Genomic DNA, 111,521 nt, shown 5'->3' with positions numbered 1-111,521 from the left:
TAACGAGCGCAATAGCTTGCATGTTCGCCTCCTAAACCGATGCGAACATAAAAGGAACAACTGCAGAATGCAAAGGCCAACACGCTAACCTCTACATGTGAAAAAGGCGGCTTTCGGTAAGGCAGCGCGTGAGCTTCAACGTCTGAAATGGGTCGAAACCTGGCTACCCCGCCCTGCCGGTCTGCACTTCCAGCACCGATACCACGCGCCCTAACAATTCCAGAAACTGTCCGCGCTCGGCCGTGGTGAACTGCTCCAGCAACAATTCGTTGAGCGCGCCCAGCGCCCGGTCCATGTCGGCGATGCGTTCATAGCCCAGTGGCGTCAGGGCGATCAGGGCGCTGCGGCCGTCGTCGGGATTGGGTTTTCGCGTGACAAGGCCGTCGCGTTCCATGCGCTGGATGGTAGCGGTCATGGTGGGCTGTTCGACCGATGCCGCCTCGGCGAGGCCCTTGGGCGTATGCGCGCCGCCTGCGGAAAGGGCGAGCAGCACCGGCACATAGGCGGGATTGAGCCCGATTGGGCCCAGCATGGTTTCCGTTTCGCGCGCCAGAAGACGGGCGGCCCAGGTCAACTGCTCGGCAACGGCGGTCTCGTTCATATACTGAGCCTACTCAGGATTTTTCCCATTTAGGCGCGGCATGCTGATTTGGGCAAGCGTTTCAGATTATGCCGGCGAGACGATTTAGGACGCGGTCGCGCTCGCGGGTGAGCCCCTTGTAGTCGAGCTGTTCGGGCGTGAGGGCGAGAAGCTGAGCATGGAGGCTTCCGGCCAAAGTTTTGGCGTCGGGCAGGCCGGCAAAAGTGTCGAGATCGACCAATGAAATGCGGATCGTGAAGACGATCGCTCTCGTCTTGGGGAGTTTCCTCAGGGTCTGCCGCTCGATGCGCAGATGCACCGGATCGGCCCTTTCACCAGTACCGAAGCGTGGCTCATCCGGGCCCGACACGTCAGGGTGAAAGAGGCGCCGGTCGCCATAGAGCGACCAGTTCCAGCGAATGAGCGGGGTTTCAGGGCGCATTGCATCGAACATGCGGGCCATCAACTGGGCCGGGCGGGTTTCCGGACCAAAGCCGGGCACGGGCTGATGAATGACATCGAGCACCTTGCCGATTTTTTCCGAAAGCACCCAGGAAGACGGAAAACTGAGGCTCGCCGCCACCAGGCGCCAGCCGGGTTCGCTGCGCGAGAGGACGAGAAGATCGTCCTGCACCAGTTTTGCCGCCTGCAGCAACGGAGGACCCGCGAGGTCAACGACTTCGCCACTGGGCACGATGAAGAGACCATCGTCGCGCTTTTGCCAGAGATGGGGAAAGCGGTCCGGTAGATAATCAGCCAAGAGGGAAAGCAGCTCGGCCTGGGCCGGGCGGCTTTCGGGCAGTTCAGCAAAAATCTCGGAAAAATGAGTTTTGTGAAGGCGCGCCTTTTCGACCAGTTGCGCCGCCATATCCGCATCGGGATCAAGCCAGTCTGCCGGGTCGAGCGGCTTGGTAGCGATCTGGAACAGTCTGGTGTCGAAGGCAGGAAGCGTCATGCCGCCATGAAAGCCACGCTGCCGCCCATCGGCAAGGAAAAAAGAAAAGGGCTGGATCGCTCCAGCCCAATTCCGAAACTCATTTTTCGTTCTTGTTGCGCTCGATGGATTCGAGGATCACGCGCTTGGCGTCGGCGAGGTTGCCGATCCGGTCGATCTTGGCCCACTTGCCGGGCTCGAGATCCTTATAGTGTGTGAAGAAATGCTTCACGCGCTCGAGCTGGATTTCCGGGAAATCCTCGATATCTCTAATGTTGTCATACATGCGGGTCAGTTTTGAGACCGGCACGGCGATGATCTTTTCGTCCTGGCCGCCATCGTCTTCCATGAAGAGCACGCCGACGGGGCGCGAACGAACCACTGCCCCCGGAACGAGAGGCCGCGAATTCATCACGATCACGTCGAGCGGATCGCCATCGCCGCACAAAGTATGCGGCACGAAGCCGTAATTGCCGGGATAGCGCATCGGCGTATAGAGGAAGCGATCGACGAACAGGGCGCCGCTATCCTTGTCGATTTCATACTTGATCGGCTCGCCGCCAAGCGGAACTTCGATTATGACATTGAGGTCTTCGGGCGGATTCTTGCCGGTCGGGATGGCGTCGATGTTCATTTGGGCGTGTCCGTTGCGTCAGGGAGGGGCTGAACGACAGGGGTTCTGCCGCAGAACCCCCGGCAAAGGCAAGCCGTAAATCGGCGAGGCGCCGAAGCCATTCGCCGCAGGACCAATGGCTTCGGACAAATTGCAAAAACCTATTTGACTATAAGAACTGGCACATTGGAGCGCGCCAGAACCTCGGAGGCCTGGCTGCCGAGCAGCAGCCGGCCAAGGCCGCGGCGGCCATGCGAACCCATGACGATGGTATCGACACCATGCTCTTTCGCAGCTTCGAGAATGGCATCGGCTGGACGATGGCGCGGCACATGCAGGGTTTCGGCCGCAATGCCTGATGCATCGAGCTTGGCCTTTGCATCATCCAGCAGTTTTTTGGCCTGGGCGGCATAATCCTCTTCGAGCTGGACAATGATCGGACCTGCATCGAAAGTGCCAAAACCGCCGGCCCCGATACCTGTCGCCACCGGGTCGGTCGCGGTCAGCACCAGGATTTTCGAACCGTGAGCCCTCGCGAGTTCGACGCCGGCCGCCACGGCCTTGTCGCCGAGTTCGGAACCATCAGTGGCAATAAGCAGGGATTTGAACATGCTCTTCTCCTTGTTTACGGCACAATAACCCGATCATTGTGTCCGGCAATTGATCTCGATCATATTAGGAGGCCGGTCCATGTTGCAGCGTCTTTTTCTGGTTCTGACCGTGACTTGCGCAACGCCGGCCTTTGCCCAGTCGGGCTTTACCAGCGCCTATACCGACCTCGATATCGAGCAGTGCCTCGTGCTCGAAGCCGACGACTTTGGTGCCAGCTGGGCCTGCCCCGGCTATAAGGGTTTTCCCGTCATGGTACAGGAAGGCGATTTGCGCTTTTCCATCAGCTACGGCTTTGAACCGGAAAAGAATTCAGCCGGTTTCCAGACCCTGCCACCCTTCAATAATCTCGGCGGTAAACTGGAATGGCGGCTTTCCAACGCAAAGGGCTACTTCTTCCCGGTGGCGACAATCGTGCGCTATCACACCGCTGATGTCGAAACCGGCGAGAACAAGGGACAGGTTCTGGTGGTGACGCAAATCGCCGAAGGCAATTCCTGCCACATCGCCTATGTGGATGCCCTGGCCAACAAGGACGCCAACGAGCTGGCACGCGCTGCCGCCGACAAGGCAGGCAAGTTCAATTGCCAGACGGAAGAGCCCGAAGTGATTGGAAAATTTACCGCTTACTAGGTCCGATCATTTCAAAGAAATGATCAGGCTTGGTCAGCCTTGCCGCGAATCTGGTTGCGCAAGACGGTGCGGTCGCGGCTCGAAACACCGATCAGCTCGGCAATGCGCCAGACCATATTGTCTTCGAGCTCGTGATTCTGCCGGTCGGCAAAGACCACGGCCCACATCATGCGGATGATTTCGACGCGATCTTCCATCGGCAACTGGGTAATGCCGGTGGTGAAGCGATAAAAATCCACCGCCTCGGCATCCCTCTCGGCCGCCTGCTTGATCAGGCGATCAACACTCTGCTCGTCGAGATCATAGTGATCCATCAGCGCGCCACGAATGGTCTTGCGCTCTTCGTCCTTCATCGTGCCGTCGACCGCGGCGAGGTGCACGAGAAGCGCCGCCACCGACAGTTTCGGGTCATTGCTATTGGTCACCGTCTCGGTTTTCTGGAACAGACGGGTCAGGGCCTCGAACATGGCTTTCAGCCTCGTGCACGGGGTGAAGGAACGGGTTTGCGATTGAGCCGGGAGGGCCGCGAAACAAAGACTGGGGCAGAAGCTGGTTTTGCTCAATGGGCGCGAGGACTGCTCACGCGGTCTTGACCGCCGCTGATGCAGGCGGGCCACACCCTCTTTTGGGGGCCTTCAGAAAGGGACTCGACTCTCGAGGGATTCGGAGTCAAATTGTTCCTGTTTTGTTCTAGTAGACGGTTTCATCATGCAGGCCCCGGAACGCCAACAGCGCCTTGCCGCGCTGCGGGACACCATTGCCGATATCGAGCGCAAGCCGGCACTGGCGGAAGCAGTCAATCGGCCGCGGGGTGAACCCGGCATTTTTCCCGCCTTGCCGGCGGGTCTCGTGCAGGAAGTCTATGTCGATGGCGCCCGGGACAGCGGCGCAAGCCTCGCCTTTGCGCTGACCCAGGCCAAAAGCCTGCTCACGGCGCGGCGCTCGACGATCTACTACGTGCAATTGGCCGATGAGGGGAAACACTTCGGCCTGCCCTATGGACCTGGTTTGCACTGGTTCGGAATTGATCCCGCAAAACTGGTGATCGTGCGGGTCGCCGACATGACCGAATTTTTATGGGCCACCGAGGAAGCCACCGCCTGCCGGGCGGTCGCGGCCATCATCGCCGAGGTGAAGGGCAATCCAAAACTGCTCAATTTCACCGCCAGCCGGCGGCTGAGCCTGCGCGCCAGCGCCAACCGGGTATCGCTCTTCATGCTGCGCTATGGCCAGCGACGGGAAAGCAGCGCCGGACACCTGCGCTGGCGGCTCATGCCCCATCGCAGCGGCCGCCACGCCTTCGACGACCGAGCCCCAGGCGCGGCGCGCTGGCACCTGCGGCTCGAAAAGGGTCGCATCGCTGGCAATCAACTGGACTGGATGCTGGAGGCACGGAAAAATGGCTTTGCAATCTTCTCCAAGCCAGTTGGCCTTGGTCGATATCAGGCAGAAACGCCGCTTCCTGGTGCTGCACCTGCCCTATTGGGCCACCGACTATCTCAAGCGAGCTGAGCCAAGGCTCAAGGAAAACCCCCTGGCACTTTACGAGCGCATCAAGGGCGGGTTGCGCCTTGCCGCACTCGATCCGGAGGGCCTGCAGAACGGGCTGCGCCTCGGCCAGAACCTCGCCGATGCCCGCGCCATCTGGCCGGCTCTCACTGTGCTCGAGATCGACCGCCCAAGGCTGGAGACCGCCTTTGGCGACTTTGCCGATTGGCACTCCAATGCCAGCCCGCTGGTTTCGGTGATGACCGATATCAGCCGTTTTGGCGATCTCGTGCTCGACATTACCGGCGTGGCGCATCTTTTCGGTGGCGAAACCGAAATGCTGCGCACGCTCATCATCCGCCTGCGGAAACTGGGCTACCGCGTTTCCGGCGCCATTGCCCCAACCATCGGCGCCGCCTGGGCCGTCAGCCATTTTGCCCGGAGCCAGGTGGTTGAAGACGATAGTTTTGCCGCCCTGCTCGATGCCCTGCCGGTTGCGGCCCTGCGGCTCGAGGAAAGCCAGTTGCTTACTCTTGGTCAGATGGGGCTCAAAACCATCGGGCAGGTCAGGCAATATCCCCGAAAGTCGTTGCACACCCGCTTTAGCCAAATCCTCCTGCGCATCGACCAGGCTTTTGGCGCGATCGAGGAGCGGATGACGCCGCGCCTGCCGCTGGTCGACCATCTCGTCGAGCAACGCTTTGCCGATCCCATCAGCCTCATGGACGATGTGCTGCGCACGACCCATGACCTCTCGGTAAAATTGAGCAAAACCCTCGAAGCCGAAGGGCTGGGCGGCCAGACTTTTCATCTTTTCCTTTATCGGGTCGACCACAAGGTAATGACCCTGTCGCTCAATGCCGGACGGGTGACGCGCGACCCCGAGCATATTGCCGACCTTTTTCGCCATCGGGCGCAGCGGCTGGAAACCGAATATGATCCCGGCTTTGGTATCGACATGGTGCGGCTGGCCGCGAGCAGCACCGATCGCCTCGATGCGGTGCAGACGGGCGCCTTTTCCATCGAGGAAGGCACCGAAGACATTGCAAGGCTCAACGACCGGCTGAGCAGCCGGCTCGGCCCGCTCGCCGTCTTGCGGACGGAAATGGTGGCAAGCCGCCTGCCCGAGCGCGCGGCCAGACTGGTGCCGACGCAATCAGGCCAGACCGATGCTCCGATTGCAGCCCCACCCCTGCAACGCCCGGTAAAACTGCTGCCCATGCCCGAGATCGTCGCCATCATGGCCGAAGTGCCCCATGGCCTCCCCGCCTCCATGGTCTGGCGCGGCGAGAGTTTTCGTTTGGTCAGTGGCCAGGGGCCGGAGCGCTTGGGCGCAGAGTGGTGGCGGAAGCAAGAGCGGCTGAAACTGGTCGAACCGCCAAAGCCCAAAAAGCCGGAGCCAGGCGAAAAGCCGGTGCCACCGCCCTATATCCCGGACCTGCTGCTCTTCAATCCCGATGCCGGAACGCGTGACTACTATGTGGTGGAAGACCAGCACGGCAGCCGCTTCTGGGTGTTTCGGCAGGGACTGTACAGCAAGGGCAATAGGCCGATCTGGTACCTGCATGGATTTTTCCCATGAGTGCCCCCGCCACCATTCCGGAAAAAGTCATCGAACTCGAGGCCCCGTTTTATAGCGAGCTGATCACCACCAGCAATTTTTCTTTCCTGCGCTCGGGTTCGCATCCCGAGGAAATGGTGGCGTCAGCCATGGTTTTGGGCATGACGGCCCTCGGCATTTGCGATCGCAATACCTTTGCCGGGGTTGTCCGCGGCTATGTGACGGCGCGCGACAACAAGGAGTTGAGCCCGCACTTTCGCTATCTTGTCGGCGTCAGGCTGGCCTTTGCCGATGGCACGCCCGATATCGTCGCCTATCCCAGCGATCGCGTCGCCTATGGCCGGCTCTGCAAACTGCTGACTATCGGCAATCATCGGGGCGAAAAGGGCAATCCAACGCTCTTTTTCGACGACCTCTTCGGCTCGGCCAATCCCGCTTCTGAAGAGGCGCACGGTCCAACCGAGGATTTTTCGCAAGGCCAGCTCTTCATCCTGCTTCCCGACGAGAGCGACTGGGCGCTCACCGAAAAGACTCTCGATCGCCTGAGCCGGCAGGCACCGGGACGGGTCTGGATCGCCGGGACGCCGCGCTTTGATGGCCAGGATCGGGCCCGGCTCAACCGGGTCGAGGCATCAGCGAGGCGCCATCGGGCCTTCATGATCGCCAGCAATGACGCGCAATATCACGAGCCCGATCGCAGCATGTTGCTTGATGTCGTCACCTGCATTCGCGAGCATGTTACGCTCGACGAAGCCGGCTTTCGCCTTACTGCAAATGCCGAACGGCACCTCAAGAGCCCGCGTGAAATGGCTGGTCTTTTTGCCGAGCATCCCGATGCCATTGCGCAGACCCAAAAGTTCATCGCGAAGATCGATTTTGCGCTCAACCAGCTCGAATACAATTATCCCGAGGAGACGATCGGCAATGGCGAGACAGCACAGCAGACGCTGGAGCGCCTGACCTGGGCCGGGGCGAAAAAGCGCTTTCCCGAAGGATTGCCACCGGGCTCCGAAGACCAGATCCGCACGGAACTAAAACTCATCGACGAAAAGGGCTATGCCGCTTACTTCCTCACAGTTCAGGACATTGTGCGCTTTGCCCGCTACGAAAAGGGCATTCTGTGTCAGGGGCGCGGATCAGCCGCCAATTCAACTGTCTGCTATTGCCTCGAAATCACCGAGGTCGACCCGAGAAAAGCCACGCTGGTCTTTGGCCGTTTCATCTCCACCGAGCGCGACGAACCGCCCGATATCGACGTCGATTTCGAGCACGAACGGCGCGAGGAGGTGATGCAATATGTCTACCAGAAATATGGGGGACGGCGGACGGGACTGACGGCCAATGTCATTTCCTACCGTTCCAAAAGCGCCATCCGCGAAACGGCAAAGGTTTTCGGCGTTTCCGACGACACCATTGCCGCCTTCAACCAGCTCCATTGGGGCTGGGGCTCCTCGCTCGATCTCAAAAGCGTCGCCAATATCGGGCTCAACCCGGATGACCCGGTGCTGGCACAGATGTTCGAGGTCGTGAAAGTACTGCGCGGTTTTCCGCGGCATCTCAGCCAGCACGTGGGCGGCTTCGTCATCACCCGCGACAGCCTTGAAAGCCTCGTGCCGATCAGCAAGTCGGCCATGGATAGCCGCACTATCATCGAATGGAACAAAGACGATATCGACGCCCTCAAAATCCTGAAGGTCGATGTTCTGGCACTGGGCATGCTGACTTGCCTGAGGCGGGCTTTTGACCTGATGAAGGAGCACTATAAGCGCGACGTAACCTTAGCCGAGCTGCAAGACGAAGGGTTCAGTGACGAGGATAAAGGAACGGAAATCGCCAAGCCGGTCTATGAGATGACGCACAGGGCCGACACGATTGGCGTCTTCCAGATCGAGAGCCGGGCGCAGATGTCCATGCTGCCGCGCCTCAAGCCAAAGGTCTTTTATGACCTCGTCATCGAAGTCGCCATCGTTCGCCCCGGCCCGATCCAGGGCGGCATGGTCCACCCCTACCTAAAACGGCGCGAAGGCATTGAACCCTGGGCCGCCGATCCCGACGATCCGCTCGACCAGGTCCTCAAGAAAACCCTAGGTATTCCGCTCTTTCAGGAACAGGCCATGCAGATGGCGATCAAGGGTGCCGGCTTTTCCGCCGGCGAAGCCGATCAACTCCGGCGCGCCATGGCCGCCTGGCGGCGCACCGGAAAGATCGAGATTTTCAAGGAGCGCTTCATCGAGGGGATGAAGAACAACGAGCGGAAAAAATACAGCCAGGAATTTGCCGAACGCTGCTTTTCCCAGATCGAAGGCTTTGCCGAATATGGGTTTCCCGAGAGCCACGCGGCCAGCTTTGCCCTGCTCGTCTATGCCTCGTGCTGGCTCAAATGCCACTATCCCGATGTCTTTGCCTGTGCCCTGCTCAATTCCCAGCCCATGGGCTTCTATGCGCCGAGCCAATTGGTGCGTGACGCGACCGAGCATGGCGTCGAAATCCGGCCGCCCGACATCAATCTGTCGAACCACGATTCCAGTCTTGAAGATGATGGCTGGAAGATTGCAGACCATATCTGGCCGCGGCATACGGCGATGGAAAAAGACATCTGGACCCAAAAGGCGATGCGCCTGGGGCTGCGGCAGGTAGAGGGCCTGGCGCAAAAGGACATCGAGCGGATCGTCGAGGTGCGCGAAAAGGGCCGCTACACCTCCATTCGCGATCTTTGGCTGCGCACCGGCGTGCCCATTGCCAGCCTCGAAAAACTCGCCCGGGCCGATGCTTTCTCCGATTTCGGGCTCAACCGTCGCGAGGCGCTCTGGGCCGTAAAGGGGCTCATCGGCACCCACGGCGCCGAAACCCTGCCGCTCTTTGCCATCGCGCCACCCAGGGGAACACCGGTCGAAGAGCCCGCCGGCCTGCCACTCATGGCGCCGGGCGAGGAGGTCATCCACGACTATGCGACCCTGTCGCTGTCCCTAAAGGGCCATCCGGTACAATTCCTGCGGCCCATGCTGATGGAGCGGGGGACGACGCGGGCGGCAAATCTCTCGACGGTGACGCCGGGCCACCGCATCGAAGTGGCGGGGCTCGTGCTGGTCCGCCAGCGACCGGGCACGGCCAGCGGCGTCATCTTCGTGACGCTCGAGGACGAAACCGGCGTTGCCAATATCGTCGTATGGCCAAAGCTGTTTGAAAACGATGCCATGCGAAAGACGCTGCTCTCGAGCCGCATGCTGGCGGTGCGCGGGCAATTGCAGAAAGAGGGCCTCGTCATTCACATCATCGCCGAGGACATGGTCGATCTGACCCCCCACTTGCTCGACCTTTCGCATGGCAAGGATTTTGGCGACAAAGTCGTGGCCCGTGCCGATGAAGGCAAATCCGGCCCGCCGGGCAGTCAGAGCCGCGACCGCAATGCCATTCGCGAGATCGAAATGGCCCGCCGCCGCGCCTATGGCGCCATGCCGAAGGGTCGCAATTTCCACTGAAAGACGATCAGACCAGAGCGCTGATTTTTCCGGCGAGATCGACATCCTTCTGCGTCAGCCCGCCTGCATCATGGGTGGAGAGCACGATCTCGACCTTATTGTAGCTATTGGACCAATCAGGATGGTGATCGGCCTTGTCGGCGAGCAGGGCTACGCGGCTCATGAAGCCAAAGGCTTCGGAAAAATCCTTGAACTTGAAGGATCGTTTGAGCTGCGTTTCGCCACCCTCGATGGTCCAGCCCGTCAGCTTGCTGCGCGCTGCTGCAAGTTCATCCGGTTTGAGCTTGTCTGCCATTTCGGCCTCCTCGACCTGCAGCATGCCCCCCGAAAGGTACCCGTTCGGAGGCCTGCGCGAAAACAAAAACCAAGGCGCGCCAAGCCAATCCAGGGGATCTCGACGCGCTTTAGCGAACCGCATTAAGCAAGGGTTCACCTTGGCAACGGGAAAGCGGCGACGAAGTTCATCTTCCCCTCAACATTCAAGACGGTCTTAACCGCAGTTACGTTGAACTCAAACGTCAACCAGAACGGCCACGCCAAGAATGGGCGGCCACAAGCCACGCGCGTGGCGACCTACACCAAACCGCTGCCGACCGGAGTCGGCGCGGCGGATCACCCCCAAAGATCCGAACTCTGCACAGGATCGGCATGTTTCAAGCCGCCCATAAATTGCTGCCGCCGGTCGATTATGTGTCGATGATCCGTTCGCTTTATGCCGACCGGCTGTCGATGCTGCTTGGCGCCTATGGCTCGGCTCTCGCCGCATCCGTCGCAGCGCTCGAGGCGCAATCGCCTGAACTTGGCTGTATCGCCTTTCTGTTCATCGTGGTCGGCTTCCTACGCCATCTCGACATGAAGGCCTTCGAACATGCGACCCTTGGCGACGAAGACGTCGAAACGGCGCTCTATTGGGAAGGGCGCGCCACCCTGGGCGCCGCCGCCATCGCCCTGATCTATGGCGTCTGGTGCCTGATCAGCTTCTGGGTCGTCGACGATGCCTTTGCCGAACTGACCGCTGCCAGCGTCTCGGTTTCCGTGCTGGTGGGCGTCTCGCAGCGCAATTTCGCCATCGACAAGCTGATGACCATCCAGGTCCTGCTGATCGCAGTGCCCCTGTGCCTGGGGCTGCTGCTCGTGGGCAATATCTACTACGCGCTTCTTACTCTCTTGCTGCTGCCCTTCTTCCTGTCGCTGCGCAAGATTGCGGGCAATGCACGAAACGTGCTGCTGCGCGCCGTGCATGGCCGCACCAAGGCCTCGGCCCTCGCCGGCCAGCTCGACGCCGCGCTCGACACCATGGCGCATGGCCTGCTCATGCTCGACCGCAACCACCTGATCGAAGTGGCCAATGACACCGCGCTTCTGGCCTTCGGCATCGACAATCCATCTGACTGGATCGGGCGTCCGCTCTATGAGCTTTTCGAACATGCGCTCGCAACCGGCGCCATCCCGCAGGCGGCCGCCCGGCGCATGGACGTGCTGATCGAAACGAGATCAAGCGGCAAAGTGCTGATATCAAGCGTAGGCGGGCGGTATTTCGAAGCCTCGATCTCCTCGCGCGATACCAAGTCGGTGCTGCTGTTCGAAGATATTTCCGATCGCATCGCCGCCGAGGAACGCATCAGCTATATGGCGCGCTATGACGCGCTGACGGGGCTGCCCAACCGCGCCTATTTCGCCGAACTGGTCGAAAAGGCGCTCGAAGCCCGGCTCGATACGGTCGAAGCGGGCCATGTGGCGCTGTTGATTCTCGATATCGACGATTTCAAGCATATCAACGACACGCTCGGTCATCTTGCCGGCGATCAATTGCTGCATGAGCTTGGCCGCCGCCTGCCCGGCGCCTTGCCCGAAAACGCCATCGTGGGACGCTTGGGCGGCGACGAATTCATCGCCTTCTATGTTTCGCCCGAAGGACCCGAGGGCATCGAGGCCGATGCGGAACGCCTGCTCGAAGGTCTCCACCAAGCCTACCAACTGCCCAATCGCCGGCTCGATATCGATGTCAGCGCCGGCCTCGTCTCCTCGCCGGACCGCAACAACACTTTCGAGCACTTGATGATCAAGGCCGATCTGGCGCTCAACGAAGCAAAGTCGGGCGGCAAGAACCGCATCATTCGGTTCCATGCGCGCATGGATACTGAATATCAGTTCCGCCAGCAGCTCAAGACCGACCTCAAGACCGCCATTGCAGAAAGCAAACTGCACCTCGCCTATCAGCCCATAGTCGATCCGCGCGAAAACCGCATCGTGGGCTGCGAAGCGCTAGCCCGCTGGGACCACGAGACTTTTGGCGCCATCTCGCCGGCAACCTTCATTCCGATCGCCGAAGAAACCGGCATGATCACCGATCTGACGCGTTTCGTGCTCGGCAAAGCCACGCGCGACTGCCACACCTGGCCCGGAACCACCCATGTCGCAGTAAACATCTCGGCGCGAGACTTCCGCGCCACCGATGTCGAGGACATGGTCACGCACGCTCTCGAGGAAAGCGGTCTCCCCGCCGCACGTCTCGAAATCGAAGTAACGGAAACCACCGTTATCGAAGAGCGCGATGCAGCAGCCGCGGCGCTCCTAAAACTGTGCAATCGCGGGGTCGGCGTAGCGCTCGACGATTTTGGCACGGGCTATTCTTCGCTGAGCTATCTCAGCGCCCTGCCCTTTACCAAGCTCAAGATCGACCGCTCCTTCCTCACCGGGATCGAAACCGACGAGCATGCCTTAAAGCTGCTCACCAATGTGGTGCAGATCGGCAAGGATCTTGATCTCGTGACCACGATCGAAGGCGTCGAAACCGAGGTCCAGCTCAACTTCGTCATCAATCACACGCGGGCCGACCTCATCCAGGGATTCCTTTATGGGGCTCCGATGAGTTTCGATGCGATCTCGCGCCTGCTCGAACAGCAGATTTACCGTCAAAACACGGTGCCTCTGCGCCTCGTTTCCTCGACCTAAAGCATGTCTCCCGAAAGTGGTCGCCGGTTTCGGGAGACATGCGCGAAAACAAGGCGCTAAAGCGCATCGAGCGTATCCCCTGGGATCGCGACGCGCTCTAGTGCGGGCAAAGCCGGCAAATTAACCACGTCGGCAATGTCAACTTTTGTGAGGGTTAATGAAACGTTAACGTCCCGGCCGAAGCAATTGAAGGCGGCGGGGCATATCAGCATGGCGATCGACAAGGACAGCGCGGCTGCGGCCCGCGCCGGCGAACCCTCGCGCTTTTCGGGGGCCCTGATCGACGTGCTCGACGATGTGAGCTATGCGCGGGTCGATGCCAGCGTCATCGACGACCCGATCTACAAATTGCGCTATCGCGCCTATGTGCGTGAGGGTTTCATGGATCACAATGCGGAGGAAATCTGCATCGACGATCTCGATGAAACGCCCAATGCCATGAGCTTTGGCATCTATATCAAGGGTGAACTGGTCAGCTCCATCCGCCTCCATCACCTGACGGCGCAGTATCGGCGCTCACCCAGCATGAAGGTGTGTCCTGATATCCTGGCCCCGATGGTGGATGCCGGAAAAACCTTCATCGATCCCAGCCGGTTTACGGCCGATCGCGAGGCATCGCTGGCCTATCCGGCCTTGCCCTTCCTGACGCTGCGCGTCGCCGCCATGGCCTCGGTGCATTTCAACGCCGACCTATGCCTGGCTCTCGTCCGCCCCGAGCACGGGCCGTTTTACAAGCGCGTCTTCGGGTCCGAAATCATGAGCGATGTGCGGACCTATCCGGGCCTCCATTTTCCCGTCGCGCTCTTCGGCGCCCCGGTCGAAAACATCCGCAGCCGCGTCGCCCAGCGCTTTCCATTTTTTCTCTCGACCAAAGAGGAGCGCGAGCAGCTCTTCACCCAGACCGTCAAACAGGGCACGCATCTGCGCATTCGCGCCTCGGCCCGCCACGCCTATGAAAGCGCCCGCGCCGAAATGGCGGAACGAATCTGACTGTGAGAACTGAAAAAGTGGTGCCGCTTAGGTGACTCGAACACCTGACCCCATCATTACGAATGATGTGCTCTACCGACTGAGCTAAAGCGGCTCCGGCCGGGCATGGCCCGAACAGATTGCGGTCTTTTACTGTTGGTTTTCCGCGGGCGCAAGAGGCAAGACCGGCGCGGGCTTGGGGAAATCCTCGGACCCTTCGCCTAAAGCCACCGGCAGCGGCAAGGGCCGCGCATTGCCGGTGACAGGCACTTTCCATTCGAAGGCGTCGAGCTTGCCGGTCACCGGGGAAGTCGGTTCCCATTCGGCACTGACAAGACCATCGGCCGTCCAGGCCGGGTCGCGCACTGCCCGAAGGCCCCGCGCCAGCCATTCGCGCGCCTTGCCCTGGTCGCCGCTCTCCCCCGCCTCGATCTCGGCCATGAGGCTGGCGACGCCCTCGGTGAGATCGGGACCGGCATAGGGCAAGAGCACATCGCGCGCCAGCGGCCAGTCATAGGCGTCAATGGCGGCACGGGCCAGCGCCATGGCGGCCGCGCGATGTTCGGGCGGTGTATCCACGATTTCGCGCATGCGTTTCAGGCGCTCGACCGCCGAGGCGCCGGGCTGGGCATGGCCATAAAGCGCGGCGACATCGGGATGGCCCGTGGCCCGCCAGATGCGTCTAAGCAGGCTCATCGCCTTGCGGCTTTCGCCCTGATTGATATGGACGCGCGCCGCGATCAGCGCCGCCGGCACGAAATCGGGCAGCAGTTTTAGCGCGGTCAGCGCATGTTCGAGCGCCACCAGCGGCTGGCTGGTTTCGGCCTCACGGGCCCTTGCCGTTTCGATGACGGCCTGGCGGCGGCGCTTTTTGGCGCGACCCTCGCGGCCCGGCGGCACCTCGGCATTGACCATGGCCACGGCCTCGGCCCAGTGGCCGCGACGCACCAGATCGTCGAATACGGCTTCAGCGGCCCAGGAGCTGTCGGGCGCCAGACTGAGGGCCTTGCGCGCAAAGGTGAGCGCCGCTTCCGGCCGTTGCTGCGTCCGGGCCTGATCGTAAAGGCCGGTGAGAGCCGCAAGCGCCGTCTTGTCGCTGGCGATCAGAGCCCGATAATGCTCGCGCGCCGCCGGCATATCGCCAACGGCAAGGTCGGCCCGCGCTTCGAGCAGCTTTGCAGCGCTGTTTTCTGGCAGGCGGGCCTGTGCTTCGCGAGCGAGCAGACGCGCCCGGGCAGGATCGCCCGATTGCAGGGCAATGACGGCATCGGAGAGCGCTTCAACGCCCTGCTCGCGCCGACGGGCGGCACGACGCCGGGCCATGGCCCGCGGTGCGCCAAAAACACGGCGCAGCACGGCCCAAACCAGAATGATCAGGGCGGCGGCCAGCAAGAGCAGCACGACGGCAGTCCCGAGGCGCGGCTGCATGCGATAGCCGGCCAGTTCCAGCGTCAGCGTGCCGGGCAAGGCCATCAACCAGGCGGCGAGCGCCGCAACGACGAGAGAACCGACGATCCACAGGGCGAGACGGATCATCAGCCATTCCCTCCTGCCAGCGCTGCCTGCCGCAAGGATGCAAGAAAGCTCTGGGCTGCGGCCTGATTGGAGATTTCATCGGCCACGGCGCCCGTGGCCGCCCGCATGGAGGGCGGTAGAGCATCGAGTTCGGTCTTGGCGGCAATGAAATCGCCGCGCCCGATGGCGCCTTCAAGGCGGGCCACGACGGCCTCGGGCCCATCGCCTTCCACCGCCTCGGTGGGGCGCAGGGCGATAATGCCGCGGAACCAATCCGAGGTCGCTTCCTGCCAGCCGGCATCGGCGCCCACCGGCCTGCCGGCCAACACATCGGGCAGCACGGCATTGAAATCGCGCGCGATGAGGTCCGCACGCTTGAGCCCGGTCATGGCATTGGCGAGCACTGCGTCTGGCACGGCAAGATCGGGAAGCGCCTGGCGGAGCGCGGCGATTTCCCCATCATAGGCCGTGCCGGTGGCGAAGGCGGTTTCGAAGCCGGAAACGATCAGCGGCAGGCGCACCTGCCCCGCTTCGAGCGCCGTGCCTTCGGACAAATCGGTTTCAAGCGTCGCAACCTTCGCTGAAACGCCATCGAGATTGGTCTGTGTCTGAGCGGCGCTTTGGCGGAGAGCTGCAAGCTCGGTTTCAAGCGCGGCAATGGCGGCAGCATTTTGTGCTGCCGTCTCACCCGCGGCCTGCGGCGCCGCCGTTAGTTCATCGACCCGGGCACTGAGCGCGGCAAGATCACCTGCTAGCTGGTTTGCCGGTGCCGAATCGCCTGCTGGAGTCACAGTTCCGGGATTGGTTTCGAGCCCGGCGACCCGCGCCGTCAGCCGCGCCAATTCCCCCTGCAGGGTGGAGGTGACGGTTTCGAGCTCCGGCACGGCCGTGGCAATGGTTGCAATACGCGGATCCGCCGGCTGCGGCGCCGGAGCGACCGCGGGCCAATAGCCCAGCAGTGCCAGCCCATAGGCGGCACCCAGGCCCACGATACCGCCGACAAGACCGGCAAGCCACGCCGCCCCTGCCCCCGCTTCGTTCGCAGGAACCGGCGGTGGCGTGATCGGCTTTGATTCGGGTTTTGGCGTCGTCGCGCCTGCCGGACCGGGCTTGAGCGATTCGGGTTTTGCCTCCGGCTCAGACTTCGCCGTCGCGCTCGGCTTGGCCGATTCGGCCGGGCGCGCCGTGCCTTCGAGCACTGGCGGCTTTACCGCGCCGGACTTGCCGGCGGGGCTGGTTGGGGTTGCGGCGCTTGCCTTGTCCTTGGGATCAGCCATGTGCCTTCCTTTTGCCTAGCCCGATCATGACCCAGATTGCTCGCGGGCAAAAGCCAGCGCCAGGGACATCATCGCTTCTTCATCCGGCCGATCGGCCAGATGCACGCGGGTAAAATGCTGTTCGACAAGCGGCTGTGCCACGTTTTCCGAGAGGCAGAACAGCACGAGATCGCGCCTTTTTGCCGCGCTCAGCCTCGGCCCGACGAGAGTGCAGAAAATTTCGGCCGTTCGCCGTGAATAGACCAGCGCCGCACCAAGCTCGCCACTTTCGAGTGCCGCCAGCGTCCCCTCGGGAAAGCTTGATTCGGCGACCATGTCATAGACCGTCGCGGTCACCACCATGATCCCATGCGGGGCGAGCGCCTGGGCGAGGTCACCGCTGAGATGCTTTCCGGCCGGATAGAGCACCGGCCCCTCGAGATCGGCCAGAGCGAGCATGGTCGACAGCCGCTCGAATGTACCGCCGGCGCTGAACACTTCAGTAAAACCGAGCGCCCGTGCCTCATGCGCCGTACGATCACCCACCGCATAGACCGGCAGATGCTGGAGATCCTCCAACACACCCTTGTCCTCCAACGCCCGCAAGGCATTGGTGCTGGTGACCGCGAGGGCAGCAAATCCGGAGAGATCAGGCAGATGAAAATCGAGCCCTGCCCGGGTCAGCAATGGCGCAGCGACCGCCTCGATGCCAAGCGCCGCCAGCCGGTCGATACTGGCTTGGGCATCAGGCTCGGGGCGGGTGACAAGCATGCGCATGATCTTTTTTACGCCATCCATTGTTCGAGCCAATCGGGCCCGGCCTGATCGAGCAGGTCTTTTCCGACCTTTTCGCCGAGCGCCTGAGGATCGCTCCCACTGGCTTCAGCGCGGAATGTCGTCTGCCCATCAAGGCTCAGGATTTCGCCTTTGAGCATTAGGTCTCCGCCCTGCCCCCCGGTCCAGGCACCAACCGGGGTGCGGCAGGAGCCGTCGAGTACGGCCAACATGGCTCGTTCCGCCGCGATCCGCGCATGCGTCGGGGCATGATCGAGCGGAGCGACGAGATCGAGAAAACGCCTGTCGCCACTGCGCACGGCAAGCCCGATGGCCCCCTGCGCCGGCGCGGGCATGAAATTGTCGACGTCCAACACGCTTGTGGCGCGATGCGCTTCGCCTAGCCGATTGAGCCCAGCGATGGCCAGCAGCGTCGCGTCCGCCACGCCATCAGCTAGCTTTTGCAGCCGCGTATGCACATTGCCACGGAATGGCACGATCTGGAGATCGGGCCGCAACCGCAAGGCCTGCGCCGCGCGGCGGATGGACGAAGTGCCGAATTTCGCGCCTTCGGGTAGCTGGTCGATTCCTGCGGCCGTCAGTGACAAAAAGGCGTCGCGCACATCTTCGCGTTCGAGAAAGGCCGCGAGCGCCATGCCCTCGGGCAGGCCGGTGGCGACATCCTTGCTCGAATGCACCCCGATATCGATGTGCCCCGCAAGCAGTGCCTCGTCGATCTCCTTGGTGAAAACGCCCTTCCCGCCGATGGTCGAGAGCGACACATTGGCGTCCTGGCTGCGATCCCCGCCGGTCGAAAACACTTCGATGTGAATGTCGTCTTCGGCGACGCCATGCGCTGAAGAGAGCAGGCTGCGCACCAGTTTCGCCTGGGCCAGCGCCAGCGGGCTGCCGCGCGTTCCGATCCGGGCGAAGGGGGCTGGCGATTGCATTATGGCTCTGTCCTAGTGTAGCGAAAACCGTCATGGGCGCCTCGCGCCGCCTCAACCTTGGGAGTAGACCAGTTCGTCGTGACCGGGCAAGCGCAAGCCATCATTCTAGGTATCGAGACAAGCTGCGATGAAACCGCGGCTTCCGTGGTGGTGCGGGATCAATCCGGCCACGGCACCATTCGTTCCAACGTGGTGCGCAGCCAGCTCGACGAGCACGCGGCCTTTGGCGGCGTCGTGCCCGAACTCGCCGCTCGCGCCCATGTCGAATGGCTTGATCACATCATCGCGCAGGCGATCGACGAGGCCGGCATCGACCTCAATGACATCGACGCCATCGCCGCTACCGCCGGTCCCGGCCTCATCGGCGGCGTGCTTGTGGGCCTCACCACCGCCAAGGCGCTCGCCGCCTCGCTCGACAAACCGCTGATTGCCGTCAACCACCTCGAAGGCCATGCGCTGACGGCGCGGCTGACCAATGGCGTAAAATTTCCATATCTGATGCTGCTCGTTTCCGGCGGCCACAGCCAGTTCGTGCTGGTACGCGGCGTCGGCGACTATGAGCGCTGGGGCGGCACCATCGACGACGCGCTGGGCGAAGCCTTTGATAAGGTGGCTAAGCTTCTATCACTCGGTCATCCCGGAGGCCCCGCCGTGGAGCGGATCGCCCAGCAGGGCGACCCCAAGCGCTTCAAGTTCCCGAAACCGCTGCTGCGCGAAGAGCGGCTCGATTTTTCCTTCTCCGGTTTGAAGACCGCCGTGCGACTGCAGGCCGAGGCATTGGCGCCCCTGAGCGATCAGGATGTTGCCGACATTGCCGCCAGCTTTCAGGATACCGTGGCTGAGATCGTCGGTTTTCGCGCCCGCCAGGCCCTGCAAAAGTTCGCGGAAAAATTTCCGGGCGAAGCGATTCGCCTCGTCGTGGCCGGTGGCGTCGCCGCCAATCGCCGCATTGCCGAAGCGCTGCAAAAGCCGTGTACCGAATTAGGCGCCGATCTCATCGTGCCGCCCATTGCGCTTTGCACCGACAATGGTGCCATGATCGCCTGGGCCGGTGCCGAACGGCTGGCGCTCGACGATACCGATAGCCTGACCATTGCCGCCCGGCCGCGTTGGCCGTTGCAGGACGAAGACATGCGGGTGAAAAGCCATGGCACTTGAGACAGTCGCCGTTCTGGGCGGAGGCGCCTGGGGCACCGCTCTCGCACAAGCCGCCGCCATGGCTGGCCGCAAGGTGACGCTGGTGCTGCGTAACCGGGCGCAGGCCGACTCCGTCAATATGAACCACATCAATGAAGCGGCCCTACCCGGCCAAGTGCTTCTCCCCAATATCTCGGCCAGCACAGAACCAGTCCCCGCCGACATTTTTATCCTCGCCGTGCCGGCGCAGGCGACGCGAACACTGCTCACATCGCTTGATGCGAAATTGCTGACCGGCAAGCCAGTGGTGCTTTCCGCCAAGGGGCTCGAAACCGGCACGCTAGCCCGCCAGAGCGAAATTTTGGCTGATATGGCGCCCAATGCCATTGGCTACGTTCTCTCCGGCCCCAGCTTTGCCGCCGATGTCGCCGCGGGGCGGCCGACCGCCGTAACCCTTGCCGGTGACGACGCCAGCGCCACGTCCAATCTTGCAACCGCCCTCGCCGGCCCAAGTTTTAGGCCCTATGCCGCTGATGACCGGATCGGCGTCGAAATCGCCGGTTCGCTGAAGAATGTCTATGCCCTCGCCTGCGGCGCCGTCGAAGGCGCCAATCTCGGTGCTTCGGCCCGCTCGGCCCTCATTGCCCGCGGCTATGCTGAAATGGCCCGCATGGTGCACGCCCTCGGCGGCTCTGCCCACACGCTCACGGGCCTTGCCGGCTTGGGCGACCTCACGCTCACCTGCACTTCGGTGCAATCGCGAAATTATCAGTTCGGCATGGCGCTCGGCGCAGGGCGTCGAACAACAGACATTTTGGCCGGTGGCGCAAAACTCGCTGAAGGCGTCGCCACTGCACCGGTCGCCGCTGCTCTCGCCAAAAGCCTCGACGTCGACGCGCCGCTGATCGAAGCCGTCGACGCGTTCGTTGCCGGCCGCGCCGACATTGCCACCATCGTTGCGGGCCTGATGTCCCGCCCGCTCAAGAGGGAACACTGACAAAATGCTCTATGCCATGATCGCCAAGGACGCGCCCGGCGCCCTGCAGACGCGCCTCGACACCCGTCCCGTTCACCTCGAGCACCTAAAATCGCTAGGCAAGAAACTGGTTTTTGCCGGCGCCCTGCTCAATGCCGAGGAACAGCCCGAAGGCTCCATCGTGATCTTCGAAGCCGAAACCCTGGCAGAAGCCGAAGCCATGGCTGCGGCCGACCCCTTCGTGCCGGCCGGCGTCTTTGCCAGCTACGAGGTCAAGCGCTGGCGCATTGCCATCAACAACACCTCGCTGGAGTTCTGATCCCATGGCCTACTGGCTGATGAAATCCGAGCCGGATGTATTTTCCTTCGACGATCTCGTCGCCAAGACCGGCCGCGGCGAAGTCGAAGAATGGCACGGCGTGCGCAACTATACGGCGCGCAACAATATGAGGGCCATGGAAGTCGGCGATGAGGCCTTCTTCTACCACTCCAATATCGGCAAGGAGATCGTCGGCATCATGAAGGTGGTGGCTGCAGCCCATCCCGATTCGACCGCCGAACTCAATGCCAAGGGCGAAGTTGTCTGGGAATGCGTCGACGTCCAGTCGGTAAAGCCCTTTCCGCGTCCGGTGACCCTGGCCGAGATCAAGGCGACGGAAGCGCTGGCCGAATTCGAACTGGTCAAATACTCGCGGCTCTCTGTGTCGAAGGTCAGCGAGGCTGAGTGGAAACTGCTCTGCAAGATGGGCGAGGTCAGCTGATCCCTCCCCAATCGTCACCACCGGGCTTGTCCCGGTGGTCCCAAGCCATCCGCAGGATGGCTGGCCACCACGAGCTGGATTGCCGGGACAAGCCCGGCAATGACGACAACTGAGACATGGATTCACGTGAAACGTTGTCCTAGTCCCGCGGCACGAAGGTAAACTCAGCCTCGTTCCCACCCGCGGGATCATCGGTGACCTCGATAGCGAGGTTACCCTTCTCCAGCGCCACGAACCATTCTTCCCAGCTCACCAACTGAAAGCCGTCGATCCGGTCCGGTCCCTCATTGCCCTCGGCATTGAGCGCATCCTGTCCGAAGGTCAGCTGCAGCACGGTGCGAATGCCTGTGCCATCGGGCACATCCATCAGGACGGGATTGCCACCGCGGGCTTCCACCCATTCGCGAATCGCCCTGCGGTCGGTGAGAATTTGGGACATGACGCTCTCCTTGGAATCTCTTGCCAGAAGAAAGCGCCATGCGGCGCAAGGTTCCGCCGTTTGCGCTGGGGCACAACCCTGCTAAGGGTGCAGCTCTCTTTCAGCCAACAGGGACGAAAATGGCAGCGCCAGAGAACCGCATTCTGATGGGCAAGATCGGCGCCGCCCACGGCATCAAGGGCGAAGTCCGCATCACCACCTTTACGGGCGAGCCCGAAGCCATCGCCAGCTATGGTCCGCTCGACACCGACCGTCCCGGCCTCACCATCACCATCGAGGCTGCGCGCCTCAACAAAACCGTGCTCGTCGCCCGCCTGAAGGGTATCCGGGACCGCAACGCAGCCGAACTCCTCAATGGTGTTTCCCTTTTCCTCGATCGCAGCCGCCTGCCCGATCCGGATGACGAGGACGATTTTTATCACGCCGACCTCATCGGTCTCGATGCGCGACTCGATACCGGCGTCAGCATCGGCGAAGTTTCGGCCCTCCTTAACTACGGCGCCGGCGATCTCCTCGAAGTGCGCGACCCGCGCTCGGGCGATACCTTTCTCTATCCCTTCACCAAGGCCGTCGTGCCGACCATCCGCATTGCCGACGGGTTTCTGGTGATTGCCCCCCCGCTCGATGCCGAGCCGGGCGAGGAAGAGCCGGACTGAGCGGGAACAAAAGAATGTTCTCCGCTGATATCGTCACCCTCTTCCCCGATCTCTTTCCCGGACCGCTCGGCGCCTCTGTCCTTGGCCGCGGCATGGCCGACGGGCTCTGGACCCTCCGCGCCACGCATCTGCGGGATTTTGCCACGGACAAGCACCGCACTGTCGACGACACGCCTTCGGGCGGCGGCGCCGGCATGGTGCTGAAACCCGATATTCTGGCAAAAGCCATCGACGAGATTGCGCCCGCCGACGATCCACGTCCGCGCATTCTCATGTCGCCCCGCGGCAAACCCCTCACCCAGGCCCGCGCCCATGAACTGGCAACCGGTCCCGGCGCCGTCATCGTGTGCGGCCGCTTTGAAGGCGTCGACCAGCGGGTGATCGACTCTCGAAACCTCGAAGAGATTTCCATAGGCGACTATGTACTCGCCGGCGGCGAAGTCGCTGCCATGGTGCTGCTGGAAGCCGTCGTGCGCCTGATCCCCGGCGTTCTCGGCGCCCTCGATAGCCGCGACGAGGAAAGTTTTGAGAACGGCCTGCTTGAATATCCGCACTACACTCGCCCCCAGTCCTTTGAGGGCACGGATATCCCGGCCGTCCTGACCTCAGGGGACCACGCCAAAATCGCCAAATGGCGGCATGAACAGTCCCTGGCACTGACCCGGACACGGCGGCCGGATTTACTGAAGGACTGACGTCCAAGGAGCTGGATATCTCCCTCAGTCGTCATTGCCGGGCCTGTCCCGGCAATCCATCCCACCACAAGCATGGACCACCGGGACAAGCCCGGTGGTGACGATGGATGCGCTGCCCGAGCGGCAATAGCCACTGAGAAGTCCCAAAACGCTGGACTCTCCGCGCGTTTTCTCCTATGAGCCGCCCATTCGTGCGTCCGGGATCGGATCCGGCGTGCGCCAAGACCAAAAAGACTACCCTCCGTTATCAAACAAGACCGGGTGACGCAGTCACCCCACGATAAGATCAGAACGGATCGAAAATGAGCAGCATTATTGAACAGCTCAATGCCGAGCAGGTTGCCCTGCAGGCTGCCAAGCGCGAACTCCCCGAATTCACCCATGGCGATACCGTCAAGGTGTGGGTCAAGATTCGCGAAGGCGACAAGGAACGTCTCCAGGCTTATGAAGGCGTGGTGATCGCCCGCTCCGGCGGCGGCATCACTGAAAGCTTCACCGTGCGCAAGATTTCGTACGGCGAAGGCGTGGAACGCGTTTTCCCGCTTTACTCGCCCAACATCGCTTCGGTCGAAGTGATCAAGCGCGGTAAGGTTCGTCGCGCCAAGCTCTACTACCTGCGCGATCGTCGCGGTAAGTCGGCTCGTATTTTCGAATCGACCAACGCTCGTACCCGCAAGATCGAAGCTGGCGAACGTGAAGCTGCCCAGGCCGCTCGCGAAGCCCGCGAAGCTGAGAAGATCGCTGCTGCCGAAGCCTTTGCCGCCGAACAGGCTGCCAAGGATGCGGAAGCCGCAGCCGCCGCTGCTGCAGCCGAACAGGCCGCAGCAACGGAAGGCGAAGCCAAGAGCGAATAAGCTTTTTAGCAGCTTGAACGATCAAAGCCCGGCCGCAAGGTCGGGCTTTTTTGTTGGCGCCCTGACACCCCGCGTCAGCAGTCGGAGCCGCGCTGCCATTTCCGGCTTTACCCTCGACCCGGCTTAGTCCTAAAAGTGCCTCGGCCCCAAGCCTTGGAAAAATCCGGATCTCGCGCATGACCCTTTCCGTCGTCACCTGGAACATCAATTCGGTTCGCCTGCGCCTCGATATGGTGCTCGATTTCCTGCGCCAATATCAGCCCGACGTATTGATGCTGCAGGAGATCAAGTGCACCAATGACCAGTTTCCGCGGAATGCCTTCATCGAGAACGGCTATCCGCACATGGCCGTGCACGGTCAGAAGGGCTATCACGGCGTCGCCATCGTCTCGAAATTCCCGCTGACCGACATATCGAGCCGCGTCTTCTGCGAGATTCCGGAATCGCGCCACGTATCGGCGCTGGTGGACATGGGCCATGGCCCCTTCACCCTGCACAATTTCTATATCCCGGCCGGTGGCGATGAGCCCGATCCGGAGCTCAACCCAAAATTCAAGCACAAGCTGGGGTTCCTGTCCGAGCTGAAAACCTGGTTCAACGAGCCGGTGTTTCAGCGCGGCCACCTCATCGCCGGCGATTTCAACATTGCCCCGCACGAGAACGACGTCTGGAGCCACAAGCAGCTCCTCAAAATCGTCAGCCACACCCCGGTCGAAACCGAAGCGCTCAATGGCCTGCTTACCGGTGGCCATGGCTGGGTCGACGTTGTGCGCAAGCACGTGCCCTACGACCAAAAGCTCTATTCCTGGTGGAGCTATCGCAGCGCCGACTGGAACGCCGCAGACAAGGGTCGTCGCCTCGACCACATCTGGTCCACCGCGGACGTCGCCGAACGCTCCATCGGCGCCGAAATCATCCGCCCCGCCCGCGGCTGGACCGACAAGCCGTCAGACCACGTGCCCGTCATCGCGCGCTTCGCAAAGCCCTAAAAATCACTCGTCGGTGCCGTTGAGAAAGTGAGCTCCCCACTCACTTTCCGGCACCAATTCGCCCACGGCATATTCGAAGGCGGCAACGCTGCGGATATCTGATGCCACCACGCAGCGGTAGCGGATATGGCGCCACTGTCCGTGACTGCGGAAGGCCCCGCCATCGGCGGCGAGATCGAGCCCGGTCACATCGATCGAATCGAAGGCATAGCCGACCAGCGCATCGGGCGCCTCCCCGGGCTCCGTCTCGCGCAACTGCTCCAGCGCTTCGATATTGCAAAGCTGGATGACCTGTTCCTCGTTCGCGAGGAGCGGAAAATTTTCCCGCACCTCGCTATTGGCAGGATCACTAAGGATCGAGGCTGCGTAAAATTCTGTTGCAGCAATCATGCCATTGCCCTGCTCTGGCGCGGGCGGTGCCTCCTGGGGTTCCGGTTCTTCGACCGGCTCCGCAAGCGGTTCGATCTCAAGACTTGGCGCTGAGAGCATCTTGGCCGCTGCCGCGGGCCTGGCCGCCGCCTCGGCTTCGGGGATGAGATCGACGATGATCGCGCCCGAGGGCGGCACGGGCAGCGGTTTCGGCACCGAAAGCCAGAAAATCGCCGCGAGCAACAGACCATGCACCAGGAGCGATCCGGCGAACGAACCCTGTTTCCGCCAATGCAATTGAACCGCGCCCCACATAGGCTGGGCGTGAACCGGCTTTGCGGCTGATTTTGGGAGTTTTAGCGGCTCTTCATCTTCCGCCGCAGCGGATCGAGCGCGCCGAGATAGCCGTTGAGCTCGCGCTCGATGCGCTGCGCCGCTTTCTGAGCCAGGTCAGGATATTGCCGAACCAACTTCAAAAATGCCGTACGCGGCACGAAAAGCAGTTCGCAATCGGTGACGGCGGTGATGGTCACCGGCCGCGGCTTGTCGAGAATCAGCGCCATGGTGGAAACGACGCTGCCAGGCTCCGACAGCGCATAAGGTTTTCCGGCCTCGACGCCCTCATTGCGCGCCTTGAGCGTGCCTTCGATGAGCACATAGGCGCCCTCGGGCACGGTGCCGGCCTTGTAGATGACTTCGTCGGCCTCGACATGGCGGCGATCGCTGGCAAAGCCCAGCATGCGCCGCTGCTCGTCGTCACATATCATGAAGAAATCGGCCCGCCCCAGAATGGCGGCCGCATCGTCCATTCTCATCAGCCACAGACCCGAATGCGCCCCGCCCGCCGAAAAGCTTCCGGCGGGTCAACGCATCTGTCTATAGGGCAGTTTTTCCACTTTATGAACACCCTTGACGGGCATCGTTAGGGAACGAGGCGATATCCCCCGTCTTCCGTCACTAGAAGCCGCGCATTGGAGGGGTCGCGCTCGATTTTTTGACGCAGGCGATAGATATGCGTCTCGAGCGTATGGGTGGTCACGCGGTTATTGTACCCCCAGACTTCCTTGAGCAGCACATCGCGCGTGATCGTCTTCGGACCCTGGCGGTAAAGATACTTCAAAATGGAAGTTTCCTTGTCCGTCAGCCGCACTTTTGTGCCGTCATTGCTCTCGAGGAGCTTTGCTGCCGGCTGAAAGCTGTATTGGCCGATGGTGAAAACGGCATCCTCGCTCTGGTCGTGCTGGCGCAGAGCCGCATTGATGCGGGCGAGCAGCACGGGAAAGCGGAACGGCTTGGTGAGATAATCATTGGCCCCCGAATCGAGCCCCTTGATCTCGTCGGCCTCGGTATCGTGCCCGGTCAGCATCAGCACCGGGCTCTTGAAACCTTCCTGGCGCATCAGTTTGACGGCGTCGCGACCATCCATGTCGGGCAGGCCGACATCGAGAATGGTCAATTCGACATTGTTCTCACGCAGGGCTTTCAGCGCGTCATTGGCGGTGCCGGCTTCGACAATATCGAATTCAGGCTGGCTCTTGAGCTGCTCGACCAGGGTTTCGCGAAGGTCCGCATCGTCGTCTACAACAAGGATGCGTCGCTTATTCATTACAGTCTCCGGTCTTTTACATTCAGCGGACCAAGATCACATCATTGCGACCTGTTCTTGGCCCGCCAATCACATCGACGTTATTCGGCTGAAAGTAACGTCAGCACACCGGAAAAAGTTGCAACGCCTCAAATTTGATCGCGCCGGCCAAAGAGCGCCGAGCCGACGCGAACATGGGTCGCGCCCATGGCGATGGCCGTTTCGAAGTCGCCACTCATGCCCATGGAGAGGTTTTCGACCCCTGCCAATTTCGCCAGCCCCGCCAATTGCGCGAAATAAGGCCCCGCCGGCTGGCCATCGGGCGGAATGCACATCAGGCCCACAATATCGAGGCCATGCACCTCGCGGCAGCGCCGGACGAATCCCACCGCCTCCTCCACGGAAACGCCGGCCTTCTGCTCTTCGCCGCCAATATTGACCTGCACGAAGCACGGCAGGCGCTTTCCCGCCCGCTGCATTTCCTCGGCCAGAACGCCGGCAAGCTTTTCTCGGTCGACCGTCTCGATGACATCGAACAGGGCCACGGCTTCTCGCGCCTTGTTGGTCTGCAGAGGCCCGATCAGGTGTAGCACGACGTCCGGAAACGCCTCGCGCAACCCAGGCCACTTCTCCTTGGCCTCCTGCACGCGATTCTCCCCAAACGCACGCTGCCCCGCTTCGAGAAACGGCCGCACCGTCTCAGCGCCAAAAGTCTTCGACACGGCAATAAGTTCGACGCTTTCGGGTGGTGCACCGAATCTGTGGTGCGCTTTTTTCACGCGGTTGCGAATGTAGTCGAGCGCCGCGCGGGCGCTGTTGACGCGATCGGCCATGAGAAGGCCCCGTTTCTGTTGACCTTGAGGGGGATTTCTGGTGATGGTCCGGTAGCCAAAATCCCCCAAAAGCGCAAGCTGGCCCAGCCCTTTGAGGTCAAACGCGCGCTTCGGACAAAGAATTTTCAAGGACGAGCAAGTGAGCGGCGAACGCTACAATCCGCGCGAAAGCGAACCGAAATGGCAAAAGATCTGGGACGATGCGAAGAGCTTCGTCACCGCCAATGACGATCCGCGCGAGCCCTACTACGTCCTGGAAATGTTTCCGTACCCGTCGGGGCGCATCCATATGGGCCACGTGCGCAACTATTCCATGGGCGACGTCGTGGCGCGCTACTATCGCGCCCGCGGCCGCAATGTGCTGCACCCCATGGGCTGGGACGCTTTCGGCCTGCCGGCAGAAAACGCCGCCATCGAGCGCAAGACCCATCCGGGCACCTGGACCTACCAGAACATCGAGGCAATGAAGGCGCAGCTCAAATCGATGGGCCTTTCCATCGACTGGACGCGCGAATTCGCCACCTGCTCGCCTGAATATTACCAGCACCAGCAGGCGCTGTTCATCGACATGCTCGAAGCTGGCCTGATCACCCGCAAGAACTCGAAGGTCAACTGGGACCCCGTCGACATGACCGTGCTCGCCAATGAGCAGGTCATTGACGGGCGGGGCTGGCGCTCGGGCGCAGTTGTGGAACAGCGCGAGCTGACCCAGTGGTTCTTCAAGATTTCCGATTTTGCCGAAGACCTCCTGGAGGCCCTCGACACCCTGACCGAATGGCCGGAAAAAGTCCGCACCATGCAGCGCAACTGGATCGGCAAGTCCGAAGGCCTGCGCCTGCTGTTCGAACTGGCCCCGTCTAACAACACCGATGCCACGAGCATAGAAGTCTTCACCACGCGCCCGGACACCATTTTCGGTGCTTCCTTCGTCGGCCTCTCGCCCGACCATCCGCTGACGACTGCTTTGGCTGCTAACAACCCGGCTCTGGCGGAGTTCGTCGCCGAATGCCATCGCCACGGCACTGCCACGGAAACGCTGGAAAAGGCGGAGAAGCAGGGTTTTGATACGGGTCTGCGCGTAAAGCATCCCGTCATCGAGGGTGAAACCCTGCCCGTCTATGTCGCCAATTTCATCCTGATGGATTACGGCACCGGCGCCATTTTCGGCTGCCCGGCACACGACCAGCGCGACCTCGACCTCGCTCGCAAATATGGCCTGAGCGTCATTCCCGTCGTGCTGCCGTACGGCGCCGACCCGGCAACCTTCGAAGTCGGCAATGAAGCCTATGTTGACGCTGGCAACATCTTTAATTCCGGTTTCCTCGATGGCCTCTCAATCGACGACGCCAAGAAGAAGATCGCCGAGCACTTTGGTGCCCGCACCGTCGACGGCAAGCCGCAGGGCAAGGTGGAAGTGAACTATCGCCTGCGCGACTGGGGCATTTCGCGCCAGCGCTATTGGGGCTGCCCGATCCCGGTCATCCATTGCGAAGTCTGCGGCACCATTCCCGTGCCGAAGAAAGACCTGCCGGTCCGTCTGCCCGAAGACGTCACCTTCGACAAGCCGGGCAATGCGCTCGACCACCACCCCACCTGGAAGCACGTCCACTGCCCGCAATGTGGCGCTTCCGCCCGTCGCGAAACCGACACCATGGACACCTTTGTGGATTCGTCCTGGTATTTTGCGCGCTTCACCGCGCCCCACGCCGATACGCCGACCATTCCGGCCGTCGCCAATCGCTGGCTGCCGGTCGACCAATATATCGGCGGCGTCGAGCACGCGATTCTGCACCTGCTCTATTCGCGCTTCTTCACCCGCGCCATGAAGGCAACCGGGCACGTCGATATCAGCGAACCCTTCAAGGGCCTCTTCACCCAGGGCATGGTCACGCACGAGACTTACAAGTCGGCATCGGGCGAATGGGTGAACCCCACCGAGATCGTCATCGAAGCCACGGGCGACACCCGCACTGCCCGCGACCTCAAGACCGGCGCGCCGATCAGCATCGGTTCGGTCGAAAAGATGAGCAAATCCAAGAAGAACGTCGTTGATCCCGACGAGATCGTCGCCACCTACGGCGCCGATACCGCGCGCTGGTTCATGCTCTCGGATTCGCCGCCGGAGCGCGACGTGCAGTGGACGGAGGCCGGCGTCGAAGGCGCCAGCCGCTTCCAGCAGCGCGTCTGGCGTCTGGTCAACGAATCGATCGAGATTGCCAAACAGTCTCCAGCGCTCGTTTCCGAAAAAGATACAGCGGACGCTGTCGCCTTGCGCCGCATTATTCATCGGGCAGTCCATGGTGTCGCTCAGGACATCGAAGGCCTGCGATTTAACCGTGGTGTCGCGCAGATATACGAATTGACCAATGCGCTGAGTAAAGCCTCCGGCAGCACAGGTGCAATTGGTCGCGAGCTGGGCAAGGCGATCACTGAAGGCGTTGAAAAGCTGGCGATTCTTCTCAGCCCCATGATGCCGCACCTTTCGGAAACCTGCTGGGAAGTGCTTGGAAAGACCGGGCTCGTTGCCGATGCAAGCTGGCCCGATGTCGATCCGGCCCTGCTCGTCGACGACGAAGTGACCCTGCCGATTCAGATCAACGGCAAGCGCCGCGCCGAAATCACCGTCGCGAAGGGTCTGCCCGCCGCCGAAGTCGAACAACGCGTCTTGTCACTCGACGAAGTTGTCCGCATTCTGGAGGGCAAAGCCCCGAAGAAAATCGTCGTGGTGCAGGACAGGATCGTCAATGTCGTCGTCTAGGCTAAAGCGCCTCGCCCTGATCGTCCCCCTTGCCCTGGCTTCGGCCGGGCTTGGGGCCTGTTCCTTCCAGCCCGTCTATTCCGGCGCGCTGGCCGAAAACCCGCAGCTGCAGCTCGCTTATGCGGCGCCAAAAACGCGGCTTGAGCAGATCGTCTATCAGGAACTGAGCTTCCGCCTCGGCAAAACCACTTCGCCTACGGCTCCGCTTGTCTCTGTTGCGGTCTCTGCCGGCGACGCCGAGCCCTATCTCAGCGCCACGGCCAATCCCAACAAGCCGCGTGAGATGAACGTGTCGGCTACTGTGATCATCACGCCCCGCGACGGCGTCGACAACAAGCCGATCACCATTACCCGCACGGCAAAGGCCCAGCATACGCGCAGCGGGCAGGTCCTGGCCGACGAACAGGGCATCATCGAGGCTCAGGAGCGCGCTGCGCGTTCCGTGGCTGAGTCGCTGCGTCTGGCCATTCTGGCGGCCCTCGCAAAGGGATGACCGCCCTAAAAGCCCATGAGGTCGCGCGTTTCCTCGCGCGACCCGACCTCACCGAAGGCATTTTTCTCGCTTACGGTCCCGATGGCGGCCTCGTCCGCGAAACAGCACAGCGCCTGATTCGCTATCTTAGCGGCGAAGACCCCGCCTCTGCCGACGTTTTCATCTTCGATGGCCCTGAGCTCGACGCCGAACCCGGGCGCCTCATCACCGAGGCCCGCAGCATCTCGTTGTTTGGCGGCAAGCGTATCATCCGCGTGCGCAATGCCAGCAAAAGCCTCGTCATGCCGCTGACCGAGCTCCGCGACGACCCCGGCGGCACCGCCATCGTGCTGGAAGCGGGCAATCTTGCCCCACGCGACGCCCTCCGGGCCCTGGTAGAAGCGGCAAAACTCGGCCGCGCACTGCCCTGCTATCCTGACACCGACGAAACACTCACCAACCTGATGCGTGAAACGTTCAATCAGGCCGGTATTCGTACAGATTCCGACGTCATTCCCACGCTGCGCGAAATTTTGGGCAATGATCGCGAAATCACCCGTCGCGAACTCGAAAAACTCACCCTTTTCGCCGCCAGCACCAAATCCCTGACGCGCGAAGACGTTCTTACCCTCTGCGCCGACAACGGCGCCCTCGCCATTGACGCAATTCTCGACGCCACCGGAGGCGGTCACGCCGAAAAGCTGGAAATGGCGCTCAATCGCGCGCTCTCGTCTTCGGTCAACCCCCAGCAATTGCTGGCCATGCTGACCAATCACTTCGCCAATCTGCGCCGGTGGCGCGTTGAAGTGGATTCCGGCAAGACTCCGCGTGCGGTGCTCGACAACGTAAAACCAAAGCCGCATTTTTCGCGCGCCGGCCAGCTCGAACAGCAGTTGCGTCTCTGGACCGATCCGGCTCTCGCCCAAGCCTCCGACCGGCTCCTACAGGCCACCAGCGACAGCCGCCGCAAGCCGGCTTTGGCTACCGCGATTTTGCACCGCACCACTCTAGCCCTCTGCATGATGGCCGCAACGCATTGATTTCAAACGTGTTTCACGTGGATCATTGCTCGTAGATACAAAAAAGAAGGCCTCAGTTCACACCGGGGCCTTCTCAATTGCGGCATTCCGAGTAGCCTAATTATGCTGCCCGGTAAGCTTCAGACACAGCGCATCAAGCTGCTCCAGCGTCTTGTAGCGGATTTCCACCCGCCCGCCGCGCTCCGAATGGGCCAGAGACACGGACAGCCCCAGCACGTCGGAAAGACGGCGCTCCAGCGCCACCGTATCCGCATCCCGCACCGGCTCGCTCGCCGAAATTTTTCGTGCTGGTGCCTCGCGCTGTTGGCTCAAAGCCTCGGCTTCACGCACCGAAAGCCCCTTGTCGACGATTTGCCGCGCCAGACCCGAGGGGTCTTCGACCGTAATCAGTGTCCGCGCATGACCGGCCGTCAGTGTGCCGCTCGAAACCATCCCACGCACATCTTCCGGCAATTTCAGCAAACGCAGAGTATTGGCCACATGCGAGCGGCTCTTGCCGATCACCTGAGCCAAGTCCTGCTGCGTATAGTCGAACTGCTCAATGAGCTGGCCATAACCCATGGCCTCTTCCAGCGGATTGAGATCAGCGCGCTGTACGTTTTCGATGATGGCGAGCTCGAGCGCTTCTTTGTCATCGACCTCTCGGACGATAACGGGCACATCATGCAGCCCAGCCTTCTGCGCCGCGCGCCAACGACGCTCACCGGCAATCAGCTCAAAAATGTTCGGATCATCAGTCGGTCGAACCAGTAGCGGCGACATGACGCCCTTTTCGCGGATCGAATTGGTCAGCTCTTCAAGTTGATCGGGATCAAAAGTCCGCCGCGGATTGGCGCGATTGGCAATGATGAAATCAACCGGCAGTTTCTTGCCGCCCGAACCGGTATCGGTCACGCGCGCCGCTTCCAGGGAAGCCATATCGCCAATCAGAGCAGCCAGACCCCGGCCAAGACGTGTGGGTTTGTCGTTCATCTTTGAACTCCTAGGCTGCGACCAGTCGCCGCTCGCGGCGAATGACTTCGGTGGCAAGGCGCAAATAGGCCTGGCTGCCCGCGCATTTCAGATCGTAAAGCAAAGCCGGCTTGCCATAAGACGGCGCTTCGGAAAGCCGCACGTTGCGCGGAATGACGGTGTCATAGACGAGATCGCCCATTTCACTGCGCACGTCAGCCAGCACCTGTTCGGACAGATTGTTGCGCTTGTCGAACATGGTCATCACCACGCCTTGGATGGAGAGGCGCGGATTGAGCGTCGAGCGAATCTGTTCGATGGTCTGCAGCAGCTGGCTAAGGCCTTCGAGCGCAAAAAACTCGCACTGCAGCGGCACCAGCACCGCATCGGCGGCAACCAGCGAATTGACGGTAAGCAGGTTCAGCGACGGCGGGCAATCGATGAGAATATAGCTCACCGCCTGGTCGTTGATCCGCAGGTCTGAAAGCTGCTTAAAAGCGTCGCGCAGCTTGAAGGCGCGATCGGCCTGTCCGGCGATGGTCAATTCGACGCCCAGAAGGTCCATGGTCGACGGAATGATGGCCACGTTCGGCACGCTCGTCATGATGGCGGCCTGCGCCACGCTGGCTTCGCCGACCAAGACGTCATAGGACGAGACTTCGCGATTATCGCGCGAAATGCCGAGCCCGGTGGAGGCATTGCCTTGCGGGTCGAGATCGACGATCAGTACGCGCTCGCCAATGGCTGCCAGCGCCGTCGCCAGATTGATCGCCGTGGTCGTCTTGCCGACGCCACCCTTTTGATTTGCCAGGGTCAGGATACGGGGTGCCAAGAGAAGGCCTCCAGTTGTGCCGCTAAGACGCTGATTTTCTTTTGAGATTTGTGATCGTTAAGATCACGCCGCCCGGATCAGTATCACTCTTGTTTACTACCACGTCATAGTGCCAATGCGCACCCGATTCCGTGAGTTCATCAACATGTTCCCGTCCTTTATGCAGGATTGCCCGAGTTTTCGCAGCGAAAAACGGCTCCATCCAGTCACAAAGCAGTGGCAACGCCGCGAGGGCGCGGGACGTGATCACATCCGGCACCGGTGTTTCACGTGTATCAATTTCGTCGCTGCGGCGGCCGATGACAGTAACATTCAGTCTAAGTTCGCGCGAAACGGTCCGCAGAAAGCTGACCTTTCGCGCCGTGGGCTCCACGAGCACAAAATGACGATCAAGACCCTTGCTGGCGATGGCCAGTGGCAAAGCCGGGAAGCCTCCTCCGCTACCGAGGTCCATAAACTCACGATCCCCGGCGGTCAGTTGCGACAAGACTTGCAGGCTATCGGCGAAGTGTCGCTCCCACACGGCGCCCAGCGTTTCACGTGAAACAAGATTCTGCACTGCCTGCCATTTCTTCAGCAGGGCAACATAGGATTCCAGATCGCGGCCAACCTCATCCAGTGAGCGGCCAAAATGCACCGCATAGGGCGCAATCGCTTTGAAGTCGGCCATCAACTGGCCTTCCGCAGATCGCCGCGACGGATCACGGCAAGCAACAGTGTGATTGCAGCCGGCGTCATGCCATCCATCGCCTGCGCCTGCGCAATCGTCTGCGGCCGGAACTGCGTCAACTTCTGCCGCAGCTCCATCGAGAGCCCCGGAATGGCGTGATAGTCCAGCTCATCCGGAATCTGCCGCTGTTCATCACGCCGCATGCTTTCGATGTCGGATTGCTGCCGATCGAGATAAACGGCATACTGGGCGTCGATACCCAACTGCTCGCGCGCAGCCTCCGGTATATCCGAAAGCTCTGGCCAGAGTTTTGTGACATCGTCCCACCCAAGATCGGGATAGGACAGAATTTCAAACGCGCTCCGACGCTTGCCATCCTCGTTGATGGCAATACCAGCCTTGCGAGCTTCGCTGGGAGAAGCGACAGCAGCTCGAAGCCGCTGCCTGCCATCGTTGAGCGCAACAACCTTTGCCGAGAACAGTTCGCGACGTTCCTCGCCCACCAGACCCTTTTCGATACCCTGCGGCGTCAAGCGCTGGTCAGCATTGTCGGCCCGCAAATGCAGCCGGAACTCTGCCCGCGAGGTAAACATGCGATAGGGCTCCGAAACGCCACGCGTCACGAGATCATCGATCATGACGCCGAGATAGCTCTCGGTGCGCGAAAGGATCATAGCGTCCTGGCCACTGGCAGCCAGAGCAGCATTGGTGCCAGCGAGCAGACCCTGCGCACCGGCCTCTTCATAGCCCGTCGTGCCATTGATCTGCCCGGCCAGATAAAGCCCCGGCTGGCGCTTCACTTCCAGCGTCGGCCGCAGTTCCCGCGGATCGACATAGTCATATTCGATGGCATAGCCCGGCCTCACGATCCTTACATTTTCTAGCCCCGGCATGGAGCGCAGGAACGCGTCCTGAACTTCGGCGGGCAGAGAAGTCGACAGGCCATTCGGATAGACCGTCTGCTCTTCAAGACCTTCCGGCTCCAGGAAAATCTGGTGGCTATCGCGATCGGCGAAGCGCACGATCTTGTCTTCAATAGACGGGCAATAGCGCGGACCGCGCGATTGAATGCGACCCGAATACATGGCCGAACGATGCAGGTTATCCTGAATGATTTTGTGCGTTTCCGCCGTCGTCCGGGTAATATGGCACGACACCTGCTGCGTCGTGATTGTCTCGGTCAGCGCCGAAAAGGCTTCCGGCGGATTGTCACCCGGCTGTTCTTCCAACACGGAATAGTCGATGGAATCCTTGTCCAGCCGCGCCGGCGTGCCCGTCTTCAGGCGTCCAAGCTGCAGGCCAAGATTTTCAAGGCGCGTCGAAAGCCCGAGCACCGGCTTTTCGCCAACACGTCCAGCCGGGGTTGTCTCTTCCCCGCGGTGAATAAGACCACGCAAGAAGGTGCCTGTCGTCAGCACCACTGCCTTGGTGGAAAAGCGACGACCATCGAGCAGCACGACGCCAGAAATGGCGCCATCGGTCACCTCAAGGTCGTCAACCTCACCTTCGATAACGTCGAGATTGGCCTGTGCTGAAATGGCAGCCTGCATGGCATTTCGGTAAAGCTTGCGGTCTGCCTGGGCGCGCGGACCGCGCACCGCCGGACCTTTGCGGCGATTAAGCACACGGAACTGAATGCCGGCTTCGTCAGCTACGCGACCCATCAGCCCGTCAAGGGCGTCGATCTCTCGTACCAAATGGCCCTTCCCCAAGCCACCGATAGCCGGATTGCAGCTCATCTCGCCGATCGTCGCAAAACGATGGGTGATCAGGGCCGTGGGGACACCAAGCCGTGCAGAAGCGGCAGCCGCCTCACAGCCGGCGTGACCGCCCCCAACGATAATGACAGCATAATCAGTCATAGGAATTTTCCTGAACGGCTCTCGACGGCGCACGAGATCGGCGCAACGGAAACAGAGCGATCAATTGAAGTTGGCGCTTCTCATACAGCGTCTTGAGTTCTAAGAAAACCTCTCGCTGTGTTTCACGTGAATCACGAGATGGTTGGTTTCGCCCGGCAATGTTTCACGTGAATCATTTGCCGATGCAAAAGCTGGCAAAGAGACGGTCCAGGACCTGCTCCGCATCCACCCTGCCGATCATCCGTTCCAGCGCGAGAGAGGCGTGGCGCAATGCTTCGGCCGCAAGCTCCCAGTTGCTGAGATAGAGAACCGCCTCGTCGACAGCCGAAATCGCCTGTTCAAGACCCAGGCGGTCGCGTTCATGGCTGATAAGCGACGGCTCGCCGCCCGCGATGTCCTCACCAATCGCACGCAGGCGATCAATCAGCGCCTCGAGACCCGTTCCGGTGGCGGTCGATATCCGGAGATCGCATTCACTCGCGGCGCCCAAATCCGACTTTGTCGCAATCCGGACGACAGTCGCATTCGTCGGAGGCTGAACGGCAACATCTGTGTCCGGAGCCTCGAGCCAAAGCATAATATCGGCATCCTGGATAGCGCGTTCGGCGCGCCGAATACCTTCGGCTTCTGCGCGGCTGTCGGTCTCTCGCAAGCCAGCGAGATCCAAAAGCACAAAAAGCTGGCCGCCGATATCGAGCGGAACTTCGCGAACATCGCGCGTCGTGCCTGCCTCGTCGGAAACAATGGCAATGTCGGACTTCGACAGCGCATTGATGAGGCTAGATTTTCCGGCATTCGGCGCACCGGCAAGAGCCACACGAACGCCCTCTCGAACGATGCGACCACTGGTGATGCTGACCAGCGCTTCGGCAAGGGAGGTTTTGAGTGTGCCAAGCTCATGAACAAAGCCAGTTGGCAGTTCTTCAGTGACGTCACCCTCGTCGGAAAAGTCGAGCCGCGCTTCGATTTCAGCCCGCAGATCGAGCAGGGCATTGCGCCAGGTTTCAACCTTCTCGGTTAGGCGACCATCATATCGCGCAAGCGCCTGCTGCCGCTGTTTTTCCGTTTCGGCGCTCAAGAGATCGCCAAGACCTTCGACGGCAATCAGATCGAGTTTGCCGTTCTCAAACGCACGCCGGGTGAACTCCCCCGGGCCAGCTAGTCGAATGCCAAAAGTGTTTAGGCTGCGAAGGATCGCCTTAACGCCAGCGGGCGAGCCATGAACGTGAAACTCGGCGCAGTCCTCGCCAGTAAAACTATTCGGTCCTGGAAACCAGGCGACAAGACCCTGATCGAGCTGCGTGTCAGCACCAATGCGCCGCAGAGCCATTGTTCTGGGCGCCGGCAATTCACCGGCCAGGTGCAAAAACGCCTCCCGGACTTTTGGGCCCGAGAGGCGGATAACCGCGACGCCGGAGGGAAGAGCGCCCGAAGAGAGCGCCATGATCGTATCACCGGCGAGCATTTTTGTATGTTTTAGGTGTTCATCGAGTCGAAGAAATCCGAATTGGTCTTGGTCTGGCGGACCTTGTCCATAAGGAATTCCATCGCGTCGATCGTGCCCATCGGGTTGAGGATACGGCGGAGCACATACATCTTCTTGAGGATGTCGGGCTCGACCAGCAGCTCTTCCTTGCGCGTACCCGACTTGGTGATGTCGAGCGCCGGGAAGATGCGCTTGTCGGCGACCTTGCGGTCCAAAATGATTTCGGAGTTACCGGTACCCTTGAATTCTTCGAAGATCACTTCGTCCATGCGCGAACCGGTATCGATCAGCGCCGTGGAGATGATGGTCAGCGAGCCGCCGTCTTCGATGTTTCGCGCTGCACCGAAGAAACGCTTCGGGCGCTGTAGGGCATTGGCGTCGACACCGCCGGTAAGCACCTTGCCCGAGCTTGGAACCACAGTGTTGTAGGCGCGGCCGAGGCGGGTGATGGAATCGAGGAGAATGACGACGTCGCGCTTGTGTTCGACCAGGCGCTTGGCCTTTTCGATCACCATTTCGGCGACCTGGACGTGGCGCGATGCCGGTTCGTCAAAGGTGGAAGAAATAACTTCGCCGCGCACCGAGCGCTGCATGTCGGTCACTTCTTCCGGACGTTCGTCGATAAGAAGAACGATGAGATAGCATTCCGGATGATTGGTCGCGATCGATTGTGCAATATTCTGCAACAATACCGTCTTACCAGTACGCGGAGGAGCGACGATCAGAGCACGCTGGCCCTTACCGAGCGGCGCCACCAGGTCGAGAAGGCGAGCCGAGCGATCTTTCAGCGTCGGGTCCGGCAGCTCCATGCGGAGCCGTTCTTCGGGATAGAGCGGGGTAAGGTTGTCGAAGTTGACCTTGTGGCGAACCGCTTCCGGGTCTTCGAAGTTGATGGTGTTGACTTTGAGAAGCGCGAAGTAGCGCTCGCCTTCCTTGGGAGAGCGGATTTCGCCCTCGACCGTATCGCCGGTCCGCAGGCCAAAGCGGCGGATCTGGCTGGGGCTGACGTAGATATCGTCAGGACCCGGAAGATAGTTTGCGTCAGGAGAGCGGAGGAAGCCAAAACCGTCTGGCAGGACCTCGACCACGCCCTCGCCGACAATGTCGATGTCCTGCGATGCGAGTTCTTTCAGAATCGCGAACATCAACTCCTGCTTGCGCATGGTCGAAGCATTCTCGACTTCGAGTTCTTCGGCGAACGCCAGCAATTCGGCCGGGGACTTGGCCTTCAGCTCACTGAGCTTGATATTCTGCATGGATGCGATGGACCCTTGGGGTAAATCGTAGAGGAGAGATTTTTATTTTTGGGGAATGCACCGCGCAGCGCCGGAATCGGCCGCGCATAGGGAAGGATGCTTGATGGCTTCATGTAGCGTGATCGAAGCCGGGATTCAAGATGGGAACCGGGCACTGTAGACGATTTTGGCCGATTCACGTGAAACGCGGAGCCATCGATACCCATCCCACCCACCGTGTCATTCCCGCGAAAGCGGGAATCTTCCCTGGCATTGAAGAGGAGATTCCCGCTTTCGCGGGAATGACGCCGTTATGAAATTGAATCCAAAACTCAAAACGGCTTCACGATCACCATAATGACAATACCGATCATCAGCACAGTCGGCACTTCGTTGATGATCCGGAAATACTTCTGCTCCTTGACGTTCTCGTCGCGGGCAAAACGCTTCTGGTGACCGACCAGAATGCCATGCACGCCGCTCATCGCCAGGACCATTGCCGCCTTGGCCCAAGGCCAGCCCGAACCCCAATCGACGCCGCCGAGATGGATCATGGTCAGGCCGAAAATCCAGGTCGCGATCATCGCCGGATTGATAATGCCCTTGAGGAGCCGCCGCTCCATGATCTTAAAAGTTTCGGACTGCACGGAGCCGATCTCGGCCTTGGTGTGATAGACGAAAAGTCGCGGCAGATAGAGCATGCCGGCCATCCAGGCGATGACCGAAATGACGTGCAGCGCCTTCACCCATTCATACATTTGATTTTTCTCAACTTTGCTTGACCAGCTCGACCAACCGCTCGACGTGGGGAATCGGGGTTTCGGGCACGATGCCGTGGCCGAGATTAAAGATATGCGGGCGGTTCGCAAACGCCGCCTTGATCTCGATCACGCGCTCTTCCATCGCCTTGCCGCCGATGACAAGCCGCAACGGATCGAGATTTCCCTGCACCGGCAGGGTCTTTGGCAGGAAATCGTCGGCAAAGGAAAGCGGCGTCGCATAGTCGAGGCCAAGCGCATTGACGCCGGTCTCTTCCGCATAGCGTTTCAAATTGCCGGCAGCACCGCGCGGAAAACCGATAATGGGCGCATTCGGCACTTTTGCCCGCACGCCTTCAAAGATCCGACGGTTGGGCCCAATCACCTGCGCTTCAAAAGCCGCATCATCGAGATTGAGCGCCCAGCTTTCAAAGAGCTGCACCACATCGGCGCCGGCCTCAAACTGAGCGACGAGATAGTCAACGCTGGTTTCGACCAGCACATCCATCAGTTTCGCAAACGCGGCCGGATGTTCGAGCGCAAAGCGGCGCGCCACCCATTGGTCCGGCGATCCCCGCCCATTAAGCATATAGGTCGCAACCGTCCAGGGAGAGCCACAGAAGCCGATCAGGGTCTTTTCGGGAGCCAGCGCCACACGCAGCCGCCGCACCGTCTCCAGCACAGGCGCCAGATGCTCCAAAGCCCCGCCGCGCTCAAGCCGATCCACATCACTTGCGGCTAAAGGCTCGAGGACTGGTCCTTCACCCTGCTCAAAGCGAACTTTTTGACCCAGAGCATCGGGGATGACCAGAATGTCCGAGAATAGGATAGCCGCGTCGAGATCGAACCGGCGCAGTGGCTGCAGCGTTACCTCGGTCGCAAAGTCGGGATTGTAGCAAAGATCCAAAAAGCTTCCGGCTTTGGCGCGGAGCTCGCGATATTCCGGTAGATAGCGTCCGGCCTGTCGCATGATCCATATGGGAGGCGTGTCCTGGCGTTCTCCCAGGACCGTTGCGAGCAATCTTTTCTTGGCCACTGCACTCACCCTTCCGTCCCCTTCGAAAACCCAAAAGAGACTCTTAGTCTTCCTATCTTCTTCTTTATGGCGGTGTGTATCTGCAATTCATGGCGCTCCACAATCGGGCGCCGCGGCGGCACATCAGCACAGCGCTTCATTAACGCTCTGTTAACATCTGTGGCCGGCCCCGCTTTCCTGCCGCGTTAATGGAGTTTAAGAGGAGCTTAACAGGGCGACTCCCGAGTCAACGATTCGGTAACGCCTGTGGATGAGGGGTGTGAAAAGCTCCTCCCGCCATTTCAGTTTATCCCCACAGATTCCCCCAGCCCCTCTCCGAGAACCTCGGAAAGGAATTGTTAACTTTTTATCGAATAGGTCGAACAAGTTTCGGGCCTCCCGAAAGTTACGAGTCTTTCCCCCAATTCGGCCTTGAGCTGGGGATGACAGTGTGGAAAAACTTGTTCCCATGCTGATCCTCGCCTCCGCCAGTCCGACGCGTAAAACCTTGATGGAAAAGGCCTCTTTTTCATTCTCGGTCGTTCCTGCGTCTGTGGATGAACGTGCTCTCGAAGTGCAAGCTTTGGAGGCCGGTGCCGATGGGCGGGATCTTGCCGGGTTGCTGGCCAAGGCGAAGGCCGAAGCAGTCTCAAAACTGTACCCTGACGCCTATGTGATCGGTGCCGATCAAACTTTGGCTCTTGGCACCGAATTGCTCCACAAGCCCTCTTCCCGCGAAGACGCTGCGCGTCAGCTCGATCACCTCGCCGGCAAGACCCACCGGCTTCATGCCGCAGTTGCTCTCGTGCGCAATGGCGAATTGCTCTGGTCCGACATCGAAACCGCCGAATTGACCATGCGTCCGTTCGAGCCGGAAGAACGCGACCTGGTGCTCGATCTCGAAGGCGATGCTGCGCTGACCGCCGTCGGCGGCTATCGTCTCGAAGGTCCGTCCATTCGCCTCTTCGAGACTATTACGGGCGATTATTTCACCATTCTGGGCCTGCCGCTCTTGCCGCTGATCGGCGCGTTGCGCGATATCGCTCCGGAGCTTCTTTCCGTCAGGGCTTGAACGTGACCACCAAAGCTTTCGTCATCGGCCACCCCATCGCCCATTCGCGCTCGCCGCTCATTCACGGCACCTGGCTTGTCGAGCACGGCATCGACGGCTCCTATGAAGCGATCGATGTCGCCCCCGCCGATCTCCCTGCCTTTTTCGATCGTCTGCGTGCGGGCGAATTTGCCGGCGGCAATGTCACCATTCCGCACAAAGAAGCGGTCTTTGCGCTCTGCGATAGCGTCGATGATCTCGCCAAAACCATCGGCGCGGTGAATACGCTCGTCGTTCGAGACGGAAAGGTGCACGGCTACAATACCGATTATCTCGGCTTTCTCGGCAATCTCGATGCTGCAGTACCCGATTGGAACGCCCAGCAGAAACCCGCTCTGGTCATTGGGGCGGGCGGCGCCGCGAGGGCAATTCTGGTGGCGTTGCGCAGCCGGAATATTCCCGTCATCCTTGTCAATCGCACGCGTGCAACGGCCGATGCGCTTGCCGGCGCGCTGGGCGGAGACATTACCCTTTGCGGATTGGACGAGATCAATAGCGCTGCGCCCCTGGCCGGTCTTGTTGTTAATACGACTTCGATCGGCATGCACGGAACGCGGTTTGACGATTTCGATCTCAGCGTCTTGGCGGCCGACGCATTGGTGACCGACATCGTCTATGTGCCCCTGGAAACGCCACTATTGGCCGATGCCAGGAAGCGCGGTCTAAAAGTGGTCGACGGCCTCGGCATGCTTTTGCACCAAGCCGTTCCCGGTTTTGCCGATTGGTTCGGCGTGCGTCCGCAAGTGACGCCGGCGCTTCGCGCCAGCATCGAAGCGACACTGGATCATTGAGCATGTGGCGGATCGGGGTCACCGGATCGATCGCTACCGGCAAATCGACCCTCCTCGCCGCCTTCGAAAAATCAGGCATTCCAACCTTCTCTGCCGACGCTGCCGTCGCCGCGCTCTATGAAGGCGAAGCCGTCGCCCCGGTCGAAGCCCTGTTTCCTGGCGTGACAAAAGCCCAAAAAATCGACCGTCAGGAATTGGCTCGGCGTCTCGCTTCCGAGCCGCAAAGTTTCAAGAAACTGGAAGCCGTGGTTCATCCCTTGGTCCGGCAAAAAATCGCCGATTTCATGGATCGCGCCGAAGCTGCGGGCAATATCGCCGTGGCCGTCGAAGTCCCCCTCCTCTTCGAAAGCGGCTTCAATTATGGCTTTGACGCCATTGCCGTGACTTTCGTCGATCCGAAAATTCAGGCTGCACGCATCATGGCCCGGCCGGGCATGACCGTGGAAAAGCGCGATACCTTGCTTGCCCGGCAGATGCCGCAGGATGAAAAGAAGAAGCGGGCCACCTATCTCTTCGATACCGAGCGCCCGCGCGAGGAAATAGACGCCGAGGTTGCGGCACTGGTCGCTGATCTCAAGGCAAAGGGACCAAAAAAATGATTCGGGAAATCGTGCTCGATACCGAAACCACGGGCCTTTCCCATGCCGAAGGCGATCGCCTCGTCGAAATCGGCTGCGTCGAGCTGATCAACCACATCCCCTCGGGCGAGACCTTTCATATCTACCTCAACCCGCAGCGATCCATGCCCGACGAGGCTTTTCGCGTGCACGGCTTGAGCGAGGAGTTTTTGTCCGACAAGCCGCTGTTCAAGGACAAGGCGGTAGAATTCCGCAATTTCATCGATGACGCGCGGCTGATCATTCACAACGCCCCCTTCGATATGGGTTTTCTGAATGCCGAGCTTGGCTGGGCCGGCCTGCCCATCCTTGGCAATGAAGTCATCGATACCGTCATGCTAGCCCGCAAGAAGCACCCGGGCGCCCGCGTCAGCCTCGACGCGCTCTGCAAGCATTATGGCATCGACAATTCCCGCCGCACCCTGCACGGCGCGCTCCTCGACAGCGAGATCCTGGCCGAAGTCTATCTCGAGCTGATCGGCGGCAAGCAGGTGAGCCTGGCGCTCATTGCCGAAGTCGAGAGCGATGGCACGGATGCACTCGCCACTCGCATCGCTGCGCTGCCGCGCCCAACCCCCCTGCTCTCACGCGTAACGCCAGCGGAAGCCGCCGCGCACGAAGCTTTTGTGGGGAAAATGGGCGAAAACGCAATTTGGGCGCAATACGCCGAAGTTGCCGCGGCGGAGTAACCCGCTGGTCCTCCCAGACCCTCTTCTCCCGCGGTGTCATTCCCGCGAAAGCGGGAATCTCTGTTTTGAGACGTCTGGATTCCCGCTTTCGCGGGAATGACACCGAGCGGTGGTCAAAATCCCAAAAACAAAAAACCCCAGCTTTCGCCGGGGTTCTTCAAATCCAGAGTCCCAAAAGGATTAGTTGGGCAGGTCGGTTGCCGGAGCTGCAGCGGCGCCACCTTCGGCCTGCTGCTTGGCGGCGAGGGCCGCAAGGTTCTGGCGGTAGATCGCCATGAAGTCGACCGGCTCCATCATCAGCGGCGGGAAACCGCCCTGCTGCGTAACGTTGGCGAGGACCTGACGGGCGAACGGGAAGATCAGGCGCGGGCATTCCACCATAAGCAGGCCACTGAGCTGAGCTTCGGGAATGCTCTTGAGGCGGAACACGCCGCCATAAACCAGTTCCACGTTGAACAGCAGCGTTTCGTCGCGATTAGCCTTGGCCTTGAGGTTCAGCTCGACGGCATAAAGCTCATCGGTCTGCTTCTTGACGCCGACCGAGATCGAGACGTTGAAGGCAGGGTTGCCGCCACCGGCCATGATCGAGCCGGGTGCGCCCGGATTTTCGAAGGAAAGGTCGCGCACATACTGGCCCACCAGGTTCATGCTGGGCGCGGTGCCGGATTCCGGCGCTGCGGCGCCCTGGTTTTCGTCGGCCATATTTGGTCCCCTTATTCCGTTTGGAACATTCTTGGCGGCTGGCTAGCATCTTTGCCTCAAAGGAACAAGCAAAGAGGCCCTTTGCAACGCTATTTACGCTGCCAATCGTCGTCATCGAGGTCGATGGTTCCCGGTCCGTTAAGATGCGGCGGCGTCGAGTCGGATGGGGAAGAGCGGCGATAGCTGGTCGTGGTTTCCACCACGGTGATGTTCCGCGTCAGGGTCTTGTAGAGCCAGGTGCGGACTGGCGGGAGCAGGAGGAGAATGGCGACAAAATCGCCCAGAAACCCGGGAATGATCAGCAGCACCGCGGCGACGGCCAGCAGCATGCCATCAAAGAGGGTCTGTCCCGGCAGGGTCCCTGTCTGCATATTGGTGCGCATGCGATTGAGCACGCCAAGCCCCTGCTGGCGCAGCACGAAGCCGCCGATGATGATGGCGGCAATGACGAGGCCCAGCGTCGGCAATACGCCAATGGCGCGGCCGACCACGATGAACAGCGCGATTTCGATCAGCGGCAAGGCAAGAACAAAAAGGGGAATGAAGCGGAGCAACCGGGTCATCCTTTGTTTGTGAAGGGCGCGGCAAATCGCGCTACCTTGAGTGAACTGGTTTTGAGCTAAAGCTTTCCCTATATATAGGAAACGAAAAGCGCTCCGCGAGCGCCCAACTTCTCAGGTGCACCGATTCATGGACGATTTTCTCGATCTGCCCACTCTCATCGCCATCGTGGTTGCGGTTTTCGTGCTGTTCCGCCTCCGCTCGGTCCTGGGAACGCGGACGGGCAATGAACGCCCGCCTGTCGATCGCTCGCGTTCGACCCCGACCGAGAAGAAAGCCGCCAATTCCGACGAAACCGTCGTGCCGATCCGGCCGCGCCCGACCGACGGGCCCAATCTCGACGACGAACGCCGTACCCGCAAGCTGGAAGCCGAAATCGATCAGGCCGCCGCGGGCAATGCCGATCTCGCAGCGGGCCTCCGCGCCGTAGCCGAAGTCGATCCGACCTTTACCCCAAAATCCTTCCTCGAAGGCGCCAAGCAAGCTTATGAGATGATCGTCACCGGCTTTGCCGAAGGCGACCGTCAGACTCTCAAGAACCTGCTAGACAAAGACGTCTATGACAGCTTTGCCCGCGCCATCACCGAGCGCGAAGCCGCCGGCCACAAGAACGATTTTACCTTTGTGGGCCTGCCCAAGATCGCCATCGTCTCGGCCGAATACGACAAGAAGAACGTGCTGGTAACGGTCGACTTCCACGCCGAAGTCGTCTCCGCCATCCGCGACAAGGATGGCAATCTCGTCGAAGGCAATGCCGACCAGGTGCAGACGATCGCTGACGAATGGACCTTTGCGCGCAATCCCAAGTCGCGCGATCCCAATTGGAAGGTCATCACCACGAGCCAGCTCGACTAAAGATTTTTGCGGCAGGCCCCTTCATGTCCAAGCGCGACCCCAAGCGCCTGCCGCACGATTTCCATCTGTGGACGACCGTGTCCGCCACGGTCGAACCCCTGCGCCGCAAGGGCCTGCTCAAGCTGGGCCATGGCACCCTTCCTATTCCCGAGCCTGAGCCGGCCCCCGCCATCAAGGCGCCGCCGAAAATGGGCAAGCCCAAACAACCGTTCCTGCCGCCCTATCAGGCGCCGACCCAGCCGGTGCAGGTGGTGGAAAAGAACGTCGATCCGGCGATCCACAAAAAGGTCCGTCGCGGCCGCATCGACATCGATGGCACCATCGATCTTCATGGCATGACACAGACGGAAGCGCGTGAAACCCTCCGCCGTTTCATCGGTGCCCGCGCCGCCAGGGGCGACCGCACCCTGCTGGTCATCACCGGGAAGGGCAAGCAGGTCGAAAACGACTATATTTCGGCCATGACCGAGCGCGGCATCCTCAGGACCATGCTGCCCATCTGGCTCTCCGAGCCAGGCCTGTCGCACCTGATATCAGGATGGAGCCTTGCGGCCCGCGGCCATGGTGGGGAGGGCGCATGGTATGTGCGCCTGAGGCGTCCATGACCCCGCTTGGCGCGAAATTTCGGGCTCTTCGCGAGGCGCGCGGCATTTCATTGAAGGAAATGGCCGCCGCGCTCAACGTGTCGAGCGCCTATCTCTCAGCCCTCGAACACGGCCGCCGCGGCACGCCGACGAGCTTTTTGCTCCACCGCATCATCGCCTATTTCAACGTCATCTGGGACGAAGCCGAAGAGCTGCAACGGCTGGCCGAAATTTCCGATCCCAAGGTGACCATCGACACCGGCGGTCTTGCCCCCGAAGCCACCGAATTCACCAATCGCCTGCGCGACAATATCGAGCGGCTTGAGCCCGAAGACCTCAAATTTTTGCGCGATGAATTGGTGAAGCGGGCGGGCAAGAAGCGGTAGAGCGGCTTAGCGCACCGGCACGCCCCGTCCACCGGGCCTCCGCGAGGAGCGAGTTGTTATATCCCAAACCCCTCATCCCAACCGAATTCGCAAAAGTGAATTCGGTGACCCTTCAGGCACCTTCTCCCTCGAAGGGAGAAGGAGGATTAGAGGGTGTCCCCACCCACAACGTCATTCCTGCGAAAGCGGGAATCTTCGTTTCAGCCCCCACAAAAAGAGATCCCCGCTTTCGCGGGGATGACGTCGTGTTTGTGAACGGTGACTTTGCCCTAAAGCACGAACTTGCTGAGATCGGTATCTTTGGCCAGCACGCCCACCTTCTCGCGGACAAAGGCCGCATCGATGGCCACCGTCTGCCCGGCCTTGTCGGGCGCATCGAAGGAAATCTCTTCCACGAGCCGCTCCATCACCGTCTGCAACCGCCGCGCGCCGATATTTTCTACGCTCTCATTGACCTTCACCGCCGCATCGGCGATCGCCTCGATGGCATCAGTCGTGAAGCTCAGCGTGACCCCTTCGGTGCCCATCAGCGCCACATACTGGCGAACCAGGCTCGCCTCGGTGTCATTGAGGATGCGAATGAAGTCTTCGCGGGTAAGAGCCTTCAGCTCCACCCGGATCGGCAGGCGACCCTGCAATTCCGGCAGCAAGTCCGAAGGCTTCGACACATGGAACGCGCCCGAAGCAATAAACAAAATATGGTCCGTCTTCACCGGCCCATATTTCGTCGACACCGTCGTGCCTTCGATCAGCGGCAGCAGGTCCCGCTGCACGCCTTCGCGCGAAGGACCGCCGGAAACGCCACCCTCGCGGGCCGCGACCTTGTCGATTTCGTCGATAAAGACGATGCCGTGGTTTTCGACGAGTTCGATGGCCTCGGCCTTGAGCTGTTCCTGATCGAGCAGCTTGTCGGCCTCTTCGGCGATCAGCGGCTCATAGGCATCCTTCACCTTGACCTTGCGCTTCACCCCGCGACCGCCCATGGCCGACTTGAACATGTCGGAAAGGTTGATCATGCCGATGCCGCCATTGGGCATGCCGGGAATTTCAAACCCGCCCGTATTCGGTGCCGGCTGCATCTCGATTTCTATCTCTTTGTCGTCGAGTTCGTTGTTCCTGAGCTTGTTGCGGAACGAGTCGCGCGTCGACGGCGTCGCAGAAGTGCCGACCAATGCATCGAGCACGCGCTCTTCGGCATTGTGATGCGCCTGCGCCTGCACATCGCGCCGGCGCTTGTCGCGCAGCACGGTGATCCCGGCCTCGACCAGGTCGCGAACAATCTGCTCGACGTCCCGGCCGACATAGCCGACTTCGGTGAATTTCGTTGCTTCCACCTTCACGAACGGCGCCTGTGCCAATCGGGCAAGCCGCCGCGAAATCTCGGTCTTGCCGACGCCGGTCGGCCCGATCATCAAAATGTTCTTGGGCGTCACTTCGCGGCGCAGCTCGGGGGAAAGCTGCTGCCGGCGCCAGCGATTGCGCAGCGCCACGGCCACGGCGCGCTTGGCGTCATGCTGGCCGACAATATTGCGGTCCAGCTCCGAGACGATTTCGCGCGGCGAAAAATTGGTTTCACTCATTTTTGTCACTTTCGATCGGTGCCTTGCTGTTGGACCGGTTCGCGGTCCAGGAAGCGCACCATCAGGTGTTCGTCGATATATCGACCGTTCACATAGAGGTAGCGGGGCTCAGTCCCATAGGTCTCAAAGCCCAGCTTTTGGTAGAGGCGGATCGCCGGCTCGTTCTCGGCCCAGACCCCGAGATGGATCTGGATAACTTTTTCCCGAGCATGTTCGATCAGGTGCTCGCAAAGGGCCTTCGACATGCCGCTGCCGCGATGTTTTGGCTGCACATAGACCTGGATCATCCAGCCGCGATGCCTTTCCTTGGCGGCATCGTTGCGCATGAAGGCATTGATGCCCCCAATGGACCCATCCGGCATTTCGGCGCCAAAAACCGTGAGGGTTTCCAGCATCTGCCTGATGTCGGCATCGGTCCGCAGCGCAAAATTCTCCGCCGAAGACACGAAGGCCTCCGGATGATTGGCGAGCGCCTCGTGCCGAATGGCCCGATAGGCCGCCACATCTTTCACGCCGAGTTGCCGGATGGAAAAGGTCACTTAGAGCTCGATGGTTTCGAGGGTTACGTTGCCATTGGTATAGACGCAGATTTCCTCTGCAATCTTCATGGCGCGGCGGGCGATATCCTCGGCATCGAGATCGGTCGCCTGATGCAAGGCCAAAGCCGCCGAATGGGCATAATTGCCGCCCGAGCCAATGGCGATGACGCCATGGTCGGGCGTAAGAACGTCGCCCGTGCCGGTAAGCACCAGCGTATCGGTCTTGTCGGCCACGATCATCATGGCTTCCAATTTCCGCAGATAGCGGTCGGTCCGCCAATCCTTCGCCAATTCGACGGCAGCGCGCATCAGCTGGTCAGGATACTGCTCCAACTTGCCTTCGAGCCGCTCGAAGAGGGTAAAGGCGTCGGCGGTCGAACCGGCAAAGCCGCCGATCACCTTGCCGCCGGCCAGGCGGCGCACTTTCTTCGCCGTATGCTTCATCACCGTCTGGCCCATGGAAACCTGGCCATCGCCAGCGACCACGACCTTGTTGTCCTTGCGCACGGAAACGATCGTCGTCCCGTGCCACCCGGGAAATGCACTATCACTCATTTGGGGAGGTACTCCGAACTGTTGAGTCCTATTTAGGCGCGGCAAGCCGGATTGCAACACAGCCCCGGCCCGGCCATGCCGCCTATTCCAGCCAGTCGATCACGCTTGTGCCATTGGCGTGAATATTCACCGCCTTGAGCAAGCCCGGTCCGAGATTGGTATATTTGTGCGGCACCCCCGCCGGGCAGATGAGGATCTGGCCCGCCTCGGCCTCGAACTCCTCCTCGCCAATGACGAAAAGCGCGCGGCCCACTTCGATGATGAAGGTTTCCGAATAGGGATGGGTATGGAGTTTCGGGCCGTGCCCAAAACCCTCGCTGCTGTGAAAGATCACCGTGATCGGCGCGCCATGGGCGCCGCCTTCCCAAATGCCGTTCCAAAGGCCCGGCGCCGTGGCCCATTCGTTCTGCTCGATAATTTGCATAATTGTCCCTCCAACCCCGGCGGCAGACTGCGCCTGCCGCCCATGGACCGCAAGCCGGCAGCAACGCCATCTTTATGCCTTTGCGCATATCTGCTAGTGGAGCCGCAGTTTTGGAGACACGCCATGCGCACCGCCACCATCGCCCGCAAGACCAACGAGACCGAGATCTCCGTCTCGATCAATCTCGACGGCACCGGCGCGCATAAAATGGCGACCGGCGTCGGCTTCTTCGATCACATGCTCGACCAACTCTCTCGCCACTCGCTCATCGACATGGATGTTTCCTGCAAGGGCGACCTGCACATCGATTTTCACCACACGGTGGAAGATGTCGGCATTGCCCTGGGCCAGGCCATCCAGGCAGCCATCGGCGACAAGAAGGGCATCCGCCGCTACGCCTCCTGCGACCTGCCCATGGATGGCACTCTTACGCGCGCGGCGCTCGACGTGTCGGGTCGGCCCTTCCTCGTCTTCAAGGCCGAGTTCAACCGCGACAAGATCGGCGACATCGACACCGAACTCTTCCGCGAGTTCTTCCAGGCTTTTGCCATCAATGCCGGCATCACGCTGCATGTCGAAAATTTCTACTTCGACAACAACCATCACCTGGCCGAGTCGATGTTCAAGGCGGTGGCCCGCGCTCTGCGCGACGCACTCGAAATCGACCCCCGCCAGGCCGACCGCGTCCCCAGCACCAAGGGCACGCTGTAAGTCTCTTCACCTCTCCCTTTGGGGGAGAGGTCGGCGCGTAGCGCCGGGTGAGGGGGCCTTCCCAAACCCGGCGATTGCCAAAGGCCCCCTCACCCCATCCCTCTCCCCCAAGGGAGAGGGGGTGATGCGGAGCGAGCGGCGCCCCTTGCCCTTCCCCCATCGTGCTTTTTGCACTAAGTGGACCTCATTCCGTCCTGGGAGTTCCCCGTGACCCTCTTTGCCCTTTATCGATCCGTCGATGACCCGACCGCCCTGCCCGTGGCCGTCTCCGAGCGCTTCTCTTGGTTCGCAGCCCTGCTGCCGCCCGTCCATGCGCTCCTCCATCGACATTGGGATCTCCTGGGCCTTTTTGTCCTGGGTCTCGGCGCCATCATCGCCGCCGCGCGCTATATGGGCCCGGACGCGAGTCTCTGGCTCTATATTCTCCTCGCTATCGCCTGCGGCTTTGCCGCACCGGGCGCCGAGCGTCGTGCACTGAAACGTCGTGGCCACGCCTTGCTTGGCCATTGCGTCGCCGCCGAGGCCGACCTCGCCCGTCTCGCCGTTATGGAATCTCGTCCATGAGCACAGTTGCCATCATCGACTATGGCGCGGGCAATCTCCGCTCCGCCGCCAACGCTTTTGAGCGCGTCGCCGCCTCGCTCGTAAACAGCCCCGAAATCATCGTCACCGCCGATCCCGAAGTGGTCCGCCGCGCCGACCGCATCATGCTCCCCGGCGTCGGCGCCTTCGCCGATTGCAAGGCTGGCCTCGACGCCGTCGCCGGCATGACCGAAGTTCTGGAAGAACGCGTCATCCGCGGCACCACGCCCTTCCTCGGCGTCTGCGTCGGCATGCAGCTGCTCGCTGGGGAAGGCCGCGAAAAGGTCATCACAGAGGGCCTCGGCTGGATCCCCGGCGCCGTCGAAAAAATCAAGCCGACCGATCCGAACCTGAAAATTCCGCACATGGGCTGGAACACCATCTCGGTTCTAAAACCCCACGCCCTCCTCGCCGGCATCCCGGATGGTCCCGATGGGCTGCACGCCTATTTCGTGCACTCCTATCACTTCCTCACCGAAGACCCGGCGCACCTCCTCGCCACCACCGATTATGGTGGCACAGTCACCGCCTGCGTCGGTCGCGACAATATTTTCGGGACGCAGTTCCACCCGGAAAAGAGCCAGGCCCTCGGCCTCAAACTGATCGAAAATTTCTTGGGGTGGACGCCGTGATCCTTTTTCCAGCCATCGACCTCAAGGACGGTCAGTGCGTGCGCCTGAAACTCGGCGACATGAACCAGGCCACCGTCTTCAACGACGATCCCGCCGCACAGGCAAAGAGCTTCGAAGACCAGGGCTTTGAATATCTGCACGTCGTCGACCTCAATGGCGCCTTTGCCGGCGAGAGCGTCAACGGCGCTGCCGTCGAAAATATCCTCAAAACCGTAAAATTCCCCGTCCAACTCGGCGGTGGCATTCGCACGCTCGACCACATCGAAGCCTGGCTCGACAAGGGCCTTGCCCGCGTCATCCTAGGCACCGTCGCCGTTCGCAATCCCGAGCTGGTGAAAGAGGCCGCCAAGAAATGGCCCGGCCAGGTCGCCGTCGGCACCGATGCCAAGGGCGGCATGGTCGCGGTCGAAGGCTGGGCAGAAACCTCCGAGCTGTCCATCGTGGAACTGGCCAGGCGCTTTGAAGGCGCCGGCGTCGCCGCCATCATCTATACCGACATCGACCGTGACGGCATTTTGGCCGGCATCAATTGGGACTCGACCCTCGAGCTCGCCCGCTCGACCTCGATCCCGGTGATCGCCTCCGGCGGCCTCGCCTCCATGGACGATATCGATCGCATGACGCGCCCCGAATATCAGGTTCTTGAAGGCGCCATCTCCGGCCGCGCGCTCTACGACGGCCGAATTGATTCACGTGAAGCATTGGCGAAACTGAGGGCCGCGGCGTGAGCGAGGAGTGGCCTGCCAAGTTTCCGTGGTGGGCCTATTGGCTCTTTCTCGCCGTCATCGCGCTCTTCGCTTTCGCGCCGGTGCTCTCGGTGCTGACCGCCAGCTTCATCGCCGAAAGCAATGGCTGCGCCCTCAACGAGGGCAGCATCAATACCTGCGTGGTCGGCGGCAATGATCTGGGCCCCACCATCTATACTCTCTTCGTGCTCGGCTGGTTTGCCATAGCCACCTTGCCGCTTGGCGGCGCTGCCTTCTTCGTCTGGCTCGCCACGCTCATTATTCACCGCATCGGCTGGGTGCAGATGCAGAAGGGCAAACGCTCATGACCCTGAAGACTCGTATTATCCCGTGTTTGGACGTTGCCGGTGGCCGCGTCGTCAAGGGCGTCAACTTCGTCGATCTCATCGATGCCGGCGATCCGGTCCAGGCGGCCATAGCCTATGACGCAGCCGGTGCCGACGAACTGACTTTCCTCGACATCACCGCCAGCCACGAAGGCCGCGACACGATTTTCGACGTCGTCGCCCGCACGGCCGAACACTGCTTCATGCCAGTCACTGTCGGCGGCGGCGTCCGCACGGTGGAAGACATCCGCAAGCTCCTCCTCGCCGGTGCCGACAAGGTCGCGATCAATTCCGCCGCCGTGAACGATCCCGATTTCATCGCCCGCGCCGCCGACAAGTTCGGCAATCAGTGCATTGTCGTTTCGGTCGATGCCAAGCAGCGGCTCGATGCAAAGGTCGGCGGCGACAATCGCTCCGAATGGGAAATTTTTACGCACGGCGGCCGCCGCCCCACCGGCATCGATGCGGTCGAATTTGCTGCCAAAATGGTCGAACGTGGCGCAGGCGAATTGCTGGTCACCTCCATGGATCGCGATGGCACCAAGTCCGGCTTTGACCTGAAGCTGACCCGCGCCATCGCCGATTCGGTGGAAGTCCCGGTCATCGCCTCGGGCGGCGTCGGCAAGCTGCAGGACCTCGTCGACGGCGTCACCGAGGGTCACGCCAGCGCTGTCCTCGCCGCCTCCATCTTCCACTTCGGCACTTTTACGATTCCCGAAGCCAAGCGCTATATGCTCGAGCACGGCATTGCCATGCGAATGGATGCGGCGGCTTAGGTGACATCGGAACGACCGTGCGCCCACAACGTCATTCCCGCGAAAGCGGGAATCCTTCTTCGGCCAAACGAGATTCCCGCTTTCGCGGGAATGACGCGGTGGGAGGGGAAAGGACCAAAAAATGACCCTTGAAGAACTCGAAGCCCGCATCGCCATCCGCGCTGCTGCCTCACCTGAGGAAAGCTACACCGCAAAACTCATCGCCCGCGGCATGAACAAGGCCGCCCAAAAGGTCGGCGAAGAAGCTACCGAAGCCGTCATTGCCGCCGTCACCGGCGACAGGGCAGAGCTGGTGAAAGAGTCGGCCGACCTCCTCTACCATCTCCTCGTGGTGCTCAAGGCAGCCGACATTCCGCTCGGCGAAGTCATGGCCGAGCTCGACGCGCGCACGGCCCAATCCGGCCTTGCCGAAAAAGCCTCCCGATCGGAAAAGCAGTAATGGCGCCTCGTTCCCCCGCGCTCGACCCCTACCACCATTTCACCAAGGCCGAATGGAGCAAGCTGCGCGACGGCCAGCCCATGACGCTCGACCAGGGCGATCTCGATCGCCTGCGCGGCCTCACTGACCCGATCTCCTTGGAAGAAGCCGAAGAGGTCTACCTGCCTATTTCGCGACTTCTCTCGTATTACGTTGAAGCCATCCAGGGCCTCCACAACGTCCAGTCGCGCTTTTTGCAGACCCCGCATGGCCTGAAAGTGCCCTTCATCATCGGCGTCGCCGGTTCGGTCGCCGTGGGCAAATCGACCACGGCCCGTATCCTGCAAGCGCTCCTCTCGCGCTGGCCAAACAGCCCCCGCGTCGATCTCGTCACCACCGACGGGTTCCTTTACCCAAATGCCATCCTCGCCGAAAAAGGCCTGATGGAGCGCAAGGGCTTTCCGGAAAGCTACGACCGCGCCCGCTTCGTCAATTTCCTGGCCGATATCAAATCGGGCAAGGCCGACGTAAAGGCGCCGGTCTATTCCCACCTCGTCTATGACGTCGTTGCCGGCACCGAAATCACCGTCGATCGCCCCGACATTCTCATTGTCGAAGGCCTCAATATCCTGCAGGCCGGCGAATTGCCGAAAACCGGAAAGCCGATCCTCTTCGCCTCCGACTTCCTCGATTTTTCCGTTTATATCGACGCCGACAATGACGACCTCGAAGCCTGGTTCATGCAGCGCTTCTTCCGCCTCAGAGAAACCGCCTTCAAGGACCCCACCTCCTTCTTCCGCCGCTTTGCCGAAATGAGCGAAGAAGAGGCCGGCTCCTTCGGCCGCCAGGTCTGGCGCTCGATTAACCTCCGCAACCTCGTCGACAATGTCCTGCCCACCCGCGGCCGCGCCGACCTGATCCTCAAAAAGGGAAAAGATCATCTGATCGAGAATGTCAGTTTGAGAAGGGTCTGAGGCCCGTCGGCCCCCCCTCACCCACGATGTCATCCCCGCGAAAGCGGGGATCTCTGTTTCCAGCCCAAGAAGATTCCCGCTTTCGCGGGAATGACGCGGTGGATTGAAAGCCTAATACGTCCCCTGCTGCGGTTGGCTCAGCACAATAAGATTGCCATCGGGATCGCGCAGCTTTGCGGTGCTGAAGAAATGTCCGATCGCCTTAGCCACTGGCTTGATCCCAAACATTTCGAGCCGCCCCAGCTCATCAGCGATATCGTCGACAATAAGAGTAAGAACACTCGCCCCCGCGCGATCCGCATCGGTCGCCACATGCACCCAGCCGCCCCCCGGCAGCTTCCATTCGGCAACGTCGGCCATGGGCCGCGCATCGGCTTTCCGGCCGAACAGATACTCATACCAGACGAGGGATTCGGGGAGACTGTCGACGGCAATGCTGGCCAGCGCATTGGTGATGGTCATTGCGGGTCCATGTGTTCGCTTTGTGCCAGCCTAGAGTCTCCCGCCGATTGTGTCGATTGCGAAGCATTCATCCAATCGCCGCATGGAGTTGGCGGCCGGCCATGGCACTGATATAGGCGTTGACGACTATATTTGGAGACGAGGCATGACCGAGCTCAGAACCATTGTCGCCGGAGCCGGCGGCCGCATGGGATCAGCCAATATCAGGGCAGTAGCGGCAAGCCATGGTCTCAAACTCGTCGGCGCGGTGGATCGACCCGGCGCCTCCTCGATCGGCAAGGACGCCGGCACGCTTGCGGGCGTGGACGCACTCGGCGTCACCGTCACCGACGACGTTTCAGCCCTGCTCGACCAGGCCGATGTCATCATCGATTTTACCGCACCCGCCGCCAGCGTCGCCCTCGCAAAACTCGCCGCGACCAAGGGCCTCGTCCATGTCATCGGCACGACCGGCTGTTCGGAAACCGACGACGCCGCCATTGGCGCAGCCGGCGCGGCCGGGGCGCGCATCGTCAAGTCGGGCAATTTTTCCCCCGGCGTCGTCACCCTCGCCGTCCTCGTCGAAAAGGCCGCTCAGGCCCTCCCCGACTATGATGTCGAAGTGCTTGAGATGCACCACAACCTCAAGGTCGACGCGCCCTCGGGCACGGCGCTTCTCTTGGGGGAAGCCGCCGCCAAGGGCCGCAACATTTCTCTTCGGGACCATTCCGTCCGCGTCCGTGATGGTCACACCGGCCCTCGCGAATTCGGCTCCATCGGCTTTGCCACCTTGCGCGGCGGCAATGTCATCGGTGACCACATGGTTATCCTCGCCGGTCCCTCCGAGCGTATCGAGCTTAATCACCGCGCCCAGGACCGCACCATTTTCGCCAACGGCGCCGTCCGCGCCGCCCTCTGGGCCACCCACCAGCCTGCAGGGCTCTACACCATGGCCGACGTCCTCGGCCTCAACGACTAGGGAACAAAAGAATGTCCGGCACACTGATCCTGGTCCGCCACGGCCAGAGCGAATGGAACCTGAAAAACCTCTTCACCGGTTGGCGCAATCCCAACCTCACCGAGCAGGGTGAAGGCGAAGCCCGCGCCACGGGCAAGGCGCTCAAGGCACAAAAATTCGCGCCCGACCTCTTTTACACCTCGGCCCTACGCCGCGCCCAGCACACGCTCGATCTCATCCTCGAAGAGATGGGCATCCTCAACGTGACGATCACCCGCAATGTCGCGCTCAACGAACGCGACTACGGCGATCTCTCGGGCCTCAACAAAGACGACGCTCGCGCCAAGTGGGGCGAAGAGCAAGTGCTGATCTGGCGCCGGTCGTTCGACGTTCCCCCTCCGGGCGGCGAAAGCCTCAAGGACACCGCAGCGCGCACCCTGCCCTATTACGACGCCGAAATCCTGCCGCAGCTGAAGGCCGGCAAGACGGTTCTCATCGCCGCCCACGGCAACTCCCTCCGCGCCCTCGTCATGGCCATCGAAGGTCTTACGCCAGACGAAATCCTGGCCCGTGAAATCGCCACGGGTGAACCGACGGTCTACAAGATCGGTCCTGACGGCAAGCTGGTCGAGCGTCTGAAGCTCTAAGCTTTCGTCCCGCCTCACCACACGCACAACGTCATCCCCGCGAAAGCGGGGATCTCTGTTTCTCGCGCCGAAAAATAGATTCCCGCTTTCGCGGGAATGACGTTGTGGCGGAGAGGATTCACGTGAAACGCAAAGTTCGAACGGCGCTTAATGCGCCGCCGAAACCACCCCGGCCTCCCAGCCGAGAATAGCCCGCTTGCGCGGCACGCCCCAGTGATAGCCAGTCAGCGCGCCCGACGTTCCCACCACCCGGTGGCACGGCACCACAAAGCTGATTGGATTTTTGCCCACCGCCGCGCCCACCGCCCGCGACGCCGTCGGCCGCCCGATATGATTGGCGACGCTCGAATAGGTGACCGCCTGCCCGCACGGAATCTTGAGAAGCGTCTCCCAGACCTTCACCTCAAAATCCGTCCCGATAAGCACCACCCGCACCGGCCGATCCGGCGACCAACGCCCCGGCTCGAACACCTGCGCCACCATGGGCGCAATCCGCGCGTCGTCCCGCGTAAACCGCGCCTTCGGCCAGCGATTGGCCAAATCGGCAAACGCCTCTTCCACCGTCATATCCTGGTCGGCAAAGCCCAGGCCCGACATGCCGTATTCCGTGGCCGTCACCACGGCGAGCCCGAAGGGCGATGGCGCCACGCCCCAGAACATGTCGATCCCCTCACCCCCGGCGCGGAACACCCCCGGCGGCATGGCTTCATAAGTCACGAAGAGATCATGCAGCCGCGATGTGGAAGACAGCCCCACTTCATAGGTCGTGTCCAAGACACTCGCCTTGTCGCGTAGCAGCGACTTGGCGTGGTCGAGCGCCACCGCCTGCGCAAAACTTTTTGGACTGAGCCCGCACCAGCGCCGAAAGAGATCGGTCAACTGCCGCTCGGTCAGCCCGAGGGCCCGCGAAAATTTGCCGAGATCGGTCGCATCAGGGCCATTCTCGCTGAGATAACGAATAGCCGCGCGAATGGTGTCGTAGTCGCTGGCCGGGGCGATATGGGCAAGCTGGTTCATGGCCGTATCTTTCAATTGAGCTTTTGCCCCTTTTAGTCCGGGAAGATAGCGGTTCGCGACCCGGTTTTGACGCGTCTAGCCTTGGCGCGCCTTGCGCATGGCCTGCCCAAAGGCGCGGGCAAAACTCGACTTGTCGTTGATCGCGAGAAAAGCGCCGATCTCGATGCGTTCATTGCCATGGCTGAGATACATGGCGGTCGTGCGCTCGTTCTCGTCCCGATCAAGCACCAGCCGCACTTTCTTGGGGTCGAACCGGCGCATCTGCCTGTCCCCGCCCCGACCCGCAGTGACCACCTCGATCTGGCCGGGCCAGACCGTAATCTGTTCGGTCAACCGCGAGCGCCGCGCCTGCCGCAGCGAAAAGGCGACGAGGCCGGCCGCGGCAATGGCAAAACCAAGCACGCCCGGCAGCAAAAATTCCGGCACGGCAACCAGGAAGAAGGGCAGGCCCAAAAGGCCGGCAACGGCAAGACCAATCCAGCCACCGGCAGCGCGCAGCGATCTGTCCGGCCGCAGTGTGGCCGAAAACAGGGGACTAGTCGTTGTGCTGGTTTGCATTGGCATGATGGACTCGCCCTGAAATATTGGCAGAGATTCGGGGGCGAGAGAATGCCAAGTCCTAAAAAAGTGAAAAAACTAAACCGTGCCCAGGCCGAGGCGATTTTCGAGCGGTTCCATGAGATCGAGCCCGAGCCCAAGGGCGAACTCGATTATATCAACGCCTATACTCTGCTAGTGGCCGTCGTCCTCTCCGCCCAAGCCACCGACGCCGGCGTCAACAAGGCAACGAAACGTCTCTTCGAACTCGCTCCCTCGCCCGAAGCCATGGTGGCCTTGGGCGTCGAGCAGATCACCGAACTCGTCAAAACTATTGGGCTTTATCGCGGCAAGGCCAAGAACGTCTTTGCCCTGAGCCAGATTCTCCTCGACCAGCACGGCGGCGAAGTCCCCGACAATCGCGAAGCCCTCGAAGCCCTGCCTGGCGTCGGCCGCAAGACGGCCAATGTGGTGCTCAACATCTGGTTCAAGCAGCCGACCATTGCGGTGGACACCCACCTTTTTCGCGTCGGCAACCGCACCGGCCTCGCCCCCGGCAAGACGCCGCTGGCGGTGGAACTGGCGCTGCAAAAGCAGATCCCCGAGCGTTTCATGCTCCATGCCCACCATTGGCTGATCCTTCACGGTCGCTACATCTGCAAGGCCCGAAAACCCGAATGCTGGCGCTGCCCGATCAGCGAGTGGTGTCTTTTTGAACCAAAATCGCCGCTGCCAAGGGCCGCATAAGCGTTCGATCATCGCACCTGCTGCCCCACCCCCTCCCGTCCTCCCCCATCTAGGGGGAGGTGAAGGGACGGTAGTTTTTGGCGGGATCGTGCCCCAAACTCGATCTGGCACCTCCCCCTAGATGGGGGAGGCTGGGAGGGGGTGACGAGAGCCACAGGCCCTAGCTCCCATACCCCCGCGCCATAGCCGCTGCAAAAATCGGGATCAGCAACAGCACCCCCGCCTGCAGATGCACGAACCTTCTGCTCGTCCCGATCTCCCCTGCTGGTACAACAAAATCAGCCACCCCCTCGCCGGCCTTCGCCCAGCGCCTGATCGCCAGGGTCGGCTGGATGGAGAGCAGCCCCATCACCAGGAACAGTGCCATCTTCCCCCAAAAAGCGTGATTGCCGAGATAATACCAGGGATCGACGCCCCCGAACCAAACGCGCAGGACGCCGACGGCGATCACCACGGTTGCCATCGCGCCATAGGCCGCATCGATCCGCGCCAATTGCCCGAGCCGTGCCCCACCCAGCCCCGGCCTGATCAGCGCAAACTCTGCCGCAAAAATCCCCACTAGCGAAAAAACCGCCAGATGGTGGGCGCAAGCCAATATCAAATTCCAGTCCATTGCGCTGGCCTCGTCAGGGTGTTAACGGTGCTCACATTTAATCCCCTCATGTAAACAATGTCAACATCCCTCAATTCGCCTTATCATCACGGCAATCTGCGCCAGGCCTTGCTCGAAGCCGCGCTGATCATTTTGGAAAAGGAAGGCGAAGCCGGCCTCGGCCTGCGTGACCTCGCCCGCGCCGTCGGCGTCTCCGCCGCTGCGCCCTATCGCCACTTCGATTCCCGCGCTGCCCTCCTTGAAGCGCTCGCCGTCACCGGATTCCAGCGCTTTTCCGCCGCCATGGAAGCGGTAGCATCGAGCAATCCGGCCGACCCCATGGCCGCCATGGGCAAGACCTACGTGCTCTTCGCGCTGAGCAATGCCAATCTCTTCCGCCTGATGTTCTCACCCCAGCTGAAGAAAGACGGCCGCCCCGGCCTGCGCATGGCCGCCGACGCCGCCTTCGATACCCTGCGCCACGTCGTCGGCGGCGACATGAAAACGGGCCGCATTAAAGCCCTCGCCGCCTGGGCCAAGGTCCACGGCCTTTCCATCCTGCTCCTCGACGGCCAGATCGCCCTGCGCGCAGGCGAAGACACCGAGGCGCTGATCGCCGAAATTATCGGGAGTCTTTAGCGGGTTCGGCGACCTTGGCCCCACCCCCTCCCATCCTCCCCCATCAAGGGGGAGGTGCCGCATCGAGTGTTTGGCACGTTCTCATCAAAACCGCTGTCCCTTCACCTCCCCCTTGATGGGGAGGCCGGGAGGGGGTGATTTCGGACCCAAAAACCCAAAACATTGCCCCCGCCTCCCGCCTGCGCTAAACCCTCTCCCGATTTTCCTCATCCCGGACTGCCCGCATGACCCAGACCCGCTTCGACGTGCTGACGATCGGTAATGCCATTGTCGACATCATTGCTCCCGTCGAGCCCGGCTTCATCGAGCGCGAAGGCATGAAGGAAGGGATCATGCACCTGATCGATACCGATCGGGCTGAAGACCTCTATTCAAAAATGCCGCTCACCCGGCAGCAGATTTCCGGTGGCTCCGCCGCCAATACCGCCGCCGGCGTCGCCTCGCTCGGCGGCCGCGCCGCTTTCGTGGGCAAGGTCGCCGACGATCCGCTTGGCGATGTCTTCGAAAACGATCTCGACGCCATCGGCGTCTATTACAACACCTCGCGCCTCAAGAACGGCGCGCTGACGGCCCGCTCGATGATCTTCCTCTCGGAAGCCGAGCGCACCATGAACACCTATCTCGGTGCCTGCCACCAGCTCACCGAAGCCGATATCCGCCCCGACGAAATCGGCGGCGCCGCCATCACCTATATGGAAGGTTTTCTGTGGGACCCGGTCGAAGCCAAAAAGGCCTTCGTGCTCGCCGCCCACTATGCCCATAAGCATGAGCGCGCCGCGGCCTTCACGCTATCGGACCCGTTCTGCGTCGACCGCTACCGCGCCGAATTTTTGGACCTCATTCGCTCCAAGACGATCGACTACGTCTTCGCCAATGTCCACGAGCTGAAATCGCTCTACGAAACCGACGATCTCGGCACCGCCGTCCGCGCCATTGCGCAAGATGCCGAACTGGCCGCCATCACCATGGGCGCCGAGGGTGCTATGGCGGTCTACAATGGCGAAGTCGTCTCTGTTCCGGCCTTCCCGATCGACAAGGTGGTTGATGCCACCGGCGCCGGCGACCTCTTTGCCTCCGGCTTCCTCCTCGGCATGGCCCGCGGCCAAAACCTCGAATCCGCCCTCAAGACCGGGTGCCTCGCCGCCTCCGAAGTCATCTCCCACATCGGCGCCCGGCCACAGCTCGACCTGCAAGATCTGTCGCGGCAGCATGGTCTGGCGGGCTAGGTCCCAGCGCCACCCCATCCACAGAACCTCCCTTCTCCCCTTGTGGGAGAAGGTGCCCGAAGGGCGGATGAGGGGTATTCTTGCGTAGCCTGAGCGAACTCCTCTGCGGATGAGAGAAACCCCTCACCCTAAACAACCCGCTGAACGCGGATTGTTCTGTCCCTCTCCCACAAGGGGCGAGGGGAAGAACGGGGCCTAGCCCAAACTCGCCCGCATCTGCATCAGCGCCGCATCCGTCCCCGCCGTCGGCCGGAACTCCAGCCCGACAAAGCCATCATAGCCCTGCCCCTGCAGCCACTTGAGCGGCCGCTTCAAATCCAGCCCACCACTTCCGGGCTGATTGCGCCCAGGATGGTCCGCCACATGCACATGCACAATGTGCCTTGCGCGCTCGCCAATCACCTCTTCGGGCACCTCACCCATCACCATGGAATGATAGAGATCATAGGTGATACCGATCTCCGGCCGATTGACCGCATCCATGATATCGAGCGCCTCAACCGTGCTGGTGAGATAATAGCCCGGATGATCCACCCGATCATTGAGCGGCTCGAGCCCCAGGCGAACTCCCGACCCTCGCAACACCTCGGCCGAACGCTGCATGGCAATCGTCAGCCCCTCGTGCTGCTTCGCCCGCTCGATCCCCGGCAGCAGCGGTCCCGACTGGCAAATAAGTACACCCGCCCCAAGCCGCAGCGCCACATCCCGGCTCTTCTCGAGGCCCGCGAGAAACCGATCATGGTCCCCCTCGCGCGTCAGCTCGGCAAAAGGCTCCGCCACGATCCCGGCCAGCTTGACGCCAGTCTCACCTAGCACGCGCTCCATGGCATCGAGGTCCTTGTTCGACCACAGCCAGAATTCCACCGCCTCAAAACCCGCCGCCTTGGCGAGACGAACCCGCTCTACCGGATCAGGCGTCTCCGGCACGAACAGCATTTCGATACAGGCCGAGTAACGCATCAGGCCAACCGCGTCCCTGACCCAGCCATCTCGGCCAGGATCGCCCGCGCCGCCGCTGCCGGGTCCGCCGCCTCGACGATGGGCCGCGCCACCACCAGATGGCTGGCGCCCACGGCCAGCGCTTCGGCCGGCGTCATCACCCGCTTCTGGTCGCCCAAGGCTGCACCCGCTGGCCGAATGCCCGGCGTCACAATCGCCATCTTCGGCCCCAGAATGGTCCGCACCATTTCCGCCTCATGCGAGGAAGCAACAATGCCGCCGATTCCGGCTTCCTTGGCCTGCTGCGCACGCAGGGCCACCAGCCCCGCCGCATCACGCTCATAGCCGGCTTCCTTCACATCGGCATCGTCCATGGAAGTGAGCACCGTCACCCCCAGCACGCAGAGGTCAGACCCTGCCGCCGCCTTGGCCGCCGCCTTCATGCATTTGGGATAGGCATGCACCGTCAGCATTGCCGCGCCGGTCGCCGCAATCGCCGCGACGCCCTTTTCGACCGTGTTGTCGATGTCGAGCAGTTTCAGGTCAAAAAACACCTTCTTGCCCGCTGCGATCAGATCCCTGCCGAGTGCAAAGCCGTCAGCGCCATAAAAGCACTGATAGCCGATCTTGTAGTAGTCGACCGTATCACCCAGCGCAGTGACGATCTCCTCGGCACGGGCGCGCGTCGAAACGTCGAGCCCCACGATCAAATGGCCGGCCATGGCAAAATCCCTTCCTGTCGCTGATTTGGGTTGGGGTCGCACATCGCCGACGCCACGGCAAGACGAAATCGCCGACCCTATGCCGCCATAACACCTTGCGGGAAAAATCCTATGCCGTCATAAGACGGCCGATTCATCTCTATTCTGAAAGCAAAATGCAGCAGCAGGCCCTTTCCACCCTGGTCGCCTGGATGCGGCTCGATTCCGCCATCGCCGCCTTCCATCTCGAACTGAAACAGCGCCACGGCATTACCGGCCTGCAACTCGCCGTGCTTCACACGCTGGCCGAACGCCCGCACATGGCCCTAGCCGCGCTGCGAAAGGGCCTCGACATGCACGCGGCCACATTGGGCCAGTCCATCGACGAACTCCGCCGCTTCGATCTCTGCGTGGTCCGCACCGACCCGCGCGATCGCCGCGCCCGCCTCGTCGCCATCACCCAAAAGGGGCTCGACCTCGTAAGCGCCGTTCCCCTCGCTGGCCCCAATCGCCTGCGCCAGCTCGAAACCGATCCGGCCCGCCTCGATCGCCTCACCGAAGCCCTGACCGACGCCCTCGATCTTTTTGCGCTGGGTGAAAAGAAGGCCTAGCGCCACCACTCGTCCGGCAGGTCTTCCATCGCCATCCATTCGGTGTGCAGCGCCGTACCGTTCACATCGAACACAAAGGCATTGCCGCCGCCCCGGTGGCCATGCCGGCTCTGATCCTCGCTGCGCGCAATTTTCCGTCCGCCAAGGTGACACTTCAGCAGCGTCCCGACTGCCCCGTGCCCGCAGAAAATCACCGAAGTATCGGGAGGCACGCTTCTTAGGGCAGCAAGCACCGTTTCCACGATCCGGCGCTGCGCATCCCCTGCCTTTTCCCAGCCATCGACGCTCACCTCTGGCTCGGCAAAGAACCGATCCGCCGTTTCCTCGAACAAGGCCGGGGGCAAGAATCCCGTAGCGCTGCGATCGTTCTCGCCCATCAGGTGATCGGCCAATACCGGCGTCCCCGCCTGCGCGGCAACAATCTCGGCCAGTTCCAGCGCCTTGGTCTCCCGGCTCGAAAACACAAAAGTGCCCGCCGGAACGATCCGTCGGGCTGCAAAAGCTTCGGCTCTCTCCCGCCCCTCTTCGGAAAGTCCCCAGAGCGGCACCGGCACATTGGCATCCATGCGCACCTGCGGATGGGTCAGATAGAGAGCCTTCATCGCTTAGCCCCGCGAAAAATGCGTCAACTCGTGCACCATCTGTTCAACCTTGCGGATGATCACCGGTTCCACCGGATTACCTGCCTCATCGAGCGCCTCTTCCGCCGGCCCGATGCCTAAGAGCGTCGGCACCACCAGTGCTCCAACTTTCGAGAGCGAGTCCCTGAGATGGCTGAGACTCCAGATGGTCCCATATTTCCCCGAACTGACCCCACCAATCCCAAACACGGCATGCCGGAACGGGCTCGGCCTTTGCCGGCTGATCCAGGTGATGGTGTTGACGATCAGCGGCGATACCCCCCCATTATATTCCGGCGTCGCGATGAAGACGATGTCGTGGCTGCGCCACATTTCGGCCAGCTTCACCGCCGCCTCCGGCACGGAATCGGCCTCGAGATCCTCGTTGAAGATCGGCATGGGAAAATCCATCAAGTCGAGTTCGGTGACCTCAACCCCCGCCTTCGTCAGGGCTCGGCCCATATGCTGCTGCAGGACACGATTGTATGAGCCCTTGCGGATAGAACCGGAAAGGGTGAGCGCTGTCTTCATGTTGACTCCGAAAATTCTGCTGGCTGTCGAAAATGGCTTGGCTCACTCGTCGAAGGCAAGAGGATTGACTTGGCCAAGGCAATCCAAAATGACTTAAGAAAACGCCTAACTATTGGAGAGAACCATGCCCTCGATGATTTTCGTCAACCTTCCCATCGCCGATCTCGCCGCCTCCATGGCCTATTACAAGGCGCTGGGTTTTGATCACAATCCCGATTTCACCGATGAAACCGCCGCTTGCATCGTCATTTCGGAGACGATTTTCGTGATGGTCCTCACCCACGAAAAATTCAAGCAATTCGCGCGCCTGCCGATTGCAGACGCCAAGAAGGAAACCCAGGCGCTCTACGCCCTCTCGCGCGACAGCCGCGAAGCGGTGGATGCCATCGCCGAAGCCGGCTTGAAAGCCGGCGGCACGGAAGTGCGCGATGCCCAGGACATGGGTTTTATGTACTCCCGCGCCGTCGCCGATATCGATGGCCACGTCTGGGAATATGTCTGGATGGACATGTCCGGCATGCCGACTGAGTGAGGAAATCGACTGTCGCCCCCCTCACCGACTCGGGCTGCGCCCGAGCCACCTCTCCCCGATGGGGAGAGGAATAAGAGGAAGCCACCGCCTATTCTTCTCCCCATCGGGGAGAAGGTGGCGCGCAGCGCCGGATGAGGGGTGACGGCCCAGCGCTTGGACGCGTGTGGCCCAGCCACGGTCAAGCGCGACGTCATTCCCGCGTAAGCGGGAATCTCGCCCCGGACCCCAGAAACAAAAATCCCCGCTCGCGCGGGGATTTCATTTTAGGCTTCGAACATTTTTTTCAGCTTGTCGAAGAACCCGCCCGATTGCGGGCTCGTATCCTTCGTCTCAAGCTCGGCAAACTCTTCCAACAATTCCCGCTGACGCTTGGACAGATTCTGCGGCGTCTCGATATCGAGCTGCACATAGAGATCGCCGATATCTTTTGACCGCAACACCGGCATGCCCTTGCCCTTGAGCCGCACGCGCTGCCCCGGCTGGGTTCCTGTCGGCACCTTCACCTTGGCCCGGGCACTATCGAGCGTCGGCACTTCGAATTCGCCGCCCAAGGCTGCCGTGGTCATCGAAATCGGCACGCGGGCATAAAGGTCCGCGCCATCGCGCTGGAACAGGTCATGCGGCTTGATCGAGATGAAAATATAGAGATCGCCTGGCGGGCCGCCCCGCACCCCGGCCTCGCCCTCATTGGCAAGCCGAATGCGCGTCCCGTCCTCGATCCCCTTCGGAATATCGACCGAAAGCTTGCGGTTCTCCTGCCGACGGCCCTGGCCACCGCAATCGGTGCAGGGCTGGTCCATCATCTGGCCGCGGCCCTGGCAAACCGGGCAGGTGCGTTCAATGGTGAAAAAGCCCTGCGCCGCACGCACCTTGCCATGGCCATTGCATTGACGGCAGGTATGCGTGCCGGTCCCCGGCTTGGCGCCCGACCCTTCGCAGGTGTCGCAGCCAACCAGCGTCGGCACGTCGATCTCGACCGTGCGGCCCTCAAAACTCTCTTCGAGCGAGATTTCAAGATTATAGCGCAGGTCCGAGCCGCGCAGTTTTGAGGCACCACCGCCGCCGCCGCGACGGCCGCCGCCGCCCATGAAGTCCCCAAAGATGTCCTCAAAGATATCGGACATGGACGAGGTGAATTCGGGCCCGAAACCGCCGCCGGGACGCCCGCCGCCCTGCTCGAAGGCAGCATGGCCAAACCGATCATAGGCGGCGCGCTTCTGGCCGTCCTTGAGCGTATCGTAGGCTTCGTTGATTTCTTTAAATTTGTTCTCGGCCTCGGCATTGCCGGGATTGCGGTCCGGATGGAACTGCATGGCGAGTTTGCGATAGGCGCTTTTGAGCGTCGCCTCGTCTGCGCCCTTCTGGCAGCCGAGCACTTCATAAAAATCGCGTTTGGCCAAAAATCTTCTCCGAAACAGCCGGTCGCGCTTTTCCCGCGCCCCGCTTAGGCAAGCCCAGTCATTCGTCCCTAGATGGCAATCGACCCCACAACCCGCAAGGGGCCTGGGGTCGGCAAGATGTAGGGCCGTGTTGCAAGTGCTTTAGCAAGAGTGCGCAAAAGGGGCAACTTTGCTGACGCAGTAAGCGTGATTCACGTGGAACACCCCCTCACCCGTCTCGCGCTGCGCGCGATCCACCCTCTCCCCGATGGGGAGAGGAATAAAGGCACCGAGCCCCCCAAAGGCACCGGCCCATCCTTCTCCCCATCGGGGAGAAGGTGGCGCGTAGCGCCGGATGAGGGGGATGCTTCCACAAACAAGAAGGGCCCGGTGTCGCCACCGAGCCCTTCTTCAAAAATGACAAAAGCTTACTTCTTGTCGTCGTCCTTGACCTCTTCGAAGTCGGCGTCGACGACATCGTCTTCGTCGTCCTCATCGCGGGTGCCATTGGCCTTGGCTTCGGCTTCCGCCTGGCTGGCCTTGTACATGGCTTCGCCGAGCTTCATCGAGGCTTCGGCGAGAGCCGAAGTCTTTTCCTTGATCACTTCGGCATCGTCGCCATCGAGCACGGCCTTGAGGTCGTTGATCGCGCTTTCGATCGCGCTCTTGTCCTCGGCCGAAACCTTGTCGCCATAGTCCTTCAGCGACTTTTCGGTCGAGTGGACGAGCGATTCGGCCTGGTTCTTGGCTTCCACCGCTTCGCGCTTGCGCTTGTCGGCTTCGGCATTGGCTTCGGCGTCCTTCACCATCTTCTCGATGTCGGCGTCGCTGAGACCACCAGAAGCCTGGATGCGGATCTGCTGTTCCTTGCCGGTGCCCTTGTCCTTGGCGGACACGTTCACGAGGCCGTTGGCGTCGATATCAAAAGTCACTTCGATCTGCGGCACGCCACGCGGTGCGGGCGGAATGCCGGCGAGGTCGAAATTGCCGAGCAGCTTATTGTCTGCCGCCATTTCGCGTTCGCCCTGGAAGACCCGGATGGTCACGGCAGACTGATTGTCTTCAGCGGTCGAGAAGGTCTGGCTCTTCTTGGTCGGGATCGTGGTGTTGCGGTCGATGAGGCGCGTGAACACGCCACCCAGCGTTTCGATGCCGAGGCTCAGCGGGGTCACGTCGAGCAGCAGCACGTCCTTGACGTCGCCCTGCAGCACGCCGCCCTGGATGGCAGCGCCGAGCGCCACGACTTCGTCCGGATTGACACCCTTGTGCGGTTCCTTGCCGAAAAGCTGTTTTACGGCCTCCTGGACCTTGGGCATGCGGCTCATGCCGCCAACGAGAACGACTTCGTCGATCTGGCTTGCGGAAATGCCGGCATCCTTCATGGCCTGCTTGCACGGCTCGATGGTGCGCTGGATCAGGTCGTCGACCAGCGATTCGAGCTTCGAACGGCTCAGTTTGAGGGTGAGGTGCTTCGGACCAGAAGCATCTGCCGTGATGAAGGGCAGGTTGATTTCGGTCTGGGTCGAGGACGAAAGTTCGATCTTGGCCTTTTCGGCAGCTTCCTTGAGGCGCTGCAGAGCGAGCTTGTCGTTGCGCAGGTCGATGCCCTGCTCTTTCTTGAACTCGTCGGCAAGATAGTCGACGAGACGCATGTCAAAGTCTTCGCCACCGAGGAAGGTGTCGCCATTGGTCGACTTCACTTCGAAGACGCCATCGCCGATTTCGAGAATCGACACGTCGAAGGTACCGCCGCCAAGGTCATAGACCGCGATGGTGCCGGAATTCTTCTTGTCGAGACCATAGGCAAGCGCAGCTGCCGTCGGCTCGTTGATGATGCGCAGCACTTCAAGGCCGGCAATCTTGCCTGCGTCCTTGGTGGCCTGGCGCTGAGAATCGTTGAAATAGGCGGGGACAGTAATGACAGCCTGCGTGACGGTCTCGCCGAGATAGGCTTCGGCGGTTTCCTTCATCTTCTGCAGCACCATGGCCGAAACCTGGCTCGGGGAGAACTTGTCGCCCGAAGCTTCGACCCATGCGTCGCCATTGTCGGCGGCCACGATCTTGAAGGGCACGAGGCCCTTGTCCTTGGCCACGACCTTGTCGTCATAGCGGCGGCCGATCAGGCGCTTGACCGCAAACAGGGTGTTTTCGGGATTGGTGACTGCCTGGCGCTTGGCCGGCTGGCCAACAAGGCGTTCGCCATCCTTGGAGAAAGCGACCATGGACGGGGTCGTCCGGGCGCCTTCGGCATTTTCGATCACTTTGGGATTGCTGCCGTCCATGACGGCGACGCAGCTATTGGTTGTACCGAGGTCGATACCAATGACTTTTGCCATAAAACTAGCCTCTCTTCATAGCGAACCCACTCGCGAAGCCCTTTTCGCAAAGCAGCCTCATGCCCCTTGTGGGGCCGGGTCCCTCGTAGGTTGATTTGCCCGTTCTCGGGCCTCGTGGCGTATATAGGGGGGTGCGCTTGGGGCTTCAAGCGCGTCGGCGGCGAGAAATGCCCCGAAATGCCTTTGCGAGAAAGAAAGACGCTGCCCGACGACCCCAGGCAGCGCCTTTCTTAATCAGCGCGTGATCAGTCGGTGATTGTGTAGCTGCCGAGGCTGCAAATATCGATTCCCGGCTCGATCAGCTCAGCGCCGCTGTCCATCACGAACTTGAAGTCATAGATGCACTCTTCCGAGCCGTCGCCGATCGTCACGGTGCCGTTATAGCCGGATTCGAGCGTGCCGCTGTCGCCGAGGAGGTCATAGCCCCAATTGTTGTCATTGCTCGGCGAGGTATAAAAATAGTGCAGCGCCTGCGAGCTTTCGTTGATCAGTGTGAATTCAACGGTCTGCGCGGCGGCCGGCGCGACGCCAGCCACAAATGCCAGGGCGGCAAAGGCGCCCAGCAGTTCGGTCTTCATTTGAAATTGCCCTCAAACCGGTCGCACATCGCGCCCGGACGGCCATATCTGCCACGCCCGAATTTTTCCGCCAAGTGGGGCCAGATTCTCTGCGTCATTCCCGCGAAAGCGGGAATCTCTCTTCGCCCCTGAGATCCCCGCTTCCGCGGGGATGACGCGGTGTATAAAACCCCTTCCATGTTTACATCAGGCACCGTGCTCCTGCACGACAACCTCTCACCCCACGGCCAGAGCCGCCTCTTTTCCGAACCGAAAGAGGTGCTTTGCGCCTACGACGCCGAGACCGCCCGCAAGGCGCTCACCCGCATTGCCGAAGCCGGAAAAGACGGCCTCTGGGCCGCCGGCTATTTTAGCTATGAACTCGGCTTCTTGTTTGAAGAGCGCCTGGAAAAACACCTGCCCGCCCGTAGCGAAACGCCGCTTCTCTGGTTTGGCCTCTACGACGGCCCAAAACCCTTTGCCGGCCTGCCCGACACCGAAGATGGAACGGCGGAAAACCTCGCCCCCGCGACAAGCTTCGCCGCCTATGCATCCGCCTTCGAACGGGTAAAAAACTACATCGCGGCCGGCGACACCTATCAGGTCAACCTGACCTTCAAGGCCGAGTTCCAGCTTTCCGGCTCCCCCCTCGGCCTCTACCGTCGCCTGGCCCAAAGCCAGAAGACGGCCTACGGCGCCTACATCAACGCCGGCGACCATTTTGTCCTGTCGCGCTCCCCCGAACTCTTCGTATCCGGTACCGGCAACACCCTTTCGGCCCGCCCGATGAAAGGCACCCTGCCCCGCGCGCCTCTCGCCGCGCAAGACGCCGCCGACCGCGCCGCCCTCGCCAATGACGAAAAGAACCGCGCCGAAAACCTGATGATCGTCGATCTCCTGCGCAATGACCTCGGCCGCATTGCCGAAATCGGCTCAGTTGAGGTGACCGACCTCTTCACGGTCGAAACCTATTCCACCCTCCACACCATGACCTCGGGCATCACGGCAAAGCGCCGGCCCGATGTCACCATGCTGGACGTCCTCGAAAACCTCTTCCCCTGCGGCTCCATCACCGGCGCCCCAAAACTGCGCGCCATGGAAATCATCCGCGAAGTCGAGCTTTTGCCTCGCGGCCTCTACACCGGCTCCATCGGCTACATCGCCCCCAATGGCGATTTCGCCTTCAACGTCGCCATCCGCACCGCCGTCATCGATTCTTCCGGCAGCGGCACCATCGGCATAGGCGGCGGCATCGTCGCCGATAGCGAAGCAGAATCCGAATACAGTGAGGCCCTGCTCAAATTGCGCTTCCTCAGCGATCCGGCCCCGCCGGTCACCCTGATCGAAACGTTAAAATGGTCGCCCGAAGAAGGTTTTGTTCTCCTCGGCCGCCACCTCGCCCGGCTTCTCGCGTCCGCTGCCTATTTCGGCCTTCCCGCCGACGCCGCCCAGGTCACCACGCGCCTTCTCGCCGAAAGCGCAAACTGGACCGCCCCCATGCGCGTCCGCTTGACCCTTTCCGAAGCAGGCATCAAGATATCAGCCGTCCCCCTGCCGCCAAATCCCGAAAAATTCCGCTTCATTATCGCGAGCGAAACCCTCGATTCCACCTCGGTCTGGCTCGCCCACAAAACCACCAACCGCGCCTTCTACGATTCTCCCCGCATCGCGGCCCACGACTCCCTCGGCGTCGACGAAGTCGTCTTCCTCAACGAGCGTGGCGAGCTAACGGAAGGCTCGATCACCAATCTCTTCATTGAGCGAAACGGAAAACTTCTCACCCCGGCCCTCTCCTCCGGTCTCCTCCCTGGCACCCTCCGAGCCGAACTGATCGAAACCGGCAAGGCCGAAGAAACCATTCTCACCCTTGCCGATTTGCATGGTGCCGATGCAATCTTCTTCGGCAATTCCGTGCGCGGCCTGATCCGCGCCGAGCTTCTTGAGCCAAAGGACGCCGCCTGATGACCCAAACTATCGGCCCCGAAGACGTGCTCGTCGTCGTCGATGTGCAATATGACTTCCTGCCCGGCGGCAATCTGGCCGTTGCCGGCGGCGACGAAATCGTGCCGCTGATCAACGCGCTGGCCAAAAAATTCAAGAACGTGGTCTTCACCCAGGACTGGCACCCGGCCGACCACATCTCTTTCGCGAGCAATCACCCCAGCAAAGCGCCCTTCGAAACCATCGAACTCGACTACGGCACACAAGTCCTCTGGCCCGACCACTGCGTCTGGCAGACCCGCGGCGCTGAACTTTCAAGCGATCTCGACATCCCCCACGCCCAGCTCGTGATCCGCAAGGGCTATAACAAAGCCATCGATTCCTATTCCGGCTTCCAGGAAGCCGATCGCGAAACCCTGACGGGCCTTGCTGGCTATCTCAACGAACGCGACGTCGGCCGCCTCTTCGTCGTCGGCCTCGCCACCGATTTCTGCGTCGCCTGGACCGCCCTGGATGGCGCTGCCGGCGGCTTTGACGTCGCCATCATCGAAGATGCCACCCGGGCAATCGACGCCAATGGCTCGCTCGAAAAAGCTTGGGCCGATTTGAAGGAAGCCGGCGTCGAGCGCATGATGAGCCGGGAAATACTGGGCTAGATCCCCCTCGCCCGTCTCGCGCTACGCGCGATCCACCCTCTCCCCGAGGGGGAGAGGAATAGAGGAGAGCCCCGATGCATTCTTCTCCCCATCGGGGAGAAGGTGGCGCACAGCGCCGGATGAGGGGGATTCTCTCCAAAAAAACAAAAAGGGCGCCTCGCAGCGCCCTTTCCAAAACCCAAAAGAATCAGACGTTCTTATCCACGCCCTCGGCCGCCGGAGCGGCCCCGCCGCCCTTGGCCACACCCACCATGGCTGGCCGCAAGATGCGATCGCCAATGGCAAAGCCTTCCTGCACCACCTGCACGACCGTGCCTTCCGGCACGCTCGGGTTCGGCACTTCGAACATCGCCTGATGCTTGTTCGGGTCAAACTTCTGGCCGGCCGCCTCGATCGGCTTCACGCCGTGCTTACCCAGGAGGCGCTGCATTTCGCGCTCGGCCAGCTCCAGCCCTTCGATCAGGCTTTTGAGCGTACCTTCAGCGGTCGCCCGCGTTTCCTCCGGGATCACCAGCAGCGCGCGGCTCAGCGCGTCGGTGGCGCTCAACATGTCGCGGGCAAAGCCGGCAATGGCATAGGAGCGCGTATCCGCCACATCGCGCTCGGTGCGCTTGCGCAGGTTTTCCATCTCGGCATGCGTGCGGAGCACGCGGTCCTTCAGTTCGGCATTTTCCGCAAGAAGGGCCTCGACGGGATCGACCTCCGGCGTTTCGGTGGCCGGGATTTCGGTCTCCGGCGTTTCGCCCTGGGCGGCGTTCTCGTCGCTCATCATGTTTCCATGGCCTCAATCAAGAAAAGTTTCGCCCCGCATATCGGCCAATACGCAGCGCATTTCAATAGTTCAGCGCTTCCTCGCCATGAGTCGCGTCAGCACATTGGCCGTATAATCCACCACCGGCACGATCCGCGCATAGTTGAGCCGCGTCGGCCCGATCACGCCCAAGACGCCAACCACCTTGTCATTGGCATCCTTATAAGGGCTGAGAATCACCGAGGACCCCGAGAGCGAAAACAGCTTGTTTTCCGAGCCGATGAAAATGCGCACCCCCTGCGCCTTCTCGGCATCGCCCAGCAGTTCCAGCAGCCCTTCCTTACTCTCCAGCTCATCAAAAAGCTGCCGCATCCGCTCCAGCTCATCGCTCGCCATCGCGTCATTGAGCAGGTTCGCCCGCCCCCGCACGATCACCCGTGGCGCGGTGGAAGGAGAATCCTGCACCAGCGTCGCAATCCCGTCGTCGACGAGTTTTTGCGTGAGTTCATCCAACTCCGCCCGCTGCTCCACCCGCCGCTCATCCAGCGCTTTTCGCGCCTCCGACAGGGTTCGCCCAACAACATAGTGCGCTAAATAATTGCTCGCCTGCTGCAGCGCCGCGGCCGTAAAACCCGGCGGCAGTTCGAGAATACGGTTCTCCACCTGCCCATCGTCACCGACCAGAATCGCCATGGCCCGTGAATTGTCGAGCCGCACGAATTCCACATGCCGCATCACCATATCGGCCTTGGTGGCAATCACCAACCCGGCGCCCTGGCTCAGCCCAGAGAGCAGAGAACTGGCTTCGGTCAGCAGGTCATCCACCTGCCGTCGCCCCGCATGGCCCTCAATATGCTGGGCAATGCTGCGCCTCTCGCTCTCATTGACCGCGCCCACTTCGAGCATGGAATCGACGAAAAACCGCAATCCCTGCTGCGTCGGCGCGCGCCCGGCCGAGGTATGCGGCGCCGCAATCAAGCCGAGATCCTCAAGATCGGCCATCACATTGCGCACCGAAGCGGGCGAGAGTTCCGTCTGCAACAGTTTGGACAGATCGCGCGACCCAACCGGCAGGCCGGTATCGAGATAGCGTTCCACCAGCCGCCTGAAAATTTCCTGGCTGCGCGAATTGAGGACGCTCAAAAATTCGTCGTGCGGGTGGACCATGATGTTTTGAATGAAACTTTTGGCTTTAACCTTGCTCCCTCATTTAAGCGTTCAGTGCAAGGGCGGTAAGCGGCGCGGCGCTTGTTCCGCGCGGCTAGGAAGGTTAAGAGGCGGTAAATAGGAAAAACGAGACCAAAGCATGCGGCCTTCCGGACGCGCCCCTGATGCAATGCGGGCTGTCACCATCGAGCGCAACGTCGCCATGAAAGCCGAAGGCTCCTGCCTCATCGCTTTCGGCAATACCAAAGTGCTCTGCACGGCCTCGGTCGAAACCAGCCTTCCCGGCTGGCTGCGCGGCAAGGGCCAGGGCTGGGTCACCGCCGAATATGGCATGCTCCCCCGCGCCACCGGCACCCGCACCCGCCGTGAAGCCACGGCCGGCAAACAGTCCGGCCGCACGCAGGAAATTCAGCGCCTCATCGGCCGCTCGCTCCGCGCCGTGGTCGATCTGACCGCTCTCGGCGAGTCCCAGATCACCCTCGATTGCGACGTCTTGGAAGCCGATGGCGGCACCCGCACCGCCTCGATCACTGGCGCCTATATTGCGCTGGCCGATGCCATCAAATGGCTCGAAGAGCGCAAGCTGACCAAGGGCCCCGTGCTCAAGGATTCGGTCGCCGCCATTTCCTGCGGCATCTATCGCGGCTCTCCGGTGCTCGATCTCGACTATCTCGAAGACGTCGAAGCCGAAACCGACGCAAATTTCGTCATGACCGGCTCGGGAAAATTCGTCGAAATCCAGGGCACCGCCGAAGGCGCTCCCTTTGATCGCGAAGAGCTCAATGCGCTGATGAACCTTGCCGGCAAGGGCATTGGTGAACTGTCGCTGCTGCAACAGGCGGCGCTCGAAGCATGAGCATTTTCAGTCTGTTGAAGAAGGCCCCCTCACCCGCCGGCCAGGCCGGCGACCTCTCCCCTGAGGGAGAGGTGTCGCTGCGCGACGGGGAGCCGCCCCACCTCTCCCTTCGGGGGAGAGGTCGCCGCGAAGCGGCGGGTGAGGGGGCCTTGGCCACCTTCTCGGAGAAAAACTGCGCCATCTGGAACGACATTCAACGCGCGCTGGAGTCCAAATGACCATCCCAAAACTCCGCCGCGGCGACCGCCTCGTCCTTGCCACGCACAACGCTGGCAAGCTGAAAGAATTCCAGGAGCTGTTTGCTCCCTTCGGCCTTGAGCTGATTTCCGCCGGCGATCTCGGCCTGCCCGAGCCCGAAGAAAACGGCACCACCTTCGCCGAAAACGCCCGCACCAAGGCCCATGCCTCGGCCAAGGGCGCCAATATGCTCGCCCTGTCCGACGATAGCGGCCTTTGCGTCGATGCGCTCGACGGCCAGCCCGGCGTCTACACCGCCGATTGGGCCGGCGTGCCGCGCGATTTTACCAACGCCATGCAGCGTGTTCAGGACGAGCTGCTGGCCAAGGATGCGACCACGCCCGAACAACGCACTGCCGCCTTCAACGCCACCCTTTGCCTCGCCCATCCCGATGGCCGCGACGTGCTCTATGTCGGCAAGTGCGAAGGCACCCTGATCTGGCCGCCCCGCGGCGCGCAGGGCCATGGCTACGATCCGATGTTCCAGCCAAACGGCTACGACATCACCTTCGGCGAAATGTCGCCCGAGCAAAAGCATTCCTGGTCGCCGGGCGAGCAGGGCCTGTCCCACCGCGCTCGCGCCTTTGCCCAATTCGTGGAGAACCAGATTGAACAGAGCTGAGGACTTGATCCAAGGCTCCGTTCCATCAACCGCCGTCATTGCCGGGCTTGTCCCGGCAATCCATCTCGCCTCCGCATGGACCACGGGGAAATCGCACGCATGAGCAATCCCAACGACCTGTTCGGCGTCTACGTGCATTGGCCGTTCTGCGCGTCCAAGTGCCCTTATTGCGACTTCAATTCCCACGTCCACCGTGGCCCGTTCGACGAAGACGCCTTCGTTGAAGGCTACAAGAAAGAGATCGCCCACATGGCGGCGCTCTCTCCCGGCCGTCTAGTCCAGTCGATCTTCTTCGGCGGCGGCACGCCCTCGCTGATGTCGCCAAAAGCCGTCCAGACCATTCTGGATACCATTGCCGGCCACTGGCAGGTGGACAGCAACGCCGAAATCACCCTCGAAGCCAATCCGACCTCCGTGGAAGTCGATCGTTTCCGTGGTTTCCGCGGCGCCGGCATCAACCGCGTCTCGCTCGGCGTCCAGTCGCTGCGCCCGGGCCCTCTGGCCGAACTCGGTCGCCGCCACACGGTCGAAGAGGCCGTTGCCGCTGTCCGCATCGCCCAGTCGGTTTTCGATCGCTCGAGCTTCGACCTCATCTATGCCCGCCCCAAGCAGACGCTTGAGGATTGGGAAGACGAATTGAAGGAAGCCATCTGGCTCGCCCGCGGTCACCTTAGCCTCTATCAGCTCACCATCGAGCAGGGCACGCGCTACTTTGACCTCTTCAATGCCGGCAAGCTGCAAATGCCGAACGAAGACCTCGGCGCCGATTTTTATGAGCTGACTCAGGAATTGACCGCCGCCGCTGGCATGCCAGCCTACGAGATTTCCAATCACGCCGTGCCCGGCCAGGAAAGCCGGCACAACATGCTCTATTGGCGCTATGGCGAATATGCCGGCATCGGCCCCGGCGCCCATGGCCGCTTGTTGGTCAACCACCAGCGCCACGCCACCGCCACGGAAAAAATGCCCTTCGACTGGCTCAAACTCGTCAACGAGTTCGGCCACGGCATGACCACCGACGATGTCCTCACCTGGGAAGAGCAGGGCGACGAATACCTCGTCATGGGCCTGCGCCTGAAAGAGGGCATTTCGCCCACCCGCTTCATGTCCATCTCCGGCCGCACCATCGCCGAAAAACAGATCGAAGCGCTCAAGGGCTATGGGTTCGTCGAAACCCTCCCCAATGGCAATATCCGGGTCACTGAGAAGGGTTTTCCGGTGCTGGACGCCGTCGTGGCGGACCTGGCGGCTTAAAACACCCCCTCACCCGTCTCGGCCTTCGGCCGATCCACCCTCTCCCCGATGGGGAGAGGAACAAGAGGTGGTCGCCGGCCCATTCTTCTCCCCATCGGGGAGAAGGTGGCGCGAAGCTCACCGAATTCGCGTTTGCGAATTCGGTAGGGATGAGGGGGAATCTAGAGTTTAGCCCCATCCACCGTGGTCGCCCCGCCAGCCCCCACCTTCTTCACCACCAGCGCATATTCCGCCCGGCCATTCACCAAAAACCGGAACGCCCCATCCCGCCCATTGAACCCGGAAGCTCCCGTTAGCAGCCCCGGATTATACGGCGGGCTCGCCATCGACAGCGTATTCACATTGGCCAAAATCGTCGCCGTATAGGCAATCGTCGCCAGCGGATGCGGCCGCGATCCAAACTTGGCCTGATAGTCCCCGGCAATCGCATTGAACCCAGCCTCGTCAACCGCCGGATAAATCGCCCCCGCCAATCCCGGCGTCGCATTGATCGTGGCATCACCCGCCCAATCCGCGGACCCCACGATCTGCACCGCGTCCCCAGTCACCCCGGCACCAGCCAGCGCCGCCGCAAATGCCGGCGCACTCGCTCGCTCGGGAATAAAGAAAGTATCGATCATACCCCGATCGATCTGCTGCTTCGCCTGCGCCACGATCTGCGCCGCCTCGCCCGGCCCCGAAAAGGTGTAAACCGCCGGCGCGCCAAACCCAGCCGCATTTGCCTGCTGCCGGAACGCCGTCGCCAACGCCTCGCCATAAGGCGTCGCCGGAAAAGCCCCCGCCAGCCCGCGCCGCCCCTGTGCCTTCAGGTAAGTTATAGCGCGTTTCATCTCCATTTCGGGCAGCACGGACAGGAGATACACCCCCTGCCCCGCGGCGCTGGCATTGTTCGAAAACCCGATCAGTGGCACCCCAGCGCTCCGCGCCACATCGGACACCGCCACCACCTGATCGCCCTTCAGCGGCCCAAGGATCAGCTTTGCGCCACCAGCCACAGCCGCATTGGCGGCATTCACCGCCCCAGCCGCACTATCCCCAGTATCGCGCAGCGTGATGGTAATATTCTCGGCAATGTTCGGATTGGCTTCCACAAAAGCGATCGCCAGCTTCGACGCATTGGCCAGCGACGTCCCGACCGCCGCCAGCGACTGATCGCCCGAAAGCGGCAAGAGCAGCGCCACGGGCACCGGCCCGCGCCCGAACACCTCGCCACCCGATTGTGGCATCGGACTTGGCGTCAGAATACCGCCGCCAGTATTCCCGCCACCGACATTGCCAGAGGGTTCACCCCAGCCCAAAGTGCGCGAACCGATCTGAAATGTGCCCGGCGAGCACGAGGTCAAAGCCAGACCGATCGCGAGCGCAAAAACGCCGCGCCGCCATTTGGCATTTACCTGACCAAAACCCATGAAAGCGGTCCGAGATGCTCACAGTCTGTTAACAAACTGCCCTCATTTCGTTAAGCAAGTCTCAACCCGAGGAGCATCCGGCGTGACCGATATTTTGGCCCAATATTTCATTGCCGGCTCGGCCTTTAGCGCCCCGCCGCTCGCCGCCGGCCTCTATGTCGTCTCGACCCCCATCGGCAATCTGCGCGACATCACCATCCGCGCTTTGGAAACCCTCGCCGCCGCCAGTATCGTCCTTTGCGAGGACACCAGAACCTCCGCAAAACTCCTCGATCACTTCGGCATCCGCGGAAAACGCCAGCCTTTACATGAACATAACGAGCGCGCTCGGGCCGAGGAAATCGTCTCCCGCATTGCATCAGGCGAAGCCATCGCCCTGATCTCCGACGCCGGCACCCCCCTACTTTCCGATCCCGGCTTCCCGCTCATCCGCGCCCTGGCCGAAGCCAATCTCCCCGTCTTCCCCATCCCCGGCGCCTCCGCCCTCCTCTCCGCCTTGGTCGTCGCCGGCCTTCCGACAGACGCCTTCGCCTTCCACGGCTTCCTGCCCCCCAAATCCGGCGCCCGCGCTAACGCCTTGGCAAAGCTGGTGGATTCACGTGAAACACTGGTCTTTTACGAGTCTCCCCGCCGCCTCGACGACACCCTTGCCGCCATGGCCGAGGTTCTTGGCACCCGCCAAGCCTCCGTCAGCCTCGAACTGACCAAGCGTTTCGAGCGCACATTTCGCGGGACGCTCGCCGAACTCGCGGAAAAATTCGCAGGCGAAGAAACCAAGGGCGAAGCCGTCATCGTCGTCGCCGGCGCCGACGAACCCAGCGCCCCCGCCGCCGAAGACTGGCAGGCTGCCCTCCTCACGGCCATGGCTGACCAGCCCATGCGCTCAGCCGTCGACGAAATCGCCGCCCGCTACGGCCTGAAACGCAAAGAAGTCTACGATGCCGCGCTCGCCCTCAAGGCCCAGCAATAAAAGGCAAATCGCCGAACGCGGTGGCCAGCGCGGTGAAGCGCTGGCAGCGCTCTTTCTGCAGTTGAAGCTCTACCGCATCCGAAACCGCCGCTACAAAACACCCATCGGCGAGATCGACCTCGTCGTCGAACGCAACGGCACCATCGCATTCGTGGAAGTGAAGACCCGGGCCCACCATTCGGGCGAAGCTGAAGCCCTCGAGGCTGTAAACACATCCCGCATCGTCCGCGCCGCCGAGCATTGGCTTGCGCGTCACCCGCGCGAAGCGGAAAAGACCTGCCGCTTCGACGTGATTTTCCTTGCACCGGGTCGCTGGCCGCGCCATCTCATCAACGCGTTCGAAAGCTAAGGGACAAAAATGTCGCTCAAAGTCGCTGTCCAGATGGACCACGTCTCCACCATCAATCCGAGCGGCGACTCGACCTTCGCCATGATGCTCGAGGCCCAGGCCCGCGGCCACGAACTGCTGCATTACACGGCGAACACCCTGTCCCTGCGCGACAACGTGGTCACCGCCCTCGTCCAGCCGATCACGGTGACCGACGCCGAAAAGGGCCAGCATTTTGCCCTTGGCGAAGCCAGGCGCGTCGATCTGTCGACCCAGGACGTGATCCTGATGCGCCAGGACCCGCCCTTCGACATGAACTACATCACCATCACCCATATTCTCGAGCGTCTGCACCCGAAGACTTTGGTGGTGAACCCGCCTTCCGCCGTGCGCAACGCGCCGGAAAAAATCCTCGTGACCGATTTCCCGGAGCTGATGCCGCCGACTTTGGTGACGCGCGACCGCGCTGAAATCCATGCTTTCCGCAAGGAGCACGGCAACATCATCGTCAAGCCGCTCTACGGCAATGGCGGTGCCGGTGTCTTCTTCATCCAGGAGGGCGACCACAACCTCAATTCGCTGATTGAGCTGTTCGAGCAGAACTATCCCGAGCCGTTCATGATCCAAAAGTATCTTCCGGACGTGCGCAAGGGCGACAAGCGCATCATCATCATCGATGGCGAGCCGGTGGCCGGCCTCAACCGCATCCCAGCCGAGGGCGAAGCCCGCTCCAATATGCATGTCGGCGGCCGCCCTGAGCTTTCCCCGCTCACCGAGCGCGAAAAGGAAATCTGTGCCACCATCGCTCCGGCGCTGAAAGAACGTGACATGATCTTTGTCGGCATCGACGTCATCGGCGACTACCTTACCGAAATCAACGTCACCTCCCCCACTGGCATCCGCGAAATTAAGCGCTTTGGCGGCCCCGACATCGCCGTCCTCATCTGGGACGCCATCGAAAAGCGCCGGGCCTAGGCGATCACGGAGTGCGGTGCGGTGACTAGAGAAATTGTCTACACCGCACACGCACTGACGGCGATGCGTGAACGCGACCTACCCAAAGAGTGGGTCGAGCGAACTGTACTGCAGCCTGATTGGACCGAACCCGATCCGCGAGACCCCGCCGCCATGAGGTATTTTCGTTCAATAGTCGAATGTGAAGGACGCCATCTGCGTGTGGTCCTGGTGCAAACGGACCAAAACACTCGTATATTGACTGCATTCTTGGATCGCGGTGCGAGGCCGAAATGAACAAGCCCACTGTGAGTTACGATAGCGAAGCCGACGCTGCCTATATTCGCTTCTCCACCGGCAAGGTGAGGGAAAGCGAAGAAGTGTCGGACGGAATTGTTCTCGATTATGATGAAGACGGGCATATAGTGGGCATGGAAGTCTTGGACGCAAGGCGCCATCTGCCCCCGCAACTCCTGGAAGAAGCGGCCTAGGCGCCGCCGCTTGGCGAGACCCTGCAAATCCCTTAGAAGTCAGCTTTGGGTTTTGCGGGGATATCAGTGGACACTTCGGCTTTTCTCGTCGCCTTCGCGACGCTTTTCGCGACCGTCGGTGTCGCCGATATCGCCTTCATCTTCGCCGCGCTGACCAAGGATCATTCGCCGGCCCAGCGTCGCCTCTTTGCCACGCGCGGCGTCATCATCGCGCTGCTGATCCTCTTGTTCTTCGCCTTCCTCGGCAATGCGATCCTGGAAGTTTTCGGCATTACCATTCCGGCGCTGCGCACCGCGGGCGGCGTGCTGTTGCTGCTTATTGCCATCGACATGGTCTTTGCCCGCCATTCGGGCGGTACCGGCACCACCGACGAGGAGGAGAGCGAGGCCCGCCACGCTCACGACATCTCGGTTTTTCCCCTGGCCATGCCGCTGCTGGCCGGCCCCGGGGCCATCAGCGCCGTCATCCTGCTGACGACCGGTGCCGATTCGGATGCCGAATTCTGGCTGGTCATCGCAGCCATTGTGGTCATCCTGTTCCTCGCCTGGCTGACCTTGCTCGTCGCCATCCCGATCCAGCGCCTGCTTGGCCTGACGGGTCTTTCCGTGGTCTCCCGCGTCGTCGGCATCCTGCTCGCGGCCTTGGCCGTGCAGTTCGTCTTCGACGGCATCAAGGCTTCGGGTCTCTTGGGCGGCTGAAAAACTATTTGGCGAACTGGCAGCGTCCCGTGGGTGCGAGTGCCGCAATCGCGCGGGGATCGCAGCCGGTCGACAGGAACATCAGCCAGTCATTGGTCGAGCCGTAAAACACATTGCGATCGACCTCGCCGCGCACGCCCGGTACCACGCCGGTCTGCGTGTACTGCCAAAAGGTCCAAGGACGGTTTTCGTAGCGCTCATGCGGCTCGGCAGCGGTCGAGCGCAGCCAAAACGTGTTCGGAAAATATTCGCCGGCCAGAATATCGCGGTGGAAATTCATGTCTGTATAGATGATCGGCAGTTTTCCCGTGTGCCGCTCCATCACCTCGAGCATCAGCCGGATCTTTTCCAGCGCATCGGCCTTGTTCGGCTTGGTCTTGCAGCTCGAATGATTGTTCCATTCGAGATCGAGCACAGGCGGCAGAGCGCTGGGGTCAGCCGGCACGTTCTGCACGAACCAGTTGGCCTGTTCCGAAGCGAGCGAGCACCAGGTCATGAAGTGATAGGCGCCCCGCGGCATGCCGGCGTCGCGGGCGCGCACCCAGTTCGTTCGGAAATTGGGGTCGACATAGTCCTTGCCTTCGGTCGCCTTCATGAAGACGAAATGCGTGCCGGTCTCGCGCGCGCGGACGAAGTCGACATTTTCCTGATAGCGCGCCACGTCGATGCCCTGCACCGGCATGGTCCGCGCTCGGTCGACCGCCTTGTGGGGACGATTGTCACCCGGAATGGCGCCATAAAGTCCGCCGCCGGTGGCGCATGCCGCCAGGGCTGTGACCGCCAGGCCCATCACGGCATTGCGCAATAGAGCGGAAACAGAGGCGGGCAAACGGAAGGCGCGGGCCATCAACAAACTCGAGTCACAAAGACAAACTGAGCCTTTGATTCAACATGGCGCGGTTAATGGAAGTTTAGGGTAACCAATGTGGCAGCTGGCATGGTTAATAGACCATTCTTTGTTCGCTCTCCGTTCTTGACTCAGATCATCCTTCTGCTAGCGTTGCGAGGGGTTTGGGGGCATTCCACATGGTGACGCGCGTCGCGACGGTGGCGTTCCAGGGCATCGAGGCCGTGCCGGTCGATGTTCAGGTGCAGATTGCGCCGGGCCTCGCCAAATTTCTCGTCGTTGGATTGCCTGATAAGGCGGTGAAAGAATCGAGCGAGCGCGTCCGCGCCGCCCTCGTCGCCTCCGGCCTCGGCCTGCCGCCAAAACGCATCACCATCAATCTCGCGCCCGCCGATCTGCCCAAGGAAGGCAGCCACTATGACCTGCCCATAGCTCTCGGCCTGATGGCGGCCATGGGCGCCATTCCGCAGGATGCGCTGGATCGCTACCTCGTGCTCGGCGAACTGGGGCTCGATGGGCGTCTAGCCCATGTCGACGGCGTTCTCCCGGCCGCCATTGCCGCGGCCTCGCGCGATCTGGGCATCATCTGCTCCACCGCTTCCGGCCCCGAAGCCGCTTGGGCCAATGACGAGATCGACATCGTCGCCGCCGATAGTCTCCTTGCCCTCGTCAATCACCTCGTCGGCCGCCAGTTGCAGGCGCGGCCCAAGCCGGCTCGGCAATTGATCGATGCCTCCGCCCTGCCCGACCTCGCCGATGTGCGCGGCCAAACCATCGCTCGCCGCGCCCTGGAAGTCGCCGCCGCCGGTGGCCACAATCTTCTCTTTGTCGGGCCTCCCGGCGCCGGAAAATCCATGCTGGCCGCCCGCCTGCCCTCCATCCTCCCGCCGCTCAGCCCCCGCGAACTGCTCGATGTGTCGATGATCCAGTCGATCGCAGGCGAACTGGCCGGTGGCGCCCTCTCCGATCGGCGCCCCTTTCGCGCGCCACACCATTCCGCCTCCATGGCGGCGCTGGTCGGCGGCGGGCTGAAAGTGCGGCCGGGCGAAGCGACCCTGGCGCATAACGGCGTGCTCTTCCTCGATGAGCTGCCCGAATTCGGCCCCAGCGTTTTGGATAGCCTCCGCCAACCCCTCGAAAGCGGCGAAACTGTCATCGCCCGGGCCAATGCAAGGGTGACTTATCCCAGCCGCTTCCAGCTCATCGCCGCCATGAATCCGTGTAAATGCGGCATGGCCGGCACGCCGGGCCATATCTGCAAGCGGGGCAATGCCTGTGCCGCCGATTATCAGGCCCGCGTCTCCGGCCCCTTCCTCGATCGCATCGATATCCGCATCGACGTGCCGGCCGTTTCCGCGACCGACATGATCGGTGCCGCCGGCGCGGCCGAACCCTCCTCCACCGTGGCCAAGCGCGTGGCTGCCGCCCGCGAGCGCCAGCGCCAGCGCTATGAGGCAGCCGGCGTGCCCGACATCCTCACCAATGCCGCCGCGGGGGCCACCCTGATCGAAAAACTGGTCGAGCCCGATCGCGAAAGCCAGACCCTGCTCCTCCAGGCTGCCGAACGCTTCAATCTTTCGGCCCGCGCCTATCACCGTGTCCTAAAAGTCGCCCGCACGCTTGCCGATCTCTCCGGCGTCGATAAGGTGGCCCGGCCCCATATCGCCGAGGCCCTGAGCTACCGTCTCAACTTTGGCGCCGCCTGATCTTCCGGAGTCTTTTGTTCCCATGCGTCACCGCATTTCCGCCGGCGTCCTCGCTTTGCGCGATGAAAAAATCCTGCTCGTGCGTCATTTTCGTCCGGGCGAGCACGATTTCTGGGCCGGCCCGGGCGGCGGCGCCGAAGGCGCTGAGGAACTCTGGCAGGCGGCCGAACGCGAGGCTTTTGAGGAAACCGGCCTGTGCGTCAAGGCGCGCTCCATGGCCTATATCGATGAGCTGGTCGACGACTGGGGCCGCATCGTCAAATTCTGGTTCCTGGCCGATTATGTCTCGGGCGAAATCGACGTCACGGCCAATCCTGCCGAAGGCGAAAGCATCACCGAAGCCGGCTGGTTTTCGCGGGAAAACCTGCCGCAAGGCTATGTTTTTCCAGAAGTTTTGCGCGATCGCTTCTGGGACGACCTGAAGACCGGATTTCAGAGCCCGGTAAAACTCCCGCTGCGCCAGTCGATTTTCTAGGAGAAGATCGTGCGGCGCGGAGAGCCGGTGCAGTGGAACGACAGTCGTGGCTTCGGGTTCATCCTCGCCGATGACGGCGAGCGCTATTTCGTCCATATCTCCAATATCGGCCGCATCGCCACCCGGCCGCGCGATGGTGACCTTGTCTCATTCAGGCCCGGAAAATCCAAGGACGGTCGGTTGGAAGCAAAATCGGTCGCCATTCTTGGTGCCAATCCAAAACCAACTCTTGCCCAACTGCGACGCGGCACCGAGGAGCCCGTCAGCCGCACGTGGCGATTCCCTGTCGCCGGCCTCTTTGCCGCGCTGATTGTGCTCGGGTTTGCTCTCGGCCATCTACCCCTGCTGCTCGCCGGCCTCTACGTCATCGTCGGGCTGCTGTCCTTCGCAGCCTATGCAAACGACAAGCGTTTCGCCGAAAGTGGGCAATGGCGCATTAGCGAGGCCACTCTGCTCGGCCTCGACCTCTGCTTTGGTATTGTGGGCGGGCTGCTTGGCCAGGAGGTTTTCCGGCACAAGACACGCAAGGAAAACTATGTCGGGACAACGATGCTCCTCGTCGGCGTCCACCTGCTTTGGCTCCTTGGCTTTGCTACAGGCTTTATCCGGCTCGAAGAGCTTTCTGGCCTCGCCACCGAACTTGTCAGCGCCTTCCGCTAGAGCCGCACTGTTTCACGTGAATCCGTAGGAGCTTCAGGCTTCGCTATGCCTGCGATCGCGCGACCAGCTATCGCGCCATTCCCGCTCCAGCACGGCCCGGCGCTTACCAAAGCGCTCTTCGGTGATGATCAGGTTGACGATACGGTCGGTCCGAAAATTGCGAAAATCCTGTCGCAACAGGCACCAGGCGGCAATCGTCTGCTTGCCTTCGTAAAAAGCCAGCCCTACCGGCCAAAGGGTGCGCGACGTCGCTCGCCCCTGTTCGTCTTCATAGTCGATCGTGACAGCCCGTTCCTGGCGCATGGCGAGACGAATGTCGCCCAGGACTGGAATGGGCTTGCGTCCGCCCCACACGGCCACGGGCCAAAGCGCCGTATCGCTGATCCGGTCGCGTAGGTCCTCAGGCGAGGCGGTGGCAATCTTGGCCAGTGCATTGCGCGCGGCTGCGCCGAGGCCGTCGTCGGGCTGGGTCTCCACCCATCTGGCGCCCAGCACCAGCGCTTCCAGTTCCTCGGGCGAAAACATCAGTGGCGGCAGGAAAAAGCCGGGTTTCAGCATATAGCCGATGCCCGCCTCGCCATCGATCGGCGCGCCGAGGCCAATCAGGGTCTGGATATCGCGATAGAGCGTGCGCACCGAAACTGCCTGTTCCTCGGCCAGGGCCGCAGCCGTAATCGGTCGGCGGTGGCGCCTCAGGGCGTCCATGATGGCGAAAAGCCGTTCGGTCTTGTCCATGCATTCCCCCTCCCGCAAAGGCGAATCTGGTGCCAGATTCTCGCCATCGAATCCATGCCTAAACATGAATTTTGTTCATGTTTTGATCTGGTCGTGGAAAACGAAAAAGGCCGCATGATCATGTTCGGATCATGCGGCCCAAAAATGTCAGCTCTCGTCGGGCGTCTTAGGCGATTTCGATATCGCACCAGTGGCTATAGGGCCGTTCCGGCGTGTGAATGATATTGGGGAAGTGCGGATTGTGCAGCGCATCCGCCAAATTCTGGTCTTCGAGGCAGAAACCGGCATGCTTTCCATAATGCTTGCCGTTGAGCCCCGGCACCGGAATATCGGTCCAGACACTATTATAGACCTGTACGCCCGGCCGGTCCGACCAAATCTTCAGGGTAAGATCCTTAGCCGGCGAAACAACCGTGGCGATCGGATCGGCATGCTTGCGGCCGGTATCGAGCACCATGCCGATGTCATAATCGACGGCGGCGCCATTGGCGTCGCGCATAGTGCGCGGCTGGCGAAGGTCATATTGCGTGCCGCGCGAGGGCAGGATGGCGCCGGTCGGCGCCAGATCGTCGCCAAGCAGCGTATAGGCGCTCGAATTGACCTGGATCGTATGGTCGAGCACGTTTTCGGTGGTGCCGAGGTTGAAATATTGGTGCTGCACGAGGCTGATCGGCGTCGCGCGGTCGGTCGTGGCGGTCAGTTCCAGCCGCAGCTTGTTTCCATGCAGGCTGTAGGTGGCGGCAAAATTGACATTGCCGGGATAGCCCATGGCGCCATCGGGCGAGAAATGGGTGAAGCGCACCGCATTATTGGCGCTATCGGCCTGGCCCGACCAGACCTGGCGACCGAGGCCTTCGGCCCCGCCATGCAGCTGTAACTCGCCGGCATTGGGCGGCAGTTTGTAGGTCACGCCATCGATTTCAAAACTGGCGCCCTTGATGCGATTTGCCACGCGCCCGGCCAGCGAGCCGAAATGCGGGCTGTGTTCGAGATAGGCGGCAAAATTGTCAAAGCCGAGCACGACACTGCGCTCGCCCCCGGCCAGTGGCACGCGCCAGTCCCTTACTGCCACGCCATAGCCGATGATATCGACGGTAACGCCGGTATCGCTCACCAGTCGGAACTGGTCGACGCGCTTGCCGCCATGCTCGCCAAAGGTCGAAACGTCGATGCCCATAGACAATCCCCTCACTCGCTCGGGGCGGAGCTTTAGCGCTATTTGCCCGTGCAGGGCAACGGCGCTCTTGACCTTTTGGGGCGCTCCGCAAACTGTGTGAGGAAGCAAGAGAAACGATTGCGGGGGATAGTGTGAGTGATGAAGCGGCCCGGCGGCGGGTAACGGTGCACGATGTGGCACGCGCAGCCGGTGTATCCCTGGCGACGGTCGACCGCGTTCTCAATGGCCGCCCCGGCGTGCGCGCCGCGACCACCGAAAGGGTCGAAGAGGCCATAAAAAGCCTCGGCTTCTCCCGCGATCTCAATGCCTCCCTCATGGCTCGCTCGCGCAATCTGAAGGTGGTTTTCTTCATCCCCGACGGCTCCAACGAGTTCATGGATTCTCTGGCCGAAGCAGTCACCCGCCGCGCCGGCCCGACTCTGGCCGATCGCATGCACCTGGAAACCCAGCGCATTCGCGCCCTCGACACCGGCGCCCTCGCCGCCGGGCTCGATGCGCTCGATCCCCGGACCTGCGATTGCGCCGTTATCGTCACCAGTGAAGAGCCCGACATTCTCGCCGCGGTTGATTCGGCCACCCGTCGCGGCATCGCGGTCATGACCCTGGTTTCGGACCTGCCCGGCTCCAATCGCCGCCATTTCATCGGCGTCGACAATGTCGCCGCCGGCCGCACCGCCGCTTCCCTCCTTGGCCGCTTTTTGCCTCAGGGCGGCCAGGTGGCCGTCATCGCCGGTTCGCTGCACCTGCGCGACCACCTCGAACGCCTCGAAGGTTTTCGCCAGATTCTTTCCGCCGATTTTTCGGATATCGAGCTGCTGGGCCCGTTGGAGGGTCATGATGAGCGCGCCGAAACCGAGGCGCTCGTTTCGAAACTTCTCGCCGAAAATCCAGGGCTTTCTGGCATCTACAATCTCGGCGCCGGTAATGCGGGCCTGGTGTCGGCGCTCAAAAGCTCCGGGCGTGCTGGCAAGCTCCGCGTCATCGCCCATGAATTGACGGCCCCCACCCGCGAAGGCCTGCACTTCGGCGCCATCGACGTGGTGCTGGATCAAAATCCCGACGGTGAAATCCGCGAGGCCATTGCCGCGGCGCGTTCCCTCGCTTTGGGCGCGGCGCGCCATGTCGCCACCGACCCCATTGAAATTGGCATTTTCCTGCGCGACAATCTGAGATAAGAAGACCGCCATTCCAACAGGGCGGGCCCGGAAACACGGGTGGGAGGACGATCCATTGCTTTGCAATCTCAAAATTGAGGTACGTGCCTCATGACCTATCTCGGCATTGATATCGGCACGTCTGGGGTGAAGGCGCTGCTCATCGACGAGCATGGCCGCGCCCTAGGCGAAGCGTCGGCCCCCGCCGTGGAGCCGGTGCGTCCGCATCCCGGCTGGTCGGAGCAGAACCCCACCGATTGGTGGACAGCAACGCTCGCCGCCGTGGACAAGCTCAAAGCGTCCCATCCGTCGGAACTCGCCTCCGTCCGCGGCATCGGCCTTTCCGGCCACATGCATGGCGCGACCCTGCTCGGCAAAAATGACGAAGTTCTGCGTCCCTGCATCCTCTGGAACGACGGCCGCTCCGCCGCCGAATGCCTCGAAATGGAAGCAGCGCTACCCACCCTGCGAAACCTTTCGGGCAATATCGCCATGCCCGGCTTTACGGCTCCCAAGATCGCCTGGGTCCGCAAGCACGAGCCTGAAATCTACGACAAGATCGCCAAGGTCCTTCTTCCCAAGGCCTATGTGCGTCTGCTCCTCACCGGCGAACACGTGGAAGACATGTCCGACGCCGCCGGCACGCTCTGGCTCGATGTCGCCAAGCGCGACTGGTCCGACGATCTCTTGGCCGTGACCGGCCTCACCCGCGATCACATGCCGCGTCTAGTGGAAGGCTCCGCCCCCTCGGCCCAGCTCAAGCGCGACCTCGCGCAGCGCTGGGGCATGGATGATGCCGTCATCGTCGCCGGTGGCGCCGGCGACAACGCCGCCGCCGCCTGCGGTATCGGCGCCATTCGCCCCGGCGAGGGCTTTGTTTCCCTCGGCACGTCGGGCGTGCTCTTCGTTTCCAACGAACGTTTTAGCCCCAACACCGCCGGCGCCGTCCACGCCTTCTGCCACGCCATCCCCGACACCTGGCACCAGATGGGCGTCATCCTCTCGGCCACCGATTCCCTCAATTGGCTGAGCCGCATCACCGGCAAGAAGCAGGCCGAGCTTTCCGGCGAAGCCGAAGCACAGTTTACCGGCCCAGGCGAAGCGATCTTCCTGCCCTATCTCTCGGGTGAACGCACGCCGCACAACAATGCCGGCGCCCGCGGCTACTTCACTGGCCTTTCCCAGTCGACCGACACCGCCCAGATGGCGCAGGCCGTCATGGAGGGCGTCACCTTCGCCATGCGCGATTGCCAGCGCGTCCTTGCCGATGCCGGCACCAAGATCGATCGCCTGCTGGCCGTCGGCGGCGGCTCCAAGTCCGCCTTGTGGCTGAAAATGCTGGCCACCAATCTCGACATGGAAATCGCCCTCCCCGAGGATGGCGATTTCGGTGGCGCCCTCGGCGCCGCCCGCCTCGGCCTCTGCGCCGCGGAGGGTGCAAAACCCGCCGACGTCATGGCCATGCCGCCCATCAAGACCACCATCGCGCCCGACAGAACCTTGTCGGCCGCCTATTCCGATCAATATGCGCGATACCGCGCGCTCTACCCCGCCATCGAGGAGGCACGTAAGTGACGGATTTCTTTAAGGGAATTTCCCAGGTCAAGTTTGAAGGGCCGAACAGCAAGAACGCCCTGGCCTATCGCCACTACAACAAGGATGAAGTGATCGCCGGCAAGCGGATGGAAGACCATATCCGTCCCGCCATCGCCTATTGGCATACCTTTGCGCAGGAAGGTGGTGACCCGTTCGGCGGCCGCACTTTCGATCGTCCCTGGTTCGACAAGGGTCTTGAAGGCGCCAAGCTCAAGGCGGAAGTGGCCTTCGAATTCTTCAACCTCATCGACGTGCCCTATTTCGCCTTCCACGACGTAGACGTGGCCCCCGAAGGCGCCACCCTCGACGAGAGCAACAAGAATCTTCGCGTTATCGGCGACATCATCGCCGCAAGAATGCAGGAATCGGGCAAGAAACTCCTCTGGGGCACGGCCAACCTCTTCTCGAACCGCCGTTACATGGCCGGCGCCGCCACCAATCCCGACCCTTCCGTCTTCGCCTATGCCGCCGGCCAGGTGAAGGCCGTGCTCGAGCTGACCCACGAACTGGGTGGCGAGAACTATGTCCTCTGGGGCGGCCGCGAAGGCTATGAAACCCTGCTCAATACCAAGATCGGTCAGGAACAGGACCAGATGGCCCGCTTCCTGACCCTGGTCATCGAGCACGCCGAAAGGATCGGCTTCAAGGGCCAGATCCTCATCGAACCCAAGCCGCAGGAACCGTCAAAACACCAGTACGACTATGACGTCGCCACCGTGTACGGCTTCCTCCAGAAGTACGGTCTCGAAAAGAAGGTGAAGTGCAATATCGAGGTCGGCCACGCCTTCCTCGCCGGCCACTCCTTCGAGCACGAACTGGCCGTGGCCTCGTCGCTCGGCATGCTCGGCTCGGTCGACGCCAACCGCAACGATCTGCAGTCCGGTTGGGACACCGACCACTTCCCCAACAATGCCGGGGAAATGGCGCTGGCCTTCTATTACATCCTGAAGCAGGGCGGCCTCGGCAAGGGCGGCTTCAACTTTGACGCCAAGGTGCGCCGCCAGTCGCTCGACCCGGCTGACCTCCTGCACGGTCACATCCTCGGCCTCGATACCCTGGCCCGCGGCCTCAAGGGCGCGGTGGCACTCATCGAAGACGGCGAGTTCGACAAGCTGCTCGACGATCGCTACGCCGCCTGGAACAATGGCATCGGCAAGGACATCCTTGGTGGCAAGCTCAGCCTTGCTGACATCGCCGCCAAGGTGCATGCCGAAAACATCAACCCGCAGCCGCGCTCGGGCCGCCAGGAATATCTCGAAAACCTGGTCAACCGGTTCGTTTGATGATCCGCCCGATCGAGCCCGCCGACCGGGAAGCATGGACGCAATTGTGGAAGGCCTATTTGGCCTTCTACGAAACCGTCCTCCCCAACGAGATCTATGCCTCGACCTGGTCGCGTCTGCTCGATCCCACTGAACCCACCTGGGGCGCCCTGGCGCTCCAGGATGGCGTGCCGGTTGGGCTGGTGCATTGGATTTATCACCGCCACAACTGGACCATCGCTGATACCTGCTACCTGCAAGACCTCTTTGTCGCGCCCGAAGGCCGCGGCCAAGGTTTTGGGAGCGCACTGATCGACCATGTCGCCGCCGATGCCACTGCCAAGGGCAGCTCGCGCGTCTATTGGCTCACCCAAGAATCCAATGCCACGGCGCGCGCCCTCTACGACAAGGTCGCGCAGCGCTCGGGCTTCATTCAATACCGGCGGAACCTGCCGACCTCCTAGGACACTGTCATGCCGCAACTGACAAATCCCATCCTGCCGGGCTTTAATCCCGATCCCTCGATCCTGCGCGTCGGCGACGACTATTACATCGCCACCTCCACCTTCGAGTGGTATCCGGGCGTGCAGATCCATCATTCGAAGGATCTGGCAAACTGGGACCTGATCACCCGGCCCCTTACGCGAAAAAGCCAGCTCGACATGCGCGGCGATCCCGACAGCTGCGGTGTCTGGGCCCCCTGTTTGACGCATGACGGCGAAAAGTTCTGGCTCGTCTATACCGACGTCAAGCGCAAGGACGGCTCCTTCAAGGACGCCCACAATTACATCGTCTGGGCCGACAACATCGAAGGCCCGTGGTCCGATCCGATTTATGTCAATTCCTCGGGCTTTGACCCCTCCCTTTTCCACGATGACGACGGCAAGAAGTGGTTCGTCAACATGCTGTGGGACCATCGCCGCCGGCCGCTGCTTTTTGCCGGCATTGCTCTCCAGGAATTCGATCCCAAGGCCGGCAAGCTCGTCGGTCCGATCACTAATATCTATCAGGGCACCGACCTGAAACTCGTCGAAGGCCCGCATCTCTACAAGCGCAATGGCTGGTATTATCTGCTGACCGCCGAAGGCGGCACGGCTTATGACCACGCCTGCACCTTTGCCCGCTCGCGCACCATCGATGGGCAATACGAAACCCATCCGCAGAAACACATTCTGACCTCCAAGGACGCCCCGCTCGCGCCCTTGCAGCGTGCCGGCCATGGCGACATCGTCGAAACGCCCGAGGGCAAAACCTATCTCGTGCATCTCACCGGTCGCCCCACCACCCAAGAGCGCCGCTGCGTCCTTGGCCGCGAAACGGCGATTCAAGAGGCCTATTGGGGCGACGACGATTGGCTCTACGTAAAGAACGGCCCGGTGCCGTCCCTCCACGTCGAAGTGCCCGGCACCCGCGACGAACAGAAGTATTTTGCTGAGCGCCGCTACACGTTCGAAAACGGCCTGCCGATCGACTTCCAGTGGCTACGCACGCCCGAAACCGAGCGCATCTTCAAGACCGAAGCCGGCAAGCTGACCCTCTTCGGCCGCGAATCCATCGGCTCGTGGTTTGAACAGGCCCTTGTCGCCCGCCGCCAGCAGCATTTCTCCTATGATGCCGAAACCGTGGTCGATTTCGCCGCCACCGACGAACGCACCATGGCCGGCCTCACGGCCTATTACAGCCGCTACAATTTCTTCTATCTGGCGGTAACGGCCCATTCCGATGGCCAGCGCGAACTTCTTATAATGAACTCGGAAGTCTCCTGGCCCGATGGCAACCTGACCTTCCCCGCGGCTCCGGTCCAGATTCCCAATACCGGCAAGGTCAAGCTCGCCCTCACCATTCGCGGCAGAAAGCTGCAGTTCTTCTACGCCCTCGAGGGCCAGGACCTGCAATCCATAGGCCCCGTGCTCGATGCCTCGATTCTCTCCGACGAATGCGGTGGCCACCAGGCCCACGGCAGCTTTACGGGTGCCTTTGTCGGCGTCGCGGCCCACGACCTCAACGGCACCGCCAGCCCCGCCACCTTCGACTATTTTACCTATCGCCCCCAGCACGATCCCTCGGATCGTTATGAGATCGATAGCCTGGTCGGCAAGGCGTAAACCATTACGCCTCCCCAACCCACCGCACGTCATCCTCGGGCTTGACCCGAGGACACTTCACTTCTCAATGATGTGGCTGGGGCTCACCACCTAGCCGGGGCCTGCCGCCACCCCCTCCCATCCTCCCCCATCAAGGGGGAGGTGTCGTATCGAGTGCGTGGCGCGGTCTAGCCTGGACCGCAGTCCCTTCACCTCCCCCTTGATGGGGGAGGCCGGGAGGGGGTGGATCGGTACTCACCAATCTATCCATCTTATCCCCTCCCTCACTTATGCCCTCATAATAGCCCCATCCAACCTCGCATGGACGGTCTGCAGACGACAGTAGCGAGGGGGCCCTGCAGGGGATCGTCTCCCATGCACGTTCGGGGCTGGCCGCTTGCGACGAGCGATCAAAAGTCGCCGATAGTTCCCGCCCGAAAACTTCGAACCGTGCCGCAGGCAATTTCGTTCCAGTGGAGCGAAATTAGGTGAGAAGGCCATGAGAGCTGCGCTCGAATGGCGGCAGAGCGGTATCCGCTTCATCTACCAAAAAAACTTCGAGGCGAATGCCGCTCCGGGGTCCGTCCACCAAAGACAATCCCGCAGCAAAAGCTGGCGGGACCAGGACTCTATGGCGCCATAATACCCCGCTTCACCCAAAGCATTCCAAAAAATCTCAAACCCGGAGAACGACTTATCTCCGCCGCGCCTTGTCTTTTCGCCAGCCGCCGCGGAATCTGGCCATGCGTGGACAAGAGGAGCCCCAAAAAATGAAACTGGAATCGATCGCCCTGCATCACGGCTATGAATCGGAGGCCACCACAAAGGCCGCGGCCGTGCCGATCTATCAGACGACCTCATACACTTTCGACAATACCCAGCACGGCGCCGATCTCTTCGATCTCAAGGTCGCCGGCAATATCTATACCCGCATCATGAACCCGACGACCGCCGTGCTCGAAGCGCGCGTCGCCGAGCTTGAAGGCGGCATTGCCGGCCTGGCCCTCGCCTCGGGCATGGCCGCCATCACCTATGCCATCCAGACCATAGCCGGCGTCGGCGACAATATCGTTTCGGTCGCCCAGCTCTATGGCGGCACCTACAATCTCTTCGTGCATTCCTTCCCGCGCCAGGGCATCGAAGCCCGCCTCGTCGCGCACGACGACTACGAGGGTTTTGAAAAGGCCATCGACGAAAACACCAAGGCCATCTTCCTCGAGTCCATCGGCAACCCGGCCGGCAACGTCGTCGATATTCAAAAAATCGCCGAGATCGCCCATCGCCATGGCGTGCCTGTTATCGTCGACAACACTGTGGCGACGCCCTATCTGACCCGCCCCTTCGATTTCGGCGCCGATATCGTGGTTCATTCGCTGACAAAGTATATCGGCGGCCACGGCACCTCCATCGGCGGCATCATCGTCGACAGCGGCAAATTCGACTGGAAGGCCAATGCAAAGCGCTTCCCGGTTCTCAATGAGCCCGACCCGTCCTATCACGGCGTCGTCTATACCGAGGCTTTGGGCCCGGCAGCCTATATCGGCCGTGCCCGCGTCGTGCCGCTGCGCAATACCGGCGCCGCCATTTCCCCGTTCAACGCTTTCCAGATCCTGCAGGGCCTCGAAACCCTCGGCCTCCGCATCGAGCGTCACTCGGAAAATGCGCTAAAGGTCGCGAACTATCTCAAGAGCCATCCCAAGGTGCAGTGGGTCAACTATGCCGGCCTGCCGGATAGCCCCTACAACGCCGTGGCCAAGAAGATCTCGAAGGGCTCCGGCTCGGGTATTTTGTCGTTTGGCATCGAGGGCGGCAAGGAAGCCGGCGGCCGCTTCATCGACGCGCTGCAAATGATCCTGCGCCTCGTCAATATCGGCGACGCAAAATCGCTCGCCTGCCACCCGGCCTCGACCACCCATCGCCAGCTTTCGCCTGAAGAGCTGAAAAAGGCCGGTGTCTCCGAAGACCTCGTTCGCATCTCGGTCGGCATCGAGCATATCGACGACATCATTGCCGATATCGAACAGGCTCTCGCCAAGGCGTGATCACAATTTTCCCAGGCGGGGGCGACAAGCCCCCGCCTGGGGCGTAGGCTTTGCTTGTTTAGGGGTCGCAGTCTCTGCGTCTCGCGCCGGTTATTCGCAATTCGCATCTCTGCGGCTTCCTTGCACGAGGAGGTTCTGCCATGGCCCATATGCACGTCATGACCGGCGCCGGCGACAAGCTGGATATGCCCGTCATCCAAACCATCACTGTGAGCGATCTGATGATTGCCCTCCGGCGCGGCGCCGAGGATTTCTGGGCCAAGCCCAGCCACTATGTCGTGCTGATGCTGATCTATCCGATCATCGGCATAGTCCTCACCGTCTGGATGAACGGCTTTTACACCTGGCCCCTGCTCTATCCGCTGATCGGCGGCTTTGCCCTCATCGGCCCCATTGCCGCCCTGCCGCTCTATGAAATCTCGCGGCGGCGTGAAATGGGCGAAGACCCATCCTGGCGCGATGCCGTGAACGTCATCCGCTCCCCCGCCATCGGCAGCATCCTCGCCGTTGGCGCCATGCTTTTCGTGCTCTTCACCCTCTGGCTCACCAGCGCCCAGGCCCTCTACGAAAGCCTCTTCGGCTCCACGCCACCGCAGAGTTTCCAGGGCCTCTTCGCCCAGGTCTTTGCCGAACCCGGCGGCATGACACTCGCCATCATCGGCACAGCAATCGGCGCCTGCTTTGCCCTCGTCGTGCTTTGCACCTCCGTCGTCGCCTTCCCGCTGCTGCTCGATCGCGATGTCGGCGCCTATGTGGCGGTCGAAACCTCGTTTCGGGCGGTGATGCGCAATCTTATCCCCATGCTCGTCTGGGGTGTTATCGTCGGCGTTTCGGTCTTTGTGGGTGCGCTGACCCTGTTTGTGGGTCTGGCGGTCATCTTGCCCATTCTGGGTCATGCCACCTGGCACCTTTATCGGCAGACGGTCGCCTCCGCCTCCATGATCCGCGACATGCCGCACGCATAAACAGCCGGGCAAACTCAAAGCGAAGGAGTTGGCTTCTTAACCTCAAGGTCTTAATCTCGGCGCTTCCTTTGCCCCGAATTAGCCGAGCCCATGGACCAGACCCCTTTCGAGGCCCAGAACAGCGCCGCCACGGCGGCGCTGACGCCGATGATGGCGCAGTATTTCGAGATCAAGGCGGTCAATCCGGGCTATCTGCTGTTCTATCGCATGGGCGATTTCTACGAGCTCTTCTTCGAAGACGCCGAAATCGCCAGCGCCGCCCTGGGCATCGTCCTCACCAAGCGCGGCAAGCATCTGGGCGAAGACATCCAGATGTGTGGCGTGCCGATCCACGCGGCCAATGACTATCTAAACAAGCTCATAAAACTCGGCCACCGCGTCGCTATCTGCGAACAGGTTGAAGACCCTGCCGAAGCCAAGAAGCGCGGCAGCAAATCGGTCGTCAAACGCGACGTCGTCCGCCTCGTCACCCCCGGCACCCTGACCGAAGACGATCACCTCGATGCCCGCTCGGCCAATTATCTCGCTGCCCTCGCCATGGTCCGCCACGGCGACACCGACTTCGCCCTTGCGTGGGCCGACATCTCCACCGGCGAAACTTTTGTGGCCGACCTACCCGCCGAACGTCTCGCCGACGAACTCGCCCGCATTTCTCCGGCCGAACTGCTGCTCACCGACGCCACGCGGCAGCTGCTCGTCGAAAAGCACCTCTTCGCCCCCGCCTGGAGTGCCACCGCCACCTCTGTCGCGCCCGAAGCCGCCGACAGCGAAGTCGCCCTGCAACTCCTCCGCCGCACTTTCCCGGCCGATCTCTTCGACCCCACCGCGCTCTCCCGCGCCGGACGTTCCGCGCTGGGCGCCCTCGTCGCCTATGTCGACCAAAGCCAGAAGGGCCGCACCGCCCCACTTCGGAGCCCGGTCCTGCAGGCGAGCGACGCCGTCCTCGCCATAGACGCCGCTACCCGTTCGAGCCTCGAAATCCTGCTAACGCAGCGCGGTCAGGCCAAGGGCTCGCTGCGCCAGTCCATCGATTTGACCGTCACCGCCCCCGGCGCCCGTCTTCTGGCCAGCCGCCTTGCGGCCCCCCTGCGCGATTCGTCCGCCATCAATGCCCGCCTCGACGCCGTCGAGCGCCTGGTTGGCGATCCCCTGCTCCGCGCCCGCCTCCGCGGCGACCTGAAGGCCGCCCCCGATCTCGCCCGCGCCCTCTCCCGCCTCTCGCTCGAACGCGGTGGCCCCCGCGATCTCGCTGCCATCGGCAAAGCGGTCGCTGCTGCTCTCGAGCTGGCCTCTAATCTCGACAGCCAGCCCGACTTGCCTGCGGTTCTGTCCCGGCTGACCAAAACTCTCGGCGCCGCTCCGCTTCCCCTTGCCTCCGAGCTTGGCCTTGCCCTTGACGACGAGTTGCCTCTCCTCTCCCGAGATGGCGGCTTTGTCCGTGCTGCCTATGATGGCAAGCTCGACGAGGAACGCGGGCTCGGTTCAGAAACCCGCGCCGTGGTCGCGGCCTTGCAGGCGCGGCTGATGGACGAGACAGACGTCCGGTCCCTCAAGATCAAGCACAATGGCGTCCTTGGCTATTTCGTCGAAGTCCCGGCTGGCCATGGCCAGAAGCTGCTTGAGCCGCCGCATCGAGAAATCTTCATCCATCGCCAGACGCTGGCCAATGCCATGCGTTTTACGACGACGGAACTGGCCGAACTCGAAGGCCGCATCGCCAAGGCGCATGAAGCGGCGCTCGAAATCGAACTCGGTATCTTCACCCGCCTCCGGGAAGACGTGCTCGCCCGCACCGGCGAATTGCAGGGCCTCGCTGATGCCCTCGCCGAGCTCGACGTCACCACCGCTCTCGCCGAAGTGTCCGCCACGCGCTTCTATTGCCGCCCCCAGGTCGACGACAGCCTTGCTTTCGCCATTGTCGGCGGGCGCCATCCGGTCGTGGAACAAATGGTAAGGGCCGAAGGCCAAAGCTTTGTGGCCAATGACGCCGATCTCTCGGGTAGCGAAGATGCCGGCGGCGGCAAGCTGTGGCTGGTCACTGGCCCCAATATGGGCGGTAAGTCGACCTTCCTCCGCCAGAATGCGCTGATCGCCATCCTGGCGCAGATGGGTTGTTTCGTACCGGCCGAAAGCGCCCATATTGGCGTGGTGGACAGGCTCTTCTCCCGCGTCGGTGCCAGCGATGATATCGCTCACGGCCGCTCGACCTTCATGGTCGAAATGGTCGAGACGGCTGCCATCCTCAATCGCGCAACCCGTCACTCGCTCGTGGTTCTCGATGAAATCGGCCGCGGCACCGCGACTTTTGATGGTCTCTCCATCGCCTGGGCTTCCGTCGAAGCCCTGCATGAAACCACCGGTTGCCGCGCGCTCTTTGCGACCCACTTCCATGAACTGACCAGCCTTGCGAAAACGCTGTCCCGCGTCGCCAATGTCACGATGAAGGTGCGCGAATGGGAAGGCGAAGTTGTCTTCCTGCATGAAGTCGGCCCCGGCGCCGCCGATCGCTCCTATGGCATTCAGGTGGCCCGGCTTGCCGGTCTCCCCGATCCGGTCATCAACCGCGCCAAGCAAGTGCTCGATGTGCTCGAGCAGCGCTCGGCCGGCACCGCCTCTTCCAGCCAGAAAGCCAGCGTGCTAGACGATTTGCCGCTCTTTGCCCATCAGCCCGCCCCGGCGCCGAAGAGCAAGGACCCCATCCACGAAGCGCTCGACGCCGTCCGCCCCGACGATATGACGCCCAAGCAAGCCATCGAAGCGCTCTACGAATTGAAGAAACTCCGCGATGACGCTCGTCGACGCTGAAGCCAGACCGCGAAAAGCGCATTTCGTGCTCAAGACGGCCGAGACTATTCTCGCCGAACTCGACGCGTTTGTCGGCGATCAACCCGCCAAATCCCCTGCCGCCCGAACGGCGGTTCTGACGCATATGCGCCAGACCCTGGCCGAGGCCCGCAGGGATGCCGAAGCAGAACTGATCGCGACCAACAAAGGCACACGTTGCGCGCAAAACCTCTGTTCGGCCGAAGACGAGATCATCACCGCCGTCTATCTTTTTGCGACGACGCGCGTTTACCCGGTCGACAATCCCTCCGGTGCTGAAGCCATCGCCCTCTCCGCCGTCGGCGGCTATGGCCGCGGCACGCTGGCGCCGGGTTCGGACATCGATCTCCTCTTCATCCTGCCCTATAAGCAGACGCCCTGGGGCGAGCAGGTCACCGAATATATTCTCTACATGCTCTGGGACCTCGGCCAGAAGGTTGGCCACGCCGTCCGTTCGGTGGACGAATGCATCCGCATGGCCCGCGCCGACATGACCGTGCGCACCGCCACGCTCGAAGCGCGCTTCCTGACGGGCGACAAGTCGCTCTTCGACAATCTCGTAAAGCGCTTCGAAACCGAGATCATGCCCAAGACGGGCCCGGAGTTCATCGCCGCCAAAATGGCCGAGCGCGACGAGCGCCACCGGCAGATGGGCAATACCCGCTATGTCGTCGAGCCCAATATCAAGGACGGCAAGGGCGGTCTGCGTGACCTCAACACGCTCTTCTGGATCGGCAAGTATTTTTATCAGGTCAAGACCAGCCATGAGCTGGTCGCCAAGGGCGTCCTCACCGACGCCGAATATCGTCTCTTCCAGCGCGCCGAAGACTTTTTGTGGGCGGTGCGCTGCCACCTCCACTTCGTCACCCATCGCGCCGAAGAAAAGCTGACTTTCGACGTGCAGCCCGACCTTGCCCGTCGCATGGGCTATGCCGAGCGTATCGGCATGCTGGGCGTCGAGCGCTTCATGAAGCGCTATTTCCTCGTCGCCAAAGATGTCGGCGATCTCACCCGCATCATCTGCGCCAGCCTCGAATTCCGCCACGCCAAGGATATGGATCTCGTCGGTCGCGTGCTGGCTCCCTTCCGCACGGGCAAGACCAAGATCAAGGGCGAGACCGATTTCGTCATCGATACCGGCCGCCTCAATATCGCGACCCCGGATGCCTTCGAGAAGGACCCGGTCAATCTCATAAAAATGTTCATGGTGGCGGGCCGCGAGGAGCTTCTGTTCCACCCCGACGCTATCAAGCACATTCGCGATAGCCTGCGCCTGATCGACAACAAGCTCAGGAATGACCCTAAGGCCAATGGCTATTTCCTGACCATTCTGACCAGCCCGCTCTATGTCGAGCGCATCCTGCGCCAGATGAACGAGAGCGGCGTGCTCGGCAAATTCGTGCCCGATTTCGGCAAGATCGTCGCGCTGATGCAGTTCAACATGTACCACCACTATACGGTGGACGAGCATCTGATCCGCGCCGTCGGCTGCATGGCCGACATCGCCAATGGCGGTCTTCGTCAAGAACTGCCGCTGACCCACGAACTGCTGCCGCAGCTCAACGACACGCGGCTTCTCTACGTCGCGCTGTTCCTTCACGACATCGCCAAGGGTCGGCCCGAGGATCACTCCATTGCCGGCGCCCGCATTGCCAAAAAACTCTGCCCGCGCTTTGGCCTCAATGCGGCCGAAACCGACACCGTTTCGTGGCTCATCGAGTTTCATCTCCTCATGAGCGAAATCGCCCAGGCCCGAGATATTCAGGATCCGGAAACGGCCAAGGCCTTTGCCGATGTGGTGCAATCGCCCCAGCGCCTCGCCCTGCTGATGATCCTCACCGCCTGCGATATCCGCGCGGTGGGCCCGGGCACATGGACCGGCTGGAAGGGTTCGCTGCTGCGCGCGCTCTACTATGCGACCGAACCGCTGCTTTCGGGCGGTCACAGCCAGGTCAGCCAATCCGACCGGGTACAGGCCGCCAAGGAAGCACTCGCGAATGCCCTCACCAAATGGGCACCGGCTGATGTCGAAGCCTATGCGGCGCGCCATTACGACCACTATTGGCTGCGCGCCGAGCCCGAATTGCAGATCGAACATGCCCGCATGATCCGGCAGGCCGACGAAGCCGGCCAGCCTTTTGCCGGCTCGATCCGGGTGAAAGCGTTTGAAGGTATTACCGAGGTCAGCTTCTATACGCCGGACCACCCGCGCCTGCTCTCGCTGATCGCCGGCGCCTGCACCATGCAGGACGCCTCCATTATCGGCGCCCAGATTTTTTCGACCCGCGACGGCCGCGCCATCGACACGTTCAGGCTGCGCCGCTCCTTCACCTCCGACGAGGACGAAAAGGTTCGGGCGACCCGCATTATCGATACGGTTAAGCAACTGCTGCAGGGCAAGCGGACCGTGCTGATCGATCTGGGCAAGGAATCGCGGCACAACAAGCGCTTGAAGCCTTTCGCGCTGCCGGCCCAGGTTTCGGTCTCCAATGCCATTTCGGAAAAATTCACTGTCATCGAGGTTTCCGGCCTCGACCGCATCGGTCTTCTCTACGCGCTGACCCGCGAAATCTCTGACCTCAATCTCACCATCGGCTCCGCCCATATCGGCACCTATGGCGAAAAAGCCGTCGACGTTTTCTATGTCACCGACCTTACGGGCCAGAAGATTCACGTGAAACAGCGCCAGCGGAAGATTTATGGTGCGCTGATGGACGTGTTCGAGCGGCCGGAGGAAAAGAAGACCGCGAATGGTTGAGCTGCGGCTTTGAGCCTTTTTCGCAATTTCTTCTCCGTCGGCGCCTGGACCCTGGTCAGCCGGGTCTTTGGGCTTGTCCGCGATGCGCTGATGGCGGCCGTGCTTGGCGTTGGCCCCGCGGCCGACGCCTTTAACGCCGCCTTCCGCTTCCCCAATCTCTTCCGCCGGCTCTTTGCCGAAGGTGCCTTCAACACCGCTTTCGTGCCGATGTTCTCCGGCGCTCTCGAGCAGCAAGGCGAGGACGGCGCAAAGCTGCTGGCCTCCAAGATCATGAGCTGGCTCGTCGCCATGCTTGTCGTCGTGACGATCCTGGTCGAAATCTTCATGCCGCAGATCATGGTCGCCTTCGTGCCCGGCTTCGTGGACGACCAACAAAAATTCGATCTGACGGTCATGCTGACGCGGATCATGTTCCCCTATCTCGCCTGCATGTCGCTGATGGCGGCCTATGGGGCGATCCTCAATTCGCTGGGGCGCTTCTTCGCGGCGGCCTTCGCGCCGGTCCTGCTCAACATCGTCAACATTTCCGCGCTGATCCCGCTCGCCACTTTCTGGGTGCAGGACCCTGAGGGTGCCACGGTCTGGGTTGCACTGGCGACGATGCTCGGCGGCATCGCTCAGCTTTGGCTCGTCTGGGTGGCCATTGAACGCACTGGCTTCCGGCCCGATTTTCGCTTCCCCCGGTTCGATCCCGAAGTGCGGCGCTTCTGGGTTCTGGCCGTGCCGGCCATCCTTACGGGCGGTATCACCCAGATCAATATTTTCGTCGGCACCATCATCGCCTCCGGCGCAGACAGCACGATTTCGATCCTCTCCTACGCTGACCGGCTCTATCAATTGCCGCTCGGGATCATCGGCATTGCCATCGGCACCGTGCTGCTGCCTGAACTCAGTCGGCACCTCAAGGGTGGTCGCGAAGCCCAGGCACTGGCGAGCCAGGAACAGTCGCTGTTCATCTCCATGCTGCTGACCATGCCGGCCGCCGCGGCGCTTATCGGCATGTCCGAGCCCATCGTTCGCCTGCTCTTCGAGCGCGGTGCTTTCGATGCTTTGGCGACGAAGCAAACCGCCGAAGCGCTTGTGGCTTTCTCGGCTGGGCTGCCCGCTTATGTGCTGATCCGCGTGTTGCAGCCGGGCTTTTTCGCCCGCGAAGACACCGTCACCCCGACGATCTTTGCCGGCGTCAGCGTTGCCGCCAATATCGGCATCTCGCTCCTGTTGTTTCCCACCATGCTCCATGTCGGCATTGCCATTGCGACGGCCGTTTCCTCCTGGATCAATGTCGTTCTACTCGCCATTACGCTGGCCATTCGCGGACATTTTTCCCTGCCGCGCAGCCAGTGGTGGGGCCATATCATGATCGTCTTGATCAGTGCCGCCATGGGCCTGAGCCTGATGCTGCTGGCCAGTCACGGTGCCCACCACATCGCCGCCGGTGCCCCGCTGTGGCGGCAGGTTGCGGTGGTCGGTGCGCTCATCGTCTATGGTGTCATTTTCTACTTCACGCTCGTCCACGTCACCGGCACCCAGCGGCTCGGCACTCTGCTGCGGCGCCTGCGCCGCTCCCGGTGATAGTTTCCAATCGGCGCGGCTCCGTATAGAACGGGGCCATCTGCCTATCATCCGCTTCTGGGACCCATGGCCTTTTCTCCTCGCGTTTTTTCCGGCATCCAGCCTTCCGGCGATCTGCATCTGGGCAATTATCTCGGCGCCATCCGCCGTTTCGTGCCTCTTCAGGACACGCATGAGACCATCTATTGCGTGGTCGACATGCATGCGATTACGGTCTGGCAGGAGCCCAACGATCTCCGCCGCGCCACCCGCGAGGTTGCTGCCGCCTTTATCGCTGCCGGCGTCGACCCCAAGCGCTCGATCGTCTTCAACCAGAGCCAGGTCATGCAACATGCCGAACTGGCCTGGGTGTTCAATTGCATCGCCCGTATCGGCTGGATGAACCGCATGACGCAGTTCAAGGACAAGGCCGGCAAGAATTCCGAGAATGTTTCGCTCGGGCTTCTCGCCTATCCGTCCCTGATGGCTGCCGACATCCTGCTCTACAAGGCGACCGCCGTGCCGGTGGGCGATGACCAGAAGCAGCATCTGGAATTGACGCGCGACATCGCGGCCAAGTTCAATAATGACTATGCCGCTTCGATCGTCGAACAGGGTCTCGATCCCGATTTCTTCCCGATCACTGAGCCGCTGATTGCGGGCCCGGCAACGCGCATCATGAGCCTGCGTGATGGGACCAAGAAGATGAGCAAGTCTGATCCATCCGATCAGTCGCGCATCTCCCTGCTCGATGATGCCGATGCCATTTCCAAAAAAATCAAGAAGGCGACGACCGACCCGGCCGAACTGCCTCTCGACGTCGAAGACCTCAAGGGCCGGCCGGAGGCCGACAATCTCGTCGGCATCTACGCCGCGCTCTCGGACAAGACCAAGGCCGAGGTGTTGGTCGAATTCGGTGGCCAGGGCTGGGGCAAGTTCAAGCCGGCGCTGGCCGATCTCGCCGTGGCCCAGCTCGCGCCGATGTCCGGTGAAATGCGCCGACTGATCGAGGACACGACCACGATCGACGGCATTTTGCGCGACGGTGGCGAGCGGGCGGCCGCGATCGCCGAAAAGACCATGCACGACGTTCGCCGCATCGTCGGTTTTATCCGCTAGTTCGGAGGCGCCTTTGTACGATACCGAATACAAGCGCAAATTCCTCGTTGTCATCGACGAGACCGAAGAGTGTGACCGCGCCCTGACTTTTGCCGCCTTTCGCACCAAGCGAACGGGCGGCACGGTCGTGCTGGTCACGGTGATCCCCAAGCCCGAATTCATCGGCATGGGCGTGGAAGACGTTTTGCGGGCGGAAGCGGTGGAAGAGGCTGAGCGCAATCTCGATTCGCGCTTGGCCCGCATCAAGGAAATCGGCGATGTCAGGGCTGAATCGGTCATTCGCGAGGGCAATGGACCCGAGCAGATCGAGCAGTTGATCGACAAGGATCACGGCATCGCCATTCTGGTGCTGGCAGCTTCCAAGTCGAGCGAAGGTCCTGGCCCGCTCGTGACCCACTTCGCGGCTCGCGCCCATGCTCTACCGATTCCCCTGACCATCGTGCCGGGCCGGATGAGCGACGAAGAGATTATTGCGATCTGCTGAGTGGCCTCCTGCGGGGCAAAATCAGTCCGGTGGACTGATTTTAACGAGGCAGGCCCGAAGAGCTATGCTCGCAGGGCAAGGCCCCACGCTCGGACTTTACCACCACTCCTGCCACAAGATGGATTGCCCGGATAAACCGGGCAATGACGGCCGCGGTTGGGAGCGGATTCGCCTACGCCTCCGCCAACTGCTTCCGTTTCAGGAACGGGTCATTCAAAAACGTCCCGAACGGTACAAACGCCGCGAGCGTGGTCCGAACCCAGTCAAACCCCGAAAATCCCCTCCCCGGCAAGCAAACGGTCATCGCCAGAATATAGGCGATGAACGCCACCCCGTGGATAAGTCCGATTGGTGGGACGAGGCCGGGATAGCCGAACCAGTATTTTGCCGGCATGGCGACGAGGAATAGGGCCAGGGTTGTAATGCCTTCGGCAACCCCGATATATCTGAACAGACGGATCATGATATGGTGCTAGCGCATGGCAGCCATGGTGCACCACGCGACAAAGCAGCGCAAATTGGGCTTGCAGCCAATCCGTCTCTAATTTAGAAGCGTTCTAAGTCTACTCCACGGAGAGAGTTTATGTTCATCCAGACCGAAGCCACGCCGAATCCGGCCACGCTGAAATTCCTGCCCGGTCGTGATGTGCTGGTCGGCGAGCCGCGCGATTTCCGCACCGTCGAAGCCGCCGAAGCCTCTCCGCTGGCCGCCAGCCTGTTCGGCATTTCCGGCGTCAACGGCGTTTTCCTCGGCTCCGATTTCATCTCGGTGACCAAGGATGACACCAACTGGGCCCATATCAAGCCAGCCATTCTCGGCGTGATCATGGACCACTTCCTCTCCGGCAAGCCGGTCATCGCTGAAGGTGGCGAGGTCGACACCGATTTCGCCGCCGGCGAGGAATTCTTCGAGGAAGAAGACAAGGAAATGGTCGAGGTCATCAAGGAACTGCTGGCGACGCGTGTGCGCCCGGCAGTGGCCATGGATGGTGGCGACATCATTTTCCGCGGTTTCAAGGAAGGCACAGTCTTCCTCCACATGCAGGGCGCCTGCTCGGGCTGCCCTTCTTCGACCGCCACCCTCAAGAGTGGCATCGAAAATCTCCTCCGTCACTTCGTGCCGGGCGTGGAATCGGTCCAGCAGGTTTGAAGGAATTTAAGGGCAGAATCGCTCCCGTGGGGAGATTTAGGCTCTAAAAGATGACGCGGGCTTCGACCGCACACCAGTTAAGCAGCAAGCCAGGGGCCTCGATGAGCAATCATCGGGGCTTCTGACTTTTTGGCAGGTACTTTTTTGGAACGTGGCAGACCATGGTGAAGGCCGGGTCGAAGACATTGCCGACCTCGTAGCGCACGGCCTGGCCCATCAGATGGCTGACGGCCACGGAGGAAAGCCCGTATTCGCCGGTCAGCCAATCGAACATTTCGGTCGTTGCGTGTTGCAGTGCCTGGTCGAGTGGGCGGGCATTACCGACGGTGTAGATCGTCTCGGCGGTTTCGCCACGCGGCCATGCCTGCTTGCGGTCCTTGAGGACGCTAAGGCGCACTTCCACTTCCATGGCGGTTTCAACGCCCGTGCCGACGATTTCGCCATCGCCCTGGATGGCGTGGCAATCGCCGAGGAAGAACAGAGCGCCGGGCTCGAAGACGGGGAACCAGATACGGGCGCCGGGCCCAAAACCGTGATAGTCCATATTGCCGCCGTTCTCGGCGCTGGTGGCGGTGGAAATGGCCTGGCCATGGGCGGGGGCCACGCCGAAGCAGCCGAGCATCGGTTCGATGGGCAGGATGAACTGCTCCAGCCCTTCGACTTCTTCCTTGAGGCGCACCGTGCCAGCCTCGGCATCGATGGTCCAATCCACCTTGGCGCGCGGCGGCAGGTCGCGAACCCGTTCGGGATCGACGACATTGGCGGCCAGCGCCCCACGGGTCCAGCCGTGCTCGCGGATCGGCGTCATGCGAATAATGTCGACCTGCAGCACGTCGCCCGGTTGGGCGCCTTCCACATGGATCGGCCCGTTCATTGGGTTGGAGCCATGGGCCCGGGTGACGCCGTGCTTGTCCGCCCCGGCCGCGTCGAGGGTCTCGGTGATGACAGTGTCGCCATTGGCTACGTGCAGGGTAGCCGGGAGCTTGGCGAGGACGTTGTGCCACGCCGTGGCTTCGAAGCGATGGGTGGTCACTATTCGGCCGCTGCCTTCTGGTCTTCTGGGCGCTGGTCGGTAATAGCGAGGAGTTCTTCGACTTCTCCGCGCTTGCGGCGAATGCGCAAGCGCTTGATGCGGCGGCCATCGGCGGCGAGGATTTCGAACTCGAAGCCGTCGAGCCCGGTCACTTTCTCACCACGGCGCGGCACGTGGCCGGCAAGGTCGAAGACAAGGCCGCCCAGGGTTTCGACGTCGTCGGCATGGGTGCCGGGGTCGAAATCGGGGCCGACAACGGCGCGGACTTCGTCGAGCTCGGCGCGGGCATTGGCGATATAGGTGTCTTCGCCCACCTTGCGCACCATGGCGCGGACGGCTTCGTCGTGCTCGTCCTCGATCTTGCCCACGATGGCTTCAAGCAGATCCTCGATGGTCACGAGACCGTCGGTGCCGCCATATTCGTCGACGACGATGGCCATGTGGACGCGGCTGGCGCGCATGGATTGGAGGAGATCGCCGGCCGGCATGAAGGTCGGCACGAACATGGCCGTGCGGGTAATGCCGAGCTTGTTGATTTTCTGGCGCAGCGCCGCCGAGAGCAGTTTTACCGGGACATCCTTTTCAGGATCGGTCACCGGCTCGGTGATCTTCGCCATGGCATCTTTGATGTGGATGAAGCCGATGATCTTGTCGAGTTCGTCTTCGTAGACCGGCAGGCGCGAATGGCCGACCTGGCGGAATTTGGCGAGTAGCGTTCCGAGATTGATATCGGCCTCGACGGCCTGGATATCGGAGCGCTCGACCATGATGTCGTCGATCGAGACGGCTGACAGTTTCAGCACGTTTTGCAGGATCGTGCGTTCGCTCTCGGTAAAGTCCTGCGTCTCGGCACCGGCGCTCTCGTCAAGGGCGACCTGCAGGTCGTTGCGCAGAGAGGCCGGGCGAAGCGTCAGGATGGATTTGAGTCTGTTGATCAGGCTCGGCCCTCGCGTCGGCTGAGCGAGGGCGGGACTAGAGGAAGGTTCGGGATTATCGGGCACCCGGTTGCCCTTGCGATCGGTATCGTTCATCAATCTCAGGCTGCGAAACGCAGCGCATTATCCTCACATTGGACAAGTCATTTTGCCGGCCTATTCGGCATATGGATCGGCAATGCCGAGCCCGGCCAATATCTGGGTTTCGAGGCCTTCCATTTCCAGGGCCTCGTCCTCATCGAGGTGATCATAGCCCAAAATGTGCAAAAAGCCATGCACAACCAGATGGGTGAAATGATCCTCAAGACTGGTGCCCTGTTCTTCGGCTTCGCGGATGAGCGTTTCCCGGGCGAGCGTGATGTCGCCGAGGATGCCGATGACCGGGTCGAAAGGCTCGATCTGAGGAAAGCTCAGGACATTGGTGGACGCGTCCTTGCCCCGATATTGTGCGTTAAGCTCGCGCTGTTCCGCATCGTCGGTGAGCAGCACCGAAATCTCGGCGGCGCCCTTGATCCTGGGCTTGGCGCCGGCGAGGGTGGCGAGAACGGCGCGCTCGGCAAGGGCATCAAAATGGTCGGGCCAGTCATCCGCATTGCGGATGACTGCGATTTCGAGTGGCGGGATCGGCGGCATAGGTGTCTGGATCAGCTCCGGGGCAAAGTGCCCAGTGTCCGCGCCAGCCCCTCCGTGTCCCCATCCTTCTGGGCCAGGCGCCGCGCAGTGTCGGCTTCATAGGCCCGCACGATGCGGCCGACAAGCGCGTGGCGAACCACGTCCTTGTCGTTGAAGCGGGAAATATGCACGCCTTCGACGCCATCGAGGAGATTGACGGCTTCGACGAGCCCCGACTTTTCGCCACGCGGCAGGTCGACCTGGGTGGGGTCGCCCGTGACGATCATCTTCGAGTTCTCACCGAGACGGGTGAGAAACATCTTCATCTGCATGGATGTGGTGTTCTGGGCTTCGTCGAGGATGACGACCGCGTTGGAGAGGGTGCGGCCGCGCATGAAGGCGAGCGGCGCCACTTCGATGATCCCCGAAGTGATGCAGCGCTCGACATTTTCGGGCTTCATCATGTCATAGAGCGCGTCGTAGAGCGGTCGCAGATAGGGATCGACCTTGTCCTTCATGTCGCCGGGGAGGAACCCCAGGCGCTCACCGGCTTCGACGGCCGGGCGGGAGAGGATGATGCGGTTGATATCGCCGCGTTCAAGGAGCGAAGCCGCATGCGCCACGGCGAGATAGGTCTTGCCGGTACCGGCAGGACCGACGCCAAAAACGAGCTCCGAGCGGTCCATGGCGCGCATATAGGCGTCCTGGGCCGGGGTGCGGGCGGCGATGGTGGCTTTTCGCGTGGCGATCTGGGCCATGCGGACCTTGCCCTTGCGCTCGAGCGTCGGGAGAGTCAGCTGGCTGTCTTCGGTCTCAACCATGCGAATGACCGCGTCGACATCGGAAATGTCGGCGCTGCGGCCTTCTTCAAGGCCTTCATACAGCGATTCCAGCACGCGACGCGCCTGATCGACCTTCGAGGCTGAACCCTTGAGCAGCACGTGATTGCCGCGCGGCGTGGCCGAGACGGTAAGGCGCTGTTCGATGAGGGCGAGGTTCTGGTCGAAATCGCCGTAGAGCTGGGCAGCCAGGCGATTGTCATCAAAGGCGAGTTCGAGTTGCGATGCGAGGGCGTTATCGGCGGTAGGTGGCAAGTGCCTGCTCAAACTTTCTCGGCTCCCGAAGGGGGCGCCGCGGACTGCGTCGCCCATGCATTAATGAGGCTAGGATGATTTGGGTTCGATGTCTGTAGATAAATTGTGACACTCCACCCCGGCCGCAAGAGCGGCCAAATCGCTCCGGTGGAGCGATTTGAGGGGTGGAGGCCATTCGAGCTATGCTCGAATGGCGCAAAGCTTTGACCGGACTCGATCCGCAACTGGCATCGGCCCGGGGGGCATCGGTGTTTGGAAGGGCAACTCGAGGGCAGGTTCGAGCGGAAGGACCGCGCAGGAGCGGAACTTGGGCCCCTCCCGTTCATCTTTGAAGTTTTTGGCCCCGCGAAGCGGCCTTCGGGCTTGATCCGAGGGCCAGTGCGAGAGCCGGCGGGTTTGTGCCTGGGATGTGTGGCCCTCGGGGCGGGCCCGAGGGCAGCCCAGTGGGTGGATGAAACGTGCCCAACCAAGCACTCCCTGCGCCTGCGTTGTGATGCCCAGCACCAGAGGCCGCACACCTTCCGGCGCACGGTCGCGACGCCCCTGCGGGCGCACGGTGAAAAGCGGCTTTCGCCCCGAAAATGTAAAAATAGAAGAGGCGAAAGCCGCTTCCCACGATCGGGATTTTTTGCGCACGCCTCGAGCAGCCCCCTTTTGGGGTTTTGC

Annotated in this window: 119 protein-coding genes and 1 tRNA gene (1 of these 120 running past the window's edge); 67 read left to right on the top strand and 53 right to left on the bottom strand. The window is 61.5% G+C overall.

What is annotated here, in order from left to right:
• The 5 genes from J7557_RS08275 to J7557_RS08255 all read right to left on the bottom strand — a co-directional run.
• Positions 1 to 22, bottom strand: the 5' end (the start) of a protein-coding gene (locus J7557_RS08275) for an SDR family NAD(P)-dependent oxidoreductase (RefSeq protein WP_291419194.1). Its footprint begins 824 nt before the window's first position; 22 of the gene's 846 nt are visible here — the first part of the coding sequence; the start codon lies at positions 20 to 22; its stop codon lies beyond the left edge, outside the window.
• A 141-nt stretch (positions 23 to 163) separates the two neighbouring features.
• On the bottom strand, positions 164 to 601 hold the full coding sequence (locus tag J7557_RS08270; protein ID WP_291419193.1) for a MarR family winged helix-turn-helix transcriptional regulator: 438 nt from the start codon (positions 599 to 601) through the stop codon (positions 164 to 166).
• Between the two features lie 61 nt (positions 602 to 662).
• Positions 663 to 1,535 carry a DUF3445 domain-containing protein gene (locus J7557_RS08265; RefSeq protein ID WP_291419191.1) on the bottom strand — a complete coding sequence of 291 codons (873 nt, stop codon included), beginning with the start codon at positions 1,533 to 1,535 and terminating at the stop codon, positions 663 to 665.
• Between the two features lie 79 nt (positions 1,536 to 1,614).
• Positions 1,615 to 2,148 (bottom strand): inorganic diphosphatase, encoded by a 534-nt coding sequence (ppa, locus tag J7557_RS08260; RefSeq protein WP_291419189.1) that lies wholly within the window; start codon positions 2,146 to 2,148, stop codon positions 1,615 to 1,617.
• A gap of 140 nt (positions 2,149 to 2,288) precedes the next feature.
• Positions 2,289 to 2,738 carry a universal stress protein gene (locus J7557_RS08255; protein WP_291419187.1) on the bottom strand — a complete coding sequence of 150 codons (450 nt, stop codon included), beginning with the start codon at positions 2,736 to 2,738 and terminating at the stop codon, positions 2,289 to 2,291.
• 79 nt (positions 2,739 to 2,817) lie between these two features.
• Between J7557_RS08255 and J7557_RS08250 the strand changes: the two genes are divergently transcribed.
• On the top strand, positions 2,818 to 3,369 hold the full coding sequence (locus tag J7557_RS08250) for a hypothetical protein (protein WP_291419185.1): 552 nt from the start codon (positions 2,818 to 2,820) through the stop codon (positions 3,367 to 3,369).
• Between the two features lie 23 nt (positions 3,370 to 3,392).
• On the opposite strand, the gene J7557_RS08245 is transcribed toward J7557_RS08250, so the two are convergent.
• Entirely contained in the window at positions 3,393 to 3,836 is a 444-nt protein-coding gene (locus J7557_RS08245; RefSeq protein ID WP_291419183.1) for a TerB family tellurite resistance protein, read from the bottom strand.
• Positions 3,837 to 4,077: 241 nt separating this feature from the next.
• Here J7557_RS08245 and J7557_RS08240 point away from each other — a divergent pair, with 241 nt between their 5' ends.
• The 3 genes from J7557_RS08240 to J7557_RS08230 are packed head-to-tail and all read left to right on the top strand — an operon-like array spanning position 4,078 to position 9,897.
• Positions 4,078 to 4,881, top strand: a complete 804-nt coding sequence (locus J7557_RS08240; RefSeq protein WP_291419181.1) for a hypothetical protein — start codon at positions 4,078 to 4,080, stop codon at positions 4,879 to 4,881.
• Positions 4,769 to 6,439, top strand: a complete 1,671-nt coding sequence (locus J7557_RS08235; protein WP_291419179.1) for a DNA polymerase Y family protein — start codon at positions 4,769 to 4,771, stop codon at positions 6,437 to 6,439. The genes J7557_RS08240 and J7557_RS08235 overlap by 113 nt, the downstream gene beginning before the upstream one ends.
• Positions 6,436 to 9,897, top strand: a complete 3,462-nt coding sequence (locus J7557_RS08230; protein WP_291419177.1) for an error-prone DNA polymerase — start codon at positions 6,436 to 6,438, stop codon at positions 9,895 to 9,897. The genes J7557_RS08235 and J7557_RS08230 overlap by 4 nt, the downstream gene beginning before the upstream one ends.
• 7 nt (positions 9,898 to 9,904) lie before the next feature.
• Here J7557_RS08230 and J7557_RS08225 read toward each other — a convergent pair whose 3' ends face one another.
• The gene (locus tag J7557_RS08225; RefSeq protein WP_291419175.1) at positions 9,905 to 10,192 is read right to left on the bottom strand and encodes a 4a-hydroxytetrahydrobiopterin dehydratase; all 288 of its coding nucleotides are present in this window, start codon (positions 10,190 to 10,192) and stop codon (positions 9,905 to 9,907) included.
• Between the two features lie 353 nt (positions 10,193 to 10,545).
• Between J7557_RS08225 and J7557_RS08220 the strand changes: the two genes are divergently transcribed.
• Both J7557_RS08220 and J7557_RS08215 read left to right on the top strand, forming a co-directional pair.
• Positions 10,546 to 12,852 (top strand): EAL domain-containing protein, encoded by a 2,307-nt coding sequence (locus J7557_RS08220; RefSeq protein WP_291419174.1) that lies wholly within the window; start codon positions 10,546 to 10,548, stop codon positions 12,850 to 12,852.
• Positions 12,853 to 13,062: 210 nt separating this feature from the next.
• A complete protein-coding gene (locus tag J7557_RS08215; protein WP_291419172.1) occupies positions 13,063 to 13,842 on the top strand; it encodes an acetyltransferase in 780 nt (259 codons plus the stop codon).
• A gap of 18 nt (positions 13,843 to 13,860) precedes the next feature.
• On the opposite strand, the gene J7557_RS08210 is transcribed toward J7557_RS08215, so the two are convergent.
• The 5 genes from J7557_RS08210 to hemC form a co-directional block, all read right to left on the bottom strand.
• Positions 13,861 to 13,936: transfer RNA gene (locus J7557_RS08210), tRNA-Thr, on the bottom strand.
• A 35-nt stretch (positions 13,937 to 13,971) separates the two neighbouring features.
• Positions 13,972 to 15,357, bottom strand: coding sequence for a heme biosynthesis HemY N-terminal domain-containing protein (locus J7557_RS08205; protein WP_291419170.1), 1,386 nt, complete (start codon positions 15,355 to 15,357; stop codon positions 13,972 to 13,974).
• The gene (locus J7557_RS08200) at positions 15,357 to 16,613 is read right to left on the bottom strand and encodes a hypothetical protein (RefSeq protein WP_291419168.1); all 1,257 of its coding nucleotides are present in this window, start codon (positions 16,611 to 16,613) and stop codon (positions 15,357 to 15,359) included. Before J7557_RS08200 ends, J7557_RS08205 begins: the two co-directional genes overlap by 1 nt.
• A 24-nt stretch (positions 16,614 to 16,637) precedes the next feature.
• Positions 16,638 to 17,369 carry a uroporphyrinogen-III synthase gene (locus J7557_RS08195; RefSeq protein WP_291419167.1) on the bottom strand — a complete coding sequence of 244 codons (732 nt, stop codon included), beginning with the start codon at positions 17,367 to 17,369 and terminating at the stop codon, positions 16,638 to 16,640.
• An 8-nt stretch (positions 17,370 to 17,377) separates the two neighbouring features.
• A complete protein-coding gene (hemC, locus tag J7557_RS08190) occupies positions 17,378 to 18,316 on the bottom strand; it encodes a hydroxymethylbilane synthase (RefSeq protein ID WP_291419165.1) in 939 nt (312 codons plus the stop codon).
• A gap of 99 nt (positions 18,317 to 18,415) precedes the next feature.
• Between hemC and tsaD the strand changes: the two genes are divergently transcribed.
• From tsaD to J7557_RS08170, 4 genes are read left to right on the top strand one after another with little or no spacing between them, the layout of a single operon-like run.
• The gene (gene tsaD / locus J7557_RS08185) at positions 18,416 to 19,474 is read left to right on the top strand and encodes a tRNA (adenosine(37)-N6)-threonylcarbamoyltransferase complex transferase subunit TsaD (protein WP_291419586.1); all 1,059 of its coding nucleotides are present in this window, start codon (positions 18,416 to 18,418) and stop codon (positions 19,472 to 19,474) included.
• Positions 19,464 to 20,450 carry an NAD(P)H-dependent glycerol-3-phosphate dehydrogenase gene (locus J7557_RS08180; protein ID WP_291419163.1) on the top strand — a complete coding sequence of 329 codons (987 nt, stop codon included), beginning with the start codon at positions 19,464 to 19,466 and terminating at the stop codon, positions 20,448 to 20,450. Before tsaD ends, J7557_RS08180 begins: the two co-directional genes overlap by 11 nt.
• Positions 20,451 to 20,454: 4 nt before the next feature.
• Positions 20,455 to 20,748: a YciI family protein gene (locus J7557_RS08175; protein WP_291419161.1), complete on the top strand. Its 294-nt coding sequence runs from the start codon at positions 20,455 to 20,457 to the stop codon at positions 20,746 to 20,748.
• Between the two features lie 4 nt (positions 20,749 to 20,752).
• On the top strand, positions 20,753 to 21,190 hold the full coding sequence (locus J7557_RS08170) for an EVE domain-containing protein (protein ID WP_291419159.1): 438 nt from the start codon (positions 20,753 to 20,755) through the stop codon (positions 21,188 to 21,190).
• Positions 21,191 to 21,329: 139 nt separating this feature from the next.
• Here J7557_RS08170 and J7557_RS08165 read toward each other — a convergent pair whose 3' ends face one another.
• Positions 21,330 to 21,629, bottom strand: a complete 300-nt coding sequence (locus tag J7557_RS08165; protein ID WP_035084800.1) for a hypothetical protein — start codon at positions 21,627 to 21,629, stop codon at positions 21,330 to 21,332.
• 119 nt (positions 21,630 to 21,748) lie between these two features.
• Here J7557_RS08165 and rimM point away from each other — a divergent pair, with 119 nt between their 5' ends.
• The 4 genes from rimM to J7557_RS08145 all read left to right on the top strand — a co-directional run bounded on the left by rimM (position 21,749) and on the right by J7557_RS08145 (position 24,823).
• On the top strand, positions 21,749 to 22,285 hold the full coding sequence (rimM, locus tag J7557_RS08160) for a ribosome maturation factor RimM (RefSeq protein ID WP_291419156.1): 537 nt from the start codon (positions 21,749 to 21,751) through the stop codon (positions 22,283 to 22,285).
• Positions 22,286 to 22,299: 14 nt separating this feature from the next.
• Positions 22,300 to 22,980, top strand: a complete 681-nt coding sequence (gene trmD / locus J7557_RS08155) for a tRNA (guanosine(37)-N1)-methyltransferase TrmD (RefSeq protein WP_291419155.1) — start codon at positions 22,300 to 22,302, stop codon at positions 22,978 to 22,980.
• A gap of 302 nt (positions 22,981 to 23,282) precedes the next feature.
• Positions 23,283 to 23,834, top strand: a complete 552-nt coding sequence (gene rplS, locus J7557_RS08150; protein ID WP_291419153.1) for a 50S ribosomal protein L19 — start codon at positions 23,283 to 23,285, stop codon at positions 23,832 to 23,834.
• Positions 23,835 to 24,010: 176 nt separating this feature from the next.
• Positions 24,011 to 24,823, top strand: a complete 813-nt coding sequence (locus tag J7557_RS08145; RefSeq protein ID WP_291419151.1) for an exodeoxyribonuclease III — start codon at positions 24,011 to 24,013, stop codon at positions 24,821 to 24,823.
• Positions 24,824 to 24,826: 3 nt separating this feature from the next.
• Here the strand turns inward: J7557_RS08145 and J7557_RS08140 are convergent, their stop codons facing one another.
• The 4 genes from J7557_RS08140 to J7557_RS08125 form a co-directional block, all read right to left on the bottom strand.
• Positions 24,827 to 25,447 (bottom strand): DUF930 domain-containing protein, encoded by a 621-nt coding sequence (locus J7557_RS08140; RefSeq protein WP_291419149.1) that lies wholly within the window; start codon positions 25,445 to 25,447, stop codon positions 24,827 to 24,829.
• Positions 25,448 to 25,548: 101 nt separating this feature from the next.
• On the bottom strand, positions 25,549 to 26,001 hold the full coding sequence (locus J7557_RS08135; RefSeq protein ID WP_291419147.1) for a Crp/Fnr family transcriptional regulator: 453 nt from the start codon (positions 25,999 to 26,001) through the stop codon (positions 25,549 to 25,551).
• A 113-nt stretch (positions 26,002 to 26,114) separates the two neighbouring features.
• A complete protein-coding gene (locus J7557_RS08130) occupies positions 26,115 to 26,798 on the bottom strand; it encodes a response regulator transcription factor (RefSeq protein ID WP_291419145.1) in 684 nt (227 codons plus the stop codon).
• Positions 26,799 to 26,926: 128 nt separating this feature from the next.
• The gene (locus tag J7557_RS08125) at positions 26,927 to 27,610 is read right to left on the bottom strand and encodes a YggS family pyridoxal phosphate-dependent enzyme (RefSeq protein ID WP_291419143.1); all 684 of its coding nucleotides are present in this window, start codon (positions 27,608 to 27,610) and stop codon (positions 26,927 to 26,929) included.
• Positions 27,611 to 27,749: 139 nt separating this feature from the next.
• On the opposite strand from J7557_RS08125, the gene leuS reads away from it, so the two are divergent.
• The 3 genes from leuS to holA are packed head-to-tail and all read left to right on the top strand — an operon-like array spanning position 27,750 to position 31,880.
• Complete coding sequence (gene leuS, locus J7557_RS08120; protein ID WP_291419141.1) at positions 27,750 to 30,368, top strand: leucine--tRNA ligase; 2,619 nt, start codon at positions 27,750 to 27,752, stop codon at positions 30,366 to 30,368.
• Positions 30,355 to 30,861 carry a hypothetical protein gene (locus J7557_RS08115; protein ID WP_291419139.1) on the top strand — a complete coding sequence of 169 codons (507 nt, stop codon included), beginning with the start codon at positions 30,355 to 30,357 and terminating at the stop codon, positions 30,859 to 30,861. Before leuS ends, J7557_RS08115 begins: the two co-directional genes overlap by 14 nt.
• Positions 30,858 to 31,880, top strand: coding sequence for a DNA polymerase III subunit delta (gene holA / locus J7557_RS08110; RefSeq protein WP_291419137.1), 1,023 nt, complete (start codon positions 30,858 to 30,860; stop codon positions 31,878 to 31,880). The genes J7557_RS08115 and holA overlap by 4 nt, the downstream gene beginning before the upstream one ends.
• 96 nt (positions 31,881 to 31,976) lie before the next feature.
• Here holA and J7557_RS08105 read toward each other — a convergent pair whose 3' ends face one another.
• The 8 genes from J7557_RS08105 to hemE form a co-directional block, all read right to left on the bottom strand.
• Positions 31,977 to 32,852 carry a ParB/RepB/Spo0J family partition protein gene (locus tag J7557_RS08105; protein WP_291419135.1) on the bottom strand — a complete coding sequence of 292 codons (876 nt, stop codon included), beginning with the start codon at positions 32,850 to 32,852 and terminating at the stop codon, positions 31,977 to 31,979.
• 10 nt (positions 32,853 to 32,862) lie between these two features.
• Positions 32,863 to 33,663, bottom strand: coding sequence for a ParA family protein (locus J7557_RS08100; RefSeq protein ID WP_291419133.1), 801 nt, complete (start codon positions 33,661 to 33,663; stop codon positions 32,863 to 32,865).
• 22 nt (positions 33,664 to 33,685) lie between these two features.
• Complete coding sequence (gene rsmG, locus J7557_RS08095) at positions 33,686 to 34,333, bottom strand: 16S rRNA (guanine(527)-N(7))-methyltransferase RsmG (protein ID WP_291419131.1); 648 nt, start codon at positions 34,331 to 34,333, stop codon at positions 33,686 to 33,688.
• Complete coding sequence (gene mnmG, locus J7557_RS08090) at positions 34,333 to 36,195, bottom strand: tRNA uridine-5-carboxymethylaminomethyl(34) synthesis enzyme MnmG (RefSeq protein WP_291419129.1); 1,863 nt, start codon at positions 36,193 to 36,195, stop codon at positions 34,333 to 34,335. Before mnmG ends, rsmG begins: the two co-directional genes overlap by 1 nt.
• Positions 36,196 to 36,367: 172 nt before the next feature.
• Positions 36,368 to 37,660, bottom strand: coding sequence for a tRNA uridine-5-carboxymethylaminomethyl(34) synthesis GTPase MnmE (gene mnmE, locus J7557_RS08085; RefSeq protein WP_291419127.1), 1,293 nt, complete (start codon positions 37,658 to 37,660; stop codon positions 36,368 to 36,370).
• Positions 37,661 to 37,671: 11 nt separating this feature from the next.
• Positions 37,672 to 38,937: a transcription termination factor Rho gene (rho, locus tag J7557_RS08080; protein ID WP_035084758.1), complete on the bottom strand. Its 1,266-nt coding sequence runs from the start codon at positions 38,935 to 38,937 to the stop codon at positions 37,672 to 37,674.
• 311 nt (positions 38,938 to 39,248) lie between these two features.
• On the bottom strand, positions 39,249 to 39,674 hold the full coding sequence (hemJ, locus tag J7557_RS08075; protein ID WP_291419123.1) for a protoporphyrinogen oxidase HemJ: 426 nt from the start codon (positions 39,672 to 39,674) through the stop codon (positions 39,249 to 39,251).
• 10 nt (positions 39,675 to 39,684) lie between these two features.
• Positions 39,685 to 40,710: a uroporphyrinogen decarboxylase gene (gene hemE / locus J7557_RS08070; RefSeq protein ID WP_291419121.1), complete on the bottom strand. Its 1,026-nt coding sequence runs from the start codon at positions 40,708 to 40,710 to the stop codon at positions 39,685 to 39,687.
• Positions 40,711 to 41,158: 448 nt separating this feature from the next.
• Here hemE and J7557_RS08065 point away from each other — a divergent pair, with 448 nt between their 5' ends.
• Genes J7557_RS08065 through dnaQ form a run of 4 tightly spaced genes read left to right on the top strand, consistent with a single transcriptional unit; the run spans position 41,159 to position 43,897 of the window.
• Positions 41,159 to 41,761, top strand: coding sequence for a Maf family protein (locus J7557_RS08065; protein ID WP_291419583.1), 603 nt, complete (start codon positions 41,159 to 41,161; stop codon positions 41,759 to 41,761).
• 2 nt (positions 41,762 to 41,763) lie between these two features.
• Complete coding sequence (locus J7557_RS08060) at positions 41,764 to 42,591, top strand: shikimate dehydrogenase (protein WP_291419120.1); 828 nt, start codon at positions 41,764 to 41,766, stop codon at positions 42,589 to 42,591.
• A 2-nt stretch (positions 42,592 to 42,593) separates the two neighbouring features.
• On the top strand, positions 42,594 to 43,190 hold the full coding sequence (coaE, locus tag J7557_RS08055; protein WP_291419118.1) for a dephospho-CoA kinase: 597 nt from the start codon (positions 42,594 to 42,596) through the stop codon (positions 43,188 to 43,190).
• Positions 43,190 to 43,897 (top strand): DNA polymerase III subunit epsilon, encoded by a 708-nt coding sequence (gene dnaQ, locus J7557_RS08050; protein WP_291419581.1) that lies wholly within the window; start codon positions 43,190 to 43,192, stop codon positions 43,895 to 43,897. Before coaE ends, dnaQ begins: the two co-directional genes overlap by 1 nt.
• Before the next feature lie 180 nt (positions 43,898 to 44,077).
• Here the strand turns inward: dnaQ and secB are convergent, their stop codons facing one another.
• The gene (secB, locus tag J7557_RS08045; protein WP_291419116.1) at positions 44,078 to 44,599 is read right to left on the bottom strand and encodes a protein-export chaperone SecB; all 522 of its coding nucleotides are present in this window, start codon (positions 44,597 to 44,599) and stop codon (positions 44,078 to 44,080) included.
• A gap of 89 nt (positions 44,600 to 44,688) precedes the next feature.
• A complete protein-coding gene (locus tag J7557_RS08040; RefSeq protein WP_291419114.1) occupies positions 44,689 to 45,162 on the bottom strand; it encodes an FxsA family protein in 474 nt (157 codons plus the stop codon).
• Between the two features lie 127 nt (positions 45,163 to 45,289).
• Here J7557_RS08040 and J7557_RS08035 point away from each other — a divergent pair, with 127 nt between their 5' ends.
• The 3 genes from J7557_RS08035 to J7557_RS08025 are packed head-to-tail and all read left to right on the top strand — an operon-like array spanning position 45,290 to position 46,985.
• Positions 45,290 to 46,015 (top strand): Tim44/TimA family putative adaptor protein, encoded by a 726-nt coding sequence (locus J7557_RS08035; protein ID WP_291419112.1) that lies wholly within the window; start codon positions 45,290 to 45,292, stop codon positions 46,013 to 46,015.
• Positions 46,016 to 46,038: 23 nt separating this feature from the next.
• Positions 46,039 to 46,620, top strand: a complete 582-nt coding sequence (locus J7557_RS08030) for a Smr/MutS family protein (protein ID WP_291419110.1) — start codon at positions 46,039 to 46,041, stop codon at positions 46,618 to 46,620.
• Positions 46,617 to 46,985, top strand: coding sequence for a helix-turn-helix transcriptional regulator (locus J7557_RS08025; RefSeq protein WP_291419108.1), 369 nt, complete (start codon positions 46,617 to 46,619; stop codon positions 46,983 to 46,985). The genes J7557_RS08030 and J7557_RS08025 overlap by 4 nt, the downstream gene beginning before the upstream one ends.
• A 269-nt stretch (positions 46,986 to 47,254) precedes the next feature.
• Here the strand turns inward: J7557_RS08025 and hslU are convergent, their stop codons facing one another.
• The 4 genes from hslU to J7557_RS08005 form a co-directional block, all read right to left on the bottom strand.
• Complete coding sequence (hslU, locus tag J7557_RS08020) at positions 47,255 to 48,565, bottom strand: ATP-dependent protease ATPase subunit HslU (protein WP_291419106.1); 1,311 nt, start codon at positions 48,563 to 48,565, stop codon at positions 47,255 to 47,257.
• Positions 48,566 to 48,570: 5 nt separating this feature from the next.
• On the bottom strand, positions 48,571 to 49,104 hold the full coding sequence (locus J7557_RS08015) for a GNAT family N-acetyltransferase (protein WP_291419104.1): 534 nt from the start codon (positions 49,102 to 49,104) through the stop codon (positions 48,571 to 48,573).
• A complete protein-coding gene (hslV, locus tag J7557_RS08010) occupies positions 49,105 to 49,659 on the bottom strand; it encodes an ATP-dependent protease subunit HslV (protein WP_291419102.1) in 555 nt (184 codons plus the stop codon).
• Positions 49,660 to 49,741: 82 nt separating this feature from the next.
• Entirely contained in the window at positions 49,742 to 50,083 is a 342-nt protein-coding gene (locus J7557_RS08005; protein ID WP_291419100.1) for a cupin domain-containing protein, read from the bottom strand.
• A 123-nt stretch (positions 50,084 to 50,206) separates the two neighbouring features.
• Here J7557_RS08005 and hisB point away from each other — a divergent pair, with 123 nt between their 5' ends.
• The 8 genes from hisB to coaA all read left to right on the top strand — a co-directional run bounded on the left by hisB (position 50,207) and on the right by coaA (position 55,248).
• A complete protein-coding gene (gene hisB / locus J7557_RS08000; protein WP_291419098.1) occupies positions 50,207 to 50,794 on the top strand; it encodes an imidazoleglycerol-phosphate dehydratase HisB in 588 nt (195 codons plus the stop codon).
• 207 nt (positions 50,795 to 51,001) lie between these two features.
• Positions 51,002 to 51,358 (top strand): DUF2628 domain-containing protein, encoded by a 357-nt coding sequence (locus J7557_RS07995; protein ID WP_291419096.1) that lies wholly within the window; start codon positions 51,002 to 51,004, stop codon positions 51,356 to 51,358.
• Positions 51,355 to 52,008, top strand: coding sequence for an imidazole glycerol phosphate synthase subunit HisH (hisH, locus tag J7557_RS07990; protein ID WP_291419094.1), 654 nt, complete (start codon positions 51,355 to 51,357; stop codon positions 52,006 to 52,008). The genes J7557_RS07995 and hisH overlap by 4 nt, the downstream gene beginning before the upstream one ends.
• Entirely contained in the window at positions 52,005 to 52,736 is a 732-nt protein-coding gene (gene hisA, locus J7557_RS07985; protein WP_291419092.1) for a 1-(5-phosphoribosyl)-5-[(5-phosphoribosylamino)methylideneamino]imidazole-4-carboxamide isomerase, read from the top strand. The genes hisH and hisA overlap by 4 nt, the downstream gene beginning before the upstream one ends.
• Positions 52,733 to 53,062: a hypothetical protein gene (locus J7557_RS07980; protein ID WP_291419090.1), complete on the top strand. Its 330-nt coding sequence runs from the start codon at positions 52,733 to 52,735 to the stop codon at positions 53,060 to 53,062. The genes hisA and J7557_RS07980 overlap by 4 nt, the downstream gene beginning before the upstream one ends.
• Entirely contained in the window at positions 53,059 to 53,856 is a 798-nt protein-coding gene (gene hisF / locus J7557_RS07975; protein ID WP_291419088.1) for an imidazole glycerol phosphate synthase subunit HisF, read from the top strand. Before J7557_RS07980 ends, hisF begins: the two co-directional genes overlap by 4 nt.
• Before the next feature lie 121 nt (positions 53,857 to 53,977).
• Positions 53,978 to 54,295 (top strand): phosphoribosyl-ATP diphosphatase, encoded by a 318-nt coding sequence (locus J7557_RS07970; protein WP_291419086.1) that lies wholly within the window; start codon positions 53,978 to 53,980, stop codon positions 54,293 to 54,295.
• Positions 54,295 to 55,248 (top strand): type I pantothenate kinase, encoded by a 954-nt coding sequence (coaA, locus tag J7557_RS07965; protein WP_291419084.1) that lies wholly within the window; start codon positions 54,295 to 54,297, stop codon positions 55,246 to 55,248. Before J7557_RS07970 ends, coaA begins: the two co-directional genes overlap by 1 nt.
• A 111-nt stretch (positions 55,249 to 55,359) precedes the next feature.
• Here coaA and J7557_RS07960 read toward each other — a convergent pair whose 3' ends face one another.
• Positions 55,360 to 55,710: a VOC family protein gene (locus J7557_RS07960; RefSeq protein WP_291419082.1), complete on the bottom strand. Its 351-nt coding sequence runs from the start codon at positions 55,708 to 55,710 to the stop codon at positions 55,360 to 55,362.
• Positions 55,711 to 55,855: 145 nt separating this feature from the next.
• On the opposite strand from J7557_RS07960, the gene dapB reads away from it, so the two are divergent.
• Both dapB and J7557_RS07950 read left to right on the top strand, forming a co-directional pair.
• Complete coding sequence (dapB, locus tag J7557_RS07955) at positions 55,856 to 56,668, top strand: 4-hydroxy-tetrahydrodipicolinate reductase (protein WP_291419080.1); 813 nt, start codon at positions 55,856 to 55,858, stop codon at positions 56,666 to 56,668.
• 11 nt (positions 56,669 to 56,679) lie between these two features.
• Positions 56,680 to 57,294 (top strand): 2,3-bisphosphoglycerate-dependent phosphoglycerate mutase, encoded by a 615-nt coding sequence (locus tag J7557_RS07950; RefSeq protein ID WP_291419078.1) that lies wholly within the window; start codon positions 56,680 to 56,682, stop codon positions 57,292 to 57,294.
• 147 nt (positions 57,295 to 57,441) lie between these two features.
• Here the strand turns inward: J7557_RS07950 and J7557_RS07945 are convergent, their stop codons facing one another.
• Positions 57,442 to 58,311, bottom strand: a complete 870-nt coding sequence (locus J7557_RS07945) for a bifunctional helix-turn-helix domain-containing protein/methylated-DNA--[protein]-cysteine S-methyltransferase (protein WP_291419076.1) — start codon at positions 58,309 to 58,311, stop codon at positions 57,442 to 57,444.
• Positions 58,312 to 58,386: 75 nt separating this feature from the next.
• Positions 58,387 to 58,875, bottom strand: coding sequence for a DUF2244 domain-containing protein (locus J7557_RS07940; protein WP_291419074.1), 489 nt, complete (start codon positions 58,873 to 58,875; stop codon positions 58,387 to 58,389).
• A 45-nt stretch (positions 58,876 to 58,920) separates the two neighbouring features.
• On the opposite strand from J7557_RS07940, the gene nth reads away from it, so the two are divergent.
• Complete coding sequence (gene nth, locus J7557_RS07935) at positions 58,921 to 59,595, top strand: endonuclease III (RefSeq protein ID WP_291419072.1); 675 nt, start codon at positions 58,921 to 58,923, stop codon at positions 59,593 to 59,595.
• A gap of 160 nt (positions 59,596 to 59,755) precedes the next feature.
• Here nth and J7557_RS07930 read toward each other — a convergent pair whose 3' ends face one another.
• A complete protein-coding gene (locus tag J7557_RS07930) occupies positions 59,756 to 60,208 on the bottom strand; it encodes a DUF2214 family protein (protein ID WP_291419070.1) in 453 nt (150 codons plus the stop codon).
• 57 nt (positions 60,209 to 60,265) lie between these two features.
• Here J7557_RS07930 and J7557_RS07925 point away from each other — a divergent pair, with 57 nt between their 5' ends.
• Both J7557_RS07925 and J7557_RS07920 read left to right on the top strand, forming a co-directional pair.
• A complete protein-coding gene (locus tag J7557_RS07925) occupies positions 60,266 to 60,826 on the top strand; it encodes a TetR/AcrR family transcriptional regulator (protein ID WP_291419068.1) in 561 nt (186 codons plus the stop codon).
• 224 nt (positions 60,827 to 61,050) lie between these two features.
• The gene (locus J7557_RS07920; protein WP_291419066.1) at positions 61,051 to 62,052 is read left to right on the top strand and encodes an adenosine kinase; all 1,002 of its coding nucleotides are present in this window, start codon (positions 61,051 to 61,053) and stop codon (positions 62,050 to 62,052) included.
• Between the two features lie 195 nt (positions 62,053 to 62,247).
• Here the strand turns inward: J7557_RS07920 and J7557_RS07915 are convergent, their stop codons facing one another.
• On the bottom strand, positions 62,248 to 63,015 hold the full coding sequence (locus J7557_RS07915) for a TIM barrel protein (protein WP_291419579.1): 768 nt from the start codon (positions 63,013 to 63,015) through the stop codon (positions 62,248 to 62,250).
• Complete coding sequence (pyrF, locus tag J7557_RS07910; RefSeq protein WP_291419064.1) at positions 63,012 to 63,713, bottom strand: orotidine-5'-phosphate decarboxylase; 702 nt, start codon at positions 63,711 to 63,713, stop codon at positions 63,012 to 63,014. Before pyrF ends, J7557_RS07915 begins: the two co-directional genes overlap by 4 nt.
• A gap of 155 nt (positions 63,714 to 63,868) precedes the next feature.
• On the opposite strand from pyrF, the gene J7557_RS07905 reads away from it, so the two are divergent.
• Positions 63,869 to 64,303, top strand: coding sequence for a winged helix DNA-binding protein (locus tag J7557_RS07905; RefSeq protein ID WP_291419062.1), 435 nt, complete (start codon positions 63,869 to 63,871; stop codon positions 64,301 to 64,303).
• Here J7557_RS07905 and J7557_RS07900 read toward each other — a convergent pair.
• Positions 64,300 to 64,905, bottom strand: a complete 606-nt coding sequence (locus tag J7557_RS07900) for a histidine phosphatase family protein (RefSeq protein ID WP_291419060.1) — start codon at positions 64,903 to 64,905, stop codon at positions 64,300 to 64,302. The two genes, J7557_RS07905 and J7557_RS07900, sit on opposite strands and share 4 nt — an antisense overlap.
• Positions 64,906 to 64,908: 3 nt before the next feature.
• Positions 64,909 to 65,454 carry an NADPH-dependent FMN reductase gene (locus J7557_RS07895; protein WP_291419058.1) on the bottom strand — a complete coding sequence of 182 codons (546 nt, stop codon included), beginning with the start codon at positions 65,452 to 65,454 and terminating at the stop codon, positions 64,909 to 64,911.
• A gap of 124 nt (positions 65,455 to 65,578) precedes the next feature.
• Here J7557_RS07895 and J7557_RS07890 point away from each other — a divergent pair, with 124 nt between their 5' ends.
• Entirely contained in the window at positions 65,579 to 65,986 is a 408-nt protein-coding gene (locus J7557_RS07890; RefSeq protein ID WP_291419056.1) for a lactoylglutathione lyase, read from the top strand.
• 263 nt (positions 65,987 to 66,249) lie between these two features.
• Here J7557_RS07890 and dnaJ read toward each other — a convergent pair whose 3' ends face one another.
• The 3 genes from dnaJ to J7557_RS07875 form a co-directional block, all read right to left on the bottom strand.
• The gene (gene dnaJ, locus J7557_RS07885) at positions 66,250 to 67,386 is read right to left on the bottom strand and encodes a molecular chaperone DnaJ (RefSeq protein WP_291419054.1); all 1,137 of its coding nucleotides are present in this window, start codon (positions 67,384 to 67,386) and stop codon (positions 66,250 to 66,252) included.
• A gap of 407 nt (positions 67,387 to 67,793) precedes the next feature.
• Positions 67,794 to 69,701 carry a molecular chaperone DnaK gene (gene dnaK, locus J7557_RS07880; protein ID WP_291419052.1) on the bottom strand — a complete coding sequence of 636 codons (1,908 nt, stop codon included), beginning with the start codon at positions 69,699 to 69,701 and terminating at the stop codon, positions 67,794 to 67,796.
• A gap of 245 nt (positions 69,702 to 69,946) precedes the next feature.
• Positions 69,947 to 70,279 (bottom strand): hypothetical protein, encoded by a 333-nt coding sequence (locus J7557_RS07875; RefSeq protein ID WP_291419050.1) that lies wholly within the window; start codon positions 70,277 to 70,279, stop codon positions 69,947 to 69,949.
• A 177-nt stretch (positions 70,280 to 70,456) separates the two neighbouring features.
• Here J7557_RS07875 and pabB point away from each other — a divergent pair, with 177 nt between their 5' ends.
• Both pabB and pncA read left to right on the top strand, forming a co-directional pair.
• Entirely contained in the window at positions 70,457 to 72,220 is a 1,764-nt protein-coding gene (pabB, locus tag J7557_RS07870) for an aminodeoxychorismate synthase component I (protein WP_291419048.1), read from the top strand.
• Complete coding sequence (pncA, locus tag J7557_RS07865; RefSeq protein ID WP_291419046.1) at positions 72,220 to 72,855, top strand: bifunctional nicotinamidase/pyrazinamidase; 636 nt, start codon at positions 72,220 to 72,222, stop codon at positions 72,853 to 72,855. Before pabB ends, pncA begins: the two co-directional genes overlap by 1 nt.
• Before the next feature lie 187 nt (positions 72,856 to 73,042).
• Here the strand turns inward: pncA and grpE are convergent, their stop codons facing one another.
• Entirely contained in the window at positions 73,043 to 73,624 is a 582-nt protein-coding gene (grpE, locus tag J7557_RS07860) for a nucleotide exchange factor GrpE (RefSeq protein ID WP_291419044.1), read from the bottom strand.
• A 72-nt stretch (positions 73,625 to 73,696) separates the two neighbouring features.
• Complete coding sequence (gene hrcA / locus J7557_RS07855) at positions 73,697 to 74,773, bottom strand: heat-inducible transcriptional repressor HrcA (RefSeq protein ID WP_291419042.1); 1,077 nt, start codon at positions 74,771 to 74,773, stop codon at positions 73,697 to 73,699.
• Between the two features lie 139 nt (positions 74,774 to 74,912).
• On the opposite strand from hrcA, the gene rph reads away from it, so the two are divergent.
• The 4 genes from rph (at position 74,913) to hemW (ending at position 77,742) form a co-directional block, all read left to right on the top strand.
• Positions 74,913 to 75,629, top strand: a complete 717-nt coding sequence (rph, locus tag J7557_RS07850; protein WP_291419041.1) for a ribonuclease PH — start codon at positions 74,913 to 74,915, stop codon at positions 75,627 to 75,629.
• On the top strand, positions 75,626 to 75,847 hold the full coding sequence (locus J7557_RS07845) for a hypothetical protein (protein ID WP_291419039.1): 222 nt from the start codon (positions 75,626 to 75,628) through the stop codon (positions 75,845 to 75,847). Before rph ends, J7557_RS07845 begins: the two co-directional genes overlap by 4 nt.
• Positions 75,844 to 76,488 (top strand): non-canonical purine NTP pyrophosphatase, encoded by a 645-nt coding sequence (locus tag J7557_RS07840; RefSeq protein WP_291419038.1) that lies wholly within the window; start codon positions 75,844 to 75,846, stop codon positions 76,486 to 76,488. Before J7557_RS07845 ends, J7557_RS07840 begins: the two co-directional genes overlap by 4 nt.
• 99 nt (positions 76,489 to 76,587) lie before the next feature.
• Positions 76,588 to 77,742, top strand: a complete 1,155-nt coding sequence (gene hemW, locus J7557_RS07835; protein ID WP_291419036.1) for a radical SAM family heme chaperone HemW — start codon at positions 76,588 to 76,590, stop codon at positions 77,740 to 77,742.
• 161 nt (positions 77,743 to 77,903) lie between these two features.
• Here the strand turns inward: hemW and J7557_RS07830 are convergent, their stop codons facing one another.
• Entirely contained in the window at positions 77,904 to 79,151 is a 1,248-nt protein-coding gene (locus tag J7557_RS07830) for a penicillin-binding protein activator (RefSeq protein WP_291419034.1), read from the bottom strand.
• An 82-nt stretch (positions 79,152 to 79,233) separates the two neighbouring features.
• Between J7557_RS07830 and rsmI the strand changes: the two genes are divergently transcribed.
• From rsmI to J7557_RS07800, 6 genes are all read left to right on the top strand, one after another.
• On the top strand, positions 79,234 to 80,121 hold the full coding sequence (rsmI, locus tag J7557_RS07825) for a 16S rRNA (cytidine(1402)-2'-O)-methyltransferase (RefSeq protein ID WP_291419032.1): 888 nt from the start codon (positions 79,234 to 79,236) through the stop codon (positions 80,119 to 80,121).
• Positions 80,090 to 80,470, top strand: a complete 381-nt coding sequence (locus tag J7557_RS07820) for a YraN family protein (RefSeq protein ID WP_291419030.1) — start codon at positions 80,090 to 80,092, stop codon at positions 80,468 to 80,470. The genes rsmI and J7557_RS07820 overlap by 32 nt, the downstream gene beginning before the upstream one ends.
• 9 nt (positions 80,471 to 80,479) lie before the next feature.
• Complete coding sequence (gene gshB, locus J7557_RS07815; RefSeq protein ID WP_291419028.1) at positions 80,480 to 81,424, top strand: glutathione synthase; 945 nt, start codon at positions 80,480 to 80,482, stop codon at positions 81,422 to 81,424.
• 21 nt (positions 81,425 to 81,445) lie between these two features.
• Positions 81,446 to 81,700, top strand: coding sequence for a DUF4258 domain-containing protein (locus J7557_RS07810; RefSeq protein WP_291419026.1), 255 nt, complete (start codon positions 81,446 to 81,448; stop codon positions 81,698 to 81,700).
• The gene (locus J7557_RS07805) at positions 81,697 to 81,894 is read left to right on the top strand and encodes a DUF2283 domain-containing protein (RefSeq protein ID WP_035084635.1); all 198 of its coding nucleotides are present in this window, start codon (positions 81,697 to 81,699) and stop codon (positions 81,892 to 81,894) included. The genes J7557_RS07810 and J7557_RS07805 overlap by 4 nt, the downstream gene beginning before the upstream one ends.
• A gap of 66 nt (positions 81,895 to 81,960) precedes the next feature.
• Positions 81,961 to 82,593, top strand: a complete 633-nt coding sequence (locus J7557_RS07800; protein WP_291419023.1) for a MarC family protein — start codon at positions 81,961 to 81,963, stop codon at positions 82,591 to 82,593.
• A 4-nt stretch (positions 82,594 to 82,597) separates the two neighbouring features.
• On the opposite strand, the gene J7557_RS07795 is transcribed toward J7557_RS07800, so the two are convergent.
• Positions 82,598 to 83,440, bottom strand: a complete 843-nt coding sequence (locus tag J7557_RS07795; RefSeq protein WP_291419021.1) for a GH25 family lysozyme — start codon at positions 83,438 to 83,440, stop codon at positions 82,598 to 82,600.
• 179 nt (positions 83,441 to 83,619) lie between these two features.
• On the opposite strand from J7557_RS07795, the gene J7557_RS07790 reads away from it, so the two are divergent.
• From J7557_RS07790 to J7557_RS07780, 3 genes are read left to right on the top strand one after another with little or no spacing between them, the layout of a single operon-like run.
• Positions 83,620 to 85,146, top strand: a complete 1,527-nt coding sequence (locus J7557_RS07790) for a YifB family Mg chelatase-like AAA ATPase (protein WP_291419019.1) — start codon at positions 83,620 to 83,622, stop codon at positions 85,144 to 85,146.
• Positions 85,147 to 85,168: 22 nt separating this feature from the next.
• Positions 85,169 to 85,621, top strand: a complete 453-nt coding sequence (locus J7557_RS07785) for an NUDIX domain-containing protein (protein WP_291419017.1) — start codon at positions 85,169 to 85,171, stop codon at positions 85,619 to 85,621.
• A 9-nt stretch (positions 85,622 to 85,630) separates the two neighbouring features.
• Positions 85,631 to 86,281, top strand: coding sequence for a DUF1294 domain-containing protein (locus tag J7557_RS07780; protein ID WP_291419015.1), 651 nt, complete (start codon positions 85,631 to 85,633; stop codon positions 86,279 to 86,281).
• A gap of 33 nt (positions 86,282 to 86,314) precedes the next feature.
• Here J7557_RS07780 and J7557_RS07775 read toward each other — a convergent pair whose 3' ends face one another.
• Positions 86,315 to 87,016 carry a YafY family protein gene (locus tag J7557_RS07775; RefSeq protein WP_291419013.1) on the bottom strand — a complete coding sequence of 234 codons (702 nt, stop codon included), beginning with the start codon at positions 87,014 to 87,016 and terminating at the stop codon, positions 86,315 to 86,317.
• A gap of 166 nt (positions 87,017 to 87,182) precedes the next feature.
• Positions 87,183 to 88,193, bottom strand: coding sequence for an aldose epimerase family protein (locus tag J7557_RS07770; RefSeq protein ID WP_291419011.1), 1,011 nt, complete (start codon positions 88,191 to 88,193; stop codon positions 87,183 to 87,185).
• A gap of 131 nt (positions 88,194 to 88,324) precedes the next feature.
• On the opposite strand from J7557_RS07770, the gene J7557_RS07765 reads away from it, so the two are divergent.
• From J7557_RS07765 to J7557_RS07710, 12 genes are all read left to right on the top strand, one after another.
• Positions 88,325 to 89,368, top strand: coding sequence for a LacI family DNA-binding transcriptional regulator (locus tag J7557_RS07765; RefSeq protein ID WP_291419010.1), 1,044 nt, complete (start codon positions 88,325 to 88,327; stop codon positions 89,366 to 89,368).
• A 90-nt stretch (positions 89,369 to 89,458) separates the two neighbouring features.
• On the top strand, positions 89,459 to 90,922 hold the full coding sequence (xylB, locus tag J7557_RS07760) for a xylulokinase (RefSeq protein WP_291419008.1): 1,464 nt from the start codon (positions 89,459 to 89,461) through the stop codon (positions 90,920 to 90,922).
• Positions 90,919 to 92,226, top strand: a complete 1,308-nt coding sequence (gene xylA / locus J7557_RS07755) for a xylose isomerase (RefSeq protein WP_291419006.1) — start codon at positions 90,919 to 90,921, stop codon at positions 92,224 to 92,226. Before xylB ends, xylA begins: the two co-directional genes overlap by 4 nt.
• Entirely contained in the window at positions 92,226 to 92,669 is a 444-nt protein-coding gene (locus tag J7557_RS07750) for a GNAT family N-acetyltransferase (RefSeq protein ID WP_291419004.1), read from the top strand. Before xylA ends, J7557_RS07750 begins: the two co-directional genes overlap by 1 nt.
• Positions 92,670 to 92,678: 9 nt before the next feature.
• Complete coding sequence (locus tag J7557_RS07745; protein ID WP_291419002.1) at positions 92,679 to 94,310, top strand: glycoside hydrolase family 43 protein; 1,632 nt, start codon at positions 92,679 to 92,681, stop codon at positions 94,308 to 94,310.
• A 749-nt stretch (positions 94,311 to 95,059) separates the two neighbouring features.
• A complete protein-coding gene (locus J7557_RS07740; RefSeq protein ID WP_291419000.1) occupies positions 95,060 to 96,331 on the top strand; it encodes an aminotransferase class I/II-fold pyridoxal phosphate-dependent enzyme in 1,272 nt (423 codons plus the stop codon).
• A gap of 140 nt (positions 96,332 to 96,471) precedes the next feature.
• Positions 96,472 to 97,296, top strand: coding sequence for a DUF2189 domain-containing protein (locus tag J7557_RS07735; RefSeq protein WP_291418998.1), 825 nt, complete (start codon positions 96,472 to 96,474; stop codon positions 97,294 to 97,296).
• A 90-nt stretch (positions 97,297 to 97,386) separates the two neighbouring features.
• Entirely contained in the window at positions 97,387 to 100,101 is a 2,715-nt protein-coding gene (gene mutS / locus J7557_RS07730) for a DNA mismatch repair protein MutS (protein ID WP_291418996.1), read from the top strand.
• Entirely contained in the window at positions 100,082 to 102,877 is a 2,796-nt protein-coding gene (locus J7557_RS07725) for a [protein-PII] uridylyltransferase (RefSeq protein ID WP_291418994.1), read from the top strand. The genes mutS and J7557_RS07725 overlap by 20 nt, the downstream gene beginning before the upstream one ends.
• Before the next feature lie 9 nt (positions 102,878 to 102,886).
• Positions 102,887 to 104,449, top strand: a complete 1,563-nt coding sequence (gene murJ, locus J7557_RS07720; protein WP_291418992.1) for a murein biosynthesis integral membrane protein MurJ — start codon at positions 102,887 to 102,889, stop codon at positions 104,447 to 104,449.
• 66 nt (positions 104,450 to 104,515) lie between these two features.
• A complete protein-coding gene (gene trpS / locus J7557_RS07715; protein ID WP_291418990.1) occupies positions 104,516 to 105,547 on the top strand; it encodes a tryptophan--tRNA ligase in 1,032 nt (343 codons plus the stop codon).
• 13 nt (positions 105,548 to 105,560) lie between these two features.
• Positions 105,561 to 106,031 carry a universal stress protein gene (locus tag J7557_RS07710; protein WP_291418988.1) on the top strand — a complete coding sequence of 157 codons (471 nt, stop codon included), beginning with the start codon at positions 105,561 to 105,563 and terminating at the stop codon, positions 106,029 to 106,031.
• A gap of 172 nt (positions 106,032 to 106,203) precedes the next feature.
• On the opposite strand, the gene J7557_RS07705 is transcribed toward J7557_RS07710, so the two are convergent.
• Complete coding sequence (locus J7557_RS07705) at positions 106,204 to 106,494, bottom strand: DUF3817 domain-containing protein (protein ID WP_291418987.1); 291 nt, start codon at positions 106,492 to 106,494, stop codon at positions 106,204 to 106,206.
• 120 nt (positions 106,495 to 106,614) lie between these two features.
• Here J7557_RS07705 and J7557_RS07700 point away from each other — a divergent pair, with 120 nt between their 5' ends.
• Positions 106,615 to 107,181, top strand: coding sequence for a NifU family protein (locus J7557_RS07700; RefSeq protein ID WP_291418985.1), 567 nt, complete (start codon positions 106,615 to 106,617; stop codon positions 107,179 to 107,181).
• 109 nt (positions 107,182 to 107,290) lie between these two features.
• On the opposite strand, the gene J7557_RS07695 is transcribed toward J7557_RS07700, so the two are convergent.
• The 4 genes from J7557_RS07695 to J7557_RS07680 are packed head-to-tail and all read right to left on the bottom strand — an operon-like array spanning position 107,291 to position 110,855.
• Entirely contained in the window at positions 107,291 to 108,214 is a 924-nt protein-coding gene (locus tag J7557_RS07695; RefSeq protein ID WP_291418983.1) for an acetamidase/formamidase family protein, read from the bottom strand.
• Positions 108,214 to 109,245, bottom strand: a complete 1,032-nt coding sequence (locus J7557_RS07690) for a hemolysin family protein (RefSeq protein WP_291418981.1) — start codon at positions 109,243 to 109,245, stop codon at positions 108,214 to 108,216. Before J7557_RS07690 ends, J7557_RS07695 begins: the two co-directional genes overlap by 1 nt.
• Before the next feature lie 60 nt (positions 109,246 to 109,305).
• On the bottom strand, positions 109,306 to 109,782 hold the full coding sequence (gene ybeY / locus J7557_RS07685; protein ID WP_291418979.1) for an rRNA maturation RNase YbeY: 477 nt from the start codon (positions 109,780 to 109,782) through the stop codon (positions 109,306 to 109,308).
• Between the two features lie 11 nt (positions 109,783 to 109,793).
• Positions 109,794 to 110,855 carry a PhoH family protein gene (locus J7557_RS07680; RefSeq protein ID WP_291418977.1) on the bottom strand — a complete coding sequence of 354 codons (1,062 nt, stop codon included), beginning with the start codon at positions 110,853 to 110,855 and terminating at the stop codon, positions 109,794 to 109,796.
• Positions 110,856 to 111,521 lie beyond the last annotated feature (666 nt).

The organism is Devosia sp. (assembly GCF_017744655.1).
Taxonomy (GTDB): Bacteria; Pseudomonadota; Alphaproteobacteria; order Rhizobiales; family Devosiaceae; genus Devosia.
Note: the sequence above shows the minus strand (reverse complement) of the source record. Positions and strands in the feature narration are given on the sequence as shown.

Bases quoted from the DNA above. Each gene is read 5' to 3' on its own strand.
- J7557_RS08240 (WP_291419181.1), top strand. From the start codon at position 4,078: ATGCAGGCCCCGGAACGCCAACAGCGCCTTGCCGCGCTGCGGGACACC.
- trmD (WP_291419155.1), top strand. From the start codon at position 22,300: ATGTTCTCCGCTGATATCGTCACCCTCTTCCCCGATCTCTTTCCCGGA.
- ybeY (WP_291418979.1), bottom strand. From the start codon at position 109,782: ATGCCGCCGATCCCGCCACTCGAAATCGCAGTCATCCGCAATGCGGAT.
- hisH (WP_291419094.1), top strand. From the start codon at position 51,355: ATGAGCACAGTTGCCATCATCGACTATGGCGCGGGCAATCTCCGCTCC.
- J7557_RS07705 (WP_291418987.1), bottom strand. From the start codon at position 106,494: ATGATCCGTCTGTTCAGATATATCGGGGTTGCCGAAGGCATTACAACC.
- J7557_RS07895 (WP_291419058.1), bottom strand. From the start codon at position 65,454: ATGAAGACAGCGCTCACCCTTTCCGGTTCTATCCGCAAGGGCTCATAC.
- trpS (WP_291418990.1), top strand. From the start codon at position 104,516: ATGGCCTTTTCTCCTCGCGTTTTTTCCGGCATCCAGCCTTCCGGCGAT.
- J7557_RS08125 (WP_291419143.1), bottom strand. From the start codon at position 27,610: ATGGCCGATCGCGTCAACAGCGCCCGCGCGGCGCTCGACTACATTCGC.
- J7557_RS08030 (WP_291419110.1), top strand. From the start codon at position 46,039: ATGTCCAAGCGCGACCCCAAGCGCCTGCCGCACGATTTCCATCTGTGG.
- J7557_RS08130 (WP_291419145.1), bottom strand. From the start codon at position 26,798: ATGAATAAGCGACGCATCCTTGTTGTAGACGACGATGCGGACCTTCGC.
- J7557_RS08175 (WP_291419161.1), top strand. From the start codon at position 20,455: ATGCTCTATGCCATGATCGCCAAGGACGCGCCCGGCGCCCTGCAGACG.
- J7557_RS08115 (WP_291419139.1), top strand. From the start codon at position 30,355: ATGTCGTCGTCTAGGCTAAAGCGCCTCGCCCTGATCGTCCCCCTTGCC.
- J7557_RS08105 (WP_291419135.1), bottom strand. From the start codon at position 32,852: ATGAACGACAAACCCACACGTCTTGGCCGGGGTCTGGCTGCTCTGATT.
- J7557_RS08230 (WP_291419177.1), top strand. From the start codon at position 6,436: ATGAGTGCCCCCGCCACCATTCCGGAAAAAGTCATCGAACTCGAGGCC.
- dapB (WP_291419080.1), top strand. From the start codon at position 55,856: ATGACCGAGCTCAGAACCATTGTCGCCGGAGCCGGCGGCCGCATGGGA.
- gshB (WP_291419028.1), top strand. From the start codon at position 80,480: ATGTCGCTCAAAGTCGCTGTCCAGATGGACCACGTCTCCACCATCAAT.
- hisB (WP_291419098.1), top strand. From the start codon at position 50,207: ATGCGCACCGCCACCATCGCCCGCAAGACCAACGAGACCGAGATCTCC.
- J7557_RS08135 (WP_291419147.1), bottom strand. From the start codon at position 26,001: ATGGACGATGCGGCCGCCATTCTGGGGCGGGCCGATTTCTTCATGATA.
- mutS (WP_291418996.1), top strand. From the start codon at position 97,387: ATGGACCAGACCCCTTTCGAGGCCCAGAACAGCGCCGCCACGGCGGCG.
- J7557_RS08005 (WP_291419100.1), bottom strand. From the start codon at position 50,083: ATGCAAATTATCGAGCAGAACGAATGGGCCACGGCGCCGGGCCTTTGG.
- J7557_RS07905 (WP_291419062.1), top strand. From the start codon at position 63,869: ATGCAGCAGCAGGCCCTTTCCACCCTGGTCGCCTGGATGCGGCTCGAT.
- J7557_RS07820 (WP_291419030.1), top strand. From the start codon at position 80,090: ATGCCGCGCTCGCCCTCAAGGCCCAGCAATAAAAGGCAAATCGCCGAA.
- J7557_RS07925 (WP_291419068.1), top strand. From the start codon at position 60,266: ATGTCAACATCCCTCAATTCGCCTTATCATCACGGCAATCTGCGCCAG.
- J7557_RS08165 (WP_035084800.1), bottom strand. From the start codon at position 21,629: ATGTCCCAAATTCTCACCGACCGCAGGGCGATTCGCGAATGGGTGGAA.
- J7557_RS07830 (WP_291419034.1), bottom strand. From the start codon at position 79,151: ATGGGTTTTGGTCAGGTAAATGCCAAATGGCGGCGCGGCGTTTTTGCG.
- J7557_RS08250 (WP_291419185.1), top strand. From the start codon at position 2,818: ATGTTGCAGCGTCTTTTTCTGGTTCTGACCGTGACTTGCGCAACGCCG.
- hrcA (WP_291419042.1), bottom strand. From the start codon at position 74,773: ATGGTCCACCCGCACGACGAATTTTTGAGCGTCCTCAATTCGCGCAGC.
- hemJ (WP_291419123.1), bottom strand. From the start codon at position 39,674: ATGTATGAATGGGTGAAGGCGCTGCACGTCATTTCGGTCATCGCCTGG.
- J7557_RS08170 (WP_291419159.1), top strand. From the start codon at position 20,753: ATGGCCTACTGGCTGATGAAATCCGAGCCGGATGTATTTTCCTTCGAC.
- J7557_RS07725 (WP_291418994.1), top strand. From the start codon at position 100,082: ATGACGCTCGTCGACGCTGAAGCCAGACCGCGAAAAGCGCATTTCGTG.
- J7557_RS08145 (WP_291419151.1), top strand. From the start codon at position 24,011: ATGACCCTTTCCGTCGTCACCTGGAACATCAATTCGGTTCGCCTGCGC.
- rplS (WP_291419153.1), top strand. From the start codon at position 23,283: ATGAGCAGCATTATTGAACAGCTCAATGCCGAGCAGGTTGCCCTGCAG.
- J7557_RS07775 (WP_291419013.1), bottom strand. From the start codon at position 87,016: ATGGACAAGACCGAACGGCTTTTCGCCATCATGGACGCCCTGAGGCGC.
- pabB (WP_291419048.1), top strand. From the start codon at position 70,457: ATGTTTACATCAGGCACCGTGCTCCTGCACGACAACCTCTCACCCCAC.
- J7557_RS08065 (WP_291419583.1), top strand. From the start codon at position 41,159: ATGCTGATCCTCGCCTCCGCCAGTCCGACGCGTAAAACCTTGATGGAA.
- J7557_RS08245 (WP_291419183.1), bottom strand. From the start codon at position 3,836: ATGTTCGAGGCCCTGACCCGTCTGTTCCAGAAAACCGAGACGGTGACC.
- mnmG (WP_291419129.1), bottom strand. From the start codon at position 36,195: ATGACTGATTATGCTGTCATTATCGTTGGGGGCGGTCACGCCGGCTGT.
- J7557_RS08180 (WP_291419163.1), top strand. From the start codon at position 19,464: ATGGCACTTGAGACAGTCGCCGTTCTGGGCGGAGGCGCCTGGGGCACC.
- J7557_RS07805 (WP_035084635.1), top strand. From the start codon at position 81,697: ATGAACAAGCCCACTGTGAGTTACGATAGCGAAGCCGACGCTGCCTAT.
- J7557_RS08195 (WP_291419167.1), bottom strand. From the start codon at position 17,369: ATGCGCATGCTTGTCACCCGCCCCGAGCCTGATGCCCAAGCCAGTATC.
- nth (WP_291419072.1), top strand. From the start codon at position 58,921: ATGCCAAGTCCTAAAAAAGTGAAAAAACTAAACCGTGCCCAGGCCGAG.
- J7557_RS08270 (WP_291419193.1), bottom strand. From the start codon at position 601: ATGAACGAGACCGCCGTTGCCGAGCAGTTGACCTGGGCCGCCCGTCTT.
- J7557_RS07890 (WP_291419056.1), top strand. From the start codon at position 65,579: ATGCCCTCGATGATTTTCGTCAACCTTCCCATCGCCGATCTCGCCGCC.
- J7557_RS07750 (WP_291419004.1), top strand. From the start codon at position 92,226: ATGATCCGCCCGATCGAGCCCGCCGACCGGGAAGCATGGACGCAATTG.
- J7557_RS08025 (WP_291419108.1), top strand. From the start codon at position 46,617: ATGACCCCGCTTGGCGCGAAATTTCGGGCTCTTCGCGAGGCGCGCGGC.
- J7557_RS07920 (WP_291419066.1), top strand. From the start codon at position 61,051: ATGACCCAGACCCGCTTCGACGTGCTGACGATCGGTAATGCCATTGTC.
- J7557_RS07795 (WP_291419021.1), bottom strand. From the start codon at position 83,440: ATGGCCCGCGCCTTCCGTTTGCCCGCCTCTGTTTCCGCTCTATTGCGC.
- J7557_RS08200 (WP_291419168.1), bottom strand. From the start codon at position 16,613: ATGGCTGATCCCAAGGACAAGGCAAGCGCCGCAACCCCAACCAGCCCC.
- J7557_RS07700 (WP_291418985.1), top strand. From the start codon at position 106,615: ATGTTCATCCAGACCGAAGCCACGCCGAATCCGGCCACGCTGAAATTC.
- J7557_RS07945 (WP_291419076.1), bottom strand. From the start codon at position 58,311: ATGAACCAGCTTGCCCATATCGCCCCGGCCAGCGACTACGACACCATT.
- coaA (WP_291419084.1), top strand. From the start codon at position 54,295: ATGGCGCCTCGTTCCCCCGCGCTCGACCCCTACCACCATTTCACCAAG.
- ppa (WP_291419189.1), bottom strand. From the start codon at position 2,148: ATGAACATCGACGCCATCCCGACCGGCAAGAATCCGCCCGAAGACCTC.
- J7557_RS07740 (WP_291419000.1), top strand. From the start codon at position 95,060: ATGAAACTGGAATCGATCGCCCTGCATCACGGCTATGAATCGGAGGCC.
- J7557_RS08235 (WP_291419179.1), top strand. From the start codon at position 4,769: ATGGCTTTGCAATCTTCTCCAAGCCAGTTGGCCTTGGTCGATATCAGG.
- rph (WP_291419041.1), top strand. From the start codon at position 74,913: ATGCGGCCTTCCGGACGCGCCCCTGATGCAATGCGGGCTGTCACCATC.
- rimM (WP_291419156.1), top strand. From the start codon at position 21,749: ATGGCAGCGCCAGAGAACCGCATTCTGATGGGCAAGATCGGCGCCGCC.
- J7557_RS07930 (WP_291419070.1), bottom strand. From the start codon at position 60,208: ATGGACTGGAATTTGATATTGGCTTGCGCCCACCATCTGGCGGTTTTT.
- J7557_RS07840 (WP_291419038.1), top strand. From the start codon at position 75,844: ATGACCATCCCAAAACTCCGCCGCGGCGACCGCCTCGTCCTTGCCACG.
- xylB (WP_291419008.1), top strand. From the start codon at position 89,459: ATGACCTATCTCGGCATTGATATCGGCACGTCTGGGGTGAAGGCGCTG.
- hslU (WP_291419106.1), bottom strand. From the start codon at position 48,565: ATGAGTGAAACCAATTTTTCGCCGCGCGAAATCGTCTCGGAGCTGGAC.
- J7557_RS07735 (WP_291418998.1), top strand. From the start codon at position 96,472: ATGGCCCATATGCACGTCATGACCGGCGCCGGCGACAAGCTGGATATG.
- rho (WP_035084758.1), bottom strand. From the start codon at position 38,937: ATGCAGAATATCAAGCTCAGTGAGCTGAAGGCCAAGTCCCCGGCCGAA.
- hslV (WP_291419102.1), bottom strand. From the start codon at position 49,659: ATGAGTGATAGTGCATTTCCCGGGTGGCACGGGACGACGATCGTTTCC.
- secB (WP_291419116.1), bottom strand. From the start codon at position 44,599: ATGGCCGACGAAAACCAGGGCGCCGCAGCGCCGGAATCCGGCACCGCG.
- J7557_RS08255 (WP_291419187.1), bottom strand. From the start codon at position 2,738: ATGTTCAAATCCCTGCTTATTGCCACTGATGGTTCCGAACTCGGCGAC.
- J7557_RS08205 (WP_291419170.1), bottom strand. From the start codon at position 15,357: ATGATCCGTCTCGCCCTGTGGATCGTCGGTTCTCTCGTCGTTGCGGCG.
- J7557_RS07900 (WP_291419060.1), bottom strand. From the start codon at position 64,905: ATGAAGGCTCTCTATCTGACCCATCCGCAGGTGCGCATGGATGCCAAT.
- J7557_RS08265 (WP_291419191.1), bottom strand. From the start codon at position 1,535: ATGACGCTTCCTGCCTTCGACACCAGACTGTTCCAGATCGCTACCAAG.
- mnmE (WP_291419127.1), bottom strand. From the start codon at position 37,660: ATGCTCGCCGGTGATACGATCATGGCGCTCTCTTCGGGCGCTCTTCCC.
- J7557_RS08035 (WP_291419112.1), top strand. From the start codon at position 45,290: ATGGACGATTTTCTCGATCTGCCCACTCTCATCGCCATCGTGGTTGCG.
- J7557_RS07845 (WP_291419039.1), top strand. From the start codon at position 75,626: ATGAGCATTTTCAGTCTGTTGAAGAAGGCCCCCTCACCCGCCGGCCAG.
- J7557_RS07940 (WP_291419074.1), bottom strand. From the start codon at position 58,875: ATGCCAATGCAAACCAGCACAACGACTAGTCCCCTGTTTTCGGCCACA.
- J7557_RS07875 (WP_291419050.1), bottom strand. From the start codon at position 70,279: ATGAAGACCGAACTGCTGGGCGCCTTTGCCGCCCTGGCATTTGTGGCT.
- grpE (WP_291419044.1), bottom strand. From the start codon at position 73,624: ATGAGCGACGAGAACGCCGCCCAGGGCGAAACGCCGGAGACCGAAATC.
- hemW (WP_291419036.1), top strand. From the start codon at position 76,588: ATGAGCAATCCCAACGACCTGTTCGGCGTCTACGTGCATTGGCCGTTC.
- J7557_RS08225 (WP_291419175.1), bottom strand. From the start codon at position 10,192: ATGGCAGACAAGCTCAAACCGGATGAACTTGCAGCAGCGCGCAGCAAG.
- dnaK (WP_291419052.1), bottom strand. From the start codon at position 69,701: ATGGCAAAAGTCATTGGTATCGACCTCGGTACAACCAATAGCTGCGTC.
- J7557_RS07970 (WP_291419086.1), top strand. From the start codon at position 53,978: ATGACCCTTGAAGAACTCGAAGCCCGCATCGCCATCCGCGCTGCTGCC.
- J7557_RS07960 (WP_291419082.1), bottom strand. From the start codon at position 55,710: ATGACCATCACCAATGCGCTGGCCAGCATTGCCGTCGACAGTCTCCCC.
- J7557_RS08215 (WP_291419172.1), top strand. From the start codon at position 13,063: ATGGCGATCGACAAGGACAGCGCGGCTGCGGCCCGCGCCGGCGAACCC.
- holA (WP_291419137.1), top strand. From the start codon at position 30,858: ATGACCGCCCTAAAAGCCCATGAGGTCGCGCGTTTCCTCGCGCGACCC.
- J7557_RS07770 (WP_291419011.1), bottom strand. From the start codon at position 88,193: ATGGGCATCGACGTTTCGACCTTTGGCGAGCATGGCGGCAAGCGCGTC.
- J7557_RS07950 (WP_291419078.1), top strand. From the start codon at position 56,680: ATGTCCGGCACACTGATCCTGGTCCGCCACGGCCAGAGCGAATGGAAC.
- J7557_RS07785 (WP_291419017.1), top strand. From the start codon at position 85,169: ATGCGTCACCGCATTTCCGCCGGCGTCCTCGCTTTGCGCGATGAAAAA.
- hisF (WP_291419088.1), top strand. From the start codon at position 53,059: ATGACCCTGAAGACTCGTATTATCCCGTGTTTGGACGTTGCCGGTGGC.
- pyrF (WP_291419064.1), bottom strand. From the start codon at position 63,713: ATGGCCGGCCATTTGATCGTGGGGCTCGACGTTTCGACGCGCGCCCGT.
- coaE (WP_291419118.1), top strand. From the start codon at position 42,594: ATGTGGCGGATCGGGGTCACCGGATCGATCGCTACCGGCAAATCGACC.
- rsmG (WP_291419131.1), bottom strand. From the start codon at position 34,333: ATGGCCGACTTCAAAGCGATTGCGCCCTATGCGGTGCATTTTGGCCGC.
- J7557_RS07745 (WP_291419002.1), top strand. From the start codon at position 92,679: ATGCCGCAACTGACAAATCCCATCCTGCCGGGCTTTAATCCCGATCCC.
- J7557_RS07790 (WP_291419019.1), top strand. From the start codon at position 83,620: ATGGTGACGCGCGTCGCGACGGTGGCGTTCCAGGGCATCGAGGCCGTG.
- pncA (WP_291419046.1), top strand. From the start codon at position 72,220: ATGACCCAAACTATCGGCCCCGAAGACGTGCTCGTCGTCGTCGATGTG.
- J7557_RS07690 (WP_291418981.1), bottom strand. From the start codon at position 109,245: ATGAACGATACCGATCGCAAGGGCAACCGGGTGCCCGATAATCCCGAA.
- J7557_RS08220 (WP_291419174.1), top strand. From the start codon at position 10,546: ATGTTTCAAGCCGCCCATAAATTGCTGCCGCCGGTCGATTATGTGTCG.
- J7557_RS08040 (WP_291419114.1), bottom strand. From the start codon at position 45,162: ATGACCCGGTTGCTCCGCTTCATTCCCCTTTTTGTTCTTGCCTTGCCG.
- hemC (WP_291419165.1), bottom strand. From the start codon at position 18,316: ATGCAATCGCCAGCCCCCTTCGCCCGGATCGGAACGCGCGGCAGCCCG.